Origin of the sequence: Paraburkholderia caffeinilytica (genome assembly GCF_051027425.1) — a bacterium.
Classification (GTDB): domain Bacteria; phylum Pseudomonadota; class Gammaproteobacteria; order Burkholderiales; family Burkholderiaceae; genus Paraburkholderia; species Paraburkholderia caffeinilytica_A.
Window position 1 is genome coordinate 1,658,417 of sequence record NZ_CP186552.1, and the last position, 114,799, is coordinate 1,773,215.

101 protein-coding genes (1 of these 101 only partly in view) are annotated in these 114,799 nt (G+C 61.8%); 60 read left to right on the top strand and 41 right to left on the bottom strand.

The annotated features are described in order from the left end of the window. The first annotated feature begins 106 nt into the window (after positions 1–106). On the top strand, positions 107–1,042 hold the full coding sequence (gene truB / locus ACOSV0_RS07280; protein ID WP_434109625.1) for a tRNA pseudouridine(55) synthase TruB: 936 nt from the start codon (positions 107–109) through the stop codon (positions 1,040–1,042). 232 nt (positions 1,043–1,274) lie between these two features. Here truB and ACOSV0_RS07285 read toward each other — a convergent pair whose 3' ends face one another. From ACOSV0_RS07285 to ACOSV0_RS07300, 4 genes are all read right to left on the bottom strand, one after another. After that, positions 1,275–2,837 carry a DHA2 family efflux MFS transporter permease subunit gene (locus ACOSV0_RS07285; protein WP_434109626.1) on the bottom strand — a complete coding sequence of 521 codons (1,563 nt, stop codon included), beginning with the start codon at positions 2,835–2,837 and terminating at the stop codon, positions 1,275–1,277. A 34-nt stretch (positions 2,838–2,871) separates the two neighbouring features. Continuing rightward, on the bottom strand, positions 2,872–4,101 hold the full coding sequence (locus tag ACOSV0_RS07290; protein ID WP_434109627.1) for an EmrA/EmrK family multidrug efflux transporter periplasmic adaptor subunit: 1,230 nt from the start codon (positions 4,099–4,101) through the stop codon (positions 2,872–2,874). Positions 4,102–4,177: 76 nt separating this feature from the next. After that, the gene (locus ACOSV0_RS07295) at positions 4,178–5,686 is read right to left on the bottom strand and encodes an efflux transporter outer membrane subunit (RefSeq protein WP_434109628.1); all 1,509 of its coding nucleotides are present in this window, start codon (positions 5,684–5,686) and stop codon (positions 4,178–4,180) included. A 49-nt stretch (positions 5,687–5,735) separates the two neighbouring features. Beyond that, positions 5,736–6,251: a MarR family winged helix-turn-helix transcriptional regulator gene (locus ACOSV0_RS07300; protein WP_434109629.1), complete on the bottom strand. Its 516-nt coding sequence runs from the start codon at positions 6,249–6,251 to the stop codon at positions 5,736–5,738. A gap of 319 nt (positions 6,252–6,570) precedes the next feature. On the opposite strand from ACOSV0_RS07300, the gene typA reads away from it, so the two are divergent. From typA to ACOSV0_RS07330, 6 genes are all read left to right on the top strand, one after another. Continuing rightward, on the top strand, positions 6,571–8,397 hold the full coding sequence (gene typA, locus ACOSV0_RS07305) for a translational GTPase TypA (RefSeq protein ID WP_434109630.1): 1,827 nt from the start codon (positions 6,571–6,573) through the stop codon (positions 8,395–8,397). A 440-nt stretch (positions 8,398–8,837) separates the two neighbouring features. After that, positions 8,838–11,699, top strand: a complete 2,862-nt coding sequence (locus ACOSV0_RS07310; protein WP_434109631.1) for a 2-oxoglutarate dehydrogenase E1 component — start codon at positions 8,838–8,840, stop codon at positions 11,697–11,699. A 141-nt stretch (positions 11,700–11,840) separates the two neighbouring features. Next, positions 11,841–13,115 carry a 2-oxoglutarate dehydrogenase complex dihydrolipoyllysine-residue succinyltransferase gene (odhB, locus tag ACOSV0_RS07315; RefSeq protein WP_434109632.1) on the top strand — a complete coding sequence of 425 codons (1,275 nt, stop codon included), beginning with the start codon at positions 11,841–11,843 and terminating at the stop codon, positions 13,113–13,115. A 139-nt stretch (positions 13,116–13,254) separates the two neighbouring features. Beyond that, positions 13,255–14,685 carry a dihydrolipoyl dehydrogenase gene (lpdA, locus tag ACOSV0_RS07320; RefSeq protein WP_434109633.1) on the top strand — a complete coding sequence of 477 codons (1,431 nt, stop codon included), beginning with the start codon at positions 13,255–13,257 and terminating at the stop codon, positions 14,683–14,685. Between the two features lie 93 nt (positions 14,686–14,778). Continuing rightward, complete coding sequence (gene zapE, locus ACOSV0_RS07325; RefSeq protein ID WP_434109634.1) at positions 14,779–15,876, top strand: cell division protein ZapE; 1,098 nt, start codon at positions 14,779–14,781, stop codon at positions 15,874–15,876. Positions 15,877–16,037: 161 nt separating this feature from the next. Beyond that, entirely contained in the window at positions 16,038–16,487 is a 450-nt protein-coding gene (locus tag ACOSV0_RS07330; RefSeq protein ID WP_434109635.1) for a transposase, read from the top strand. A 152-nt stretch (positions 16,488–16,639) separates the two neighbouring features. Here ACOSV0_RS07330 and ACOSV0_RS07335 read toward each other — a convergent pair whose 3' ends face one another. The 4 genes from ACOSV0_RS07335 to ACOSV0_RS07350 all read right to left on the bottom strand — a co-directional run bounded on the left by ACOSV0_RS07335 (position 16,640) and on the right by ACOSV0_RS07350 (position 22,591). Next, positions 16,640–17,125 carry a DUF2147 domain-containing protein gene (locus ACOSV0_RS07335; RefSeq protein WP_434109636.1) on the bottom strand — a complete coding sequence of 162 codons (486 nt, stop codon included), beginning with the start codon at positions 17,123–17,125 and terminating at the stop codon, positions 16,640–16,642. A 251-nt stretch (positions 17,126–17,376) separates the two neighbouring features. Next, entirely contained in the window at positions 17,377–19,077 is a 1,701-nt protein-coding gene (locus tag ACOSV0_RS07340; protein ID WP_434109637.1) for a ShlB/FhaC/HecB family hemolysin secretion/activation protein, read from the bottom strand. Positions 19,078–19,325: 248 nt separating this feature from the next. Beyond that, positions 19,326–20,801, bottom strand: a complete 1,476-nt coding sequence (locus ACOSV0_RS07345) for a collagen-like triple helix repeat-containing protein (RefSeq protein ID WP_434109638.1) — start codon at positions 20,799–20,801, stop codon at positions 19,326–19,328. Positions 20,802–20,977: 176 nt separating this feature from the next. Next, complete coding sequence (locus tag ACOSV0_RS07350) at positions 20,978–22,591, bottom strand: collagen-like triple helix repeat-containing protein (protein ID WP_434109639.1); 1,614 nt, start codon at positions 22,589–22,591, stop codon at positions 20,978–20,980. A 658-nt stretch (positions 22,592–23,249) separates the two neighbouring features. Between ACOSV0_RS07350 and ACOSV0_RS07355 the strand changes: the two genes are divergently transcribed. The 14 genes from ACOSV0_RS07355 to ACOSV0_RS07420 all read left to right on the top strand — a co-directional run bounded on the left by ACOSV0_RS07355 (position 23,250) and on the right by ACOSV0_RS07420 (position 37,005). Next, positions 23,250–23,423, top strand: a complete 174-nt coding sequence (locus tag ACOSV0_RS07355) for a Flp family type IVb pilin (protein WP_434109640.1) — start codon at positions 23,250–23,252, stop codon at positions 23,421–23,423. Positions 23,424–23,572: 149 nt separating this feature from the next. Further along, positions 23,573–24,073 carry an A24 family peptidase gene (locus ACOSV0_RS07360; RefSeq protein WP_434109641.1) on the top strand — a complete coding sequence of 167 codons (501 nt, stop codon included), beginning with the start codon at positions 23,573–23,575 and terminating at the stop codon, positions 24,071–24,073. Continuing rightward, positions 24,070–24,567, top strand: a complete 498-nt coding sequence (locus ACOSV0_RS07365) for a TadE/TadG family type IV pilus assembly protein (RefSeq protein WP_434109642.1) — start codon at positions 24,070–24,072, stop codon at positions 24,565–24,567. Before ACOSV0_RS07360 ends, ACOSV0_RS07365 begins: the two co-directional genes overlap by 4 nt. Positions 24,568–24,657: 90 nt before the next feature. Then, entirely contained in the window at positions 24,658–25,587 is a 930-nt protein-coding gene (gene cpaB, locus ACOSV0_RS07370; RefSeq protein ID WP_434109643.1) for a Flp pilus assembly protein CpaB, read from the top strand. 39 nt (positions 25,588–25,626) lie between these two features. After that, positions 25,627–27,090 (top strand): type II and III secretion system protein family protein, encoded by a 1,464-nt coding sequence (locus ACOSV0_RS07375; RefSeq protein ID WP_434109644.1) that lies wholly within the window; start codon positions 25,627–25,629, stop codon positions 27,088–27,090. 135 nt (positions 27,091–27,225) lie between these two features. Beyond that, a complete protein-coding gene (locus tag ACOSV0_RS07380) occupies positions 27,226–28,467 on the top strand; it encodes a fimbrial protein (protein WP_434109645.1) in 1,242 nt (413 codons plus the stop codon). 3 nt (positions 28,468–28,470) lie between these two features. Beyond that, positions 28,471–29,817, top strand: a complete 1,347-nt coding sequence (locus tag ACOSV0_RS07385) for a CpaF family protein (RefSeq protein WP_434109646.1) — start codon at positions 28,471–28,473, stop codon at positions 29,815–29,817. Further along, positions 29,810–30,817 (top strand): type II secretion system F family protein, encoded by a 1,008-nt coding sequence (locus ACOSV0_RS07390; protein WP_434109647.1) that lies wholly within the window; start codon positions 29,810–29,812, stop codon positions 30,815–30,817. Before ACOSV0_RS07385 ends, ACOSV0_RS07390 begins: the two co-directional genes overlap by 8 nt. A 2-nt stretch (positions 30,818–30,819) precedes the next feature. Continuing rightward, positions 30,820–31,815, top strand: coding sequence for a type II secretion system F family protein (locus ACOSV0_RS07395; RefSeq protein ID WP_434109648.1), 996 nt, complete (start codon positions 30,820–30,822; stop codon positions 31,813–31,815). 22 nt (positions 31,816–31,837) lie between these two features. Next, positions 31,838–32,662, top strand: a complete 825-nt coding sequence (locus tag ACOSV0_RS07400; RefSeq protein ID WP_434110196.1) for a pilus assembly protein — start codon at positions 31,838–31,840, stop codon at positions 32,660–32,662. A 25-nt stretch (positions 32,663–32,687) separates the two neighbouring features. Beyond that, positions 32,688–33,029, top strand: coding sequence for a DUF3613 domain-containing protein (locus ACOSV0_RS07405; RefSeq protein WP_434109649.1), 342 nt, complete (start codon positions 32,688–32,690; stop codon positions 33,027–33,029). A 46-nt stretch (positions 33,030–33,075) separates the two neighbouring features. Further along, the gene (locus tag ACOSV0_RS07410) at positions 33,076–34,830 is read left to right on the top strand and encodes a TadG family pilus assembly protein (RefSeq protein ID WP_434109650.1); all 1,755 of its coding nucleotides are present in this window, start codon (positions 33,076–33,078) and stop codon (positions 34,828–34,830) included. Positions 34,831–34,840: 10 nt separating this feature from the next. Next, positions 34,841–36,232: a sigma 54-interacting transcriptional regulator gene (locus ACOSV0_RS07415; protein WP_434109651.1), complete on the top strand. Its 1,392-nt coding sequence runs from the start codon at positions 34,841–34,843 to the stop codon at positions 36,230–36,232. 47 nt (positions 36,233–36,279) lie between these two features. After that, positions 36,280–37,005, top strand: a complete 726-nt coding sequence (locus ACOSV0_RS07420) for a DUF2968 domain-containing protein (RefSeq protein WP_434109652.1) — start codon at positions 36,280–36,282, stop codon at positions 37,003–37,005. A 655-nt stretch (positions 37,006–37,660) separates the two neighbouring features. On the opposite strand, the gene ACOSV0_RS07425 is transcribed toward ACOSV0_RS07420, so the two are convergent. Further along, complete coding sequence (locus ACOSV0_RS07425) at positions 37,661–37,852, bottom strand: hypothetical protein (protein ID WP_434109653.1); 192 nt, start codon at positions 37,850–37,852, stop codon at positions 37,661–37,663. 328 nt (positions 37,853–38,180) lie between these two features. Here ACOSV0_RS07425 and ACOSV0_RS07430 point away from each other — a divergent pair, with 328 nt between their 5' ends. Next, the gene (locus tag ACOSV0_RS07430; RefSeq protein WP_434109654.1) at positions 38,181–38,408 is read left to right on the top strand and encodes a hypothetical protein; all 228 of its coding nucleotides are present in this window, start codon (positions 38,181–38,183) and stop codon (positions 38,406–38,408) included. A gap of 20 nt (positions 38,409–38,428) precedes the next feature. Here ACOSV0_RS07430 and hfq read toward each other — a convergent pair whose 3' ends face one another. After that, positions 38,429–38,923, bottom strand: coding sequence for an RNA chaperone Hfq (gene hfq, locus ACOSV0_RS07435; RefSeq protein WP_434109655.1), 495 nt, complete (start codon positions 38,921–38,923; stop codon positions 38,429–38,431). A gap of 353 nt (positions 38,924–39,276) precedes the next feature. Between hfq and ACOSV0_RS07440 the strand changes: the two genes are divergently transcribed. From ACOSV0_RS07440 to ACOSV0_RS07465, 6 genes are all read left to right on the top strand, one after another. Then, a complete protein-coding gene (locus ACOSV0_RS07440) occupies positions 39,277–39,417 on the top strand; it encodes a hypothetical protein (protein WP_434109656.1) in 141 nt (46 codons plus the stop codon). A 15-nt stretch (positions 39,418–39,432) separates the two neighbouring features. Further along, a complete protein-coding gene (locus tag ACOSV0_RS07445) occupies positions 39,433–39,975 on the top strand; it encodes an RNA polymerase sigma factor (RefSeq protein WP_325043298.1) in 543 nt (180 codons plus the stop codon). Beyond that, on the top strand, positions 39,975–40,832 hold the full coding sequence (locus ACOSV0_RS07450; protein ID WP_434109657.1) for an anti-sigma factor: 858 nt from the start codon (positions 39,975–39,977) through the stop codon (positions 40,830–40,832). The genes ACOSV0_RS07445 and ACOSV0_RS07450 overlap by 1 nt, the downstream gene beginning before the upstream one ends. 276 nt (positions 40,833–41,108) lie before the next feature. Further along, positions 41,109–41,579 carry a hypothetical protein gene (locus ACOSV0_RS07455; RefSeq protein WP_434109658.1) on the top strand — a complete coding sequence of 157 codons (471 nt, stop codon included), beginning with the start codon at positions 41,109–41,111 and terminating at the stop codon, positions 41,577–41,579. Positions 41,580–41,618: 39 nt separating this feature from the next. Further along, a complete protein-coding gene (locus ACOSV0_RS07460) occupies positions 41,619–43,196 on the top strand; it encodes an FAD-binding oxidoreductase (RefSeq protein WP_434109659.1) in 1,578 nt (525 codons plus the stop codon). A 14-nt stretch (positions 43,197–43,210) separates the two neighbouring features. Further along, positions 43,211–43,618, top strand: a complete 408-nt coding sequence (locus tag ACOSV0_RS07465) for a hypothetical protein (protein WP_434109660.1) — start codon at positions 43,211–43,213, stop codon at positions 43,616–43,618. 4 nt (positions 43,619–43,622) lie between these two features. Here the strand turns inward: ACOSV0_RS07465 and ACOSV0_RS07470 are convergent, their stop codons facing one another. The 8 genes from ACOSV0_RS07470 to ACOSV0_RS07505 all read right to left on the bottom strand — a co-directional run bounded on the left by ACOSV0_RS07470 (position 43,623) and on the right by ACOSV0_RS07505 (position 56,005). Further along, positions 43,623–44,483 carry a DUF1571 domain-containing protein gene (locus ACOSV0_RS07470; protein WP_434110197.1) on the bottom strand — a complete coding sequence of 287 codons (861 nt, stop codon included), beginning with the start codon at positions 44,481–44,483 and terminating at the stop codon, positions 43,623–43,625. Between the two features lie 245 nt (positions 44,484–44,728). Further along, complete coding sequence (locus ACOSV0_RS07475) at positions 44,729–46,534, bottom strand: AMP-binding protein (RefSeq protein ID WP_434109661.1); 1,806 nt, start codon at positions 46,532–46,534, stop codon at positions 44,729–44,731. Positions 46,535–46,714: 180 nt separating this feature from the next. Continuing rightward, positions 46,715–48,016, bottom strand: coding sequence for an acetyl-CoA C-acetyltransferase (locus ACOSV0_RS07480; protein ID WP_434109662.1), 1,302 nt, complete (start codon positions 48,014–48,016; stop codon positions 46,715–46,717). Between the two features lie 159 nt (positions 48,017–48,175). Beyond that, positions 48,176–49,096, bottom strand: a complete 921-nt coding sequence (locus ACOSV0_RS07485; protein WP_434109663.1) for a MaoC/PaaZ C-terminal domain-containing protein — start codon at positions 49,094–49,096, stop codon at positions 48,176–48,178. 2 nt (positions 49,097–49,098) lie between these two features. Then, a complete protein-coding gene (locus ACOSV0_RS07490; protein WP_434109664.1) occupies positions 49,099–50,511 on the bottom strand; it encodes a 3-oxoacyl-ACP reductase in 1,413 nt (470 codons plus the stop codon). Between the two features lie 124 nt (positions 50,512–50,635). After that, positions 50,636–53,134 (bottom strand): acyl-CoA dehydrogenase, encoded by a 2,499-nt coding sequence (locus ACOSV0_RS07495; RefSeq protein ID WP_434109665.1) that lies wholly within the window; start codon positions 53,132–53,134, stop codon positions 50,636–50,638. Between the two features lie 358 nt (positions 53,135–53,492). Then, on the bottom strand, positions 53,493–54,359 hold the full coding sequence (locus ACOSV0_RS07500) for a TetR/AcrR family transcriptional regulator (RefSeq protein ID WP_434109666.1): 867 nt from the start codon (positions 54,357–54,359) through the stop codon (positions 53,493–53,495). Positions 54,360–54,784: 425 nt separating this feature from the next. Then, positions 54,785–56,005 (bottom strand): MFS transporter, encoded by a 1,221-nt coding sequence (locus ACOSV0_RS07505; RefSeq protein ID WP_434109667.1) that lies wholly within the window; start codon positions 56,003–56,005, stop codon positions 54,785–54,787. A gap of 407 nt (positions 56,006–56,412) precedes the next feature. Here ACOSV0_RS07505 and ACOSV0_RS07510 point away from each other — a divergent pair, with 407 nt between their 5' ends. Together ACOSV0_RS07510 and ACOSV0_RS07515 are read left to right on the top strand one after the other, a co-directional pair. Beyond that, positions 56,413–56,787 carry an MAPEG family protein gene (locus ACOSV0_RS07510; protein ID WP_434109668.1) on the top strand — a complete coding sequence of 125 codons (375 nt, stop codon included), beginning with the start codon at positions 56,413–56,415 and terminating at the stop codon, positions 56,785–56,787. Between the two features lie 238 nt (positions 56,788–57,025). Further along, entirely contained in the window at positions 57,026–58,357 is a 1,332-nt protein-coding gene (locus tag ACOSV0_RS07515; protein WP_434109669.1) for a chloride channel protein, read from the top strand. Between the two features lie 175 nt (positions 58,358–58,532). Here ACOSV0_RS07515 and ACOSV0_RS07520 read toward each other — a convergent pair whose 3' ends face one another. Beyond that, positions 58,533–58,748, bottom strand: coding sequence for a cupin domain-containing protein (locus tag ACOSV0_RS07520; protein ID WP_434110198.1), 216 nt, complete (start codon positions 58,746–58,748; stop codon positions 58,533–58,535). Positions 58,749–59,058: 310 nt separating this feature from the next. Between ACOSV0_RS07520 and ACOSV0_RS07525 the strand changes: the two genes are divergently transcribed. The 5 genes from ACOSV0_RS07525 (at position 59,059) to ACOSV0_RS07545 (ending at position 64,230) form a co-directional block, all read left to right on the top strand. Then, positions 59,059–60,039, top strand: a complete 981-nt coding sequence (locus ACOSV0_RS07525; protein ID WP_434109670.1) for an ABC transporter substrate-binding protein — start codon at positions 59,059–59,061, stop codon at positions 60,037–60,039. A 53-nt stretch (positions 60,040–60,092) separates the two neighbouring features. Continuing rightward, positions 60,093–61,100 (top strand): ABC transporter permease subunit, encoded by a 1,008-nt coding sequence (locus ACOSV0_RS07530; RefSeq protein WP_434109671.1) that lies wholly within the window; start codon positions 60,093–60,095, stop codon positions 61,098–61,100. Next, entirely contained in the window at positions 61,097–61,870 is a 774-nt protein-coding gene (locus ACOSV0_RS07535) for an ATP-binding cassette domain-containing protein (protein ID WP_434109672.1), read from the top strand. The genes ACOSV0_RS07530 and ACOSV0_RS07535 overlap by 4 nt, the downstream gene beginning before the upstream one ends. Before the next feature lie 217 nt (positions 61,871–62,087). After that, positions 62,088–62,690 (top strand): helix-turn-helix transcriptional regulator, encoded by a 603-nt coding sequence (locus ACOSV0_RS07540; protein WP_434109673.1) that lies wholly within the window; start codon positions 62,088–62,090, stop codon positions 62,688–62,690. Positions 62,691–63,213: 523 nt separating this feature from the next. Further along, on the top strand, positions 63,214–64,230 hold the full coding sequence (locus ACOSV0_RS07545; RefSeq protein ID WP_434109674.1) for a 1-aminocyclopropane-1-carboxylate deaminase: 1,017 nt from the start codon (positions 63,214–63,216) through the stop codon (positions 64,228–64,230). A gap of 43 nt (positions 64,231–64,273) precedes the next feature. Here the strand turns inward: ACOSV0_RS07545 and ACOSV0_RS07550 are convergent, their stop codons facing one another. From ACOSV0_RS07550 to ACOSV0_RS07565, 4 genes are all read right to left on the bottom strand, one after another. Continuing rightward, positions 64,274–64,657 (bottom strand): nuclear transport factor 2 family protein, encoded by a 384-nt coding sequence (locus tag ACOSV0_RS07550; protein ID WP_434109675.1) that lies wholly within the window; start codon positions 64,655–64,657, stop codon positions 64,274–64,276. 79 nt (positions 64,658–64,736) lie between these two features. Then, positions 64,737–64,940, bottom strand: a complete 204-nt coding sequence (locus tag ACOSV0_RS07555) for a hypothetical protein (protein WP_434109676.1) — start codon at positions 64,938–64,940, stop codon at positions 64,737–64,739. Positions 64,941–65,403: 463 nt separating this feature from the next. Beyond that, positions 65,404–66,852: a methyl-accepting chemotaxis protein gene (locus ACOSV0_RS07560; protein ID WP_434109677.1), complete on the bottom strand. Its 1,449-nt coding sequence runs from the start codon at positions 66,850–66,852 to the stop codon at positions 65,404–65,406. Positions 66,853–67,369: 517 nt separating this feature from the next. Continuing rightward, complete coding sequence (locus ACOSV0_RS07565) at positions 67,370–68,302, bottom strand: hypothetical protein (RefSeq protein WP_434109678.1); 933 nt, start codon at positions 68,300–68,302, stop codon at positions 67,370–67,372. A gap of 614 nt (positions 68,303–68,916) precedes the next feature. Between ACOSV0_RS07565 and ACOSV0_RS07570 the strand changes: the two genes are divergently transcribed. After that, complete coding sequence (locus ACOSV0_RS07570; RefSeq protein WP_434109679.1) at positions 68,917–70,068, top strand: porin; 1,152 nt, start codon at positions 68,917–68,919, stop codon at positions 70,066–70,068. A gap of 114 nt (positions 70,069–70,182) precedes the next feature. Here the strand turns inward: ACOSV0_RS07570 and ACOSV0_RS07575 are convergent, their stop codons facing one another. The 4 genes from ACOSV0_RS07575 to ACOSV0_RS07590 are packed head-to-tail and all read right to left on the bottom strand — an operon-like array spanning position 70,183 to position 73,867. Further along, positions 70,183–71,604: an MmgE/PrpD family protein gene (locus ACOSV0_RS07575; RefSeq protein ID WP_434109680.1), complete on the bottom strand. Its 1,422-nt coding sequence runs from the start codon at positions 71,602–71,604 to the stop codon at positions 70,183–70,185. A 6-nt stretch (positions 71,605–71,610) separates the two neighbouring features. Beyond that, entirely contained in the window at positions 71,611–72,288 is a 678-nt protein-coding gene (locus ACOSV0_RS07580) for an amino acid ABC transporter permease (protein WP_434109681.1), read from the bottom strand. 2 nt (positions 72,289–72,290) lie between these two features. Continuing rightward, a complete protein-coding gene (locus tag ACOSV0_RS07585; protein WP_434109682.1) occupies positions 72,291–73,079 on the bottom strand; it encodes an amino acid ABC transporter ATP-binding protein in 789 nt (262 codons plus the stop codon). Further along, positions 73,076–73,867 (bottom strand): substrate-binding periplasmic protein, encoded by a 792-nt coding sequence (locus tag ACOSV0_RS07590; protein ID WP_434109683.1) that lies wholly within the window; start codon positions 73,865–73,867, stop codon positions 73,076–73,078. The genes ACOSV0_RS07585 and ACOSV0_RS07590 overlap by 4 nt, the downstream gene beginning before the upstream one ends. A 106-nt stretch (positions 73,868–73,973) precedes the next feature. Here ACOSV0_RS07590 and ACOSV0_RS07595 point away from each other — a divergent pair, with 106 nt between their 5' ends. Next, positions 73,974–74,870 (top strand): LysR family transcriptional regulator, encoded by an 897-nt coding sequence (locus ACOSV0_RS07595; protein WP_434109684.1) that lies wholly within the window; start codon positions 73,974–73,976, stop codon positions 74,868–74,870. A 66-nt stretch (positions 74,871–74,936) separates the two neighbouring features. Here the strand turns inward: ACOSV0_RS07595 and ACOSV0_RS07600 are convergent, their stop codons facing one another. The 6 genes from ACOSV0_RS07600 to ACOSV0_RS07625 all read right to left on the bottom strand — a co-directional run bounded on the left by ACOSV0_RS07600 (position 74,937) and on the right by ACOSV0_RS07625 (position 80,172). After that, positions 74,937–75,794, bottom strand: a complete 858-nt coding sequence (locus ACOSV0_RS07600; protein ID WP_434109685.1) for an amidohydrolase family protein — start codon at positions 75,792–75,794, stop codon at positions 74,937–74,939. Further along, entirely contained in the window at positions 75,791–76,870 is a 1,080-nt protein-coding gene (locus tag ACOSV0_RS07605) for a threonine aldolase family protein (RefSeq protein WP_434109686.1), read from the bottom strand. The genes ACOSV0_RS07600 and ACOSV0_RS07605 overlap by 4 nt, the downstream gene beginning before the upstream one ends. Positions 76,871–76,911: 41 nt before the next feature. Next, positions 76,912–77,646 carry an amino acid ABC transporter ATP-binding protein gene (locus ACOSV0_RS07610; RefSeq protein ID WP_434109687.1) on the bottom strand — a complete coding sequence of 245 codons (735 nt, stop codon included), beginning with the start codon at positions 77,644–77,646 and terminating at the stop codon, positions 76,912–76,914. A gap of 16 nt (positions 77,647–77,662) precedes the next feature. Beyond that, positions 77,663–78,346, bottom strand: coding sequence for an amino acid ABC transporter permease (locus ACOSV0_RS07615; protein ID WP_434109688.1), 684 nt, complete (start codon positions 78,344–78,346; stop codon positions 77,663–77,665). 13 nt (positions 78,347–78,359) lie between these two features. Further along, positions 78,360–79,136, bottom strand: a complete 777-nt coding sequence (locus ACOSV0_RS07620) for an amino acid ABC transporter permease (RefSeq protein WP_434109689.1) — start codon at positions 79,134–79,136, stop codon at positions 78,360–78,362. A 97-nt stretch (positions 79,137–79,233) separates the two neighbouring features. Further along, positions 79,234–80,172: an amino acid ABC transporter substrate-binding protein gene (locus tag ACOSV0_RS07625; RefSeq protein WP_434109690.1), complete on the bottom strand. Its 939-nt coding sequence runs from the start codon at positions 80,170–80,172 to the stop codon at positions 79,234–79,236. Between the two features lie 186 nt (positions 80,173–80,358). Between ACOSV0_RS07625 and ACOSV0_RS07630 the strand changes: the two genes are divergently transcribed. The 12 genes from ACOSV0_RS07630 to ACOSV0_RS07685 all read left to right on the top strand — a co-directional run bounded on the left by ACOSV0_RS07630 (position 80,359) and on the right by ACOSV0_RS07685 (position 92,278). After that, positions 80,359–81,327 (top strand): LysR substrate-binding domain-containing protein, encoded by a 969-nt coding sequence (locus ACOSV0_RS07630; protein ID WP_434109691.1) that lies wholly within the window; start codon positions 80,359–80,361, stop codon positions 81,325–81,327. Between the two features lie 420 nt (positions 81,328–81,747). Continuing rightward, positions 81,748–82,347, top strand: coding sequence for a 2'-5' RNA ligase family protein (locus ACOSV0_RS07635; protein ID WP_434109692.1), 600 nt, complete (start codon positions 81,748–81,750; stop codon positions 82,345–82,347). Positions 82,348–82,914: 567 nt separating this feature from the next. Next, positions 82,915–83,316: a DnaJ family domain-containing protein gene (locus ACOSV0_RS07640; RefSeq protein ID WP_434110200.1), complete on the top strand. Its 402-nt coding sequence runs from the start codon at positions 82,915–82,917 to the stop codon at positions 83,314–83,316. Between the two features lie 158 nt (positions 83,317–83,474). After that, complete coding sequence (tadA, locus tag ACOSV0_RS07645; RefSeq protein ID WP_434110202.1) at positions 83,475–84,173, top strand: tRNA adenosine(34) deaminase TadA; 699 nt, start codon at positions 83,475–83,477, stop codon at positions 84,171–84,173. Positions 84,174–84,200: 27 nt separating this feature from the next. Next, the gene (ldcA, locus tag ACOSV0_RS07650) at positions 84,201–85,127 is read left to right on the top strand and encodes a muramoyltetrapeptide carboxypeptidase (protein ID WP_434109693.1); all 927 of its coding nucleotides are present in this window, start codon (positions 84,201–84,203) and stop codon (positions 85,125–85,127) included. Positions 85,128–85,442: 315 nt separating this feature from the next. Further along, entirely contained in the window at positions 85,443–86,183 is a 741-nt protein-coding gene (locus ACOSV0_RS07655; protein WP_434109694.1) for a GntR family transcriptional regulator, read from the top strand. 337 nt (positions 86,184–86,520) lie between these two features. Next, a complete protein-coding gene (locus ACOSV0_RS07660) occupies positions 86,521–88,002 on the top strand; it encodes an NCS1 family nucleobase:cation symporter-1 (RefSeq protein ID WP_434109695.1) in 1,482 nt (493 codons plus the stop codon). Between the two features lie 26 nt (positions 88,003–88,028). Then, the gene (locus tag ACOSV0_RS07665; RefSeq protein ID WP_434109696.1) at positions 88,029–88,895 is read left to right on the top strand and encodes an aspartate/glutamate racemase family protein; all 867 of its coding nucleotides are present in this window, start codon (positions 88,029–88,031) and stop codon (positions 88,893–88,895) included. 318 nt (positions 88,896–89,213) lie between these two features. Beyond that, positions 89,214–90,164 carry an allantoinase PuuE gene (gene puuE / locus ACOSV0_RS07670; protein WP_434109697.1) on the top strand — a complete coding sequence of 317 codons (951 nt, stop codon included), beginning with the start codon at positions 89,214–89,216 and terminating at the stop codon, positions 90,162–90,164. After that, positions 90,161–90,682: a 2-oxo-4-hydroxy-4-carboxy-5-ureidoimidazoline decarboxylase gene (gene uraD, locus ACOSV0_RS07675; RefSeq protein ID WP_434109698.1), complete on the top strand. Its 522-nt coding sequence runs from the start codon at positions 90,161–90,163 to the stop codon at positions 90,680–90,682. The genes puuE and uraD overlap by 4 nt, the downstream gene beginning before the upstream one ends. Before the next feature lie 73 nt (positions 90,683–90,755). After that, positions 90,756–91,766 (top strand): allantoicase, encoded by a 1,011-nt coding sequence (gene alc / locus ACOSV0_RS07680; RefSeq protein ID WP_434109699.1) that lies wholly within the window; start codon positions 90,756–90,758, stop codon positions 91,764–91,766. Then, positions 91,766–92,278 (top strand): ureidoglycolate lyase, encoded by a 513-nt coding sequence (locus ACOSV0_RS07685; RefSeq protein WP_434109700.1) that lies wholly within the window; start codon positions 91,766–91,768, stop codon positions 92,276–92,278. The genes alc and ACOSV0_RS07685 overlap by 1 nt, the downstream gene beginning before the upstream one ends. Before the next feature lie 130 nt (positions 92,279–92,408). Here the strand turns inward: ACOSV0_RS07685 and ACOSV0_RS07690 are convergent, their stop codons facing one another. The 3 genes from ACOSV0_RS07690 to uraH form a co-directional block, all read right to left on the bottom strand. Next, positions 92,409–92,675: a helix-turn-helix domain-containing protein gene (locus ACOSV0_RS07690; RefSeq protein WP_434110204.1), complete on the bottom strand. Its 267-nt coding sequence runs from the start codon at positions 92,673–92,675 to the stop codon at positions 92,409–92,411. A 219-nt stretch (positions 92,676–92,894) separates the two neighbouring features. Further along, on the bottom strand, positions 92,895–94,088 hold the full coding sequence (locus ACOSV0_RS07695; RefSeq protein ID WP_434109701.1) for a urate hydroxylase PuuD: 1,194 nt from the start codon (positions 94,086–94,088) through the stop codon (positions 92,895–92,897). A 316-nt stretch (positions 94,089–94,404) separates the two neighbouring features. Further along, entirely contained in the window at positions 94,405–94,758 is a 354-nt protein-coding gene (uraH, locus tag ACOSV0_RS07700; RefSeq protein ID WP_012433320.1) for a hydroxyisourate hydrolase, read from the bottom strand. Positions 94,759–95,274: 516 nt separating this feature from the next. Here uraH and ACOSV0_RS07705 point away from each other — a divergent pair. After that, positions 95,275–96,672 carry an 8-oxoguanine deaminase gene (locus tag ACOSV0_RS07705; RefSeq protein WP_434109702.1) on the top strand — a complete coding sequence of 466 codons (1,398 nt, stop codon included), beginning with the start codon at positions 95,275–95,277 and terminating at the stop codon, positions 96,670–96,672. Between the two features lie 103 nt (positions 96,673–96,775). On the opposite strand, the gene ACOSV0_RS07710 is transcribed toward ACOSV0_RS07705, so the two are convergent. Continuing rightward, a complete protein-coding gene (locus tag ACOSV0_RS07710; RefSeq protein ID WP_434109703.1) occupies positions 96,776–97,708 on the bottom strand; it encodes a LysR substrate-binding domain-containing protein in 933 nt (310 codons plus the stop codon). A 251-nt stretch (positions 97,709–97,959) separates the two neighbouring features. Here ACOSV0_RS07710 and ACOSV0_RS07715 point away from each other — a divergent pair, with 251 nt between their 5' ends. The 4 genes from ACOSV0_RS07715 (at position 97,960) to ACOSV0_RS07730 (ending at position 102,851) form a co-directional block, all read left to right on the top strand. Continuing rightward, entirely contained in the window at positions 97,960–99,561 is a 1,602-nt protein-coding gene (locus ACOSV0_RS07715) for an ABC transporter ATP-binding protein (protein ID WP_434109704.1), read from the top strand. Positions 99,562–99,634: 73 nt separating this feature from the next. After that, positions 99,635–100,741 (top strand): ABC transporter permease, encoded by a 1,107-nt coding sequence (locus tag ACOSV0_RS07720; RefSeq protein WP_434109705.1) that lies wholly within the window; start codon positions 99,635–99,637, stop codon positions 100,739–100,741. 18 nt (positions 100,742–100,759) lie between these two features. Further along, on the top strand, positions 100,760–101,689 hold the full coding sequence (locus tag ACOSV0_RS07725; RefSeq protein WP_434109706.1) for an ABC transporter permease: 930 nt from the start codon (positions 100,760–100,762) through the stop codon (positions 101,687–101,689). 67 nt (positions 101,690–101,756) lie between these two features. Further along, positions 101,757–102,851, top strand: coding sequence for a BMP family ABC transporter substrate-binding protein (locus ACOSV0_RS07730; protein ID WP_434109707.1), 1,095 nt, complete (start codon positions 101,757–101,759; stop codon positions 102,849–102,851). A gap of 315 nt (positions 102,852–103,166) precedes the next feature. On the opposite strand, the gene ACOSV0_RS07735 is transcribed toward ACOSV0_RS07730, so the two are convergent. Further along, positions 103,167–103,373 carry a dodecin gene (locus ACOSV0_RS07735; protein WP_054035325.1) on the bottom strand — a complete coding sequence of 69 codons (207 nt, stop codon included), beginning with the start codon at positions 103,371–103,373 and terminating at the stop codon, positions 103,167–103,169. A gap of 174 nt (positions 103,374–103,547) precedes the next feature. Here ACOSV0_RS07735 and ACOSV0_RS07740 point away from each other — a divergent pair, with 174 nt between their 5' ends. The 4 genes from ACOSV0_RS07740 to ACOSV0_RS07755 all read left to right on the top strand — a co-directional run bounded on the left by ACOSV0_RS07740 (position 103,548) and on the right by ACOSV0_RS07755 (position 108,649). Then, on the top strand, positions 103,548–104,672 hold the full coding sequence (locus tag ACOSV0_RS07740) for an NAD(P)-dependent oxidoreductase (RefSeq protein ID WP_434109708.1): 1,125 nt from the start codon (positions 103,548–103,550) through the stop codon (positions 104,670–104,672). 158 nt (positions 104,673–104,830) lie between these two features. Continuing rightward, entirely contained in the window at positions 104,831–106,423 is a 1,593-nt protein-coding gene (locus ACOSV0_RS07745) for an ABC-F family ATPase (protein ID WP_434109709.1), read from the top strand. A 302-nt stretch (positions 106,424–106,725) separates the two neighbouring features. Continuing rightward, entirely contained in the window at positions 106,726–107,916 is a 1,191-nt protein-coding gene (locus tag ACOSV0_RS07750; protein WP_434109710.1) for an NAD(P)H-dependent flavin oxidoreductase, read from the top strand. A gap of 181 nt (positions 107,917–108,097) precedes the next feature. After that, the gene (locus ACOSV0_RS07755) at positions 108,098–108,649 is read left to right on the top strand and encodes an OmpW/AlkL family protein (protein WP_434110206.1); all 552 of its coding nucleotides are present in this window, start codon (positions 108,098–108,100) and stop codon (positions 108,647–108,649) included. A 145-nt stretch (positions 108,650–108,794) separates the two neighbouring features. Here ACOSV0_RS07755 and ACOSV0_RS07760 read toward each other — a convergent pair whose 3' ends face one another. From ACOSV0_RS07760 to ACOSV0_RS07770, 3 genes are all read right to left on the bottom strand, one after another. After that, entirely contained in the window at positions 108,795–108,998 is a 204-nt protein-coding gene (locus ACOSV0_RS07760) for a DUF1289 domain-containing protein (protein ID WP_028199276.1), read from the bottom strand. A gap of 144 nt (positions 108,999–109,142) precedes the next feature. Beyond that, a complete protein-coding gene (locus ACOSV0_RS07765) occupies positions 109,143–110,480 on the bottom strand; it encodes a phospholipase A (RefSeq protein WP_434109711.1) in 1,338 nt (445 codons plus the stop codon). A gap of 320 nt (positions 110,481–110,800) precedes the next feature. Next, positions 110,801–112,105: an Nramp family divalent metal transporter gene (locus ACOSV0_RS07770; RefSeq protein WP_434109712.1), complete on the bottom strand. Its 1,305-nt coding sequence runs from the start codon at positions 112,103–112,105 to the stop codon at positions 110,801–110,803. A 510-nt stretch (positions 112,106–112,615) separates the two neighbouring features. Here ACOSV0_RS07770 and ACOSV0_RS07775 point away from each other — a divergent pair. Then, positions 112,616–113,716: a polyamine ABC transporter substrate-binding protein gene (locus ACOSV0_RS07775; protein ID WP_434109713.1), complete on the top strand. Its 1,101-nt coding sequence runs from the start codon at positions 112,616–112,618 to the stop codon at positions 113,714–113,716. A gap of 92 nt (positions 113,717–113,808) precedes the next feature. Continuing rightward, a protein-coding gene (locus tag ACOSV0_RS07780) for an ABC transporter ATP-binding protein (protein WP_434109714.1) crosses the window boundary here: on the top strand, positions 113,809–114,799 show its 5' portion. Its footprint extends 176 nt past the window's final position; 991 of the gene's 1,167 nt are visible here — the first part of the coding sequence; its start codon is at positions 113,809–113,811; its stop codon lies off the right edge, out of view.

The window sequence follows — 114,799 nt, forward strand, 5'->3', positions numbered from 1 at the left end:
GAACGTTGTTATCCGCGCTCCGGGCTGCACTGTTTCAGTTGCAATGCCTGAGCTGCAGTTCATCTAGCGCTGTTTCCGACCACTTCGAAGACCCTGTCTTTCTGACATGACCGCACCTCAACGCCCCCGCGTGCCGCGTCGCGCGCTCGACGGCGTGCTGCTGCTCGACAAGCCGCTCGGCCTGTCGAGCAACGACGCGCTGATTCGCGCGAAACGTCTCTACCTGGCTAAAAAGGCCGGCCACACCGGCACGCTCGATCCACTCGCCACGGGTCTTTTGCCGCTGTGTTTCGGCGAAGCGACCAAGTTTTCGCAAGACCTGCTCGAAGCCGACAAGACCTACGAGGCGACCATGCGCCTTGGTATCCGCACGGCCACCGGCGACGCCGAAGGCGAAGCAATCGATACGCGCGACGTGACGTGCGATCAGGCTGCAGTCCAGGCGGCGATGCAGAACTTTCTCGGCGACATCGTTCAGGTCCCTCCAATGTATTCGGCGCTCAAGCGCGACGGCAAGCCGCTGTACGAATACGCGCGCGCGGGCCAGACGGTCGAACGGGAAGGGCGTCAGGTGACGATTCACGCGCTTGAAATGCTTGCCTGTGCGCTGCCCGACGTGACATTTCGTGTGACGTGCAGCAAAGGCACGTATGTGCGCACGCTCGCCGAGGATATCGGCGAGGCGCTGGGTTGTGGTGCGCATCTGGTTGCGCTGCGGCGTACCGGCGTCGGCGCGTTGACGCTCGAGAATTCGGTGACGCTCGACGCGTTGTCCGATGCGACGGAGAGCGAGCGCGATACGTGGCTGCAGCCGGTCGATGCATTGCTGTCCACTTTCCCGCTCGTCACGCTGGACGAGGACGCGACCCGTCGCTTCCTGCATGGGCAGAGGCTCAAGCTTTCCGAGTTGACCATCACTGCCGAGGCGGTGAATGCGCTGCGCGTGCGCGTGTATGCCGCGGACGGGCGTCTGCTTGGCGTGGCGAGGCAAGGCGAGGGTGTGCTGGCGCCGGAACGGCTGGTAGTAACGGCTGCGAGCTAGCCACTGAAGTTCAGTGTTGTCACCGCAGTCACGGCAGCAAGGTAGGCCGAAGATCGGCAACGTCACCGCGACAGTCGATTCCGGCTACAAGCAAGCTGTAGCATCATCCGCCTCACAACAACGGATCGAGCTTAGACATCGGCAGCAACAAAAAAGGCGGGACCGCTCTTGAGCGGTCCCGCCTTTTTTTACATCCACCTACAGCCACGCTTCGTGGACCGAAGCTAAAGCCTCAATGCGCTGCCGCAGCCGCCGCACCCGCATCACCGCCGGCGCGTTCCGGCTTTGCCATCCAGATCAGCGCGATCAGCGCGACAAAGATCCCCGCCGAGATAAAGAAGAGATCGTTCACGCCCAACTGCGCGGCCTGCTGCGTAGCCATCGAATTGAACAGACCATACGCCTGCGGCTGACTAAAGCCCGCCGCCCCCATCTGCCGGATCGACTGATCGAAAACCGGGTTGTACGCGCTCGCCTGCTCGGCCAGTTGCGCATGATGCATGATGGTGCGGTGATCCCATGCCGTCTGGAAAATCGACGTGCCAATACCGCCGCACATGATTCGCACGAAATTCGATAGACCCGATGCAGCCGGAATCCGGTTGCCCGGCAAACCCGACAGCGTGATCGACACCAGCGGGATGAAGAACCCGGCCATGCCGATCCCCTGAATCAACGTGGGTAGCAGCAGCGAATACGTATCGACGCCGGTCGTATAACGCGAGCGCATCCAGAAACAGAGCGCGAACACGAGGAACGACAAGGTCGCGATATAGCGCGGATCGGTGCGTGGCAACACCTTGCCGGTGATCGGCGAGAGCAGCACGGCGAACAGGCCGACCGGCGCCATCACGAGACCCGCTTCGGTGGCGGTGTAGCCGATATCGGTTTGCAGCCACAACGGTAACAACACGAGGTTGCCGAAGTAGAGCCCGTAACCGATCGACAACGCAATCGTGCCGCTCGTGAAATTGCGCCGGCTAAAGAGCGATAGATCGACCACCGGATGCTCGGCCGTCAATTCCCACACGATAAAGAACGCGAGCGAAATCACCGCGACCAGCGCCAGCACCACGATGGTGGTCGACGAAAACCAGTCGAGGTCCTTGCCCTTATCGAGCATCACCTGCAACGAGCCGACCCAGAGAATCAGCAAACCGAGACCGACGCCGTCGATCGGTGCCTTTTTGACGACCGAATCGCGATTGCGGAAGATCGTCCACGTCGCGATGGCGGCGATCGCACCGACCGGGATGTTGACGTAGAAAATCCACGGCCACGAGATGTTGTCCGAGATCCAGCCACCGAGAATCGGCCCGGCCACCGGCGCGATCAGCGTGGTCATCGCCCACATCGACAAAGCCATCGGCGCCTTGGCGCGTGGATAACTCGCGAGCAGCAGCGTTTGCGACAGCGGAATCATCGGGCCGGCCACGGCGCCTTGCAGCACGCGCGAAGCCAGCAGGAACGGCAGGGTGGGCGCGAGGCCGCACATCCACGACGAAATCACGAACAGAATGATCGACGCCATGAACAGGCGCACCTGGCCGATACGGTCGGTGAGCCAGCCGGTCAGCGGCACGGAAATCGCATTCGCGACCGCGAACGACGTGATGACCCACGTGCCCTGGTCGGACGACACACCGAGGTCGCCCGAAATGGACGGGATCGACACGTTCGCAATCGACGTGTCGAGCACGTTCATGAACACGGCGAGCGACACCGCGATGGTGCCGATTACCAGTTGCGCGCCCTCGAGCGGCGGATGAGGGACTTGCGCCTGAGCCTGAGCCATTAATCAGAAAGCCTTATATGAATCGTCGCGCCGCTTACATCAGCTTCGCGGCGGCCTTGGCCGTGCTGCCGGCTTGAGCCGACTTCTGCGAGCCGCCGTTCGGACCTGCGTTTTCCGAGATGATGCGAGCAATTTCAGCGTCAGCTTCGTCGCCGTACTTGTCGAACACGTTGGTCTGATAGACCGTGTTCGGCGCCTGGCCGAGCTGACCACCCTGGTCGTCCTTGATGCTCACGTCGGCTTGCATCGACAGGCCGATACGCAACGGATGCTTTTCAAGTTCCTGCGGGTCGAGCGCAATCCGTACCGGCAGACGTTGAACCACCTTGATCCAGTTGCCGGTTGCATTTTGCGCGGGCAGCAGCGAGAACGCCGAACCCGTACCCGCCGAGAAGCCGACCACCTTGCCGTGGTACACCACCGACGAACCGTACACGTCAGCCGTCAATTCGACCGGCTGGCCGATACGCATGTGCTTCAGCTGCACTTCCTTGAAGTTCGCATCGACCCACACGCCGCCCAGCGGCACGATGGCCATCAGCGGGGTGCCCGGCGAGACGCGCTGGCCGACCTGCACCGAGCGCTTCGCGACGTAGCCCGTGACCGGCGCCGGCAGGTTGTTACGCGCGTTGTTCAGGTACGCGTCGCGGACCTTCGCGGCGGCGGCCTGCACGTTCGGGTGATTCGCGATCGTGGTGTTGGCGGTCAGCGCGCGGTTCGATGCCAGTTGTTGTTCGGCGGCGTCGACAGAGGCTTGCGCGCTCTTCACGGCATCGCGTGCGTGCGAGATTTCTTCCGCCGACACGGCGCCGGTTTGCGCGACCGTCAGGCGGCGCTTCAGGTCGTCCTGGGCGCGCGACAGATCGGACTGACGCTGCGCAACTTGCGCCTGGTACTGGTTGTCGTCGGCGAACAGGCCGCGGACCTGACGCACCGTCTGCGCAAGATTCGCTTCGGCCTGTTCGAGCGCGACGCGCGCGTCGGCCGGATCGAGCACGACGAGCGGGTCGCCGGCCTTCACCGTTTGCGTGTCGTCCGCGTTCACGGCGACGACCGTGCCGGTGACTTGCGGCGTGATCTGCACGACGTTGCCGTTCACATAGGCGTCGTCCGTGTCTTCATGGAAGCGTGCGTCGAGGAAGTAGTAAAGGCCGTAGGCGACCGCGGCGATCAGGATCACGATGACGAGCAGCGTCATCATGCGCTTGCGTTTGCCGTTGTTCGCCGGTTGTGCGGGGGCCGCGGGCTGCTGGGGGGTGCTCATTGATGTGCTCCGGTTTCTCTCAGACGTCGTCGTTTATTCGGATGTTCGTGCGGGTGTGGTTCGCGTCGATGTGGCTTCAGTTTGCAGCGGCGGTCGCGGCGGTGGCCGATGCCGGGGCATCGGCCGGCACCACGAGGCCGGTCTGCGTTGCGTCGAAACCGCCGCCGAGCGCCTTGATGAGGCCGATCTGCAGATCGCGGCGGCGCATCTTGAGGCCCGTTACCGTCTGTTCGGCGCTAAGGCGGTTCTGGTCGGCGGTCAACACCTGCAACTGCGGCGACAAGCCGGCCTTGTAGCGGATCACCGCCAGCTGATAGGCCTTGGTCGACGCGTCGAGCGCGCGCTGGGCGTCGCCCGATTGCTGGTCGATCGAACGGATCGACGACACTTGCGTCGCGACGTCGGACAGCGCGTTGATCAGCGTCTGGTTGTAGTTCGCCACATCGAGGTCGAAGTCTGCGTAGCGGCCCTTCAACTGCGAGCGCAGCGCACCGGCGTCGAAGATCGGCAGGTGAATTGCCGGGCCGAGTTGCATCTGACGGCTGCTCGACTTAAGGAAACGGCCCCAGCCGAACGCATCGAAACCAAAACCGGCGGCGAGGTTGATGTCCGGGAAGAATTCCGCTTTCGCTTCTTTCACGTCATGCATCGCGGCTTCCACCTGCCAGCGTGCAGCCACGATATCCGCGCGGCGCGCCACCAGGTCGGCCGGCAGATTGTCCGGCAGCGCTACCGTGTTGCCGGTGGTCAGAACCGGCTTGGCGATCTGCAGGCCGCGATCCGGGCCTTTGCCGAGCAGCGCGCCCAACTGATAGCGCGCCACGGTGATCTGACCGTCGAGATCGGTCAGGTTCGACTGGCTGGTCGCGATGTTGCCGTTCGCGGTTTCCCGTTCGACGTTGGTGTCGAGTCCGGCGCTGACGCGGCCGTTGGTGATGCGGCTGATGTCCTGGCGGTTGGTGATTTCACGCGCGGCGATGTCGCGGAACGCATACAACTGCGCAAGCTGGTTATACGTGCTCGCGACGGAGGCGGCGAGCGTCACGCGCGCCTGCTGCATGTCGGCTTCGGCAGCCTTTTCCTGCGACACGGCCTGGCCCAGACGCTGGCGGTTCTTGCCCCACAGGTCCAGATCCCACGACGCGCTCGCCAGCACGTTGTTCTCGCTATACCAGGTGCCGCCGTACGGAGGCGGGTAGAGCGCGTTTCCCGAGAACAGCTCGCGGGTCCACGAGTAGCTGCCGTTGACCTTCGGGTACAGCGCCGAACGCGAGCTCTCGATGTACGACGAAGCCTTGGCGAGACGCGCCTGGGCCTGCGCGATCGAGGGGCTGCCTTCCAGCGCTTCCGCGATCAGCTTCGACAGTTGGGGGTCGCCGAACTGGTTGGCCCAGTCGACCGACGGCCATTGGCCGCCCTGGCCGGACAGACTCTGGGTGGACTCGTACTGAGCCGGCGACGCGATCTGCTTGTCGCTCTTCATGCCGAAGTAGTTCGCGCACCCCGTGAGGGCGAGCGCCGTCACCGCGGCGGCGACAGCGGCCCGGCTCGAAAGCGCGGGCGCGGACAGGGAAAGGGATTTCATCGCTCGACTCTTTGAGTGGAATGTAATGATGGACACTGCAAGCAATTTATTACGATTTACTGTCAAAATTGCTTGTTGCATCACGGGTTAATCCCGTTTGTTCACCGGAATTGACGAGTACACGGCGCAGCATGCTCTTCAGAAAACCGACTTCCTCGGGGGTAAAACCGCCCAGCAGGTTGTCCAGCACGCCGTTGAAAATAGCGGGCATTTTTGCCGCGATCGCATGACCTTCCGGTGTCAGCGCGAGCCGTACGACCCGGCGGTCTTCGTTGCTGCGCACCCGCGTCAGCAGGCCGCGTTTCTCCAACCGGTCGACCAGACGCGTGACGGCGCTTGCGTCGATGCCGTATTCACGCGCCAGTTCGGCCGCCAGCAGGCATTTGCCGCTCGCCACCATGAACAGGATGCTGCCTTGCTGGCTGGTAATGCCCAGTTCAGCCATGCTGCGCTGGGTGACCAGGTTGGACAGGGTCGATTTCACCCGCGAAATCAGATAGCCGACGCTTTCGCCGAGCTGGTACTCGCTGAGATCCGGCGTGGGGGTAGAGGACGGCTCCGTCATGATTCTCGTGCGAATGCAATGGTTGACTAGGCAGGATTATAGGGGGCGGTTGATTGACGCGGCAAGCGTTATTACAGCTTAGGCAAGGAACTTTTCCTGCTCAAGGCAGAATGCGCGCGGTTTTGCGTAGGTTATTGCCGATGCGGAGTGAGCTTATTTCTGACGTTCAATGGCGGAGAAAGCAGTGGGGCCATCAGGGAATACCAGAAAGCTTCATTTCGCCGTGCTATAATGTTGGGTTCCCAAAAGTGCGCTTTGGGCTTTGTTGGCTTCGTACACAATGCTGCTGCTGGCGCACTCCAACTGTCTCCAGGTTCCTATGACTCGCGCCCTACGCAACATCGCCATCATTGCCCACGTCGACCACGGCAAGACCACGCTCGTCGACCAGCTCCTCCGCCAGACGGCCACGTTCCGCGACAACCAGCAGGTTGTCGAGCGCGTGATGGACTCGAACGACATCGAAAAAGAACGTGGCATCACGATTCTTTCGAAGAACTGCGCGGTCGAATACGAAGGCACGCACATCAACATCGTCGACACGCCGGGCCACGCCGACTTCGGCGGTGAAGTGGAGCGCGTGCTGTCGATGGTCGACTCGGTGCTGCTGCTGGTCGACGCGGTCGAAGGCCCGATGCCGCAAACGCGCTTCGTGACCAAGAAGGCGCTGGCGCTCGGCCTCAAGCCGATCGTCGTGGTCAACAAGGTTGACCGGCCGGGCGCGCGGATCGACTGGGTGATCAACCAGACGTTCGACCTGTTCGACAAGCTGGGCGCAACCGACGAACAACTCGATTTCCCGATCGTCTACGCATCGGGCCTGAACGGCTACGCCGGCCTGACGCCGGACGTGCGCGAAGGCGACATGCGTCCGCTGTTCGAAGCCGTGCTGCAACACGTGCCGGTTCGCCCGGCCGATCCGGCCGCGCCGCTGCAATTGCAGATCACGTCGCTGGATTACTCGTCGTACGTCGGCCGTATCGGCGTCGGCCGCATTACGCGCGGCACGATCAAGCCGGGCATGTCGGTCGCCGTGCGTTCGGGTCCCGACGGCGCGATCCTGAACCGCAAGATCAACCAGGTTCTGTCGTTCAAGGGGCTGGAGCGCGTGCAGGTCGACTCGGCTGAAGCCGGCGACATCGTGCTGATCAACGGTATCGAAGAAATCGGCATCGGCGTGACCATCTGCTCGCCGGAACAGCCGGAAGCCCTGCCGATGATCACCGTCGACGAACCGACCCTGACGATGAACTTCCTCGTCAATTCGTCGCCGCTGGCCGGCCGCGAAGGCAAGTTCGTCACGAGCCGTCAGATTCGCGATCGCCTGATGAAGGAACTGAACCACAACGTCGCGCTGCGCGTGAAAGAAACGGGCGACGAAACCACGTTCGAAGTGGCGGGCCGCGGCGAGCTGCACCTGACCATTCTGGTCGAAAACATGCGCCGTGAAGGCTACGAGCTGGCCGTGTCGCGTCCGCGCGTGGTGATGACGGAAGTCGACGGCGTGAAGCACGAGCCGTACGAAAACCTGACGGTCGACATGGAAGACGGCCACCAGGGCGGCGTGATGGAAGAGCTGGGCCGCCGCAAGGGCGAAATGCTCGACATGGCGTCGGACGGCCGTGGCCGTACGCGTCTCGAGTATCGTATTTCGGCGCGTGGCCTTATCGGCTTCCAGTCGGAATTCCTGACGCTCACGCGCGGCACGGGCCTGATGAGCCACACGTTCGACTCGTATCAGCCGGTCAAGGAAGGCGCGGTGGGCGAGCGTCGCAATGGCGTGCTGATTTCGCAGGACGACGGCGCGGCAGTTGCCTACGCACTGTGGAAGCTGCAGGACCGCGGCCGTATGTTCGTGTCGCCGGGCGAGCCGCTGTACGAAGGCATGATCATCGGCATTCACAGCCGTGACAACGACCTGGTCGTGAACCCGATCAAGGGTAAGCAACTGACCAACGTGCGTTCGTCGGGTACGGACGAAGCGGTGCGCCTCGTGCCGCCGATCCAGATGTCGCTGGAATACGCGGTCGAATTCATCGACGACGACGAACTGGTCGAAGTCACGCCGCAATCCATTCGTCTGCGCAAGCGTTACCTGAAGGAACACGAGCGCCGCAGCGCGAGCCGTAAGGGCGCAGTGGACTAAATCGGCGCCGCGGCCCCCAGCCCTGGTTCCAGGTGAGGGCGCGATGTCAGGCAAAAGCCACCTCCGGGTGGCTTTTGCCGTTTCTGGCCCCCAGTGGCATTCGGGGGGGGGTGGTGGTGGGTGGTTTGTGCCCGATCCCGCGGGCCGCTTGCAACCGTTGCATGCAGTTGTTCGCGGTTGGCGTTCCGTTTGTCCCTGTTTCTCGCAGAAGACTGTTGCGAGCGCTGGGTAATGTGGCTGAAAGCCCGCCGTGACGGGCTTGAGCGGCAATCCGTCTGCTATCTGCACTATCCGTTCTGTGATATGCTCCCCGGGTGCAAAGTTTTAGGTCCTTCCAAGCAAGACTTGATTCGCGCAATCCGCTAAACGGTCAGGCCGTGTCGCGGAAGGTTCTGTAACCCGCTATTTCTCGAGAAACTCGAAGAAAGGTGAGCGTAAAAATGATGAAGCAATTCCAGTCGAACTCCTATCTGTTCGGCGGCAATGCTCCGTACGTAGAAGAAATGTACGAAGCGTATCTCGATAATCCGGCGTCAGTGCCCGAGAACTGGCGCAGCTATTTCGACGCGTTGCAGAATGTCCCTGCATCGGATGGCAGCAATGCCAACGACGTGGCCCACGGCCCGATCGTCGAATCGTTTGCGCAACGGGCCAAGGCTAATGCCTTTATCCCGCGCACGGCGGCCGGCGGCGAAGACCTCGCTACCTCCCGCAAGCAAGTCTATGTGCAGTCCCTCATCGGCGCATATCGCTTCCTCGGCTCGCAATGGGCCAATCTCGATCCCCTGAAGCGCCGCGAACGTCCCGCAATCCCCGAACTCGAACCCGCGTTCTACGACTTCACCGAAGCCGACATGGACCAGGAGTTCAGCGCCACGAATCTGTATTTCGGGTTCGAGCGCGCTTCGCTGCGTGAGATCGTCAAGGCCCTGCGTGACACGTACTGCGGCACGATCGGCGCCGAGTACATGTACATCAGCGATCCGGAACAGAAGCGCTGGTGGAAAGAGAAGCTCGAATCGATCCGTTCGACGCCGAACTTCTCGAATGAAAAGAAGAAGCACATCCTGAATCGCCTGACGGCCGCTGAAGGCCTCGAGCGCTTCCTGCACACCAAGTACGTCGGCCAGAAACGCTTCTCGCTCGAAGGCGGCGAAAGCTTCATCGCCTCGATGGACGAAGTCGTGCGTCACGGCGGCGCCAACGGCGTGCAGGAAATCGTCATCGGCATGGCTCACCGTGGCCGTCTGAACGTGCTGGTCAATACGCTGGGCAAGATGCCGGCTGACCTGTTTGCCGAATTCGAAGGCAAGCACCACGACGACCTGCCGGCCGGCGACGTGAAGTACCACAAGGGCTTCTCGTCGGACGTTTCGACCGACGGCGGCCCGGTTCACCTGTCGCTCGCGTTCAACCCGTCGCACCTCGAAATCGTCAACCCGGTGGTCGAAGGTTCGGCGAAGGCGCGTATGGACCGTCGCGGCGACGACAGCGGCCTGCAAGTGCTGCCGGTGCAGATCCACGGCGACGCGGCCTTCGCAGGCCAGGGCGTCGTGATGGAAACGCTGAACCTCGCGCAAACGCGCGGTTACGGCACGCACGGCACGCTGCACATCGTCATCAACAACCAGATCGGCTTCACGACGTCGGACCCGCGCGACTCGCGCTCCACGTTGTATTGCTCGGACGTCGTCAAGATGATCGAAGCGCCGGTGCTGCACGTGAACGGTGACGATCCTGAAGCGGTCGTGCTGGCTACGCAACTGGCTATCGACTTCCGGATGCAGTTCCACAAGGACGTGGTTGTCGATATCGTCTGCTTCCGCAAGCTGGGTCACAACGAGCAGGACACGCCGGCTGTTACGCAGCCGCTGATGTACAAGACGATCGCGAAGCACCCGGGCACGCGCGCACTGTACGCTGAGAAGCTGGTGCAACAAGGCGTGATCACCGCGGAAGAAGGCGACGAATTCGTCAAGGCCTACCGCAAGGCGATGGACGAAGGCCATCACACGATCGACCCGGTACTCTCGAACTACAAGAGCAAGTATGCGGTGGATTGGGTTCCGTTCCTGAACCGCAAGTGGACCGACGCAGCCGATACGGCCGTGCCGCTGGCCGAGCTGAAGCGCCTTGCTGAGCGCGTCACCACGATCCCGGAAAACTTCAAGGTTCACCCGCTGGTCGAGCGCGTCATCAACGACCGTCGCGCGATGGGCCGTGGCGAAGCGAAGCTCGACTGGGGCATGGGCGAACACCTGGCATTCGCGTCGCTGGTCGCATCGGGCTACGCCGTGCGCCTGACCGGTCAGGACTCGGGCCGTGGCACGTTCACGCACCGTCACGCGGTGCTGCACGATCAGAACCGCGAACGCTGGAACGACGGCACGTATGTGCCGCTGCAGAACATCGCCGAAGGTCAGGCGAAGTTCACGGTGATCGACTCGGTGCTGTCGGAAGAAGCGGTGCTGGGCTTCGAATACGGTTACTCGACCGCTGAGCCGAATACGTTCGTCGCATGGGAAGCGCAATTCGGCGACTTCGTGAACGGCGCGCAAGTCGTGATCGACCAGTTCATCTCGTCGGGCGAAGTGAAGTGGGGCCGCGTCTCGGGTCTCACGATGCTGCTGCCGCATGGCTACGAAGGTCAAGGTCCGGAGCACTCGTCGGCACGTATCGAACGGTTCCTGCAACTGTGCGCAGACCACAACATGCAGGTCGTTCAGCCGACCACGCCGGCGCAGATTTTCCACCTGTTGCGCCGTCAGATGATCCGCCTGTTCCGCAAACCGCTGATCGTCGCTACGCCGAAGTCGCTGCTGCGTCACAAGGAAGCCGTGTCGGATCTGTCCGAACTGGCGAAGGGCGCGTTCCAGCCGATCCTCGGTGAAATCGACGAAGCGATCGAGCCGAAGAAGGTCAAGCGCGTGGTGGCCTGCTCGGGCCGCGTGTACTACGACCTGCTGGCGCATCGCCGTGAATCGAAGTCGAACGACGTCGCGATCATCCGTATCGAACAGCTCTATCCGTTCGCGCATAAGCAGTTCGAAGCGGAAATGAAGAAGTACGACAACGCGACTGAAGTGGTCTGGGTGCAGGACGAGCCGCAGAATCAGGGCCCGTGGTTCTACATCGAGCATCACCTGAAGGAAGGCATGAAGGAAGGGCAGAAGCTGGCATACAGCGGACGTCCGGCTTCGGCTTCGCCGGCAGTCGGCTATTACGCGAAGCACTACGAGCAGCAGAAGGCGCTGATCGAAGGCGCTTTCGGCCGCCTCAAGAGCGCGTCGATCGCTAAATAAACACTAGAGCCGAACCGGGAAAGCGCATTGCGCTTTCCCGTGCCGCGTCTGAAAGATCATTCGCGGCATTCGAGGTTCGCAGGCGGTCGTCGAGTACATAGATCGCGCGCCGTCACCCGATACGTATTCAGGATATTCATAATGGCTATTGTTGAAGTCAAGGTTCCCCAGCTCTCCGAGTCGGTTTCGGAAGCCACCATGCTGCAGTGGAAGAAGAAGCCCGGCGAGGCTGTTGCACAAGACGAAATTCTCATCGAAATCGAGACCGACAAGGTCGTGCTCGAAGTGCCGGCGCCCTCCGCCGGCGTGCTTGCACAAGTGATCTCGAACGACGGCGACATCGTCGTGGCGGATCAGGTGATCGCCAAGATCGACACCGAAGGCACGGCAGGCGCCGCTGCTGTCGAAGCCGAAGTGAAGCCGGCTCCGGTTGCCGCACCGGCACCGGCTGCTGCACCGGCCGCTCAGGCTGCATCCGCAACGGGTGCGAACACCGCTGCTTCGCCGGCTGCCGGCAAGCTGATGGCCGAGAAGGGTCTGGGCGCGGGCGACGTCGCCGGCACGGGCCGCGACGGCCGCATCACCAAGGGTGACGTGCTGACCGCGGGCGCTCCGGCTGCCAAGGCTGCACCGGCGGCTGCCGCCGCACCGAAGGCGGCCAAGCCGTCGCTGCCGGACGTCAAGGCACCGGCCTCGGCCGACCAGTGGCTGAAGGACCGCCCGGAACAACGCGTGCCGATGTCGCGTCTGCGTGCGCGTATCGCCGAGCGTCTGCTCGAGTCGCAGCAAACCAACGCCATCCTCACCACGTTCAACGAAGTGAACATGGCGCCGGTGATGGACCTGCGCAACAAGTACAAAGACAAGTTCGAAAAGGAACATGGCGTGAAGCTGGGCTTCATGTCGTTCTTCGTGAAGGCGGCTGTTCACGCGCTGAAGAAATTCCCGCTCGTGAACGCGTCGATCGACGGTAACGACATCGTCTATCACGGCTACTTCGACATCGGTATCGCGGTCGGTTCGCCGCGTGGCCTGGTGGTGCCGATCCTGCGCAATGCAGATCAGCTGAGCCTCGCTGAAATCGAGAAGAAGATTGCTGAATTTGGTCAGAAGGCCAAGGACGGCAAGCTGTCGATCGAAGAAATGACGGGCGGTACGTTCTCGATCTCGAACGGTGGTGTGTTCGGCTCGATGCTGTCGACTCCGATTATCAACCCGCCGCAATCCGCCATTCTGGGCGTGCACGCCACGAAGGAACGCGCTGTGGTCGAAAACGGCCAGATCGTGATCCGCCCGATGAACTATCTGGCGCTGTCGTACGACCACCGGATCATCGACGGCCGCGAAGCGGTGCTGTCGCTGGTCGCGATGAAGGATGCGCTGGAAGACCCGGCGCGCCTGCTGCTCGATCTGTAATCGAGGGTATGGCCGGCGTCGACTTGCCATTGCGCAAGCCGGCGCCATATAAGCAGCACGTCTCTAGCATTCCGCAGTACTGGATCGACGCGCGCCACGAAGCGTGGTCGCGCGTCGCTCCGTCATCAAAAGGATTGTCATGTCCAAAGAATTTGACGTCGTCGTGATCGGCGCCGGCCCCGGCGGTTATATCGCCGCTATCCGCGCAGCGCAGCTCGGCAAGACGGTCGCATGTATCGAAAAATGGAAGAACCCGGCCGGCGCGCTGAAGCTCGGCGGCACGTGCCTGAACGTGGGTTGCATTCCGTCGAAGGCGCTGCTGGCGTCGTCGGAAGAATTTGAAAACGCGTCGCACCACCTCGCCGACCACGGCATCTCCGTGGAAAACGTGTCGGTCGACATTTCGAAGATGCTGGCCCGCAAGGAAGGCATCGTCGAGAAGATGACCAAGGGCATCGAATTCCTGTTCCGCAAGAACAAGATCACGTGGCTCAAGGGTCACGGCAAGTTCACCGGCAAGACGGACGCCGGTGTGCAGATCGAAGTGAGCGGCGAAGGCGAAACCGAAGTCGTGACGGCGAAGAACGTCATCATCGCAACGGGTTCGAAGGCGCGTCACCTGCCGAACGTTCCGGTCGACAACAAGATCGTCGCCGACAACGAAGGCGCACTGACGTTCGACTCCGTGCCGAAGAAGCTCGCCGTGATCGGCGCAGGCGTGATCGGTCTGGAACTCGGCTCGGTGTGGCGCCGTCTGGGCGCGGATGTGACCGTGCTCGAAGCGCTGCCGGAATTCCTCGGCGCGGCCGACCAGGCACTGGCTAAAGAAGCCGCCAAGCAATTTAAGAAGCAAGGTCTGGACATCCACGTCGGCGTGAAGGTCGGCGAAATCAAGACCACCGACAAGAGCGTGACGATCGCTTACACGGACAAGGACGGCAACGCGCAAACGCTCGAAGCCGACCGCCTGATCGTGTCGATCGGCCGCGTGCCGAACACCGACAACCTCGGCCTCGAAGCGATCGGCCTGAAGGCGAACGAGCGCGGCTTCATCGACGTCGACGACCACTGCGCAACGGCTGTGCCGAACGTGTACGCGATCGGCGACGTGGTGCGTGGGCCGATGCTCGCGCACAAGGCTGAAGACGAAGGCGTGCTGGTCGCCGAAATCATCGACGGTCAGAAGCCGCATATCGACTACAACTGCATTCCGTGGGTGATCTACACCGAACCGGAAATCGCGTGGGTCGGCAAGACCGAGCAGCAACTGAAGGCCGAAGGCCGCGAAGTCAAGACGGGCCAGTTCCCGTTCATGGCGAACGGCCGCGCGCTGGGCATCAACAAGGCGGATGGTTTCGTCAAGATGATCGCCGACGCGAAGACCGACGAACTGCTCGGCGTGCACATCATCTCGGCGAACGCGTCGGACCTGATCGCGGAAGCCGTGGTGGCGATGGAGTTCAAGGCGGCGTCGGAAGACATCGGCCGCATTTGCCATCCGCACCCGTCGCTGTCGGAAGTCATGCGCGAAGCAGCGCTGGCTGTCGACAAGCGCGCGCTGAACATGTAAAGACGCGCACGCCTGACTGACAGACAGTACTCTGGTATCACCACAAAGGCGGGCGGGTTTACTCCCTCCCGCTTTTCTTTTTGCAGCAACACAATGAACGTCACCGAATACTACGAAAAAGAACTGCAGACGCGGGGTTATCAATCGGACCCGGCGCAACGCGCGGCGGTTGACCGTCTGCAGCGGTGCTATGAAGAGTGGGTCGAGTACAAATCGCGCCGCTCGAATGCGTTCAAGAAGCTGATCATCCATCCGGACCTGCCGCGCGGCGTGTACATGTGGGGCGGCGTAGGGCGGGGCAAGAGCTTCCTGATGGACAGCTTCTACATGATCGTGCCGGTGCAGCGTAAAACGCGGCTGCATTTCCACGAGTTCATGCGCGAGGTGCACCGCGAGCTGGAAGAGCTGAAAGGCACCGCCGATCCGCTAGACGAACTCGCCCGGAAGATTGCCAAACGCTACCGGCTGATCTGTTTCGACGAATTCCACGTGTCGGATATCGCCGACGCGATGATCCTGTACCGTCTGCTCGACAAACTGTTCGAGAACGGTGTGCAATTCGTGATGACGTCCAATTACGATCCGGACACGCTGTATCCGGACGGTCTGCATCGCGATCGCATGCTGCCGGCGATCGAACTGATCAAGTCGAAGCTCGACGTGATCAATGTCGACGCGGGTATCGACTACCGCCAGCGCACGCTGGCCCAGGTCGAGGTGTATCACACGCCGCTCGGCGCGGCTTCGGATAAAGCGTTGCGCGATGCATTTTCACGCCTCGCGGCGGTTCCCGATGAGAGTCCTATCCTTCACATCGAAAAGCGCGAGTTGAAAGCGCTGCGGCGAGCCGATGGTGTCGTGTGGTTCGATTTCTCGACGTTATGCGGCGGTCCGCGCTCGCAGAACGACTACCTGGAACTGGCGAGCCGTTTTCACGCGGTGATTTTGTCCGGCGTGCCGCAGATGTCGGTGCGCATGGCCTCGGAGGCGCGCCGCTTCACCTGGTTGATCGACGTGTTCTACGACCACAAGGTCAAACTGTTGATGTCGGCCGCGGTGCCGCCCGATCAACTGTACGTCGATGGTCCAATGGCCAACGAATTTACGCGCACGGTCTCGCGCATCGTCGAAATGCAGTCGAAAGAATATCTCGACGCGCCGCGCCGGCTCGTCGATACGTCGCTGACTTAAGCCGCCGTGTGACGCGGGCCCGGATGCTTTTACGATAGATCACGGTCCGCTCGCCGAAGAGGCAGGGTCCGAAGGCGTATTTTCAAGATTCGGATTGGTCTTATATTCCGTCCGCGGACGACTGGATATCTTCTTTGTCTGGTTCTGACAAAGGAGAAGCCATGAATCCGTACCGTGATATCAATGATGAAGAATGGCAACGCGTTGCACCGTTGCTCCCCGAACTGCGTCCGCGCTCCGAACTGCGTGGCCGGCCGCTTGCCAACACGCGCTCGGTGCTCAACGGCGTATTGTGGGTGATGTACAGTGGCGCGACCTGGTCCGCCATGCCGCGCAAATACCCGTCGTATCAAACCTGCCATCGCCGTTTCAAGGCGTGGTATGAATCCGGCGTGCTCAAGCGCGTCATGGAACAGCTATTCGGCGCGGCGAGCGAAGAGCTCTGCATTCTCATGGAAGCGCGCATGCGCACGCATGTGAGCGCGGAACAGAAGAGTGTTGACGCAGAAAAGGTTCCGGCCACTGCGCCCACGGCGTACAGCCCGACACCGGTCAAGCCGTTACCGTCTTCGCCGTTCGCGTATGCGTCGCCCTTCAAGCACGCTGCATGACGACTCCAACCAGCCAGACTCAAACAAAAAAACGGCCGGACGATTGCGATCGTCCGGCCGTTTCTTCTTGTTCCATCCCGGCAGCAGTAGCGCCCTTGCTGGAACGTCCCGTTCGAGCGTCAGGTATCGGCGCCTGAACGGTCCGCCTACTATTATTGCTGACGAATCCAGGTCTGCGAGCGGCCCAGCAGCGAAACGCCGATGTAGCCACGCACGATCAGCTTGTTCCCGCCGTCTTCCAGGTGCATCTTGCACTTGTAGACCTTGCCGTTTTCCGGGTCGAGAATCTGCCCGTGATCCCAGGCGTCGCCATCCTTTTTCATGTCGTTGATAATCGTCATGCCAAGAATCAGCTGGTCCTTGCGCGCGTCCGTACATTCGGTGCAGCGTCGATCCGGCTGATCGTTCGCACTGAGCCCCTTGATCACCTTGCCGCTCAGCGAGCCGCTGCCGTCCTGCGTAATCTGCACGAGCGCTTTGGGCTGGCCGGTGTGATCGTCGATGGTTTGCCACGTGCCGACCGGGGAATCGGTCTGAGCCATTGCCGTGACGGCGCTGGCGAGCAGTACGCCGGCGAGGGCGGCATGTTTGGCGGTGCGAAGCGCGATTGCGCGCGCGCGTTGTGCGAATTGCATCATTGTCTTCCTCCTTGATTAAAGACGGCGCGATCATGGTCGCGCGGCGTTATTGGCATCTCGGGCGGCCTTTACTGCCAGCCGCCGTGACGCCTCGTATGCCTTGTATTGCCCCTCAGGTTCAACTTCGGCTACATCGGTCTGCGATTCGCGGCCTGAGTGCCGCGCGCCGCACATCCTCAGCGCAGAATACGTGAAAGTGCGCGCGTCGTTTGATAGTGGACCCTCTAATCAGGACGCGGCACTTCCGAAAATCAGTTCAGCTGATACGAGAATGTTGCGTTGATGCGCGGGCTGCGCGACGGGCTTTCCACCGGCGCGTCGCCGATTGCTTTGGCGACCGACAAATCCAGGCTGTAATACTTCGCGTCCGAAATCCGGAAGCCGAAGGCAATCGACGACAGCCTCGACGGCGACGGCGTCCCCGCATGCAGAAACACGCGCGCCATGTCGAACGAGATATACGGCGTGAAGGTGCGCAGATAGGTGAAGCCCGGCGTGAATCCCCGGTTGATTTCGAAGATCGCTCCCCAGCCCGAATCGCCCGACGCCTCGCCTGGCTGATAGCCCTGCGCAAAACGTTGCGCGCCGAACGAGATCTGTTCCGAGGTCGGCAGCGAGACGGCGCTGTACTGGCCGGTCAACGAAACCGAGGTGCCGATTTTCAGCGGCCACTCGTTGGTTTGCGAAAAGCTTGCACCCGTCCGCACGAAATTGATCGACGCCGGATTCGTGACCGGCATGCCGGGAACATTCGAGTCGCCGGCTTTCGACGCGCCCAGGATATCGAATGCCTTGGCAACCGTGATACTGGCGCGGCGCACCTGACCTGTTTCCGCGCTGGCGTAATCGGCCTGCAGTTGCATCACCCGCACCTGCGAGCGCAAGCCGATCTGCGCGCCGGTCTGCTGATTGTTGTAGCGGTCTTCGTCGTGCGAGGCATAGACCGTTGCCGTGCCGATCAGGCTCCGTGTGTTGCTCAACAGGATCGGATAGGTCAGCGAGTCGCTGACCTTGTCGTTGATGACCGTGCGCGCGATGTAAGAGGGCAGGCCGGGATTGTCGGTCGGATTGCCGCGATAGTGCGACGCGTCGAGCTTGCCGGTCAGTCCATCGCTGCCGATCGGTACCGCCGCGTGCGCGGCGAGATAGGTGATGTTGTCGCGTCCCTTCGGCAGCAAGGCCGACACGCTCAGTTGTTCGCCGAGCGCGGTCAGTCCGTTCTCGGTTGCAGTCAACAGGCCCTGCACGCCCGGGTGATTGAAGTCGATACCCGTGCTGACGTCGAACGGTTTGCGCTCCACGTTCAACTCGAGTGTGGTGGCGCCATCGGTGTTTTGCGGCGGCGCCGCGTTCGCTGCGACCTTCACGCCGGGCAACATGCCGAGCAAGTTGATGTAGCGTTCAAAGGTGGCGCGCCGCAACGGCTTGTCGGCGACGATGTGATCGGCGATCGCGCGGATCTTGTCTTCGAGCACGCCCGGCTTGCCGGTCACCTTGACCGCGGACACATAACCTTCCACCACGGTCACGCGCACTACGCCGCCCTCGAATGTCTGCGCGGGAATGAATGCGAACGAGAGCGCAAAGCCGCGGTCCTGGTACAGTTTCGTTACGCCGTTGGCGACCTGAATCAGATCGCCGATGGTGGTGTCTTTGCCGACGAGCGGCGTGAAGCGCTGCGCGACTTCGTCGAATGGAATGGACTTCACGCCCTCGACCTGAATCTTTGAAGGCGTCAGGTGGCGGGCAAGCAGTTCCTGAAGTTGCGGAGCTTGCGGCGTGACCTGCAGGGTCACGTTCGGGCCTTTGTCGGGCGCCTTGATCTGCGGCAGCGAATCCATCGGGTTGCCACCAACCGCTGGCCGTGACTGCGCTTGTGCTTCTACCTGCATTGCGCTTGCGGTAATTGCCGCGAGCAGTAGGGTCCATTTACTACCGTACCCGAGTTTCATCGGATTTTCCTCGTATGCCGTTTTGTCTTGCGGACGCGCCGCCTGGCCGGGCTGGTCGCGATCGCTTATGTGTGGCTCGACGCATACTGCCATGCTTGTATGTATTACGTCACGTGCTCCGTTGGGCTTGAACATCGATTGCAAAAACGCGGAGCACGTGGTGAAGCGGACTGCTTATGCACGCTGCGTAACCGGCCGTCTGATGAGGCGTCTTATGCGCATCGCATCAGACGGCCAGGTTATGCGGACTACTTATGGCTTACCGGCAACAGGCCGCCGAGCAGCGTCGTCAAGCCGCCGGTCGCACTGCTCGAGCTGCCTGAGCTGCTTGAGCTGGTGGTCGAACCGGCCACCGAGGTGAGCGTGCCGGTCAACTGTCCAACGAGGGCGGTGACGGGCGCGAGCGGTCCGCTGCTACTGCTGCCCGATGCGCTGGTGGTGACGACAGCGAGCACGCCGGTCAGCGTCGACAGCGGATTCGATGTGCTGCTACCCGTGCCGCCTAACGTCGAGGTCAGCGAACTCAAGGGTGTGCCGCTCAGCACCGAGGTCAACGAGCTCAACGGTGAGCCGCCCAGCACCGAGGTCAGCGAACTCAGCGGCGAGCCTCCCGACGTCAGCGAGCTCAAGGGCGTACCGCTCAGCGCCGAGGTCAAGCCGGATAGTGGCGTGCCGCCGAGCAGCGTCGACAGTGAGCCGAGCGGATTGCTGCCGAGCCCGAGACTCGCAAGCGTGTTTTGCAGCGGGCCGAACGGGCTGCTGTTGGCCGGCGGCCCGTTGACGACGGCCACGTTCGTGCTGCCGACGAGACTCGTAATCAGGCCGGGAATCGGATTCGCGCCATTCGGGCCGTTCGGATTGACGAGACCGCCGGCGTTCGTCACCGTGTTGCCGAGCGAGCCGACCAGCGTGCCGAGATCGGCGCCGAGCGGGTTATCCGTTGCCGCGCCGACTTTCGCGCTGGTCGAGCTCAAGGTGCCGCCGATTTGCGCGAGCAGGCCGCCCACCGGCGCGCCGAGGCCGGTTTGCGTGCCGACCGTTTGCGTCACGAGTCCGGCCGTTTGCACGATCGGTGTGATCGCGGTGCTGATCGGCTGGGTGATCTGCTGCACCGGCGCGGAGGCCAGCGAATTGCCGAGCGTTACGCCGCCGGCGTTCAGTGCGCCGGCAGTCGTCGAGAGAACGGTTGCAAGCGGCGTGGTGAGCGGTGACAGCGGCGCGAGATTGCCGGCGCCGAGGCCGCCGACCGCAGTGCTCAGACCTTGCACGACACCGCTCGTCGAGCTGACCACCGAGCCGAGTCCGGCGACCGTGGTGCCGACGGGATTGGACGTCGTGCCGATTTGCCCGACGCCGCCGCTCACTGCGTTGGCAAGCGAGTTCAGCGTGCTGCTCGTGCTCGATACCGCGTTGCCGAGACCTTGCGTGACTTGCGGGCTGAGACCTGGGATCGTCTGCGAGGCGATCGTGTTGCCGAGATCGCTGGTGGTCTTCGCGGCCGCGGTGACAACGCCGGAGGTGCCCGACGTCGTGGTCGTGGGTGGCCCGCCGCTGGTCGTGCCGCCGCCGGCGCTACCGCTGCCGGTTGACGCGCTCGGCGCGGTGATGCCATTGCCGCCACACGCCGCGAGTAAACCGGCGACCGCTACGGCGATCAGCGGAGCGCGCAACGACGACACGGTCGCGCACGCCGCATGGAGAGTAAAAAAACGTTGTGTGGACATGTGTGCTCCTCAGTGTCTTCTAGGTGTCGTGTGCGTTGTTTCCGTGCGCCGGTGCAACGGGTGTCCGAGCGGCGCGGCCCAGTTCAGTCAGGTTCCGGCAGAGCCGGGGCGCGGTTGGCGGGCCGCGCTCCGGGTTCCGGCTACTGCACTTCTTTCGATAACTTCAACTGCATTCCTTACTTCTTCGTCAAACCGCCGAGCAGGCCGCCGACGAGCGACGTCACCGGGGCGAGCAGGTTGCCGCCCGTTCCCTTGCCGCTGGTGGCGGACAGCGACGGGGCAGCGCTCGTGCTGGTCGAAGCGGTGGTCGTCGTTGTCGTCGTCGTGGTTGTGGCGCTGCCGAGTGCGCCGGTGACGCTCGACAACAAGCCGGTAACCGGAGCGAGCGGGCTGCTGGTGCCGCCGCTTGCGCTGCTCAGGCCGCTCGTCACGCTGGAGAGCAGGCCGGTGACAGGCGCCAACGGGCTGCCGCTCGAGGTGCTGCCGACGCTACCCGTTACGCTGCCGAGCACGTTGGTGAGCGGAGCAAGCGGGCTGGTGCTAGTGCCCGTGCCGCCGGTCAAGCCACCGAGTACGTTGGTGAGCGGAGCGAGCGGGCTGGTGCTGGTGCCCGTGCCGCCGGTCAAGCCACCGAGCACGTTGGTGAGCGGAGCGAGCGGGCTGGTGCTGGTGCCGGTACCGCCGGTCAGGCCACCGAGTACGCTGGTGAGCGGAGCAAGCGGGCTGGTGCTGCTACCCGTGCCACCGGTCAGGCCGCCGAGCAGGCTGGTGATCGGAGCAAGCGGATTGCTGCTGGTGCTGCCGGTGAGCAGGCCGCCTACCGATGCAACCGTGGTGCCCGTATCCTTGACCGTATTGCCAAGAGCGGCCGTGATCGGATTGCCGCCGGTTGCGCTGATCAGCGTGCCGGCCTTACCGAGGCCGCCGCCGACGGTCGTGAGCAGGTTGTTCAGCGGTGCGCCGAGGCCGGTGGTGTTGCCGACCGTCTGCGTGGTCGCTGCGACCATCGACGTAATCGGCGTGATCGCGGTGCTGAGCGTTTGCGTGACTTGCTGGACCGGACCCGTTGAGAGGACGTTCGTGAGCGTGGTGCCGCCGTTGGTCACCGCGTTGCCGAGCGTACCGACGACACCGCCGAGCGGTGTGGTGATGGCGGCCAACGGCGCGAGCGGGCCGGTGCCGAGGCTCGTCACGAGGTTGCCTGCATCCGTCACTGCGCCGCCGACATGACCGACAACGCCGCCGAGGCTCGAAACCGTTGTGCCGATTGCGTTGCCACCTGTGCCGAGTTGGCCGAGCCCTTGCGACACACCGCTGCCGAGCGTGGTGACCGCCGAGCCGACTTGTTGAACGATGCCGCCTGCAGCCTGGGTGGTTTGCGAGCTGACGACCGGCAGCGTTTGCGAACTGATCACGCTGCCGATACTCGAGACCGTCGTGCCGAGATCGCCGACCACGCCGCCGGTGTTGCCGACGACTGTGCCGAGCGCATTCGCGACGGCGGTCGTGCCGATCCCGGTTCCCGTTCCGGTACCTGTGCCCGTGCCCGTGCCCGTGCCGGAGCCGCTTCCCGAATCGCTGCTGGTGCTGGTGCCGGAGCCGCCCGAACCCATCGAACCGCTACCGCTGCCAGTGGTGGAAAGTGTGCCGCCGGCGGAGCCGCTACCGCTGCTGCCGGTGCCGGAACTCAGGCTTCCGGAGCCGCCGCAAGCGCCAAGAGAAAGCATCGCCGCCACGCTGGCAGCAATCAGGGTTGTTCGTACTGTGGTGTTGGCCGTTTGAATGTCCATGTCGCCCTCGCATCGCATGTGTTATTGGGTGTTGCTGCGTGCCTATCTCTGCATGAGCCGTGCCATTTCGACTGAGTAATGCAGAATATTTTTTATGAACGGGGCGTGAAGCCATATGTGATATGGCTTTGCGAGGAATTGATGGAGTGTCTGCTAACCCGGATATACGGGGAGAAAATGAATTTTCTAAACGTTTGCGAGGGTTGCGTAACGTAACGAGCCGCGCGCGCCGTTACGAAACACGGCGTAACGCAAGTGCAACGGGAGGGCTCCGGACGCTTGAAACGTTCTGTTCAAACAAATAATTAGTGCAGCGAATCTAACTCATGGTTATTCCTATGTGCTGCAACGCACGAACTGCCGTTAACCTGAGTACGACGCTAAAACGCATATGGCCAACGGCTCAGGGCAGCGGACAATTGCTTAAATATGATTGTTCAGCTATAAAACCCCAAAGCATCGTAGATTGTCGAGGGAGGTGGGTTATCGAACAGAAAGCTCATACACATCTGTTTTATTGAAGCCGGCTGCAAGGCGGTGCTTCCGCAGCGCAACACGCAGGACCAGGAATGAGAGACCAATGGTCCGCAGCGCTGAAGACTCCGCCATCCGAGGCAGCACGTAAACAAACGAAATAAATGAAAGTCCGAGGGTAAAAATGAAAAAGTTCACACAACGCTTCCTGAGAGATAACCGTGCGGTAACCGCACTGGAATACGGGCTGATTGCGGGCCTTATTGTCGTCGTCATTGGGTCGACGGTGTCGGGTCTGGGGCTGCAGCTGAAGGCGGCGTTCGTCGCCATCACCAACTTGCTGCCAGCGGTGGGTTAATAGACTGCCGCGGCCTCTGTAATCGCTTCTCGAGAAAAGCCGGCGTGCGCGTCGGCTGACTTGGTAATTATTCAGGGGCTTTTCCGATAGGAGGCATACGGACTGTCGTACCGGTCCGTATGTGTTTTGTTTCGCCTGTCGAGGCCGACATGAACTCGTCCGTCACCCTTATCCCATTCTTGGCGTGGGCAGCGTGGGTCGCCGTGTGCGACTGCCGCAGCCGACGCATTTCGAATTCAATAATCGTTACCGGTTTGGTGACGGCATTGGCTTGTGCATTCCTGCGCCAGAATCCATTCGGCATTTCCATCACTTATGCTGTAGTCGGCGCCACGGTTGGTCTGATCGCATTACTGCCGTTCTTCGCGATCGGCGTGATGGGAGCTGCCGACGTCAAAGTGTTTGCGGTGCTTGGTGCCTGGTGCGGTGTGCACGCATTGTTCGGTTTGTGGGCGGTCGCGAGTCTCGTGGCAGGCGTCCACGCAGTCTGGTTGCTGATTGCGACCCGTACCCGTTTCGCATCGTTGCTGCAGCGTCGGGCGCCGACATTCGAGTTGGCGGGCAGGCGCGCCACGCCGTTTGTTGCATGTCTCACCGTGCCGACGATTGTATGGCTGACGACCCAGCTTGTTGCCGGGAGCGCGCGATGAACGTGTATGCGACACGACGTAATCCTCGCAAGCGGGTGCGGCCTTGCAGTTATCGAAGGGATGCGCAACGCGGTGCGACCGCTATCGAATTCGCGCTGGTGTTCCCGATCTTTTTTTCGATTTTTTACGTGATCGTAACGTTCAGCATGATTTTCGTTGCGCAACAGAGTCTGACGCTCGCCACCGCGGAAGGCGCGCGCGCAGCGTTGAACTATCAGTTGGCGAGCAGTGTGCCTGGCGCGGTTACCTTGCGTGCCACCGCTGCTTGCAATACGGCAACCCATATGGTTGCACAGATGATTCGGAGCGCCGATTGCCAAACCGCGCCGACTAACTGTAGTTACGATTCCAGCATGACCTGTATCGCCGTAACGTTGACTTATAACTATGCCGCCAGTCCGCTGATACCGACTTTGCCGGGTCTCGGTCTTTTGCTACCAAAGAACCTGAGCAGTACAGCCACAGTGCAACTCAATCCGGTGAACATACTTTGACTTACGCACCTGCTCCTCGTTGCGCCACACTGCTTTGCTCTCCCGAGCACTCAAGCTGGCCTGCGCAATCGATTCTTTCGGCGAGCCAGCATGCCTAAACTAACCAAGATCGCTGCTGGCGCGCTGATTGCATTGGCATTGCTGCTCGGTATTTTCGCGGTAACGCTTTCGCGCCGGCCAGTAACCATGCCTGCGGCGTCGGTTGCACAGGCCAGTTTTCCTGTGGTTGTGGCAACGCGCCTACTGCCAGCCGGCCAGCCAATCACGGCCGACGGATTGCGTGTTCAGTCGTTGCCGATTAATCCGAATGGCGCTTTCACCGATCCGGCGCAGCTTGCGGGTCGTATTCCGAACGCGGATATCGGTGCACAGGCGCCGGTATTGGAAGCTCAACTGTCGTCCGGCATCGCCGAGCGGATTGCGCCGGGTGAACGTGCGATTGCCGTACGCGTCGACGAATCCAATGCGGTTGGCAACCGGCTGCGGCCTGGCAATTTCGTTGATGTTTTCTTCACGCTCAAGCGTGACGGAAACATCGGCGGCAATGCTGAGATCGATCGGTCACAGGCGCGCTTACTGATTTCGAAGTTGCGCGTGCTGGCTTTCGGTAATGCCACGGCCGGAAATGACAATTCGGGCGATCCGAACGGTATGGTTCGCACCGCGGTGCTTGCAGTTCCCGTCGCCGAGGTCGACCGATTGACGCTCGCTGAAACTTCTGGTCGTCTTGTATTCGCGTTGCGCAATCCGAACGACGCTGAAGTCGTCGATGCAAGCGCATTTGCGACGCTACCGGCAGTGTTGAAGATATCGACGCAAGCTGGCGGCGAACCTCTCAAAGATTCGACTCGTGCGGCCGCTGGCGTTTCGCTTGATGCGTTGTCGGGCGCGGCAGGAAACACGGCTGGACGAACACAAGCGGCGCCACGGATTGCCGCTCCCATGGCGAGGGTTGCAGGGAATACGAGTGGCACGATTGAAGTCATACGGGGTGGGCGTGCCGAAATGGTCGCTCGATAGCAGTTTTCAGGGAGCAGGCGGCCACACGCGCCCAAAAAAATGAAAAAACGCTTTTTTGCATACGGGACTATGGCGATGTTGTGCGCAGCATCGCTCGCTGTGTCGTCGGTGAGCGATGCTGCCACCAACGCACGTAATGTCGACATCATTGTCGGCTCGCAGCAATCGCTCGCGAGCGGCCACACCTTGCGACGTGTCGCGATCGGCGATCCGACGGTTGCGGACGTGCTGATCGTCAGAGGTGACAAAACGGGAGGTGTACTGCTGATCGGGAAATCACCCGGCACCACCAACGTCATGCTGTGGGAGCAGGGTAAGGATGTGCCGATTTCCTATACGGTTAGCGTGACTACTGCCGCGTCGCGGACTCTGCTCGGACCTGACACGCCAGCGGTGAAAGTGCTTGGCGACACCGCGTTAATTTCCGGCGCGACGCCGACCATGGAAATGCACCAGCGAGCAGTAGCGGCTGCGGAAATCGAAGCGCGTCAGCGTGCGTCTCGCGGGGGCAACAGTAGTGGTCCGACCGGTCTCGGCGCGAGCGGTAAGGGCGGCGATGCGGGGGCGGTCGGTGGCGACAGCAGTGCAGATATTGCGACATACGACACATCAACGGTCGCTACGCGCTCCGTGGTGCAGGTCGACGTGCGGGTCGTGGAGTTTAGCCGCTCGGTGCTCAAGCAGGTGGGCTTTAACTTTTTCCGGCAGAACAACGGATTTTCGTTCGGCACATTTGGCCCGACGGCGAGTACCGCGACGACGTTACCGCCCACGCAGATCGCCCCGAATGTGAGTACGACGATCGGTCCGGCGCTGGCGACGCCACTGTCCTCTGCTTTCAATCTGGTCTTCAATTCGGCGTCGCATGGGATTTTTTCAGATCTGAGTTTGCTGGAGTCCAATAACCTCGCACGGGTCCTTGCAGAGCCGACACTCGTTGCGTTGTCTGGGCAAAGTGCAAGTTTTCTCGCCGGTGGAGAGATCCCGGTGCCGATTCCCCAAGGGCTGGGTACCACGTCGATTGAATACAAACCATATGGCGTAGGTCTGACGCTCACGCCGACTGTGCTCAGCCCACAGCGAATCGCGCTGAAGGTGGCGCCCGAGGCGAGCCAGCTTGATTTTACGAATGCCGTGACGATTAGCGGGGTGTCGGTTCCTGCGATCACCACCCGGCGTGCCGACACGACGGTCGAACTTGGCGATGGCGAGAGCTTCGTGATTGGCGGCCTGATTGATCGAGAAACGATCTCGAACGTTGCAAAGGTGCCGTTGTTAGGCGACCTGCCGATCATTGGCGCATTCTTCAAGCAGTTGAACTATCAGCAGAACGATAAAGAACTGGTGATTATCGTGACGCCCCATCTGGTGTCTCCGCTTGCGAAGGGGGCAACGCTGCCGTCCACGCCGGGCGAGCAGGCTGAACAGCGTAACGGTCCGGTGTGGCGCGCGTTGATCGGTGGGTTCGCATCCCCGGATGATGTGCCGGGGTTCTCGAAGTGAGCAGGTGCGGTCATTTAGCAGGCGGTGCGCTCCGGCACTGCGACGAGGCGTTTTGCACTTCTGTGCAGGTCGCGCGTTACGGCGAGTGGTACACGGCAGCGGCACTTCAGCCAATGCTGCAACAGGATGTTCAACATGAACGCGAGAACGCATTCATTGACTGAAAGGGCCGTCACCGATTCCTTCGTGTTCGCGTCACTGGCCGACGAGCACGTACGTTGGCTTGTCGAAACGCTGATCACAACTGGGCGGGTCGAAGCCGTGACGCTTGATCCGGCGACGCTTACGCAACGCATTGCGGTGCTCAATCCGTCACTGGTATTCATCGACTTTTCGGACGGCCGAGCGGCCGCTGCGAGTGCTGCTGCGAGCACGGTGCGCGCGGCTTATCCGGGATTGCAAGTCGTTGCGATAGGCTCGCTTGCCGAGCCGGAGAGTGCGATCGCCGCGTTGCGTGCCGGGGTGCGCGACTTTATCGATCTGTCTGCTCCCGCAGCCGATGCGCTACGCATTACGCATCAGGTTATCGACAATCTGGTTGAGCCAGTCAGCCGGCATGGCCATGTGACGGCGTTGGTAGGCGCACGCATCGGCATGGGCGTCAGCACGCTCGCCGCGAATCTTGCGGTCATGTTGCAGCGGCGCGACGTCGAACAGGGTCGGCAGGCGGCGTTACTCGATCTTGGCTTGCCTGCCGGAGACGGTTCGTTATTGCTGAACACGCGAAGCGAATTTCACTTCGTCGAAGCGGTTCGTAATTTACGCCGCTTCGATCAGACATTCGTACACACGGCGCTTTCACATCATGCGAGCGGCCTCGCGTTTACCACGCTGCCACCTAACCTCGCTGAGATGCGTGAAGTGTCGTACTCGTCGTCGATCAGCCTGCTGAATCGCTTACGTGCTTTCTTCGACCAGCAGATCGTCGATCTCGGCGGTTTCTCCAGCAGCGAGTTTATCGCGCATGTCGTTCAGTCTGCAGACGAGACCTGGTTGGTGTGCGACCAGGGGGTAGCGTCGATCGTATCGGCGGTCGGTGTCCTCGACTCATTGCGCGAGGAAGGCATCGATTTGGGAAATGTGTGGCTGATTGTCAATAAGTTCGATCCGGATCTTGGCCTGAGCGCCGTCCAGATTGGCCAGCGCTTGGAAATTCCATTATTGGCTACTTTGCCTGAACGGCGCGTGGCGCTCGGTCAGACTGCCAATCAAGGGCACCTGTTGGTCGAAACGGCGGCGCGCGATCCATATGTGCGTGCGCTTGAGCCGCTCATCGAACGCCTTGGCGGCGTGGCTCGTTCAGCGGCGCAGTTGCCAGGCAAGTCTGCGCTTGGCGCGCTCAAGCGCTTTATTCCAACCTCCACCAAGCGGTCATAGACGATGGTAAAAGAGATCGAATTCGCCGACGACATGCCATCGTTCGCGCAAAGCCAGCAGTTTCAAGACATCAAGAACGCGGCGCACGAACATCTGCTCACTCGCATTGAGGAACTGGGTTCTGAGTTTGGCCGCTGGTCGCGTAATGCGATCAACCAGTTCGTCGATCTGGAAATGGACAGCTTTGTCCGGCTGCGCAGAATCCCAATCAACGAGGCTGAGGTCCGTTCGATCGCGGAGGCGCTTACCAAGGAACTGGCGGGCTTTGGTCCCATTGAGGATTTGCTGAACGATACAGCCGTTGAGGACATTCTGATCAACGGCTATAACGACGTGTACGTGTCGCGCCATGGCATTCTGACCAGAATTCAAGTGCGATTTGCGGACAACGCACATTTGCTGCGCATCGTGCGGCGCATTCTCGCCCCGATCGGCCGCCGTCTCGATGAATCGAACCCTATGGTCGACGCGCGCTTGCCGAATGGCGGCCGTGTCAACGTTGTGATCGAACCGTTGTCGATCGACGGGCCAATCGTATCGATCCGCAAGTTTCGTAAAGACCCGCTGCGCCCCGACGATCTGCTCGGCAATGGCACCTACAGCCCGGAAATTGGCGCATTGCTCGAAGCGGCGGTCGCCGCGCGCTGCAACGTGCTCGTGTCCGGCGGGACGAGTTCGGGGAAAACGTCGCTGCTCAACGCATTGGCGTTTCACATCCCTGAAGTGGAACGCGTAGTCACGATCGAGGACACGGCGGAACTGTCGCTAAACCATCCGCATGTGGTGCGGCTCGAAAGTCGTCCAGGAGGATTCGACGGCGCGGGTGTCGTCACGATTCGCGACCTGCTGCGCAATACCTTGCGGATGCGTCCGGACCGGATCATCGTCGGCGAAGTGCGCGGTGGGGAAGTGCTGGAAATGCTGCAGGCGATGAACACCGGCCATGACGGCTCGATGGGTACGGTGCACGCAAGTTCGCCGCGTGAATGCCTCTACCGGCTGGAAATGCTCGCGGGGTTCGCGGGTTTTCAGGGCACCGAGTCGAGCCTGCGTCGCCAGATTGCCAATGCGATCGATTTCATTGTGCAAATCGGTCGGTTGTCGAATGGCCGCCGGCGGATTTTGTCTATCACCGAAGTGACAGGGCTTTCCGACAACATTATCGCGACTCAGGAACTCTATCGTTATGACCCTGTGATGACGCAGGACGGGGACGAACTGGATCAATGGGTGTCGCTCGGAATTCATCCGCATTCGCCCAAGCTCGCGCGCTTCCGGCAGGCGCTCGGCGGTTCGTCTAACGCCGGTGGTATCGGCGGAGGGGGCTTCGGCGGGGGCTTCAATGTCTAGCGCGGTCATGGTCTTTGCCGCGCTTGCGCTGCTGTGCGCAGCGGGCGCGTTGCTGATATTGCAGCGCGGCATGCGACGCGAGGACCAGGCGAGTACTGAGCGCTTCATCGACAGCCGGATGGCTGTTGCCCAGCCTGCAGAGTCTGGACCGACATCTCGTACCGCGACTGCGCGCCGGACAACTCCCACGGTTTCATTTGCACCACAGGCTCCCGCAGCCGGCGCAGACTGGAGTGAATACTGGCGCTATCTCAAGGCACGGATCGGCTATTCATTCGTAACCCTGATGAATCGCGCGGGGTTGGGAAAAGCCCGCGCGCCCGCACTGATCGTCGTGGGCGTTGTGTTGGCGCTGTGCCTCGTGGCGGCGAATGAGGGCGGCGCATTGGCGGCGGTTGTGACGCTACTCGCATGCCTTGTGTTTCTCTATTTCGTGCTCTCGATGCGGGCGCACAAGCGGCGCCAGGCAATCGTTCGGCAATTGCCGTCGTTTCTTGACGGCATTGTTCGTCTGATTACGCTGGGCAACAGCGTGCCGGCGGCTTTCCAGGCGGCACTGCAAACCACGGAAGCGCCGCTGCGTGAATGCCTGGATTATGTCTCGCGGATGCTGCGATCCGGTGTCGAAATCGATCGTGCGCTCTCTCACGTTGCGTTGCTGTATGGCGCTCGCGAACTGGAACTGGTGGGGGCGGTGCTACGCCTGTCGGTCAAGTACGGCGGCCGGGCCGACGTGATGCTCGATCGAATGTCGTCGTTCATGCGTGATCTGGAACAGGCCGAACGTGAGCTCGTCGCAATGTCGTCGGAAACACGCTTATCGTCCTGGGTGCTCGGTATGTTGCCGGTCGGAATCGGCGGGTTCCTGATCCTGACAAATCCAAGCTATTTCGGATCGATGTGGTTCGATCCGAGCGGGCGGCAAATACTGTACGTCGCGTTCGGCCTGCAAATGCTTGGCGCATATTTGTTGTACCGGTTGGCTCGGCTGAAATCATGACAATGCAACCGAACTTCCTTATTGCACTTGCGCTCGGTCTCGCAGCACTGGCTTCGCTTCTGCTCGCCGGGCTTCTGATCACACGGATCGCAGCCTGGCGACGGAGCGACCGTACGCTCATGCAAGCGCTCGACAAGCGCGCGATGCAAAACGCCGCCGCGGCAGCAGCACGCGTCACTGATGGTACGCAGGTCAAGCAAAGCGTCAGCGTGCCTGCTAGCGGCATGAGGGGGAGGTTCGAGCGTTTAGCGCATGCCGGTGTTCGCTGGCTCGATACGCCAGTTGGCCGACATATCGTAGCGGAGGAGGACCGCCGCCTGCTGGAACAATGCGGTTTTGTCGATGCGCGTACTCGCGGGCTTTTCCTGATCTCCCGGATTGCGGGTGCTACCGTGCTGCCGCTGCTCGTCGGCGCGATTGCCAGCGGCCGTGTTGACGGGCCGCGTTACATGATGTTGGTGGTTGTCGCGATAGCGTGCGGTGTCATGATCCCGAAGCTCGTACTGAGCCGACGCGCGGCGGCACGGCGCCGCGGCGTGGTCGATGAACTACCGATGTTGGTCGATCTCTTGCGCTTGCTCCAGGGTGTTGGTTTGTCACTGGATCAGAGTCTCCAGGTGATGGTCAATGATTTCCGCGGAATACTGCCTGTACTTTCGAGCGAGCTGGAGATTGCTCAGCGGCAATTCGCCGCCGGCCGCACCCGGGAGCAGTCGTTGCAGCGGCTTGCTTCAAGTTACGAAAATGAAGACTTACGAGCGGTGGTGCGTTTGCTGATTCAGGTCGATCGGCATGGCGGGGCAGTGCAAGAACCGCTTAAGCAGTTTGGCGACCGACTACGCGAAACGCGTCGCGCGATGTTGCGCGAACGTATTGGCCGAATGGCGGTGAAGATGACGGGCGTGATGATCTTGACCTTGCTCCCCGCGTTGATGATCGTAACAGCGGGGCCTGGCGTTTTGTCGGTATCACATGCGCTGAAAGCGATGAATCGTTAGGGACACGATGATGACTTTAAATGTGAAACCGAATGGCTTTGTACGAGCGACGCGATGCGTCGTTCCCAGCATCGCGCTCGCGTTGCTTGGCGCTTGCGCGAAAGATATTGGCTATGGCGTCGGCCCGCAAGCGGAACGCCAGGCTTTGATCCAGCAAGCCAATCGAGACCCGGCACCTGACACTCCGGGCATGTATCTTGGGTTGATCGACCGAATGCAGTCGCAAGGGATGTATTTCGCTTCGCTTGCGCATATCGATGCCTATGAAAAGCAGTATGGGGTGACGCCAGACACGATTCTGTTGCGTGCCGACGCGTTGCGCATGACCGATCAACCCGCGGCGAGTGCAGTCGCGTATGCGCGATTGTTGCAAACGCCGCTCGCGTCGCGAGGGCATCGTGGTTTGGGGCTGATTGCAGGAGCATCAGGTGACTTCAGTCATGCTGCTGACGAGTTGCAACAGGCAGCGCAGCTGGCGCCGACAGACGCGTCAGTGCTGTCGGATCTTGGTTACGCGCGCATGCGTGCAGGTGATGTCAGTGGTGCCCGGGTGCCGTTGATGAAAGCTGCGGAGCTTGACCAGAACAATCCGAAGATCGCTAGCAATATCGCACTCTATTTGCTCGTCGACGGGGAGACGGAGCGATCGCAGGCGTTGATGAATCAGCAGAAGTTCTCACTGGACGTGCGTACGGCGATCCGCAATGAGGCTGCTAAGGTCATTGCCGCAGAACGCGCGCAGCCGCAGGGGGCGGGACGGTCGCAGGGGGCTCAGCCCGGGACTGTCGCCAGCACGCAGGGCATGATGGAACCCGCGCCGCGTTTGCTGCAGCGGTTTGCACAATAACAGGTCGACGGGTAGGGGAGACCATATGAAATATCAGGGAAGAAGGGGCATGCGGAGATTGGCTTGCGGCGCGTTGATCGCGGCGCTGGCAGTCGGCACGCTAGAGATTGCGCACGCGCAGACCGCATCGGCGCCGCCGGTCGCTCGCAGCGAAGTCGGTCATGCGACGACGGCATGGCTCGATCTGCAACGAGGTAATAGTCAGGCCGCTCCTGAGCAGCCAATGCTCGGCGAGGAGGCTGGTCTGGCATACCGGCGTTACATGGAATCGTTCAAATCGAAAATCCCCGAAACGTACGGGTCGGCGCTTAGCCAAGGCAGCGGAGGCGGGCAGGGCGGTAGCAGCGGGCAACTGCCGCAGAATTGATATGTCGCCACGTATTACATCCCATCCCTACGTCTGGTGCTTGCGCATGGTGCGCACGCGCCGCGCGGCAGCTAGGTCGTCACGCTCGCAGCGCGGGGCGATTTCAATTCTGGCGGCGGTATGGGTGAGCGTCGCGGTCATAACGATGGCCGCAATCGATGTCGGCCATTTCTACTATGTGCGTCGCGACTTGCAGCGCACCGCAGATCTGGCCGCTGCGGCTGGCGTGCAGACGATTGGCAGCGCCGGCAGCTGTGCAGCGGCGATCAATTCGGCGCAGTTGAATGCGACGGCCAACGGTTTGTCAAGCAATGGTGGTATCCAGTCAACTTGCGGACGATGGGATCCGTCGGTGAATGCAGCGCAATCTTATTTTGTGACTGCCGGTACGTCGCCTAACGCTTTGCCGCTTAACGCCTTGCAGGTCGTGGTCAGCCAGCCTGTGTCGTTCTTGTTTCTCGCGGGACAGACCCGCACGCTGACGGCGACAGCGACGGCGCAGGCTACAAATATCCGCTCCTTTTCGCTCAGCACTTCGGTGGCCACTTTGTCGGGCGGTCTGATAAACGGCCTGCTGAATGCCTTACTCAACACCAACCTCAATCTGGACGTCGGGTCGTATCAAGGCTTGGCGACAGCACAAATCAAGCTGCTGGATCTGGCTGCCGCGCTTGGTGTGGGTTCGATGAATGACCTGCTTAAGGCGCAGGTCACCGTTGCGCAACTTGCAAAGGCAATGGCAACCGTGCTGGGTCAGGGCAATATTGTCAGTGCTAACGTCACAACCGCGTTGGGCACGATTGCGAGCGCGTCGACGGGCAAGACAGCCATCAACGTGGGTAACACCTCTTCTCAGAACGGGTTGCTCGCCATTGGTCTAGGCGATCCGCAGGCGGCAGCGACGGCTACAGTTAACGCGCTCGATGTGCTAATGGCGGCTGCCGAGATCGCGAACGGGTCGTCAGCCGTCGATCTCGGTGCGGCGCTCAATCTCAGTCCGATTGCGAGCGTCACTGCACAGGCACAGGTCATTCAGCCGCCTGTTATCGCAGTTGGCGAAGCTGGTACCTATCCAGACGGCAGTTACCGGACTAGCGCGCACTCTGCGGTGGTGCGGTTATACGTGAACGTGAAGCTCGTCAACTTGACCATTCCATTGGTAGCGAGCATCAATGCGTTGAATTTGCCCATGTATGTCGAAGTCGGGCAGGGGAATGCTTATTTGCAGACTACACAGTGTTCGACCCAACGTGCGAGCAGCTACAGCTGGATTTCAGCAACGCCAGGGGTAGCGGCCTTGTGCATCGGAGGCGATGCAGCCAGCAATATGACCAACACGACCGTTCCAACTAGTTGCAACCAGCCGGCGGCCATTACTTCTGTGTCGTTGCCTCTGCTTGGGCTCGGGTTGGCGAACGTTTCGGTTGAAAGCACATCGGGCGGCGGACTAAACCTCACCGTGCAGCCGCCATCCCCCACGGTCTTTAAGTTCAACGGCGTTCAAGGAGACAGCGATGACTACCAGACCACCAACACCAATGGTCTGGGCTCCGCAGTCGGTGGGCTCCTCACTCAACTCGCCGGCGGGCTCTCGGGGACGATCCACGTAAGGGTGTTGGGCTTGGACGTTACCGGTCTGGCGGCGCCACTGGTCAGTGGACTGGTGACATTGCTGACGCCCATCCTCCAGTCGCTGGATCTGCTTCTAGTCCCTCTTTTACAACTCCTCGGTGTCCAGATCGGTGTGGCGACGGTCCACGATCTCGGGCTTGCCTGCGGTCAGGCACAACTGGTGTATTGATTTCGCGCTTATGAGAACCAACCCCAAAATCGAGGAACTCGATATCTACGTCTGGGAGGGCAAGGCCGATATCGTCGACCGGGTCGCGCGCTGCATGGCGAGCTTCGACGTCGAAGTGATCCGCGCGGACGATATCGCGATCTCGCCTGAACGGACGGCGCTGCGGCCGTCGCTCGCGATCATCAGTGTCTCGGTGATCGACAGCGGCGCGCTGCTCATGCGCGACTGGCAGGCCGCACACGGCATTCCCGTCGTGTGGGTCGGCGCCGCGCCGCGCGACCACGATCCGGCGACTTACCCGTCCGACTATTCGCACATCCTGCCGCTCGACTTCACCTGCGCCGAATTGCGCGGCATGGTCATGAAGCTCGTGCTGCAATTGCGCGCGCATAGCGCCAAGACGCACGAGTCGGACACGATGATCGCCAACTCGGAGTGCATGCAGGCGCTGCTGCACGAAGTCGACACGTTTGCCGACTGCGACACGAGCGTGCTGGTGCAAGGCGAAACCGGCGTCGGCAAGGAGCGCATCGCGCAACTGCTGCACGAAAAGCATACCCGCTACGGCCAGGGACCTTTCGTCGCGGTGAACTGCGGTGCGATTCCGGACGGTCTGTTCGAATCGCTGTTCTTCGGCCACTCGAAAGGCTCGTTCACGGGCGCGGTCGTCGCGCACAAGGGCTACTTCGAACAGTCCGACGGCGGCACGCTGTTCCTCGACGAAATCGGCGATCTGCCGCTCTACCAGCAGGTTAAACTACTGCGCGTGCTCGAAGACAGCGCGGTCACCCGAATCGGTTCGGCCACGCCGGTGAAGCTCGACTTCCGGCTGGTGGCGGCGACCAACAAACATCTGCCGCAACTGGTCAAGGACGGCACCTTCCGCGCCGATCTGTACTACCGGCTTGCCGTGATCGAGTTGAAGATTCCGTCTCTCGAAGAACGGGGCGCTGTCGACAAGATTGCGATCTTCAAGGCGTTCATCGCGCAGATCGTCGGCAGCGAGCGTCTTGCCGCGTTGCCGGACCTGCCGTACTGGCTCGCCGACGCGGTGGCCGACACCTACTTCCCCGGCAATGTGCGCGAACTGCGCAACCTGGCCGAGCGGATCGGCGTGACGGTGCGGCAGATCGGCGCGTGGGACGCGGCGCGCCTGCAGCGGCTGCTCGCGCTTGCTCGCACCAGCCAGCCGGTGCCGGCCGAGAGCGCCGCCGAGGTGCTGGTGGATCGCAGCAAATGGGACATGGCGGAGCGCAACCGAGTGTTGGCCGCGCTCGACGCAAACGGCTGGCGTCGGCAGGACACGGCTCTTTATCTAGGTATCAGCCGCAAGGTTTTGTGGGAGAAGATGCGTAAGTACCAAATTTTTGACGAAGAGCCCGAAACACGCGAAAGTGAGTAATAATGAGACGGCTGTACTAAAACAAAAACTGTTCAAGCAGGATTTACATGGACCGAAAGTCGAAACTACGGCAGATTGCCCTGGCCGCAATCATCGCGATGGGGGCCGTGCAGGGCGTGAATGCGCAGGCTCTGCCGGATAGCGGATCAAGCGCTGGCGTCGTTTCCCAACCGGGCACGACGACGGCGTTGCCGGCTAATGCAGTGGCTGGGCAGAATGGGCAGGCGCAGACGAGTGCGTTGACGCCGGACGAAGCGAAGCAATCTGCTGCGGGTAATGTTGCGGAATTGCAGCAGATGATCCGCGGCTCGGATCTGAGCGAATTGCGCACGACATACAACGGCAGCTACGGAGCGAGCTTGCTGTTTTATGGCAAGGAGATGACGTACTACGTGGCGTTGTTCCAGCAGAAGAACTTCTGGCGTGTCATCAAGACGCAGGACGCCACGCGTGCCGACATGATCTACAAGGATTTTGTGCGGCAAACGTTGCAACTGTCGGACGTTGAGATTCGACGCACGCAGCTGGAAGCGCAGAAGGCGTTCACGGAGCGCATGATTGCGTTGTCGCAGGACCGTGCAAACCGCTTGCAGGCCGACCTCGACGTTGCGCATCAGCAGCAGACCATTGTTGCGAATCAGCAGCAGCAGACCCGTGCCGAAGCAACGGCGCTGGCGCAGCAGAAGGCTGCCGCACAAGACCAGCTACGCGCCGCGCAACGCCAGGTTCGCGAACTGCAGCGTCAACTGGAAACCGGCCTGCCGACGCACTAAACGCAACGGCCAGGAACCCGGAAGGTGGGGAGGGCGAGACGGCTTGACCGGATCGCCCATCCCACGAGACGTACAAGCCATCGTAGCAATGCAAGTCAGCCATCCCGCAGTACGACGATACAAAGCCTCGCAGTAAATCTCCGCGGTACCCATCCCCAAAGCAACTCCACCTGCCGCACAAGCGATACCTCAAGCCACTGGTTTCCCTGGCAGCCCCATCCGCGACGCACATAGTGCGGAGTGGGATCTGATGACACCTTTGTTACTCGCGCCGAATGCGCGAGAGCACGGATAGCGGCTGTCTCAAGCCCACTGGTTTCCCTGGCAGCCTCATCCGCGACGCACGCAGTGCAGAGTGGGAGCTGATGACACCTTTGTCACTACGGCTGAATGTGCGAGGGCACGGATTCCAGATGCACCACTACCGTGGCTGTGCGGGGGACCCGCTTAAGAGTTAGCGGGGTGAGCCGCTTTCTTTGCCTACTTTCTTTGCGGCGGCAAAGAAAGTAGGTGCCTGCCCCGCACAGGGGCGAACGCTAATAAACCAATAAGTGATCAAGGAAAGGCCAACGCCCATAGAAATCAGATCAGGGAAAGGCCAACGCCATAAAAACACCGACAAGAAAGCGCCGAACAGGCAAAAAAAACCACACCTTCAATCCCGCTTCTTCCCCACCGAAGAAGCCCCACCTTCCACGGGCAAGTGCTTCGGCCCACTCACATCAACAGCAATCGGATCACTAGCTGGAAAGCTCTCCTCGAGCGCCTCGTCGAGGCGGCTATCGTCAGACTCAGCGGGCTGCCCCGCGTCTTTAGGAATGAATACATGCTGCTTCTGCTTGGCCATGACGTACTCCAACGAGAAGAAAACCGACAACCCAGCATAACGCAAAGCGGCCCCGGGCGAGCACCGGCCGACCAACCGGCGCCTCAAATTGTAAGCACCCCCTTCAAACCCCAAAAAAAACGGACCAGAAACCAACGAACAAAAAACCCACGCACAAAAAACCAAACGTTAAAACCAATCCGCATCAAGTCGTTTTCTGTGTGCCGCTTAAAAACAAAAGCATCCGCTGGCCGCACCGATCGACAGGCCACACGACATGCCGCGAACCGGCAATTTCCAGCTCAGGAGGGGAGCCAACAGGAACAGCGAAAATAGGGCAGCGAATGACATGGACCGAAAAAAACCTGCACGCGGGCAACGCTTCAACGCCTCACACGTGGTGGAAGCCGAACTGGAACATCTGGATTGGGCGACACGGCAACCGGCGCTGCGCATGCTGGACGCCCTGTACTGGCGGCGTCGCGTGCTGGCGGTCAAATGCGGATTCGAGCTGACGGACTTGCAGATGATGCGGCTGGAGAAGATTTTGCAGCGGCTCGGCCATCCGTCGGAATAGCCGGCCGCTTCGGCGACAGTTTATTCGTTGCCGCCGCCGGTGCCGCCGTTGCCACCATGATTGCCGCCGCCATGGTTGCCACCGTCGCCGCCTCCCGTACCGAACAGACGCCTGCGGCGTGTGACGACCACCGGACCGTCGGACGTGCTGCTGCTACGATCGGACGCAGGGCGATCCGACGACGGCGCGCCATACGATTCACGCGGTTCGCGCGGCTCACGGTGGTCGCGCGGTTCACGCGAGCCGTGCGGGCCACGCGTGGTGTGCTCGCCGTGCGAAGGCCGCCCGGCGCGCGGCGCCGGACGCGTGCCGGTGTCGAGCTGGATCGTCGAGATCGCGCGCTTGTAGATGCCTTGCAGGCCGACAGGCGTGCGCAGCATCACCAGATACTGATCGAACGACTCGATGCACCCCGTCAGGCGAATGCCGTTGACAAGGTAGATCTCGACGCGCTTTCGTTCTTTGCGCGCAGCGTTCATGAAGTCGTTTTGCGGATGCGATTCTGCGGAAGCCATGGACAATTCAGGTTAGTAAGACGGTTGTTCGCCGGGATTCTACCCTGTGTGGGGGTAGAACGCCTTTGCGGCCGAACTGCGTCCACTATAACGGCTTGCGCGCACATAAGCATCTGATAACTATTGACTGTAACGTTGAGTTACGAATCTGGGGACGAATTGCGCATTCTTCGGCCAGGTTCGGGTGCTCCCGGCGCGAATGGCGGAAAAATATCGCTCACGCCGGCGTCATGTGCGGAATAAATCGCAGCCCGCTCACGTTAAGTCAGCTATGGCAGCGTTGCATATCGCACGTGGCCGATCGGTGTCCCCGGCGCGCGCGCTACGACCGGGCATTCATCAGGAGACTCACCATGAAGGTATCCCGCATTCTTTCCGCTGTCTTCGTGTTGCTGGCGCTCGCGCTGGGCTCGCTCGCAACGAGCGCCTGCACCTCCGCGACCGACAGTAGCGCTTCCGGCACCAGCGGTGGCACGAGCAGCGGCGGCTACTGAGCGTTGCCACGCCGGGTGAATTTCGAAGCGGAAGTGATTTCCTGGCTCCCGCAGTTGCGCCGCTATGCGCGCGCACTGACGGGCGACCGTGCCTGGGCCGACGACCTCGTGCAGGATACGGCGGAGCGCGCGCTCGCGCGCTGGGCGGCGTTTCGTCCGAACAGCAATCTGCGGGCGTGGCTTCTGACGATCCTGCGGCATCTTTACATCGATCAGTTGCGCGGCCGCCGCGAAATTGCCGTCGACGACGAAAGCGCGCCGTGGCGCAATCTCGAAGCGCCGCATGGCGAAGTCGACGGTCTGGTGTTGCGCGATCTGCAGCGCGCGCTGTATTGCCTGCCGGTCGAGCAACGGGAAGTGTTGCTGCTCGTTTGCGTGGAGGAACTGTCTTATCAGGAAGCGTCGAAGGCGCTCGGCGTGCCGATCGGCACGGTGATGTCGCGGCTGTCGCGCGCGCGGGAACATATGCGCGTGCTGATGACGGAGGGGCCGGTTGAAGGGGGCGCTGTGGGGTTGGCGCGTAAAGTCCCGCCGCTGAAAGTAGTGAGAAATCCGTGATGAACAACGACCACGATTCCAGTTTGCCTGAGGGGCTCGATCTGCGAGCGCTGTCGGCGTTCGTCGACGGCGAGTTGCCGCCGGTGGAGCGCGCCGCGATCGAGGCGCAACTGGCGCAGCAGCCGCAGGCTGCCGCAAGAGTGGCCGCGTGGCGCGCGCAAAAAACGGCGCTGCAGGTGCTGTGCGGTGCGTCACTGCGCAATGAGCGTCAGGCGCACAACGAAAGCAGCGGCGGCGTCGGGCAGCGCGACGTCGACGAGCCGGCCTTCATCGTGGTGCGGCGGCCTACGCCGTGGTGGCAACGCGTCGGCCTCGCGGCGTGCTGGCTTGCGGCCGGCGCGGGTCTCGCGCTCGCCCTGGGGCCACTCGCGCCGCGTCTGACGGGCGGCGCGTGGAACGGTCTGGGCGGCCAGCCGCCGAGCTTTGCCGAGCGCGCCGATATCGCCTATGCGGTGTACACGCCCGAGCGGCGTCATCCTGTCGAAGTCGCCGCGAGCGAAGAAGAGCATCTGATCAACTGGTTGTCAAAGCGGCTGAACCGGCCGCTATCGGTGCCGTCATTGCAGGAATACGGCTACTCGCTGGTGGGCGGGCGCTTGTTGCCCGGCGAAGCGGGACCGGCCGCGCAGTTCATGTATGAAAATACCAGCGGTGCACGGCTCACGCTGTACATCACCGGTATTTCTCGCGACGAAACCGCGTTCCGCCTGTTCCGCGACGGAAACCGCCGGACCTTCTACTGGATCAACGACCGCATGGGTTATGCGTTGTCCGGGCCGATCGCGGAAGGCAAGCTGCGCGCGATTGCTATCGAGGTATGCAGCGCGCTCGGCGGCAAGCCGGAAAGCTGGCAGTAGCGCAGAAAGTTCGGCAAGCATCTGGACATGTCCGGCGCCGGCCCCGCGAGCGGCCTGCAACACGTGGTAACAGAAATGCGGTGCGGCCCGAGCGCGCCGTCGGAATAGCGTTACGCAACGCTTCGTTTACTTGCAGCAGGATCAGGCCGTGCGGTGCCGCATTGCTGCATGCGCACTGGAACGGCACGGTCTCGTGCGAGGCAAACCGACGGGGTCTTCACGGTGTCGACACGTTTTTTGCGAGTCGCAACGCCGGCGCGTCGAGGCAGCGAAATCATGCTTACTTTTCATCGATCCGGCACCGGGCTGTATTCCGGCGTAGTGTGTCTGTGTCTGTGCGCCGTTTGCGCGGCGCCCGCCGAGGCGCAATCGGACGCGAACGCGCCGTCGAACGACGCTTCGACATGCCGTTTTGTCGTGGGTCAGGCGGAAATCGACGGCGTCATGCAGCAGGTCAGCGGCCGCGCGTGCCTGCAGCCGGACGGCAGCTGGCAGATCGTCGAAGACGATGCCGCCGCGCAGGCTTTGGGTCCGGCCCCGGTGTATTACTACGATCCATGGTACTGGGGGCCGCCGGTGGTATTCGGTGCCGGCGTGTCGTTCATTTTCGTCGACCGCTTCCATCATTTTCATCACATGGATCATGTGCGTTATGGACACGGATCGTATGGCAACTGGCACGGCGGCGGCTCGATGCACATGTGGAGCGGTATGTCGCACGGCGGCGGTGGCGGCATGCGCCGCTAGCGTGCCGTCGTCCACGCGCGCGGCCGCAAAGGAGACATCTTGACGCGCAGTTTGCCGCCGAAAGTTTCCGCCGCCGGGTTCGATCGCGCACTCGCCGGGTGGCGCGCGATTGTCGGTGAGCCGCAGGTGGTGACCTCGGCCGCCGGGCTCGCTGCTTACCTCGATCCGTTCGCGCCCGGTGAGCGCGAAGCGTTTTCTGCGTCTGCGGCGCTGCTGCCCGCATCCGTCGACGAGATTCGCGCGGTGCTGCGGATTGCCAATCAATTCCGTATTCCGTTGTGGACGGTGTCGACCGGACGGAACTTCGCGTACGGTGGCGCTGCGCCACGGCTGACGGGTTCGGTGGTGCTCGATCTGCAGCGGATGAACCGCATCATCGAGGTGAACGAAACGCTCGCCTACGCGCTGGTCGAACCGGGCGTCAGCTACTTCGATCTCTACGCGCATTTGCGCGACAAAGGCTACAAACTCTGGGTCGATCCGCCCGCGGCGGGTTGGGGCAGCGTGGTCGGCAATACGCTCGAGCGCGGCTTCGGCTATACCGCGTACGGCGATCACGCGGCTGCGCAGTGCGGCATGGAGGTGGTGCTTGCCAACGGCGACGTGTTGCGTACCGGCATGGGTGGAATCGAAATCGGCACTGCGTGGCAACTGTATCAGCCGGGCTACGGACCTTCTTTCGATGCGATGTTCATGCAGTCGAACTACGGCATCGTCACCAAGCTCGGTGTCTGGCTGATGCCGGCGCCGCCTGCGTATCTGCTCGGTGAAATCCAGTTCCGCCACGAGGAGGATCTCGAAGCGATCGTCGATATCTTGCGGCCATTGCGGCTCGATGAAACGATCCGCAATAACGCGGTGATCGAAGGCGGTTTGCGCCGGGCCGCGGGACTGTCGGCGCGTCAGCAGTGGTACGAAGGCAAAGGCGCGATGCCCGAAGATGCGGTGACGGCGATGCTCGACAAGCTCAACGTGGGCCGCTGGAATCTGCATTTCGCGCTGTACGGTACGCCTGAATTGATCGACGCCCGCTATGCAATCGTAAAGCGCGCTTTCTCCCGCGTACCGCAGGCAAAGCTGTCGGCGGCCCGGTATGCGGGCGACGCGCAACCCACCGGGGGCGGCGATCGCAACATGGCCGGCATCCCGGCGATGAGCGCGTTCCGCATGCTCGACTGGCGCGGCGGCGCGGGCGCGCATGTGGACTTCGCGCCGGTGTGTCCGGCGACCGGACGTGATGCGCTGCGCCAGTACACAATGGTCAAGGCGCGTGCGGCCGAATACGGCTTCGATTACTACGGGGGTTTTACCGCGGGCGTGCGTCATTTGCATCACATCTTTGCGGCCATCTTCGACCGCGACGACGCGAATCAGGTCGAGCAGGCCGGTGCCTTACTGCGCTCGCTGATGAGCGATGCGCGCGCGGCGGGTTACGGCGAGTATCGCGCGCATCTCGCGTATATGGATTTCGCCGCGGCCCAGTACGGTTTTAACGACGGCGCGTTGCTGCGGCTTTCGGAAACGATCAAGGATGCCCTCGACCCGAACGGTATTCTCGCGCCGGGTAAACAGGGGATCTGGCCGGCGGCGTGGCGCGACCGGCGCGGTTATACGTGAGGCGTGATGAAGCAATGGACAGACGCACTTTCATGCTGACCGGCGCATGGTTTTCGACCGCGGCAGGTGGCGCGTGGCCGTGGCTCGCTCATGCCGCCGCTCGCCGCGACACGCTCGCGGTGATCGATTCCACCCTCGCGGGCGGGCCAGCATTCGCCGACTACGTCGCGCAGATGAAACTGCCTGCCTTCGAAACCGGAGACGACATCGGCGTGCTCTGGTACAGCACACTTGCACCGCGTCTGAGGCAAACGTCCGCGCAATTGCCCGTGTCGCTGATTGGCCTCATACGCGTATCCGATTACTTCGTGCTCAAGGAGCTTGCCACTCGCGTGGGCCACCTGGTTGAGCACAGTCACGAACAGGGCACGGGGCCCGTCGCGCATGTCGCTTTCGCGCTGACGCCACGCCTTGCTCGCTAGAACCCTAGAACTTATAAGCCTTGTTTTTCGGGTCGAAAGTCGAGTCGTCGAAGTTTTTCGGCGTGATGTTCTCGAAGACAATCTTCTCGAAGATCTTGCCGTCGTTGTCATATGACTCGACCGTGCGGAAATACGGATGCCGCAGATCCAGCCCGAGCGTTTCTTTCTTCGCATAGAACTTGGGCTGGCCGTCCGGCGTTTCGAAGGTGAAGGCGACTACGCGCACGCCATCGATTGTTTTCACTTCCACCTGGGTCGAGCGCGGCAAGCCGGCCTCGACGTATTTCTTGCCTTCGACGAGATACTGATTGGCGATGTACTCGGTACCGAGATCGCGCACCTGGTGGTTTGACTGCGCACGCGCGAGGGCGCCGTTCAGCGAAGTCCACAGCGGCATCACATTCATGATGCCGCCGAGGTGGCCATACATTTCGTCGGTGCGTTTGGACTCGTCGTAAATGATTTCCTGACCGGCGTGCGCGCCGTCGGGCAGCCACTTCGCGTAGATCCGCAACGGATCGTGGGCGACGCGCACCAGCATGTGATCGGGCTTGTCGGGCCACTGGCCGTGAATGCGTTCCGAGCGCGACATGGTGAACTCGTATGACGGGTAACCGTTCGGCCCTTCCTTGATGTAACGCGGCAACGCAAGCGGATCGAGCGACTGGAACAACGCGACCAGTTGCGCATCGTCGAGCTTTTCCATGGCGCCGCTTTGCTGCTCGGCGCGCAGCCATTTGACCTGCTGATCCAGCGTGAGCTTGCCGACCTGCGAGGCGGGCGTGGTGGGCGCCTTGACGTTACTGGCCGTGTCGAGCGCGGGCGGTGTGTCGTCGTTCTGCGCGAACGCCGGGGGCGTTGCCATCGCAACGGCGCCGGCCACCAGTGTGCCAATCAGAAGCCCCCGTGACGAGACCACACGCAATGATGCGGTCAGGCACGCGCTCAACGTCGTGGACTCCGACGAAAAACGCACGAGGCGCACGAAGGCCGACGAGCGGTTCGACCCACTCGATTGGCACAAGCGGTGTGAGCGTGCGGACAGACTGTGCTTCATGAAGCTCTCCGAAAGGATGGCGCAAGGCATGGCATCGAGCGCCTTGCCTCCTGTCAGGCAGGTTTTTGCTTCGCGAGTTCCTCGTCGCGCAGCGCGCGGCGCAGAATTTTGCCGACGTTGGTTTGCGGCAGCTCGTCGCGGAATTCGACGAGTTTCGGCACCTTATACCCCGTCAGGTTCTTGCGGCAGTGGGCGATCACCTGTTCCGCGGTGAGCGAAGCATTGCGTTTGACGATGAACACCTTCACGCGTTCGCCTTGCGCGGCATCGGGCACACCGATGGCGGCGACTTCGCGCACGTCCGGAAGCGCCGCGATCACGTCTTCGACTTCATTCGGATAGACGTTGAAACCCGACACCAGGATCATGTCTTTCTTCCGGTCGATCAGACGGATAAAGCCGCGCGAATCCATCACGCCGATGTCGCCGGTGGCGAGCCAGCCGTCGTCGTCGATCACCTTGGCGGTTTCCTCCGGGCGATTCCAGTAGCCTTTCATCACCTGCGGGCCCTTCACACACAGTTCACCGGCTTCGCCGATGTTCGCCCACGTGCCGTCGTCTTTCTTGAAGCGCACGTGCGTGGATGGCGCGGGCAGACCGATCGAGCCTTCGAAGTCACGCATATTGCTCAGGTCCACCGGATTCATCGACACGATCGGCGAGCACTCCGTGAGCCCATAGCCTTCGATGATCGGCTTGCCAGTGACCGCCTTGAAGCGATCGGCAACCGATTTCTGCGTGGCCATGCCGCCCGCCATCGCGAGTTTCAGATTCGAGAAGTCGCGCTTGCAGAACTCTTCGTTGTCGAGGAACGCGTTGTAGAGCGTATTGACGGCCGTCATGCCGGTGAATTTCTCGTGACGGATGATCATCATCACGCGCTTCATGTCGCGCGGATTGGCGATCAGGATGTTGCGCCCGCCGAGTCCCATGAAGATCAGCGCGTTCACGGTGAGTGAATAGATGTGATAAAGCGGCAGCGGCGTGAGCACCGTTTCGATCTCGCCGCTCAACTGCCCCTCGGACCACGCTTTCGCCTGCAACAGGTTGGCGATGATGTTCCTGTGCGTGAGCATCGCGCCTTTGGCGACGCCGGTGGTGCCGCCGGTGTATTGCAGGAAAGCGATGTCGGCGTGCGTGGGGCGCACCGGCGTCAACGGCCGCGTGTAACCGATCGAAAGTGCGTCGAGCAGCGGCACGGCTTTGGGCAGGTTGTATGCCGGCACCATCTTCTTCACATGGCGCAACATGAAATTGAGCAGACGTCCCTTCAGATTCAGGCCGTCGGCGAGCAGATCGCCGAGACCCGTCACGATCACGTTCTGCACCTTGGTGCCCGGCAGCGCGTCTTCGACCGTCTTCGCGAAGTTCTCGAACACGATGATGGTTTGCGCGCCGCTGTCCTTCAACTGATGCGCGAGTTCGCGCACCGTGTAGAGCGGATTCACGTTGACCACCACGCCGCCCGCCTTGAGTACGCCGAACAGCGACACCGGATACTGGAACGTATTCGGCAGCATGATCGCGACGCGCTCGCCGGGTTTCACGCCGATGCTTTGCAGATACGCCGCGAACGCGGCTGCCTTGCGGCCGAGCTCGCCATACGTCATGCTCGCGCCGACGCTCACATACGCGACGCGCTCACGAAACTGCGCGATGCATTCGTCGAAGAACTGCACGACCGATTCGTACTGGTTGACGTCGATGTCATGCGGCACGTCCGCCGGATATGACGCGTACCAGATGCCGTCGGTGTTAGGCGTGCGGTTCACCGCCTGACTGGGGACCTGATCCGCTGCATGGGCCAAGGGAACGGGTCCGGCGGCGGGCGAGAGCGGGGCTTGCGAAGGCTGGGTCATCGGTCGTCTCCTGAAGCAGAGGCTTCATCTGTTTGTGTGCTGGTCTTGCAGCCAGTCATGAAGTAATCGAAGCAGCAATCAAAGCAACCATCAAAGCGGTTTTTACAGCAGCCCTGGAAGCCAGGCATTCATTGAAGCACGCGCTGAACCAGCCGCGACCTCAGCAACACTCAGCGTCACTCAGCGCTCCAGAATCGCCACCACGCCCTGGCCGCCTGCCGCGCAGATCGAGATCAACCCGCGTGCGGTGCCGGCCGGCTTGTCGAGTTGCGCGAGCATCTTTGCCAGTCCGGCGACGATGCGGCCGCCCGTGGCGGCAAACGGATGGCCGGTGGCGAGCGAGCTGCCGTTCACATTCAATTTTGCCCGATCGATCGCGCCGAGCGGCCCCGGTAAGCCGAGTTGCGTGCGGCAATACTCGTCATCCTGCCACGCCACGAGCGTACACAACACCTGTGCGGCAAAGGCTTCGTGAATCTCGTACAGATCGAAGTCCTGCAACGTGAGTCCGGCGCGCGCCAGCATGCGCGGCACGGCATAAGCGGGCGCCATCAGCAGGCCTTCTTTCTTGTCGAAAAAGTCGACGGCGGCGGTTTCGGACCAGCTCAGATACGCCAGTACCGGCAGGTCATGTTTAGCCGCCCATTCTTCGCTGGCGAGCAGGACGGCGGAGGCGCCGTCCGTCAGTGGCGTCGAATTGCCGGCGGTCAGCGTGCCCGCGTCGCGATCGAATACCGGCTTCAGACCGGAGAGTTTTTCGAGCGTCAGGTCGGCGCGCAGATTGTTGTCGCGCGCAAGGCCGCGATAGGGCGTCATCAGATCGTTGACGAAGCCGCGCGCATACGCCTCGGTAAGCTTGCGGTGACTCTCGTAAGCGAGCACGTCCTGCGCTTCGCGCGAGATGTTCCAGCGCTTGGCCATCAGCTCGCAATGTTCGCCCATCGACAGCCCGGTGCGCGGCTCGCCGTTGCGCGGCAACAGCGGTTTGAAAAACATGCCCGGCCGCAGTTTGGTCAGTGCGCCCACGCGTTGGCCGGTGCTCTTGCCGCGGTTCGCTTCGAGCAGGATCTTGCGCATGCGCTCGTTGACGCCGATCGGTGCGTCGGAGGTCGTGTCCACGCCGCCTGCAATGCCTACCTCGATTTGCCCGAGCGCGATCTTGTTGGCGACGAGAATGGCCGCTTCCAGCCCGGTGCCGCAGGCCTGCTGCACGTCGTAGGCCGGCGTTTCCTTCGCGAGCGTGGTGGACAGCACGGATTCACGCGTCAGGTTGAAATCGCGCGAATGCTTGATGACCGCGCCGGCCGCGACTTCGCCCAGGCGTTCACCGTGCAGGTTGTAGCGGTCGATCAGGCCTTGCAGCGTGAACGTCAGCATGTCCTGATTCGACGCGGTCGCGTAGGCGGTGTTCGAGCGGGCAAACGGAATCCGGTTGCCGCCGATAATGGCGACGCGGCGCACGGCGGGCAGCGGGTTGGACATGCTCGGCTCCTTTGGGTCGTTCCCTGGTTGTTGAATGGTGCGAATGGTGCGAATAGTGAGTAAGGCTTCTTTGCCGCAGTGTGTCTGTTAGCTCAACAACGATTGTCAGGCCGCTTCAATTCCATGCGATGACGAAAACATAGGCGTGTCTGCCGGGCTTCATAAGAGTTTCCATTGCATTCGGCCGCGCAAATGCGGTTTTTCCCCGGCAATGTCGCGTACCTCGATGTCGCGCTCGATCAGCGAAGACGATGCGCTCCAGAGCGTCGCTTCGCCCGGCAGCAGCATCGGCAATTTGAATTCGGCACTCAACGTCGCTTCGGCGAGCGGTTTCGGCGGTTGCAGCGCGGCGGCGGCGCGCGCCAACGTCCACATGCCATGCGCGATGGCGCGTGGAAAACCGAATGCTTTCGCGGAGAGCGCGGTCAGGTGGATCGGGTTGTAGTCGCCGGATACTTTCGCGTAGTCGCGGCCCAGTTGCGGCGCCAGTTGCCAGCGCGAGAGGCGCTGCAGCGCGTCGGGTCCGAGTTCCAGCGGATCGAGCGGATCGCCGCTTGCCGGCACGCCGCGTTTCAGATAGACGCTGTCGCCGTCCCACACCGCCTCGCCGCGACGGTACATGCGTGTATGCAGTACGAAGGCCTGGCCTTTGTCGTGACGCAGCAGCGCGCCGAATTCGACCTCGACGCGCAACATATCCTTGTAAGCGAGCGGCCGGCGCAGCCGCACGTGATTCGCCAGATGCACGAGGCCGAGTGCCGGCCAGGGAAACGCCGGGTCGGTCAGCATCTGCAGATGCAGGGGAAAGGCCAGCAGGTGCGGATACGTGAGCGGCACGCCGTGCTCGGGGATAAAGCCGCACACGCGCGAATAACGCCAGATCGGTCCAGCGTCGAGGACCACGGCGGGGCGCACGAGGCGCAACGCCGGCAAGTGCGTGTCGCGCCCACGTTTGACGATGCCGGACAACGCGCGCGCGTACAGCTTGGCCGGCGCGGGCAACTGCTCGATGACGACGGTCCTGGGACGGCCCGCGCTCGCTGCGTGACCACTCCGGAACGGATCCCCCGGTTCACGCATGTTCATGCTCCAATCAGGCTTTGTCCGCACACGCGCACGACCTGGCCGCTCACGCCCGCCGATCCCGGATGCGCGAGCCACGCAATGGCCTGCGCGACATCCACCGGCTGGCCCCCCTGGCTCATCGAATTCATCCGGCGGCCGGCCTCGCGGATGGTCAGCGGAATCTTCGCGGTCATCTGCGTTTCGATAAAGCCGGGCGCGACCGCATTGATCGTGATGCCGCGCGCGCGCAGATGCGGCGCCATGCTTTGCACCCGGCCGATCACACCGGCCTTCGACGTGGCGTAGTTAGTCTGGCCGAGGTTGCCGGCGATACCGCTGATCGACGACACGCCGATAATGCGCCCGCCGTCGCGCAAAATGCCGGCCGCGAGCAGGGCGTCGTCGATCCGCTCCTGCGCGGACAGGTTGATATCGATCACGCTTTGCCACGCCGCATCGGTCATCTTCGCGATGGTTTTGTCCTTGGTGATGCCCGCGTTGTGCACGACGATATCCACGCCTTGTTCGTCGAGCGCCGCGGCGATCTGCGCGGGGGCTTCGGGCGCGGCAATGTCGAAGGCGAGGGCCGTGCCGTTCAACTGGCGCATCGTCGAATCGAGCGCGTCGCGCGCCGACGGGATGTCGATGCCGATGACGTGCGCGCCTTGCGCGGCAAGCACGCTCGCAATCGATGCACCGATGCCACGCGCCGCGCCGGTGACCATGGCACGCCGGCCCGCGAGCGGCTGGTTCCAGTCGAACGCCGGCAAGGTATCGTTGGCGGGATGCACGCCGATGCGCACCACCTGGCCCGACACATAGGCGGAACGCGGCGAGAGAAAGAACCGCAGCGTCGCTTCGATGCCGTGCTCGGCGCCTTGCTCCACGTAGACGAGATTGGCGGTAATGCCGCGCCGCGCTTCTTTGCCGAGAGAACGCACGAGGCCTTCGAGTGCGCGCTGCGCGGTCCATTGGCGCGGCGTCGCGCAAGTTTCCGGCGGACGCCCCAATACAATGATGCGGCCGCATTTGCCGAGCGAGCGCAACGTGTCGTGGAAAAATCCGTGCAGCGGTTCGAGCTGGCTGCTGTCTTCAATGCCGCTCGCATCGAACAGCAGGGCGCTGAGCTTGCCGTGCGAGCCGGACTCCGCCGCCTCGAAACGGCCGGTCATCAGACCATGGCGATTCGCGAGCGGCACCCATAGCCCCGCGCTTTCATGTGCAACGCTGGTCACACCGATGCTCGTGACGAGACTCGCGAGCGCCTCGAGCAGATGCGGTTCGCGGCCCGCGCCGATCGCCACCAGTCCGTCGAACTCGGGCCGGTCCTCGCGATAGCGCTGCAGCACCTCGGGCTTCGGCAAGCCCAGCGAGCGCGCGAGGCGCGCGCCGAACGGCGAGTTGACGAAGTTCAGGTAAGAATCGTTCATAGTGTTCGTTGCTCCGCTGGCCACGCACCGAAGGAAGTCCCCATAGGGGACCTCGGACGTGTGTCAGTGTGCACCCAGTTTGAGACATCTGGGAGAGTCCCGCCTGGATGTTTTTTTAAAGTGCTCAAGCCGCGAGTTCCAGCGCTTTTTCGAGCGCGTCCTTGCGCTTTTGCAGATTGGCGAGCATGTCGAAGTCGGGCGGGAAGTCGTCGACCTGCACGACTTGTGCGCCATAGCGCGCGTAATCTTCAAGCACGCGGCGATCGTCGGCATCGATCAGGCCTTTCTGCTGCGCCGCTTCGGTCCACGCCGCCAATTGCGGCAGGCTCTGAGGCATCGGTTCGAGCAATCCTTGCTTGACCGCATCGCGCAGTTTCTGGTCGATTTGCGTGAAGCGCGGGTTCAACTCGAACACGAGTTCGCCGTAGCCGAGCGCATCGACGTCCGGATGCGGCACATACGAGTCGGATACCAGGCGGTTGCGTGCCGCGCCCGGTGTTTGCATCAATTCGGCGATCTCCGTGCCGAGTTGATCGGACGGCTCGCGATGCGGCAGGCCGAACGGAAACGCGAGCACGCGCACGAGACCCGCGGCGAGGCGGTTCGGATAGTTCGCGAGCACACCGTCGAGCGCGTGTTGCGCCCTGTACAGCGAATCTTCGACGCCCCAGCGCACCAGCGGCAGATCTTCTTCCTGACGGCCTTCGTCTTCGAAACGCTTGAGTGTCGCGGAAATCAGGTAGAGCTGCGAGAGCACGTCGCCCAGACGCCCGGAAATGCGTTCACGCCGCTTCAGATCGCCGCCGAGCACGAACATGGAGACGTCGGCGAGCAATGCGAAAGCGGTCGAAATACGGGTTGCCGCGCGGTAGTACGGCAGCAGCGGTGCATACGCCGTGCGCGGTTTGGCGATGAACGCGCCACCCGTGACGCCATAAACGAAACTGCGCACCACGTTGGAGAGCGTGAAGCTGATGTGGCCGAAGAAGGCCGCATCGAAATCGCGCAGCGCTTTGGCGCGATCCGTTTCGCGGGTGGCTTCCATTTCCTTCAGCACATACGGGTGGCAGCGAATCGCGCCCTGGCCGAAAATGATCAGGCAACGCGTGAGAATGTTCGCGCCTTCCACGGTGATCGCGATCGGCACCTGCTGATAGGCGCGCGCGAGAAAGTTCGACGGTCCCATGCAGATGCCCTTGCCGGCGGCGACGTCCATGCCATCGTTGATGACCATGCGGGCGCGTTCGGTGATGTGATACTTCGCGATTGCCGAAATCACCGAGGGTTTTTCGCCGAGGTCCACCGCGTGTGCTGACAGGCGGCGCGCCGCGTCCATCACGTAGAGATTGCCGCCCATGCGGCCGAGCGCTTCCTGCACGCCCTCGAATTTGCCGATGGCGGTGCGGAACTGCCGGCGGATCGCAGCGTACGCGCCGGTGCCGCGCACGGCGATCTTCGCCATCCCCACATTCGACGACGGCAGCGAAATCGCGCGGCCCGCCGCGAGACATTCCATCAGCATGCGCCAGCCGTTGCCGACCTGAGCGCGACCGCCGATCACCCAGTCGAGCGGAATGAAGACGTCTTTACCCGAGTTCGGACCGTTCTGGAACACCGCGTTCAGCGGCCAGTGACGGCGGCCGATGTTGACGCCCGGATGGTCGGTCGGAATCAATGCACAGGTGATGCCGGGCTCTTCATTGGCGCCGAGCAGGTGATCGGGATCGAGCGCGCGGAACGCGAGGCCGAGCACGGTTGCGATCGGTCCGAGCGTGATGTAGCGCTTGTCCCAGGTGACGCGAAAACCCAGCGTCTCGCGGCCTTCAAACGTGCCTTTGCAGACGATGCCGACGTCGGGAATCGCGGCCGCGTCGGAACCGGCATAAGGGCTCGTCAAAGCGAAGCAGGGGATTTCGTCGCCGCGCGCGAGGCGCGGCAGGTAGTGGTTTTTCTGCTCTTCGGTGCCGTAGTGCATCAGCAACTCAGCCGGGCCGAGCGAGTTCGGCACCATCACCGAAACGGCGGCGGCGGAGCAGCGCGTGGAGAGCTTCATGATGACCTGTGAATGCGCGTAAGCGGAGAACTGCTTGCCGCCGTACTGCTTCGGAATGATCATGCCGAGAAAGCCGCGCTCCTTGATGTACTGCCAGGTTTTCGGCGACAGGTCCTGCCACACCATGGTGGTTTCCCAATCGTTCGCGAGATCGCACAGCTGCTCGCATTCGACGTCGAGGAACGATTGTTCTTCGGCGGAGAGCGTGGCCGGACCGTAGCCGAGCAGCGTGTCCCAATGCGGGCGTCCGGAGAACAGTTCGGCGTCCCACCAGACGGTGCCGGCTTCGATTGCGTCGCGCTCGGTCGGCGACATCTCCGGCAGGATCTTGCGGAAGATGTCGAGCACCGGTTTCGTGAGCCACGCGCGGCGCAGCGGTTTGATCGTGAGTATGAGCGCAGGGAGGACGAAGACGATCGCGAGTACCGTCGTCGCCACCGGACCCGCTGCCCCGCTGACATGCGCGGCGGCCACCCAGACGATCATGAAGGCTAGCCACCATGAGGCACGCGCCTGAACATAAACGAGTGCGAGAGCGGCTATGACGAGTACCAGGTTGAACCACGGCATGACGTTTCCTCCTGTTTCGATAGTGCGTGCGGACGCATCCACGGGTCGCGGACGGCTCGCGTTCTGTTGATCTTCTAATTGGCGGTGTTGCTTGCTACGTGGTGCGCTCGGGGCGCTTTCATGTCACCCGTTTTCGGGCCACCGCTTTCGAGTCACCTTTAGCCGCTTCTTTTTAGTCGCTCTTTAGTCATTCATAAGCGGCTCTCGAGTCGTACCTGCTTCGCTTTTCATGTCATGTCTGCAAGTTCGACAGCATGCTGTTGCTTAGGTGCGGGACTTAGACGTGTTGCTCAGGTATGCGGTATTCGTGATACTTGCGCACGGGCGGCCTATGGCAGCGCCGCCCGCGCCGTTCGGTTCAAGCCGTGCCATGCAGCGCGGGTTGAAACGCACTCGTCTCGATGCTGCCACCGCGCCGTTCACCGTCCGAGACCTCCGGTCCCGACGATTGCAATCCGCCTGACGCCGGCGGTGTGCCCTCTGCCGGGTTCGCATCTTCCAACTGGCCTTCCGGGAGGCCTTCAGTGGCGTCGCCCAGCACGGCGGCGAACGTGGCCAACTGCGAGCCGTCGGGCAGGGGCGCTTTAAGCGCGGCCACCATCAGCGAGGCGAGACGCGCGATCAGTTGCAGGTCGTTCATCGACTTGCCCTGCGAGAACTCCGAAATCAGGCTGTCGGTATCGGTGCCGGCCAGCACGCCGGACAGCGCGCCGATCGCGAAGTGCAGACGCCAGCCGAGTTCTTCACGCGGCAGATGCGGTAACGCACGCTGGAAAGCATCGAAAAAGCGGATCGCCACCGACTCGTAGTGCGCATTCAGAAAGTCCCGGATGAACGCCGACGGATCGGTATAAGCGCGGCCCAGCAAGCGCAAAAACGCCTTGCCGCCGACACGCGGATCGCGCGAGAGCCGCAGCGCCGGAATGAACATGGCGCCCAGCACGTGCTCGCAGGTCAGACGCGCGCCGAGCATTTCGTCGAAGCGGTCGAGCAGTTTGAGCCGCTCCTGGTTGAGCCGGTCGAGCCGGCGCGCCAGCATCGAATGAATCAGCGATTCCTTGCTGCCGAAGTGATAGTTGACCGCCGCGAGATTGACCTCGGCACGCGAAGTAATCTGGCGCAGGGACATGGCCTCATAGCCGCATTCGATGAAGAGTGTTTCGGCAGCGTCGAGGATGCGGGACTTCGTGTCGCCGGCGTGCCGGCCTGTTGTGCGAACTGCCATTTTGCGTCTCCCAGTTGCCGGGCGCCCGGCCCGCAAACAAGCGATTCAAATGATCATTTGAAACAGCCGTTTTTTTCAGGATAAAGAAGGATAGGGACTGCGATCAAGGGCTCTGTGTGGACTAACTCCTCTAGAAGACCTGACGAAGGTCCGTTTTTCCCAATGGGCGCGGAAGCGTCAAACCGCGCGGAAATAAAAAAGGCCGTTCCGATCGAAATCGGAACGGCCTCGTATTGCTTGTTACCTGTTTGGCCTTGCGTTTGCTTTCTGCCGCCAGCTTTGTGCGCCTTGCTGCTTCTGCTGCGCGCCTGCCTGGCTTTTTGCTTTGCTTGTTGCTTAGCTTGTTACTTTCTGGCGGTTCGAGCCGCCTTTGTATCTATTGTGCCCGATAATGCGGCGGCGAAATAGCTGTTTAGTTCGAACGCTTAAAGCTGCGCCGCGATCTCTTTCGCCGATTGCGTCATGTCGATGCCGCGGCGTTCGCGGCTGAACGGAATCAGCACTGCGATCACGACAGCCACGATACCGATCACGACGGCCATGATCAGTGCGTAGTTGTTGCCATGCGCTTCGGCGGCGCTGGCCTGCAGCGGGCCGTTCACCGACGCGATCAGATTGCCGAGCTGATACACGAGGCCCGGGAACGTCGCGCGAATTTCATCGGGCGAGATTTCGTTCAGGTGCACCGGAATCACACCCCATGCGCCTTGCACGGAGATCTGCATCAGGAACGCGCCGACCGCGAGCAGCACCGGTGTGGACGAGAAAGCCCACAGCGGCAACACCGGCACGGCGATCAATGCCGCGATGAAGATCGCGCGCTTGCGGCCGATCTTCTCCGAGATGAAGCCGAAGAACAGGCCGCCGCAGATCGCGCCGATGTTCAGCGTGATCGTGATCAGCGACACCGTATGCGCGTCGAATCCATGCTGCACGCGCAGGAAGGTCGGATACAGATCCTGCGAACCGTGCGAGAAGAAGTTGAACGCGGTCATCAGCACGATCGCGTAGAGCGACAGCCCGACGTTCTGCTTCAGCGTGGCGACGAGACCCGGACGCGCTTTCTTCTCGAGTGTCTTGAACGCCGGCGATTCCGGCACATGTGCACGCACATACAGCACCAGCAGCGCCGGCAACACGCCGACGAAGAACATGCCGCGCCAGCCGATGTATTGATAGAAGACGCCGAACACGACCGAGGCGAGCAGGTAGCCGCTTGGATAGCCGGCTTGCAGGAGACCCGAGACGATGCCGCGCGATTTCGGCGGCACGGTTTCCATCGTCAGTGCGCCGCCCACCCCCCATTCGCCGCCCATCGCAATGCCGAACAGGGCGCGCAGCACGAGCAGGGTGGTCAGGTTAGGCGAAAAGCCGGACAGCAATTCCAGCAGCGAGAAGCACGCGATGTTGACCATCAGCGTTGGGCGGCGGCCGTATTTGTCGGCAAGCCAGCCGAAAATCAACGCGCCGACTGGACGCATCATCAGTGTCAGCATAATGCCGAAGGCAACTGCGGGGATTTTCGTATTGAACTCCGCCGCGATATCTTTCAATACGAACACCATTAGAAAGAAATCGAATGCGTCGAGAGTCCAGCCCAGATAGGCGGCGATCGTGACGTTTCTCTGTTCCCGTGTCCAGCTCATTGATTGTTCTCCTGAGTCTCCGATAACCCGTGTTTGACGACGGGTGGCTCTGCAGCCCCGTGTGCCCTGTGGCGTGGGCTTCGAGCGAGTGTACGCCGAGCGTTAAACGCTTGCATGATTGAACCCGCGTTTATCCGTATTAATACCTGGAGCGAATTTCCTCCTGAATCTCGCTGCATGGAGAATGTATTGCAAATGTAATTATCGTATTAATGATGTTTGCCGGTTTGTTTGTTATTTGTAATATTTATCCGGCATTTGCGAACGGTAATCCGGTCAATCCGGCACCCGGGTTTCGAGTATCGGGTAGAGGCGGCACTCGCGGGATTCCGGTTGGCGGGGGCGGACGCCTGCGGGTATAACAGCGGCTCGCGGCATTCGCGCCGTGCATATAAAGGGACTAACGAATGACGATTCCGCATCTATGCCTGCTCATCGTGGTGGTGTTGCCGTTTCCGTGGATCATGCTGGCGAAGGTCAGCAAGCGCTATGACAATGTCGCGCCGCGCGCCTATCTCGCGGGCCTCGAAGGCTGGCGCGCGCGTGCTTACGCCGCGCATCAGAACGCATGGGAAGCATTGGCGATGTTCACCGCCGCGGTCGTCGTCGCGGGGCAGGCGGGCGGGGCGAGCCCGTGGATCAACTGGCTGGCGATCGCCTTTGTTGTCACGCGCGTATTGCACGGCATTTTGTATGTGGCGAACCTGGCGTCGTTGCGTTCGCTGGTGTGGTTTGTCGGCGTCGCGAGTGCGGTGTCGATGTTTTTCGTCTCGGTGAACTGAGGTAAGGCGGCGCGGGGGCCGATGCTGGTGGATGCGTATGCACGTGCCTATGCGTCCGTCGGCGCTCACGATCTGGATGACTCAAGCGTTTGTATCGCCGGTGTTGTCACTGAAGGAGGCTAGTCTGCTCGATATATGCGTATGGCGCATCAGTCAAACAGAAAAATCAATTTGACTCATGTTGCGACGCGGAATAAGATCGTTGCCATCCCATTAATGTCGCCGGTCCCGACGCGCCATGTCACTCAAATCACTCACTTCAGCGCCTGTGCGGCGCGGACAAAAACCGCTGGTGGCGCTGGCCACGGTTACGCTGCTGACCGGTCTCGGCGCCGGTCTCGGCGGCATGTTGCTCGCCTTGCTGCTGCACACCATTCAGCACCTCGCATACGGCTACAGCATGACGCACGTGATCAGCAGCGAGAGTTTTCTGCAAGGCGTCACCGGCGCCGAACCCGAGAGGCGTCTGCTCGTCCTGACGACGTGCGGACTGGTGGCCGGGCTTGGCTGGTGGTCGCTGTATCGCTTCGGGCGGCCGCTCGTCAGCATTCGTCAGGCCGTCAAGTCCGACGATCCGCGCATGCCTGTGCTGAGCACCGTCGTGCATGCGTTGTTGCAGATTGTGACGGTGGCGCTGGGCTCGCCGCTCGGGCGCGAAGTCGCGCCGCGCGAGATCGGTTCGGTGCTCGCCGGCTGGCTCTCGCATCGTGCGGGTTTGTCGGCCGAGCAGAGCCGGATCATGGTTGCGTGCGGAGCCGGAGCGGGCCTTGCTGCTGTTTATAACGTGCCGCTCGGCGGCGCGGTGTTCGTGCTCGAGGTCTTGCTGGGCACGTTCGGCTGGAAGGCGCTCGTGCCGGCGGTTGTCACGTCGGCGGTGGCGGCGCTGGTCGCACAACTCGGCTTGGGCAACGAACATCAGTATCTGGTGCCGACGTTGACCTTGAGCACGTCGCTGGTGGTGTGGTCCGTGGTGTGCGGGCCGATTTTCGGTGTTGCGGCATGGGGTTTTACCGAGCTGACCAAACGCGCGCGTGCCGAGGCGCCTAAGGATTGGCGCTTGCCAGTATTGTCGCTGTTGAACTTCGCGATCATCGGCGTGCTGGCGATGCACTTCCCGCAACTGCTCGGCAATGGCAAAGGGCCCGCGGGAATGGCGTTCGATGGCGGCTTGACGATGAGCCTCGCGGCTATGTTGCTGGTGCTGAAGGTGCTGATTACGACGAGTAGTTTGCGTGCGGGCGCTGAAGGCGGCCTGCTGACGCCGGGGCTCGCGAATGGCGCCTTGCTGGCGATCGTACTCGGCGGGGCCTGGAGCCTGTTCTGGCCGGGCGCTTCTTTAGGCGCTTTCGCCGTGGTCGGTGCGACGGCATTCCTGGCTGCATCGATGCAGATGCCGATAACCGCTGTCGTTCTCGTCTTTGAATTTACCCGGGTGAGCCACGACTTTCTGATTCCGGTGTTGTTCGCCGTCGGTGGCGCTGCGTTGAGTTTTCAGGGATGCGTGAAGTGGGTGCCGGCGATGCAGCTTGGTCTGGGTCTGAATTGGAGTGGGGCGGGTAAGGCGCGATGATTGAAGCGTGGCCTTTAATGCCCATGAGCTGACCCCGGTTCCACCGAATCGAAAATCTGATCGAGGTCGTACGCGAGCAGGAACACGCACCCCGTCGTGCTGTGAAAACCGCGCTCGACGGTCCCCAGTTCCGCCACACCTACGCTTCCACGTCCTAGCACTCGACCGTTCCATGTCACTTCGCCCTCCAGGACATAGATGAACTCCGGCCGGTGTGAAGGTGATCGGGAAACGCCGCGCCAGGTGCGAATCTCACGAGCTGGATTGCGCGGCCGTTTGCCTTGCCGAGGTTTTTCACTTCGACACCCTGCGCGAATAGTGAAGCTATCCAGGGGACGTCGTTCGAATCGCTCCAGCGAAATTGTGGTGCTGTCGATGGATCATGAGTCATATCGTGCCGCCTTTCCGCGTGCGTATGTCCACATAAAAATTCGCCGGGGACGAACCCGGGAACTCGCGGCCGTTCGAGCGCGGCGGCTGCGATCAAAGCCACCGTGCGAGGCAGGGATGAGGCCGCAGTTGGGAGACCGCGATAATCCAGGTCGATCAGCAGAACTATGCGGAAACGATGCAGGAAAACACCAGGCTCGCTGCTGACACCCGCCAGTATACTGGCCAACTGCCGGACGCCGTCACTTCGGGAAGGTCAGAACGAATCAGGTCAGGCGCCGTTCGTCGGACTCAACAGGAGGAAGACAAAAATGAAGCGCTTCGTTTCCCACTATCTGGTTGCACTCGCAACGACCATGGCCTGTTCGTTCGCGGGGCCGGCGCACGCGGATGCCGCGCATCCCGTCGTCGCGTTGCTGCCGGGTGTCACCGATCCTTTCTACTTCACGATGCACCGCGGCGCCGAGCGGGCCGCAAACGAAGAACACGTCCAGTTGCTATTCCAGGTGCCCAAGGCATGGAACACCACCGAACAGGTGCCGATCCTCAAGGCGTTTATTGCCAAACACCCGGATGTCCTGCTGGTTTCGCCAGTCGATAAACAGCAATTGATCGGACCACTGAAGGAAGCGGCTGACGCCGGCATCAAGGTCATCACGGTGGATACGTATATCGGCGATGGCCACTATCAGACCGGCAAGGGCGACGCGGATTTCCCGCTGTCCTATATTGCTTCGGACAACCTGGAAGGCGGACGCGTTGCGGCACGCTCGCTCGCGAAGGCCATCGGCGATAAGGGTACGGTCTATTGCGAAAACAACAAGCCAGGCATCTCAAGTACCGATGCGCGTGCCGAGGGTTTCCAGGAAGAGATGAAGAAGCACCCGAACATCAAGGTGCTGCAAACGCAATATAACGAAGATGACGCAAACCGCGCCGCATCCCACGTCGCCGCGGTGCTTGCGCGCAACCCCGACCTTGCCGGCGTGTTCGGCGCCAACACCTTTTCCGGGAGCGGCGCCGCCCAGGGCGTCAAGGCGGCCGGCAAGCAGGGTGTCGTCAAGGTCGTGGTGTTCGACGCAGTGCCTGGCATCGACCAGCAGATCAAAAGCGGCCTCGTGGACATCGCGATCGCGCAGCGCCCGGATGAGATCGGCTATTACGGTGTGAAGTTTGCAGCGGACGTGATTCGCGGCAAGAAGATTCCGTCATTCAAGAGCACGGGCTTCGTGGTGCTCGACAAGACGAACATCGACCAGCCGGACATGAAGCAGTACATCTATTCGAACTAGGCGAGCGCGATCGAACAACGAGAACCTGTCCCCGCGTGCGCGGATGCGCGCACGTGGATACCGCTGCCGATTTTCCGGACGACTTTATGGATAACTCACGGCTCGACCGGCTCGCACTGGTCAGCAAGGTTTGGCCCTGGCTTTTCCTCGGTGCGCTACTGGTGTTTTTCGAAGTCTGGGCGCGGATATCGGATCATCGCTCGTTCATCTTCAACGTCTACAACCTGCAGTCGATCGGGCTGGCGGCGAGCGCGCCATTGCTGCTTGCAATCGGCCAGACGTTCGTGATCATCACCGCGGGCATCGACTTGTCGGTGGGATTTGTCATGGGACTGGCCGCCGTGTGTGTCGCGCAATTCACGCTATTCGGCAGCGGCTCGCCGTGGATCCTGCTGTTTTCCATTCCATCGACCGTCGCGGTGTGCGCGATCCCTGGGCTCGTCAACGGCGTACTGATTGCGCGGCTCGGTGTCCCTGCCTTCATCGGCACGCTCGGCATGTATGGTGTCGCGCGAGGGGCGGGCTTTCTGGCGGCGGGAAGCGGCATGACGGTGGCCGTAGACAATGCCGGACTCGCGTGGCTCGGCCGCGGCTGGATCCCGGTGGCGCTGACCGCGGTGTTGCTGGTCATCATGCACTTTGTGCTGTCAAAGACGCGTTTCGGCCAGTACACCTACGCAATCGGCGGCAATCCACAATCGGCGATCCGCGCCGGCATCAATGTCCGGCGCCATCTGCTGGTGATCTATCTGATCGCCGCTGCGTTTGCCGCGATCGGCGGCATCGTCTATACAGCGCGCTTTGCCGCGGGTGCCGCCAATGCCGGGGAGCCGATGCTTCTCGATTCGATTGCCGCGGTCGTGATCGGCGGCGCGAGTCTGTTCGGCGGCACCGGCAATGTCATCGGCACGCTGATTGGCGCTCTGATCATTGCGGTGATCGAGTTCGGACTGGTATTTATCGACGTCAACGCGTTCTGGCAATTCATCGTGGTCGGCATTGTCATCATCATGTCGGTGCTGATCGACCAGTACAAGGAACGTCTCGGAGGTGCCCAATGAGCACGCCGATCCTCGAGGCACGCGACATCTCGATCCGCTTCGGCGGCGTGGAGGCGCTCCGGCGCGTCTCGCTGCGACTGATGGCGGGCGAAGTGCTGGCGCTCGCCGGCGACAACGGCGCGGGCAAGTCGACCCTCATCAAGATCCTCTCCGGGGTCTATCACGCCGACGCGGGTCACTTGCTGTTCAACGGCACGTCCATGCAACTGCGCGACCCGCAGGACGCTCGCGCCCAGGGGATCGAGACGATCTATCAGGACCTCGCGCTCGCCGACAATCTCGATGTCGGGAGCAATATCTTCCTCGGCCGCGAGCCGACGCGTCGTCAATTCGGGTTTCAGGTGATCGACCGGCCGCGCATGGCGCAGGTTGCACGTGAAGTGCTCGAGCGTCTTGATATCGTGATTCCCGAGCGCAAGCTCAGCGGTCCGGTGAAGATGCTCTCGGGCGGTCAGCGGCAAGCGATCGCGATCGGCCGTGCCATTTACTGGAATGCGCGTGTGCTGATCATGGACGAACCGACCGCCGCGCTCGGCGTGCCCGAACAACGCAAGGTGATGGAGTTGATCGCCGCGCTGAAAGCTCAGGGCGTATCCGTGATTCTGATCTCGCATAACCTGCACGACATCTTTGCCATTGCGGATCGCGTTGTCGTGCTGCGGCGCGGCGAGGTGGCCGGCGAACGGCTCGTGGCCGGGACTAATGGCGACGAAATCGTGCATCTGATGGTGGGGGACACGTATGCGAACGCACGTGGATCGGACCACTGAGCGCCACCGCATTAATCAAATTTTCACAATTTATCAAGCGGAAATCGGAAATTTCTTCAAGGCCTAGGCCGGATCGCCTACTTGTTACGTAAAATTGACCACATATTGGTATCGCGTTACGCTGTCGCTCCAACGCAGCCTGCTTTCCATTTCTTACGCATCACGCGAGGTGGTCCCGCAGGCACGATCCGGAATGCGCAGGAGTCAGTACACGGCCATGAAGAGAGAGCTCATTGAAGATCTTGTCACCGCTGCCGCGGATTTTTCGCCCGACGCCATCTTCCTCGTGAATGAGCAGGGGCGTATACGCCATGCCAGTCCTGCATGCGAGGATATATTTGGCTACGCACCGGGCGATTTTGTCGATCAGTTCATTATCGATTTCGTAGTTCCGGCCGATCAGGACGCCACGCGCAGGGAAGCCAAGGAAGTGCTGGCCGGCCGCAAACGGGTAGGTTTTGAGAACCGTTATCGTCATAAGAATGGAAACGATGTCTACGTCACGTGGTCCGCGCGCTGGATGGAGCACGAGCGCTTGCGTGTGGGTGTGGCACGCGACGTGACAGAACTCCGTCGCCAGGAGGCCGGGCCCTCGGCGCTGTTGTCTGTTCTTGCGCCGTACGAACGCAAGGTGGTTGAGCTGCTGCTCACCGAGGCGACCGAAAAACAGATCGCCGAGCGACTTGGCCTGGCCGCCTCGACCACCCATTCCTATATCACCGGGATTTTCCGCAAATACGGTGTGCGAGGACGGGCGGGCTTGATGAGCCTGTGGCTCAAGCATCTTTCCAATGGCGTCGTTCAACCGGGTGCCAGGTAGGCACGGCTGTTCTCACGCGGGACGACCGCCCGCGCGCGGCAATACACGCTAGCCACGCGAGTAAGTACTGCCGGGTGATTTTCCCCCACACAGAGTCCGCCGCTTTTTGTACGCGGTTTCCGGGCTCTTATCTTGTTCTCTCAGGTTTCCGGCTCTTTCGAATTATTGTGGCTTAACGGTCGCGCTTCCAGAACCGCCGACGACATAGTCAAGCCGGTATGCAGCAACTGATGCTACTCGAAACAGCGTGCCCCACCTATCCTGCTAATCAGAGGGGTGACGAGCGGGCCAGAGTGGGGTACATCTGACATGCAAATTTGTGTACACAAAATTTTATTTCTTATTTCTAATTAGATAAGATATTTAAGTTTGCAAGATTAAAAAGAAGCACAGTATAGATATGGTCATGGCCATAATCTTCGCAACCACGTTTCGCAGGATTTTCCCTAAGATTTGATCGTGTGCCGTCGGCGCCAGATGTCCGGCGACGAAGTCCACCGTCCTATCCATTCGGAGAACTTGCGTGAACCTTGATCGTTTTCCCCGTCACAAGCTGACCTTCGGTCCTACCGCGATCCATGCGCTGCCGCGCCTGAGCGAATCCCTCGGAGGCAAAGTTCACCTCTACGCCAAGCGGGAAGACTGCAATAGCGGTCTGGCGTTCGGCGGCAACAAGACACGGAAGCTGGAATACATCATTCCCGATGCATTGGCGCAGGGTGCCGACACGCTGGTGTCGATCGGCGGCATCCAGTCGAATCAAACCCGGCAGGTGGCGGCCGTCGCTGCTCATCTGGGTCTGAAGTGCGTGCTGGTCCAGGAGAACTGGGTCAACTACTCGGACGCCGTCTATGACCGTGTGGGCAACATCCAGATGTCGCGCATGATGGGCGCGGATGTCCGGCTCGTCAGCGACGGCTTCGACATCGGCATCCGCCCCAGCTGGGAGCAGGCGATGCAGAGCGTGCGCGATGCGGGCGGGAAGCCTTATCCGATTCCCGCAGGGTGCTCCGAACATCCGCTCGGCGGACTGGGTTTCGTCGGTTTCGCGGAAGAAGTGCGGGCGCAGGAGGCCGAACTTGGGTTCAAGTTCGACTACATCGTCGTCTGTTCGGTGACGGGCAGCACGCAGGCGGGCATGGTGGTCGGCTTTGCGAAAGATGGCCGTGCCGACCGCGTGATCGGCATCGACGCATCGGCAAAGCCGGAACAGACGCGCGAACAGATTCTGCGCATCGCGCGCCAAACCGCCGAACTCGTGGATCTGGGCCGTCCGATTCGCGACGAGGACGTGGTGCTGGATACGCGTTATGGCGGTCCCGAATATGGTCTTCCGTCAGAGGGGACGCTCGAGGCGATTCGGCTCAGCGCGAAGCTGGAGGGCATGTTGACCGACCCGGTGTACGAGGGCAAATCGATGCAAGGCATGATCGATAAGGTCCGGCGCGGAGAGTTTCCCGATGGCTCCCGCGTGCTGTATGCGCATCTTGGCGGAGTGCCCGCGTTGAACGCTTATAGCTTCCTGTTCAAGAACGGTTGAAGCGCTGCTCGTGCCCGATTGTCTTTCGCAGTCGGGCACGCGCTCAAGCGATTTTCTGAACCCACTGACTCCGCCAACCCGGCGCCTCAAAGGGATCCGAAAAATACTGGGTCTCGTGAACGACCTTGCCGTCGCGGAACGCCATGATGCTTACCGTGTAAGCCGTTCGACCCTCATAGGTGATGGTGTATTCCGTGACCCAGAGATTGCCTTCTCCGTGAATTCGCCTGACATTGAAACCTGATGGCTTGCCTGGATGATGACCCCGCAGCGCCTGTAGATTCATGCGTCCGAGAATTCGTTCACCTGATTGGGGATAGTCACAGATGGCGTCGTCATCGTAAATATCGTGTTCCGCGTCGAGATTGCCGGCCGCCGACGCGTGCCAGTGCGCATTCAGGGCTTCACGTATTTCCTCTTCCTGCATGGTGCGCCTCCGGATACCGTTCACGTTTAGCTATTGCGTGCTGCGCGGAATAAACCCAGGTCTGCCCGTCTTGACGACTTCATTGAACCGCTCGCTGCCACGTCTCGATCCGGTATCGCTCGGCGCAATCGAAGAGTCGATAGCCGGCTTCCAGCGCGTCTCTGGTGGCACGCGTAGTTGTAGCTGCATCGCGAATCAGTGTGCCAGATCCGAGCACGAGCATCCGGTCGCGTCCATGATTGAGCACTATCTGTTTGCTCTGGAAATCGGAAGATTCGATCATGGCGACATCTCCGTATTATTTCCTTACCGGGCAAGGAAGGATTGACGCTTGGGCCTGCAATTGCGACACAGGTCCACGAACGGAAACAGCGTCAGCGTGTTCGGGGTGGCTAACATCTTCTTAGGGGGCCGAGCTAATGAATTCTCGAACAGCTTACACCGTGTCTCGTTACCTGGCAGAGCGCGAAATGCCGCTTCATCGGCATGCGCAACTTCGTGGCGTTGGCGAAGAAGTCGGAGCTGTCTCGGCAAACAAGGTGAGCAGAACTACCGCCGCGAAGCTTTTTTCTCCCGAGGTAGATAGGTGTTGAATGTGCGGAAGTCGAAGCCGCCAATTGATTCGCCTCGATTCGCCCGAAGCAGCCCGTTGAAATGCCTCTTGCAACCGTCATCCGGACGGAGCGGTATTCCTGCTGCACTGACTGATAGACGGGACTGCGAATGATCGATCGCCGGCGCCGCGCTCAAGCGCTCGCGACCGGCTGGAGGCCATCGCCGCGGTTGACGCTGCATTGGACCGCCCAGCGGCCGCCGAGCGCGGGCGCAATATAGCCGATCTTTTCCACCGGTTGTTTGGTGACGGGATGCCGTCCGTTGAATTCGATCCAGCCGCCGCCTTGTTCGACCGCGCGCCAACTGGCCTCGCGGATCGCGGATTGGTCGTCGCCCGGAAGCGCCTCTTTGCGCAGCTTGCCGGCCTTGCTCGGGTCGGAACCGAAGGCACGGAAATAGTCGTCCCGGTCCGCAACCACGATATAGAGATCGCGATCGCGAAAGCCGCCCTTCGGGTCGTGAAATTGGCGCACGGCGTTTTCCGGCCCCTCGGTGTCGACCAGTCGGGCCGCACGCTCCGCCATGGCCCGGGCTTCGTTGGCGCAGCCCTGCCGCAGCCGGATATATTTAACCCCGTCGCTTAGTCGATCGGCACGGGCTTGCAGCAGACTCGCCGTTTCCACCGACCCGCCGACCATCTCGCCATTGCTGTGGGTGATGTCGTCCAGCACCTCGACTGCCTGGGCGATCTCCTGCAAACCGGTGGTCTGCTCGTTGCTCGACCGTGCGACATCGCGCAGCAAAGTGGCCACCTCGCTGACCGCGTCGACCGCGCGCGTCAGCAGATTCCGGCTGCCTTCGATGGCTTGTACCCCGTCGCTCACCTCGTCGCGAGAATGCTGGATCAGTTTCTTCACTTCCGCCGCCGCTTGCGCACTGCGCTGCGCCAATGCCCGCACTTCGGCGGCGACCACGGCAAAACCGCGGCCGGAATCGCCGGCCCGGGCGGCTTCCACTGCCGCGTTAAGCGCGAGAATATTGGTCTGGAATGCGATGCCGTCGATCACACTGAGCATCTCCCCCATCTCGTGCGAACGTTGCTCGATGCGCTCGATGCTTTCGACCGAAGCGCGCACCGCCGCTTGCCCTGCAACCGCATCGGCATGCGCACGGGTGGACCGCTCATCGGCTTGCTGCGTCTGATCGGTGTTGTAGCGCACGGCTTCCAGCAAGGCCTGGAGCGAGGCACGGGTCTGTTCCAGGCTGGCAGCCTGCGATTCGGTACGTTGCGACAGCAAGGTGGCATGTTGGGTCGCCTGCGCGCCTCCCATGGCGATCAGTTCGGCTTCGCTGCGGATGCGCGCGACCACTTGCGACAACTGATAAGCGAGCAGGCGGGCCTGTTCGCCCAGTGCCGTCAGTTCGTCGTGCCCCGGCAAAGACACGTCCTGCATCAGGTCGCCGTCGCACAGCGCATTCAGCTGGGCCCGCAAGGTTGAGATCGCGTGGATCAGGCCGGCGCCGAACAGCCCGAAAATCACGAGGAACTGCGCCAATCCCAGCGCGGCGCCATAGCTGCCGTACCAGCGCGCCGCCGCGACGGCGCCGACGGCGCTCAGTGCGGCGATCGTCCACTGCACCCGCAGGTTCCAGCGGCGCAATGCCGACCTGAGAAGGAGGGACGGGGCGGGTGCGCGGGACGGGCTCGCCGTGGCGTGTGGCGTCTCTTGATGGGTTGACATGGATATTGCCCGAACCGTATGTTGGCTTTTGCCTTCGATCGCTGGACAGGTGCACGGGAATGCAACCCGGGAGCACGTCGCTGGCGTGCATGTTCTTGTATTCCGGAAGACGTCTCCTTAAGCGCGGTTGTCACGGAACGCATCGCTCCGGCAAACCACGATCTCCCGTGAATTCGCTATGCGTGGCGGTCACCGAAACACCGAAAAAGGCTCCGCTCACGTGGCGATTCTGCCATGGCGGGAGGAGCGTGATTATCGAAAACACGCTCATTTCACTTCTGTTCTGCTTATCGGATTCGAACAATCGCTTCGCAGCCCGGAACAAGGGCCGCCAGTCGTTACGCTGCTGCTTTAATGGCACGATGCTACATCGCGAACTCAGCAGCCGATGTGCAGTGCGTGTTGTTTGCGCTATCTACCGACGAAAATTCGAACCCTGGCCTGGTCCGCCGGCTGCACCGCCTCCGAAATTACTTCCTCCCGATGTGAAACCAACACCCACAAGGGCAGCGGAACTTCCGTCCGGTAGCGTTCGCGAGAGGGCGTCAGCACGCACACTGGCGGCACCTGCGGGGCGGCCCCGATCTGAAGCCGTTTGAGCAAGGTTTGGCCAATGGCCATACGCGTACATCTGAGTCGATTGAATCATGACGCTGACGTTCGGATTGCAGCCGTTATGCACTACAACGGTTTCTTCGGAAAACGCGCCCCTGGTGCCGATGCCCGTGGCGACCATGCCGTTGGCACGTACCACATCGCACTGGGATGAAGTGAAAACGATGGCGTTGACCGGGATGTCGACATCGACGATATCCGTCTCGTCGACACGGATGCTCAGTAGCCTTCCCGCCGCGAGCACGCCGTCCTGTATCGGACCGGTCTTGACGAAGTCCACCTGGAGTGCAAATCCGGTTAGACGGTCCGCTTCCGTGGGGACTGCTACCTTGTAGGGTACGGGGCGCGCAGTATCGTCAATTCCCGCAAAGTTTCCGCCGCTTGCAGTGACACGCAAACCTACGCCGATAACGTTGGTAGCAAACACCCGGCTGAAGCCCGGCACGGGCGCGAAGATGTCAGCGAGTTTTGCTTCGCGCACATTCGATGTGCCGCTACAGGCGAATGGGATATCGCGCTCCGCTGCAACGCGAACCGATCCTATCGTCGAACCCACAGGCATGTCCGGTGAAGCAGTGAGCATCTTCGACGGGAGTACGAGATCCTGTGGCGCTGCGGCTTTGAGTCGACAATCGGCGTGCGCCGTTGCGGCGCAGAGCAAACAGGCGGCAAAAATTGAAACCTTCCCGAGTAGCTGGATGCGAGGCGAAGTAGATAGTCGTGTCAATTTCAAGCTGCCCTATGCACCGAATTGTCCTCGCGCAATAGTACACATTTCACGTTGGCCCAAGTACCGTCGATCCTTACCAAGCCTGACTGGGTGGCGCTTGTCGGTGTGACCTGGCGTGGTTCGGTTCTGGTGAACCCGTGCGACGCCGACGTCATGCGCGTGGCGCAAACGGCCGGCGGCTGCCGGGAATGTTAATTGCTGAGTGCAAATGCAATTCAAATTAATGATTTCATATGGCCTGAAGATAGATATTTAAATATCAATTAATGAATTGAAATGGAGTAATTTTTTGGAATAAATAATGAGTCGTTGTGAGCGAAAAAAGACTCCGCAGTCGGAAAGATTGAGCAATGGAAGCATGTTTCATTCTGGCTTGACTTCACTGCCTTGCCTCATTAAATTGAGCGGCGTTCGGTTCTTTCTCCAAGTCTCCACGCAGAGGAAGTCGTTGCGCCGGGCTCGGGGCTATGTGTTCAGCACATAGCCCTTAATTTTTTACACTTCGATTTGGTATGCTAATCATGTTGAAATTAAACAACATCTAATTGGATTTTTATTTATCCAATGTATGCTTCGGCTCCGCAATGTTTTTGTAAAACGTCAATAAAGGAACAAGGATGAAAAAGATCGCATTGACTTCGGTGTCGCTGGCAATGTTGGGTATGGCCGGGGCTGCGCACGCGCAGAACAGCGTGACGCTGTATGGCGTGATTGACTCCGGCATCGGCTATGTTCATAACGCGGATTCGAGCAGCAACCTCACGGGCATGCTGAACGGCAACCTGAGCGGCGATCGTTGGGGCTTGAAGGGGCAGGAAGATCTCGGTGGCGGGCTGAAGACGATCTTCACCCTGGAAAACGGATTCGACGTGGGTACGGGCAAGCTTGGTCAGGGTTCGCGTGAGTTCGGCCGTCAGGCGTTTGTCGGTCTGACCGGCGACTCGTGGGGTACGGTGACGGCCGGCCGTCAGTACGACCCGATCACGGACATGGTGCAGGGCATCACCGGCGACAACTTCTTCGGCTCGGCATTCGCAACGCCGGGTGATGTTGACAACAACGACAACAGCGCACGCGTGTCGAACGCGGTCAAGTACGTGTCGCCGACCTTTGGCGGCCTGCAGTTCGAAGGCCTGTACGCATTCAGCGGTGTGGCGGGTCAGACAGGTCAGGGCTACACGTACAGCGGCGCGGTGTCGTATGCGAACGGTCCGTTCTCGCTGGCGGCGGGCTACCTGCGTGCCACCAACGATTCGGCCACGACCGCCCGCACGAGCTGGGCGAGCAGCACGACCGATTCGATCTTCGACAGCCATATCAACGACGGTTACGTGACGGCGAAGTCGGTCAGCATTGCGCAGATCGGCGGCCAGTATGTGGTGGGCCCGGTCACGCTCGGCGGATCGTATAGCAACACGCAACTGAAGAGTGACGGGGCGTCGACGTTCACGGGTACCGAGAAATACAACAGCGGTAAGGCGTTCGTTGCGTACCAGGCTACGCCAGCGCTGGTCGCAGGTGTCGGCTACGCATACACGGCTGCATCGGGTGATACGTCGGCCCACTACCATCAGTTCAGCATCGGCGCGGACTACAACGTGTCGAAGCGTACGGACTTCTACGCAGTCGCGGCCTATCAACGAGCATACGGCACGCAACGTCTGGCCGATGGTACGACGCAGGACGCACAGGCTTCGATTGGTTCGTATGGCTACAACGGCACCAATTCGCAAGCGCTTGCGATCGTCGGTATCCGTCACAAGTTCTGATCTGAGCGTATTTTCCCGATATCGCAGACAGCCCGCTTCGGCGGGGATCGGTGCATTCGATCACGTCGTGGCGGTCACTGCATATCGGGAGCCTGAGCAGGCGCCCTGGTCAGGTCAATTGCTCTGCGCCGGTAGAATCCACGTCGAATCGCTCCACGCGGCATCCCACCGGTCATGCCCGAGTATTGCGTCGAGCCACGCGTTCGTTGCCGGTGCCTCGCCGGCAATATTCCGCCGTGCTTTTTCGATGATGTCGGTTTCGGACATCGGCCGCGCTGCGCTTCCGAGCGGCATCTGCCGCTCCTGCGTCGCGCTTCGGCCGTCGCGATGCCGGACGATCACCCGCGCGCCGGGCTGGCGATCCGGTCCGCGCATGCGTTGATCGATCACGGGATCCACTGAGGCGCGAATCTTGCCGATGAGCGCCTGCATGCCGGGATCGCGCATCGTCTCCGCTGCATACCATCGCGGTCCCAGCGGAATCCGCGACACAACCGCGGCGAGCGTGAAGGGCAGGCTGAACTGGGCATCGTTCGGATTCCCAGGCGCCTGGTCCATCAGATCGTCGACGAGTCGGGAAAACGTCTGCACGTCGATCCGGGCAATCTCGTCGGCTTGCCAGCCGGTCTCTGTAACGATCACTTCCGCGCATTCAAGCGCGCACGCGAGCCAGCGGCAGGCCGGATAGCGCTTGATGCTGCCGTACCGGACATACCAGTCGTTGCCGAGCGCGTGCGTCAACCGATCCGGCGCGAAGCGATCCGATCCCGCCATGCGCCAGTAGCCGTCTGGACCATCGAGCACGTCGCGGCTGCCGACGAAGCCGGCCCGAGCCAGACACGCAGCCTGGACACCCGCCTGCGCGGCCGACGCAACACCATCCTTCAACGTGACGAGCGGCCGCGACCGCCAGTTGTACTTATGCAGGCTCGGCACATTCGCGAGCGTCGCCGCGAGACCGATCGCATGATGCAACGTCGGCTCGTCGAATTCATGGATGAGCCCGTAAACGACGGCGGCGCCGATGGCCTGATGCTGCGCGATGCCATACACCTGCTCGAACCGTTCCGCGCTCGGCTGCAGCGCATGAATCAGGCGGTTGTTGATTTCGAAGCCGGCCGCCAATGCGACGAGCAGCCGGCTGCCGGGCACCGGATGCGGGCTCTGGTCGAGACCCGCCATCGCCGCGGCGACCAGCGTCGCGCCGGGATGGCCGAGTCCCTTGCCGTCGATCTCGACACCATCGTCGTGATCGAGACCGTTGATGATCATCGCATTCGCGAACGCGGCGGCGGGTGCCGCGTAACCGCTGTCGCTACCGAGCACGCGACAGCGGCCGGCGCCGCCGAGCAGACCGGCTGCCTGCCGCGCCAGTTCCGCCGCCGCGCTTTGGCGCGCGGCCCAGCCGCAGCCGATCGCGTCGATCAGGTGCAGCTTCAGTTTGTGCCGGATTGCCGGCGGTACGTTGTCGATCGTCAGCGCCAATGCGAACTGGACCAGCTGTTGCGTCACGGTGGCCGGAGGTGTCGGGGTCATCGCGAGTCAGTGCCTGAAATAGCGCTTCTGGATGCGCCGGTCGATCGCGCTGGCGAGCAGCGACAGCGGCAGGATCGTCACGACGAAGCACAACGCGACGAACGTCAGCACTTCCAGTGGCCGGAAGGTGGCGGTGCTGAGGCGCTGTCCCTCGTAAAGCAGTTCGCCGACGGCGATCGAGCTGCCCAATACGGAGTTCTTGATGGACATCACACATTGCCCGACGAACGCGGGGAGCACGCGCAGGAACGCAACGGGCGCGGTGATGCGCACGAGCGCCTTCAACGGCGTCATGCCGACGGCCAATGCGGCCTCGACGATTCCGTGATCGACGGACTGCAGTCCTGAGCGAAAAATCTCCGCGAAGAACACGCTGCCATAGACGCCGAGCGCCAGCACGCAGGTCCAGTACGCGGACAATTTCAGCGGCGTCAGGATCGGCAGGCAGTAGTAGGCCCACACTAGCAGCACGAGCGGCGGGATTGCCCGCACCACTTCGATCACGGCCTGCGCGGGCAGACGCAGCCAGCGCGAGCGCGCGGCCCGGAGCGGGGCCAGCACGAGGCCGAGCACGATCGCCATGGTCAGCGATACGGCCAGCACGCGAGCGGTCATCGCGAGGCCGTCGGCGAGCACGTCGCGATACTCGACGATTGCGCCGAAATCCCATTGATAGACGGCCATGGCTAGCTTCCGTTGAAAAGACGCCCCGTGGGGCCGAGAAAGACGCGCACGGGGGCGTCGGCGGGACGTTGGAGCAGGGCGGCCGGCGCGCCGTCGTCGGCGATCCGGCCGTGCTCCAGATACAGGATGCGGTCGCAGACGTCGAACGCGAAGCGCATCTCGTGCGTGACGATCAGCATCGTCGTCCCGCCGCGCGCCAGTTCGGCGACGACCGACAGCACTTCGTCCACCAGCTCGGGATCGAGCGCGGAGGTTGGCTCGTCGAACAGCATCAGTTCGGGCTGCATCGCGATAGCCCGCGCGATCGAGACCCGCTGTTGCTGACCGCCGGACAGGGTGGCCGGATACGCGTCGGCCTTTTGCCGCAAGCCGATGCGCTCGAGAATCTCGAGTGCCTGCGCGTTGGCCTGCTCGCGGGGTATCCCGAGCACGGAGACGGGGCCTTCGGTGACGTTTCGCAATACCGTGCGATGCGGCCACAGGTTGAAATGCTGGAACACCATCGACATGCGGGCGCGTTGTCGCGCGAGCGCCCGGGTCGGCACCGGCGTCCGTTTCGGACCCTGGAAGCCGATCTCCTCGCCCGCGAGCCGCACCCGGCCCGTGTCGGGTCGCTCGAGCATGTTCAGGCAGCGCAGCAGCGTCGACTTGCCCGAGCCGCTGCGGCCGATCAGACCGATGACTTCGCCGGCGCGCACGTCGAACGAGATGCCGGACAGCACGGATTGACCGCGAAACGACTTGCCGAGACCTTCGACGCTCAGCAGCGGCGGCAGCGCTCCGGGCATCATTTGGCGGTCGGCACGTACTTGGCCCAGATCCGCTGGAGCGTGCCGTCCTTGTCCAGTTCGTCGAGGCGATGATCGACCCACGCGCGCAGCGCATCGCGGTCCTTGCGCAGGCCGATGTTGGTCGGTTGCGACTGGATCGGTGTCGGGAAGATCATGTGCCCGCGGCCGCGTTTCTGGATGTACTGCGCCATCTGGATGTCGTTGGTGAGCAGCGCATCCGCACGGCCGCTTTCGACCTCGAGTTGCATGGCGTCGCTGTTCGGTACGATCACCCATTGGGTGTGCGTCAGTTTCGGCTTAAGCAGGACGGCCGCCGCCGAGCCGTCGATCGCGGCCAGCTTGAGCGCCGGGTTGTCGATGCGATCCCAGCTCTGGAAGCGTGCGGTATCGTCCTCGAGCGTCAGCACGCCCATGCGGTGCGAACCGATCGGACGTGTAAAGTCGACCGCCTTCGCCCGCTCGGGGGTCCGGTTGAAGCCGCCCAGCAGATCGAAGCGGTCCGACTGCAGACCCGCGACGGCCGTTCCCCATTCAGTGTCGACATAGTCGATGCGGATCCCGGCCGGCTGGAAGATCGCCTGGGCGATATCCGGCACGAGGCCGACCCATTGATTCGTGCGCAGGTCCTTCACGTACCACGGCGGGGCGGACACCGCGCCGATCCGGACCACGTCACCGCCGAGGATCGCGCGGATATTGTCGGCCGCTTGAGTGGGCAGGCTGACGAGGGTGGCCACGGCGATCGTAGCGACGGCGCCCCACCGTTTCAGAATCGGCGATAGTTTCATGACATTCCCAAAAGTCCATGATTTGGTGTAGTTTATTCCGTCAAATACATAGTCAATATATTCATTTCTGGATTTCATATTCGCGATGACGCCCAAACAACTCGAAGTGTTCGTCCAGGTCGTCCAGCTGGGTTCCGTGACGGCGGTCGCCCGCGTGCTGGACATGTCGCAGCCTTCTGTCAGCAAGAGCCTTGCGCTCGCCGAGCAGCAGATGGGTTTTGCGCTGTTCGAGCGGCTGGACGGCAGAATGCAGCCGACGCCGGAAGCGCGCCAGGTGTACGAGGAGGCGTGCCGCGTGCAGGAGAGCATGGTCCGCTTCGACCGGTTCATCGAGCAGGTGCGGCGCTACAGCGTTGGCCAGTTGCGGGTGTGTGCGACGCCGGCCCTGGCGATCAACGTGTTGCCGCAGGCCGCGCGGCATTTCCGCGAGGCGTTTCCGGAGCACGGACTCGTCGTGGACATGTATCTGAACAACGAAATCGAGGATGCGATCGCCAATCGGCAATACGACGTGGGGTTCGTGCTGGAACCCGACGATGCGTCGATACCCGAGCGCGACGTGGTCAGCCGCGGGCGGATGGTGTGCGTGATGCCGCGCGATCATCGGCTCGCGTCGCGCAAAGCGGTGTCCTGGCAGGATCTCGATGCGCGTGAACTCGTGTACATCACCACGGATGCCAGGATTGTCGCCATGATGGCCAATGCGATCGACGGGTTTCGCGAGCGGCCGGTGTCGGCGCTCGAGACCAACCGGTACACCATGGCGATCAACCTGGTGCGGCAGGGCATCGGCGTGACGCTGGTGGACGAGTTCGCGCTCGCGGGCGCCGCGCGTGACGACATCGCCGTGGTTCCGCTGGCGCCGCGCATTCCGGTCGTAGTTCGGGCGGTGAGGGGAGGCAGGCAGGTTGTCGCTGACCAGAGCGACCGGTTCATTGGCGAGATGCGCGGCTTGCTGCGGAGCACCGGTACCGGCGATAAGCCGGTGCGGCGGAAAACATGAAGCCGCTGCGACGCTATTTCATCCCCTGCTGGGGATCATGCATTTTTTCTGAGTCGGCTAGCCCGCTCAAAATCCATAAAGCGTGGCAGCGTTATCAACGAGAATGCGCTGCCTGATCAAGCCGGTTCCCGCCCAGTCGCAAAGTTTTGCCGATATCGCGCCGGCGGCGGGTGACCGGCGCAACGTTGTATGTGGCCAATCGCTGCCCCACACCAGCCGTTCAGGCGCAACGCTGACCCAATGGCGAGCCATCGCGTCGATGTCCGCGTAGGATTCGGCCGCGCCGACGAGCGAGTCGAGGTAGGGTGCGGATAGTTTCAACCATGCGCGTCCGCCGGCGAGCCATTGCTCGACGAGCCGGCAGGCGGGATGGGCGAGCGCGTCCTGCAACGGCAGACGCGCGAAGTGATCGAACACGAACGCGGTAGGCACGCGATCGAGCATGGCGCTGTGTTGGACGATCTGCTCCGCCGTCCAGTGCAGTTGCAAATGCCAACCTAGTTCATGCACGCGATGCGCAAGCGTCTCGACCATGTCAAAGTCTGTAGGCGCATGCTCCGGCGTGTAGAGGGTAAAACGGATTCCGCGAATGCCGCCGGCGTGCAACGTTTCGAGTTGCGCATCGCTCACATCGGGCCGCACGGTCGCGATGCCGCGCGCGCGATCGGCTCCCAACTGACGGATGGCGTCGAGCGTGACGGCGTTGTCGATGTCGTAATTGCGCGGCGTGACGACTACGGTCCGGCTGGTGCCGAAAGCCGGCTGCACGCGACGATAATCGTCGACCGTGGCCGATACCCTGGACATGTCGTCGGCGGCGAGTGTCTCCGGAAAGCGCCGGTCGAAGATATGGATGTGCGTGTCGCAGGCACTGGCCATCGAGTCGGCGGAGACGTCGCCGCTTGAGTGTGTCGCCTGGCTCACGCGCTCACACGCTGTTCGAAGACCCGGGCAAACGCAGCGGCAGCGTGCTCGATGTCGGCGTCGTCGATGTGACGATGTGTGACGCAGCGAAGCATCCGCTCGCCCCACGGGCGCGTCAGCACGCCGTGCGTTTCGAGCGCATCCACCCATTGATGGCTCGTCATGCCGGTGTCGCCAATCTGCACCTGCACGATATTGGTCTGTGGCCGGCTCGCCTGCAGCGGAGCGCCGATCGCGTTCAGGCGCTCGCTCAGAAGACGCGCCTTCGCGTGGTCATCCACGAGGCGTGCGCACATTGTCTGCAGCGCTTCGAGGCCGGCTGCCGCCACGATGCCGGTCTGACGCTGCGTGCCGCCCAGCACCTTGCGATACCCGCGCGCGAGGCCGATCGTTGAACGGCTTGCGGCGAGCACGGCGCCCATCGGCGCGCTCAGTCCTTTCGACAGGCATAGCGACACCGAATCCGTATGCTGGGTGATCTCGCTCGCCGGTACGCTCAGGGCGGCCGCTGCGTTCATCAACCGGGCACCGTCGACATGCACGGGCACCCCCGCCTTTTGCGCCAGCGCATTTACGTCCTGCATGTGCGCGAGCGGCAACACGGCACCCCCCGCGCTGTTGTGGGACGTTTCCATCGCGATCAGGCCAACCGGAATCCGGTACGCGCCGGGGCGGATCGCCGTTTCGAGACGCGTCAGGTCCATCGCGCCGGATTCGCCTTCGACCGGCGTGTAGGCAAGACCCGCGAGCAGCGAGCCGCCGCGCTCGGTAGTGAACATGTGCGCGTTCGCCTCGAGCACGACCTGCTGATGACGCTGCGTATGGGCGAGCACCGCAAGCAGATTGGCCATCGTACAAGTTGGCACGTACAGGCCGGCTTCCTTGCCCAGCATAGCGGCGACTGCTTCTTCCAGTGCGCGCACTGAAGGATCGCCGTCGAGACCGTCGTCGCCGATGGGGGCGTCCTGCATGCGTTGATACATGCCTGGCGTAGGGCGGGTCACGGTGTCGCTGCGCAGATCGGTCAAACGGGCGTGACGGGCTTGACGGGAATCGAAAACGGTAAAATCCTGCATGTCGTTTTGAGTGCGGTATGAGTGGGCAGATTGATCCGGCTTTAGTGATGCAGGATCTTCGAGAGGAAATGGCGCGAGCGCTCGGTGCGTGCCGCCGTGTCGCCAAAGAAGTCGTCCTTGGGACAGTCCTCGATGATCCGGCCGCCGTCCATGAAGATGACGCGGTCGGCCACGCGTTGCGCGAAACCCATTTCATGCGTAACGACCATCATCGTCATGCCGTCGCGCGCGAGATCGGTCATCACGTCGAGCACTTCGTTGACCATTTCCGGATCGAGCGCGGAGGTGGGCTCGTCGAACAGCATGACGATCGGGTCCATGCAGAGCGCGCGGGCGATCGCCACGCGCTGCTGCTGCCCGCCTGACAACGCCGCCGGATACTTGTGCCGGTGCGCAGCCAACCCCACGCGTTCGAGCAGTTGCATCGCGCGCTTTTCCGCGGCGTCGCGGTTGCGTTTGAGCACTCGCTTCTGCGCGAGACACAGGTTGTCGAGCACGCTGAGATGCGGGAACAACTCGAAGCCCTGAAACACCATACCGGCCCGTGAACGGATTCGGCCAAGGTCGGCGCGCGCGCCCGTGACAGCCATGCCGTCGATGCGGATATCGCCTTCCTGCACGGCTTCAAGGCCGTTGACGGTTTTGATGAGCGTCGATTTACCGGAACCGGACGGCCCGCATACGACGACCACCTCGCCTCTCGCGACCTGCGTGCTGCATTCGTTGAGCACGCGAAACGTGCCGTACCACTTGCTGATGTTGTCGATCTGGATCATGGCGAGAAGGGGCTTATCAATGTGCGTGACGCGCGACGTCGAAGCGTTTGACGAAACGCGAGGCGGAAAAGCAGATCGCGAAATACACGGCGGCCGCGAACAGATACATTTGCACGGTGCTGCCGTCGCGGTTAGCGACATCGGTAGCGGCGGTGAAGAAGTCGGTCATCGAGAGCACGTAGACAAGCGAGGTGTCCTGAAAGAGCGTGATGATCCGCGTGAGCAGTGCGGGCGTCATGTTGCGCAAGGCCTGCGGCAGCACGATGCCCGTCATGGTCTGGCGATGGGTCAGGCCGAGCGCGAGTCCCGCCTGGGTCTGTCCTGTCGGAATCGAGGCGATGCCGGCACGCATGATTTCGCAGAAGTACGCGGATTCGAACAGGGTGAAGGTGATCACCGCCGAGCGATACGCGCCAACCTCGATGGGTGTCGGCGAGTGCGTCAGCCAGGCGCCCACATACGGCCCGAGAAAGTAGAACCAGAAAATGACCAGCAGCAACGGCACCGAGCGCATACCGTTCACGTACAGCGTGGCGGGTACCGAAATCAGCTTCGAGGACGACATGCGGGCGAGCGCGAGCAGCGTGCCGAGGATCAGACCGAACACGGCCGCGAGCGCGGTTAGCGTCAGCGAGAAGGTCAGGCCGGTTTTCAGCAGAAACGGCAAGGCGGCGATGAGTCCATGCAGGGAAGAAAACATGGCAGATTCTCCTCTACGACTGTTCGGCTTCGGCGAGCGCAAGCTCGCCGGCGGTGGCGCGCGAACGCGAACCGGGTATCGTTCCTCTGCGCTCGAAGAACATCAGCCCATACACAATGATCGTGTTGATCACGAAGTAGATGATCGTGGCGGCGCTGAACGCTTCGAAAATATGGAAGCTGAATTCCTGCATCGAACGCGCCGCGCCCGTTAGCTCGAGCAACCCGATGGTCATTGCGACGGACGAGCCTTTGAGGATGCTCATGAACTCCGAGGTGAGCGGCGGCACCACGACGCGGAACGCCTGCGGCAGGATCACGAAGCGATACGCCTGAAAGCCGGTGAGCCCCAGCGCGAGCGCCGCCTGGCGCTGCCCGGCACGCAGCGAGCGGATGCCCGAGCGCAAGGTCTCCGAGACGCGCGCCGTTTCGTAGAAACCGAGGCAGAGCAGTGCCGGGAAGAACTGGTTCCACGGCTGCGGCATCTGCTTGATCGCGGTGCCGAGCGCTTTGGGCAGCAACTCCGGCAGCACGAAATACCAGAGGAACATCTGCACCAACAGCGGTATGTTGCGGAACAGTTCGACATAAGTAGCCGAAACCGCACGGGCAGTTTTCGATTCGACCGTGCGCATCACGCCGATAACCGAACCGAGCAATAGCGCGAACACATAGGCGCTGACGGAAAGCACGATCGTCCAGCCTGCGCCGATCAGCAGTGTCTGCAGATACGTATGCACGCCATCGGGCGACAGATCGTTGAAACTGCTCCAGCTCCACTGATAGTTCATGTCGGTTCAGGATCGAGGTTAGGGCCGGCCGGACGAGCTCGCGGTGAGGTCAGGGCGAATCCAAGGCGAGCTCAGGACGAGACGGTTCGCGCCTGCCTCACTGGCTGACGGCATAAGTCGCGGGGTCGCCCGAATCCGACGGATGCTCGATCGCCTGCTTCAGCTCGGCGCTCATCGGGTACTTGAGGTTCACGCCGGCAGGCGGCACCGGCGAGTTGAACCACTTGTCGTAGAGCGCGACGATCTGCTTCGTCTTCATCAGGTCGAGCACGGCGTTGTCCACGGCCTGCTTGAAGCGCGGATCGTCCTTCGGCTCGACAATGCCGTAGGGCGCGAGCAGCATCGCCTTCGTTCCCACCACGTAATCCTGCGGCTGGCCTGAGGTGGCGACGAGCGCGTAAGCAAGGCCGTCGTCGGTCGAGACCGCCATGGCGCGGCCGGTCTTGACCGCGATGAACGTTGCCGCGGTGTCGTTGACCGGCAGCACGGAGATGTTCAGATGCTGCTGGTTACTGATCTGCTGGATGATCTGCAGATCGAGGCCGCCTGCCAGACTCGTCACCGTTTTGCCCGCAAACGCGGCGGGATTGTTGACGTCCAGATTGCTGTCCTTGCGCGCCATCAGCACGACCTTGGTGACAAAGGTCGTGGGCGAGAACGACACCAGCTTGTGACGCTCGATCGTATTGGTGGTATTGCCGCATTCGAGGTCGATCGTGCCGTTCTGCAGCAACGGCAACCGCGTCGCCGACGTCACCGGCACATATCGGATCTTCAGATCCGGCAGAGCGAGGTCTCGCTTCAGATGGTCGGCGATACGCTGGCAGATTTCGACCGAATAGCCAACGGGCTGATGCTCGTTGTTCAGATAGGCGAACGGCAGCGAGCTGGTGGGATAACCGACTGACAGCGTGCCGGTCTCCTTGATCCGGTCGAGCCGGCTGGGCGCGTCGGCCACTGCATTCATCGACAGACCAAGTCCCGCAAGCGTCGCAGCAAGCAGGCCCGCGACTTTCAACTTCGAAATTGAATTCATATTTGTAGTAGCGATGCTCAGAAGTCGGTGCGCTCGCGCTGACGAGTCGCCTAGTTGAAATCGCGGCGCTTTACCGCCAGGTTGTCGATCGATGCGCGGCGCGCGTACTCCGGCGACGGACTCAATATCGGTCGCCATTATGCTAAAGTCCAATACCTGTTTCGCATTGGTCAATACGGATCTGATATGCCAAAACTGAGACTCGGCGTACGCCATATCGAGGCGTTTCGCGCTGTCATGTCGACCAATTCGATGACGGTTGCCGCGCGTGCGATGCACACTTCGCAACCGCAAGTTAGCCGGCTAGTCGCTCAACTGGAGACGATCACGCAGTTTCCATTGTTCGAGCGCAATGGCAGCCGGCTAGGTCCGACGCAAGACGGGCTGCGTTTTTTTCGTGAAGTAGAGCGGACGTTTGCGGGGCTCGCCGAGCTCGAATCAGTCGCGGCGAACATCCGTTCATTCAGCGCGGCGCGCCTGAGCGTCGCAGCCATGCCGCGGCTCGCGGGCGATCTGCTGGTCAAGGTTGTCGCGGAGTTTCATGCGGCTCATCCCGACGTGCTGGTGTCGATCCATTCGGGCAACGCGGTGTCCGTCAAGGACTGGGTGCGTTCGGGATTTTGCGACACCGGGCTTGCGCTTCTGACTGGAGAAGCGGCGGGCATCAATGTTGAATCAATCGCGACGCTGCGATGCGTTGCGGTCCTGCCGAAGGGGCATCCGTTATGCCGGTGGCGCAAGCTTAAACCCGCGCACTTCGCCAATCAGCGGTTCATCGCGCCTACGGGCGAGAGCCTGCTGCGTTCCACCATCGACGACGTATTTGCGGCCCAGCATGTGCCGAGACACATCGTCGCTGAAGCAAGCCTTGGCTCGTCGGTATGCGCGATGGTGCGTGCGGGCATGGGCATCAGTCTCGTCAATCCGCTGGCAGCAAGGGACGAGTTTCTTAATGGCGGCATTGAGATACGGCCATTTACGGTTGATATACCGAATGAAGTCGCGCTGCTGTATCCAACGTACCAGGCGCAAGCGCGGCTGGTCACGGCATTTGCCCAAATCGCGCGGCCTGTCATTCGTCATGAGATGGCCGCGGTAAAGAGAGCGGCTTCTCAAAGCGATCAGGTGAGCGATTCCCATGGCAGTTCGAATTAGCAGGCCGTTGAAATTTACGGGCTGGGCTACCCTGGATCGAATGCTTGCGTAAGTAACAACGAGATCAATGTTCAATACATTTCCCTGATCCTCAACGCCTCCGCCTCAACGGGAGCCCCGCACTTTATGCCGCCGCCGCCCGAGGCACTCGACGACTTTCTGCACACCATGCGTGACGCCGCGCATTGCGAGTACGCAACTGCACTGTCTGCAAATTCCACGTTGCCGATAATACTGTATGAATGTACAGTATTGGGGTGCGTGTGCACGTATGCGCACAGCGAGTCCAACGTTTTTATTTGCGGGCGGATGTAATAAATCTTGCGCCGCCGATCTGCGAAAATTTTCAGATGCGCGAGCAAGCCCGCATCGGTGAGAGGGGAGTCTTCGAAATGTCTGCGTCACCCATTCAGGCGCGCCATGCCTGAGCAACTCTGGCTGCCTGGACTCGAGGCGCCACCTGTGCCCACAGACGGTCTGTTCTTCGCCGTCTTTCCAGATACGCATACGGCGACGGGCATCTCGAAGCTGGCGCAACAGCTCTGCGGGGAAACACGCTCGAAGAGCAAGCCTCTTGCGGCCAATCGTTTGCACGTCACGTTGCTGCACCTCGGCAATTTCGCGGGCGGTTTGCCGCCGGTGCGGGTGGATGCGGCAATGGGCGCGGCTGCGTCGATCAGGATGGAGCCTTTTAGCGTCGAGTTCGACAATGCGCTCAGTTTTGCGCTGAAGCCCCGGCCGGGGCCGCTCGTGTTGGGTGGAGGCGAGGGTGTCGTTGGGCTGCACGCGCTTCACGATGCGTTGGCAGTGGCATTGCAAAACGCCGGATTTGGCGATCGCGCGGTCTCGCCGAATACGTCGTACACCCCGCACGTGACCCTCGCGTATGGCATGCCCTGGATCGCGACGCGTCCTGTCGAAGCCGTCAGTTGGAACGTGCGTGAGTTTGCGCTGGTGCACAGCCTGCTTGGGCGTACCCGGCATGTTGTTCTGGCACGCTGGCGGTTGGCGGCCGGGTAACTGCAGTACGGGCTTCTGCGGTGGAGGCCGGGAGGCTCATGCGCTGAACCGCGTTGGACCCGAACCAACCGCGTCGGACTAGAACCGCACGCCAGTCGCGCAACCACCGGAGAAGCCGCCGCCGCTTCCGCCTGCTCCTCCGCAGAACACGCCGCAGCCTGATAACGCCGCCGACATCGCGACGGCCGCCAATGTCACGCGTAGATATCGCTTGAAAGCGGGCTTTTGAAGTCGTGTGGCCAATGCGATGAGGCTCGGATCGAGGCGTGCGGCGCAAGCGGGAAGTGCGGTGTCGAAGCGGTGGACGGTGGTTCTGGATTGCATGGCGTAAGGGGTATTCAATGAGAAGGGCCGGTGCGGGTGGCCGTTTTTGCACCGCGTGACGAAAGATAGTTGTAAGTTTTTGCGGGCACGAAGCGGCGGCGCCGGCAAGCCTTCACCCTAATCCACGCCAGGTGTCCCTCAAATACGCAAAATCTGAAAACCAGGGGGATTCGTCGGTCAGACAGCCAGAACCGTCGCGCGCTCCCTGATAGAATGCTTGGGCCGCAACGTAGTGGACTGCAGATGAAATTGCTTGATGCGTTAGTCGAACAGCGTATTGCCGCCGCAGCCGCGCGCGGTGAGTTCGATGATTTGCCCGGTGCGGGCGCCCCGCTGCCTCTGGAGGACGATGCACTGGTCCCTGAGGAAGTGCGCGTCGCCAACCGGATTTTGAAGAATGCGGGTTTCGTGCCGCCGGCTGTCGAGCAGCTGCGCGCCTTGTGCGACCTGCAAGCGGATCTGAATGCCGTGAGCGACCGGACTACCCGGTGCCGTCTCCAGGCGCGCATGCTGGCGCTCGATATGGCACTTGAATCGCTGCGCGGCGGCCCGCTGGTCCTGCCGCGAGAATACTGCCGCCGCATTGCCGAGCGGCTGTCGGAGCGCGTCGGCAACCTTAATATGGCTGATGCGGGTTCGCAGTGAGCGAGCCGCTTGCCCATTCCGCCGCGCCAGGTCCGGAGTCGGCCGACTCCGGTGAATCGGCCGAGGCGGTCACATTGCCGGCGGCTCAAGCCGGATCCGTTGGTTGTGCTGCTCCAGCACGCGCAGTGAGTGACCTGACGCCAACGGACGCCGCTACTCTGATCGACACATCCACGCCTGATAAATCGCCCGCGCCGCCTGTCCCGGAGCGCGATCGTCGCTTCATGGCGCTTGCCCAGGCCGCTGCCGAAGAGGCCCGCGCCGCAGGAGAAGTGCCGGTCGGTGCGGTGCTCGTGCGGGGCGACGAAGTCATCGCTAAAGGATTCAACCATCCGATCGGTGCGCACGACCCGTCGGCGCATGCGGAAATGATCGCCTTGCGCGCGGCTGCGCAAGCCGTCGAGAACTACCGTCTGCCGGGCTGTGAGCTCTATGTGACGCTGGAGCCTTGCCTGATGTGCGCCGGTGCGATCATGCATGCACGCATCGCCCGCGTCGTGTTCGGGGCACGCGATCCGAAAACGGGCGCGTGCGGCAGTGTCGTCGACGCGTTTGCGAATCCACAGTTGAATCACCACACCACGGTGACAGGTGGCGTGCTCGAAACCGAATGCGGCGACGCGCTCAAATCGTTTTTTGCCGAGCGGCGGCGCGCCAGCCGTGAGGCACGCGCGGCGGCACGGGGCGAAGCGTACGTTGAGGCGCATGTTGTAGCCAGCAGCGAAGCACGCCCCGAAACGCATGTTCAGGCGCGTAGTGAAGCACCGCATGCCGAAGCGCATAGCGAAGCACGCTCCCACGACGCCGAAGCACACACCGCAGCACGCAGCGACCCGGGGTCGGCTGAGCCGCTCTAAAACAACAACGTCCAACAGGTCTTGCCAATGACCGTCCATCGCACCATCGAGTTGATCGCGCCGTCCGGGTATCCGCATGATGCCGAGGTGCTGCATCGCGCGTTGCATCGCTTGCATGCGCAGGGGCATCGCGTTGAGGGTGTGGAGGCGACAAAGCGCCGTTACCAGCGCTTTGCCGGCACGGACGGTGAGCGTGCCGCCGATCTGAACCGGCTGGCCGATCCCTCGCGCGCGTTGCCCGACATCGTGCTGGCCGTGCGGGGTGGCTACGGCGCGATACGCATCCTGCACGGACTCGACTACGAAGGGCTGCAGCGGCGATTGACCGATCAACCGGTCGCGCTGGTGGGCCATAGCGATTTCACCGCGGTGCAGCTTGCCTTGCTGGCACGCGCCGGTGTGAAAACCTTCAGCGGCCCGATGTTGCTGAGCGACTTCGGCGCGGAAGATCTGAGCGAATTCACCATGCAGCACTTCTGGTCCGCGCTGACCAGGCCGACCATGACGGTGACGAGCAATGCGCCGCAAGCGCAGACTGCCGACGTCACAGGTATGTTGTGGGGCGGCAATCTGGCGGTGGTGACATCGTTGATCGGCACGCCGTACATGCCGCCGGTGCAGGGCGGCATTCTGTTCCTCGAAGACATCAACGAGCAGCCATTCCGGCTCGAGCGGATGCTTTATCAGTTGCATCTGTCGGGCATCCTCGCGCAGCAGCAGGCACTTGTACTCGGCGATTTTTCCGGCGGGAAATCGTACGAGTACGACAACGGCTACGACCTGCACACGATGATCGAACAGGTGAGGTCGGTGATTGGGATTCCGGTCATCACCGGTCTGCAATTCGGCCACATTCCCAACATGCTCACGCTGCCGGTTGGTGCGGACGCGCATCTCGTCGCCAACGCGCATGGATTCAAACTGACGTTATCGGGTTATCCGACTCTCGCCTGAAACGGCGCAGGGCAGGGAAGCGGGTGTTTGCCCGCTTTCTTTTTTGATTATTAACGCAACTAACGGTCAATTTTTGCAGATAACATCCAGCAGATCTGCGCGCTGAAAGCCTCGCACTTTGTTGACAAAATTCGTCTTCAATAGACGGCCGCATCACAGATTAATTAAACTGGTAGTGAAGCAGAGCAAGGCCTGCGTGGTGTGTCCACGAACTTGCATATCAGGCTGGTCACGCAGATTGTCGAAATTCAAAGCAAAAATTGTTGACAATTTTTATGTCCATCCTATGATGACCAACATACCGAGACGAACATCATGTCCGACACAGATTCCGCCAGCTCGAATGGTTCGAAACCCGAAGCGATCGCCGAGCGTATCCGCGCCGCGATCCTCGAGCATCGACTCGCGCCCGGCGCCAAGCTGACAGAAGCACAGTTATGCGAAGTATTTAACGTGAAGCGCGGCCCGATCCGGCAGGCGCTCGCGCAACTGGCGACCGATCACCTCGTCGATCTCGAACCGAATCGCGGTGCGTTCGTCGCCAGTCCGTCGCTGCAGGAAGTGCATGAAGTGTTCGAAATGCGCCGGATCATCGAACTGGCTGTGGTCGAAAAGATTTGCGGCGGTCATGGCATGCGCCGTTTGAAGAGCATAGGCAGCATGATCGGCCGCGAACGCAAAGCGTTCGAAACACGTGATTTTCCGGCGTGGATTCGCCTGTCGGGTGAGTTCCATACCGAGTTGGCCGGGCTCACCGGCAACACCGTGCTGTGCGACTGCCTGAACGGACTGGTGGCGCGCTCCACGTTGATTTCAGCACTGTACGAGTCGCTCGGGCGCAGCCCTTGCTCGTTCGAAGACCATGAAGCGATTCTCGCCGCGCTCGACGCCGGCGATGCAAAAGAGGCGGCGGCGCTCATGTCGCGCCATTTGCAAAGCGTCGAGTTGAAGATGCTGGAGCGCCCCGCACGTGGCGCAGCCGATCTGCATGAAGTGTTCGGCGCGCTCAACGGGGCGTCGAAGGAAGCAGCAAAGACCAGGTCCGCGCCAGACTGAGGCACGCGGCCGGTGCGCGCCTGTTGCGGGTGCGCGCCGCACTGAATTGAACTGAACCGAATCAGGCGTTGCAAGGCGGCTCGACGTGAGCGCTGCCGGCTTGCGCACGCGTGGCCGTCACGGGATGACGGCCCTGGAGTAGTAACGCACCGCCGGGAATCCGCGGCTACGGGCGGTGCGATAACCACAAGTACATCAAGTACAGAGACATCCGCGGCACGGTCAGTCGGCCGGTTCGAACCTCCTGTTTCCAGATCGGGAAGAGGAGAGACAACTGGCATGGCCGAGGTAACGTCCGTCGATTTGCTATCGGCGGTCCCTATCCCAAGGAGGAAACATGGCTCAGTTCAGTGCAGCGCCCGGCAATCCCACCATTTCCACGTACGGACACGGCAGTGTGTCCGACGATACCTCGATGCCCGCAGGTTACAGCGAGAGGCTATACAACGAAGATCTGGCGCCGCTGCGCCATCAAACCTGGGGCGCCTACAACATCTTCGCGTTCTGGATGTCGGACGTGCACAGCGTCGGCGGTTATGTGTTCGCGGGCAGTCTGTTCGCGCTTGGACTGACAAGCTGGCAGGTGCTGATTGCGCTGCTGGTCGGCATTGCAATTGTCAACGTACTCTGCAATCTGATTGCGAAACCGAGTCAGGCGAACGGCGTGCCTTATCCGGTAGCCTGCCGCGCGACATTCGGTGTGCTCGGCGCGAATATTCCTGCCGTGATTCGCGGTTTGATCGCGGTCGCATGGTACGGAATCCAAACTTATCTGGCTTCGAGCGCGCTGGTGATCGTGGTGCTTAAGTTTGTCCCGCAACTGTTGCCGTACGCGGATGTGCATCATCATGGCTTCATGGGTCTTTCCACCTTGGGCTGGGCCGGTTTCATGCTGCTGTGGGTCTTGCAGGCGCTTGTGTTCTGGCATGGCATGGAGACCATCAAGAAGTTCATCGACTTCGCCGGTCCGGCGGTCTATGTGGTGATGTTCATTCTCGCGGGCTACATGGTGTATCGCGCAGGATGGCGAAACATCGGCATCAACCTGGGAGGCGTTAAGTACCACGGCATGCAGGTGGTGCCAGTGATGATCACGGCAATCTCACTGGTAGTCTCGTACTTCTCCGGACCGATGCTGAATTTCGGCGACTTTTCCCGCTACGGTAAGAGCTTTCGCAGTGTGCAGCGCGGTAACTTCTGGGGCCTGCCGGTCAACTTCCTGGCCTTCTCGCTGGTGACGGTGATCACGACCGCGGCAACGCTGCCGGTATTCGGCGAACTGATCACGGACCCGGTCGAAACGGTGGGCCATATCGACTACCCGACTGCGGTAATTCTCGGTGCATTGACCTTTACGATCGCGACTATCGGTATCAATATTGTCGCTAACTTCGTTTCGCCGGCCTTCGACTTCTCGAACGTTGCGCCGCGTCTGATCAGCTGGCGTGCGGGCGGCATGCTTGCGGCGGTGGCGTCGATTTTCATCACGCCGTGGAACCTGTTCAATAACCCGGCGGTGATTCACTACACGCTCGATGTGCTCGGCAGCTTTATTGGACCTTTGTACGGGGTGCTGATCGTCGACTACTATCTCGTGAAGCGTCAGAAGATCGTGCTGAATGATCTGTACACGGTTTCCCCAACGGGTTCCTATTGGTATCGCAACGGTGTCAATTACCGGGCTGTGGGCGCGTTGCTGCCGGCCGCGGTCATCGCCGTGATCTGCGTGATGGTGCCGGCGCTCGATGGATTCGCGAACTTCTCGTGGTTCATTGGCGCTGCGTTGGGCGCGTTGTTCTACCGCGTACTTGCACGCTGAGTTTTAGAGTCGCAACAGGAGTCGATATGCGCATCAAACTGATCAATCCGAACACAACGCAACGCATGACCGACGCGATGGGCCGCTGCGCACGCGAAGTCGCCGCGCCCGGCACTGAAGTGATCGCAGTGAATCCCACCATGGGGCCGCCGTCGATTGAAGGCTATTACGACGAAGCGCTTGCAACGCCCGGCTTGCTGGCCGAAGTCATCGCCGGCGAGCGCGAGGGCTGCGATGCTTACGTGATCGCCTGCTTCGGCGATCCCGGTCTGTACGCGGCACGCGAGTTGGCGTGCGGTCCGGTGATCGGCATCGCCGAAGCGGCGATGCATGCGGCAAGCGTGCTGGCGCCGGGATTTTCGGTGGTGACCACATTGGCGCGCACGTGCGGCATGGCGTGGCATCTCGCCGAGCGCTACGGCATGAAGCGTTTTTGCCGCAACGTCCGCGCCACCGACGTGGCCGTGCTCGATCTGGACAAGCCTGGCTCGGCGGCGCGCCGCATCATCCTCGATGAATGCCGGCGCGCGCTGGAGGAAGATGGATCGGACGCGATCGTGCTCGGTTGTGCGGGCATGGCCGAATTGTGCGCGGAGATCGAAGATGCGCTGGGCGCGCCGGTGATCGAAGGCGTGACCGCGGCAGTCAAATGGACCGAGGCGCTGGTCGCGCTGCGGCTGTCGACAGCCAAGCGGGGCGACTATGCGCGGCCGCTGGCCAAGCGCTACGACGGCGCGCTGGAAGCCTTCAGTCCGACCGATGCGGACCCAAATCCGCAGCCGCCGCGCGGTTCGGCCGCAAGCGCCTCGGAAAGCGTAAATTCGAGCGGTTTACTGCGGGTAAACACCACGGAACGCCCGGTGGGGCCGGCTTCGCACATACATCCAGTCTGACACGCACTATCTGCCCGGGTGTATGGGCGCACCCGGGTGTTTTCGCTACACTGGCTCCACTCGGCGCTGGTACCTGAACGCTATTTTGTTGCTGCTTCGGGTGCCGCTTTTTCAGGGCTGATTCCGCCCGCGCCGACCTGCTTGTGCTTCTGCTTGCGTTTCTGCTGGCACCTGCGTTTGCGTGCGTTTGCCTGCTCGCAAGGCCACCACAGGCAAACGCACACACACGCATGCATGCAGAACGCACGCAAACCCCACGTGCATGTCACGTGAGTTCCGCGCTAACTTTACGGTCCGTCATCACGCTTTCGCCAAACCATGCCACTCGACTCGAACTATCCACGCGATCTGATCGGCTACGGCCGCCACCCGGTGCAGGCGAACTGGCCGGGTCGAGCGCGCGTCGCGGTGCAATTCGTCCTGAACTACGAAGAAGGCGGTGAAAACTGCGTGCTGCACGGCGATCCGGGCTCGGAGCAGTTTTTGTCGGAAATCGTTGGCGCGGCGGCCTATCCGACTCGTCACATGAGCATGGAGTCGATCTACGAATACGGCTCGCGCGCGGGCGTGTGGCGCATTCTGCGCGAATTCGAGAAACGCGGTCTGCCTCTCACGGTGTTCGGCGTCGGCATGGCGATCGAACGGCATCCGGATCTGGGGCGCGCCTTCGTCGAGCTCGGTCATGAGATCGCTTGCCACGGCTACCGCTGGATTCACTACCAGGACGTGTCGCCGGAAAAAGAGGCGGAACATATGCGCCTCGGTATGGAAGCGATCGAGCGCATCACGGGTGAGCGGCCGCTCGGCTGGTACACCGGCCGCGACAGTCCGAATACGCATCGTCTGGTCGCCGAATATGGCGGCTTCCTGTACGACTCGGATTACTACGGCGACGATCTGCCGTTCTGGATGGACGTCGACGTGACGGGCGGCGCAAAGAGTCCGCAACTGATCGTGCCGTACACGCTAGACACCAACGATATGCGCTTTGCGAGCCCGCAAGGCTTCAATACGGCGGACCATTTCTTCACGTACCTGCGCGACGCATTCGACGTGCTGTACGAAGAAGGCGACGAAGCACCGAAAATGTTGTCGATCGGCATGCACTGCCGTCTGCTCGGGCGCCCCGGGCGCTTCCGCGCGTTGCAACGTTTTCTCGACCATATCGAACAGCACGATCGCGTGTGGGTGACGCGGCGCGTCGATATCGCGCGGCACTGGCGCGAACATCACCCTTACCAGCAAAACAACCGCGGGGCAGCGGCATGAAGGCGATGCAATACACTCTGGACCAACTCAACAGCATCTCGACCGACGCGTTCGTCGCAGCGTTGTCGGGCATTTTCGAGCACTCGCCGTGGGTCGCGGAAATCGCCGCGCGGCAGCGGCCGTTTCTTAATGTTGACGAGTTGCATAGCAAGATGTCGCACATCGTCGAGACTGCCGGCGAAGAGAAGCAGCTGGCGTTGATCAACGCCCACCCGGAGCTCGCCGGCAAAGCTGCAGTGCGCGGCGAGTTGACGGCTGAATCCACGCGTGAACAGAGCGGCGCGGGCCTTGCCCAGTGCACGCAGGAAGAATTCGACAGACTGGTGGCATTGAACGGCGCCTATCGCGAGAAGTTCGGTTTTCCGTTCATCCTCGCGGTGCGCGGTTACGACCGCCACGGCATCATCGCAAACTTCGAGGCGCGCGTGAACAACAGCCGCGCGGATGAATTGCGCGCCAGCCTCGATCAGATCTATCGCATCGCACGTTTCCGGCTCGACGACCTGATCGACGCGTAGGGCGTTAACTACGCGTCGCGGACCTCGAACCGAAACGTTTTTTCAGCACTAGCAAACATTAAGGAAGACAAAGATGGCACTCCCGATTCTCGACCCCAACGCACCGGAATTCACGCGCCGCTATGTGAATCTGGCGGACCCGCGCCTGGGCGCGCAGGCGCTCGAGGCCAGCGACGATTTCTTCGCACCGAAGGATCGCATGCTGAATCCGGAACCGGCCGTCTTCATTCCGGGCAAGTACGACAACAACGGCAAGTGGATGGACGGCTGGGAAACGCGCCGCAAGCGCGCGAACGGCTACGACTGGTGCGTCGTAAAGCTCGCGCGTCCGGGCGTGATCAAAGGTCTCGACCTCGACACCAGCCACTTTACGGGCAACTTCCCGCCGGCGGCTTCGGTTGAGGCAGCGCGAGTCGTGGACGGCGTGCCGAACCAGTCGACGCAATGGACCGAAATCGTTCCGTCGACCACGCTGCAAGGCAATAGCCACCACTATCACGAAGTCAGCGACGCAAACGCTTACACGCACCTGCGCGTGAACATCTACCCGGACGGCGGTATCGCGCGTCTGCGTGTGTATGGTCAGCCGCAAGTCGACTGGGCCGGCGCGAGCCGCACCGAGCAGTTCGATCTGGCCGCGATGGAGAACGGCGCATATCTGGTCGCAGCGAATAACCAGCACTTCGGTGCTGCATCGACGATTCTGATGCCGGGCCGCGGTGTGAACATGGGCGACGGCTGGGAAACGCGCCGTCGCCGTGAACCCGGCAATGACTGGGCGATCGTCGCGCTGGCGCAACCGGGCGTGATCAAGAAGATCGAAGTCGATACGGCTCACTTCAAGGGCAACTATCCGGACCGTTGCTCGATCCAGGCCGCGTATGTGACGGGCGGCACGGATAGCTCGCTGATCACGCAAGCCATGTTCTGGCCGGTGCTGCTGGGTGAACAGAAACTGAAGATGGACAACCAGCACTATTTCGAAAGCGAAATCGCTGCATTGGGTCCGGTCACGCACGTGCGCTTCAATATCATTCCGGACGGTGGCGTGTCGCGTCTGCGTCTGTGGGGCACGCTCGCATAATGAAAACGCTGGCTATCGAACCGCTGACCAAGGAAGCGTTCGCGCCGTTCGGCGACGTGGTCGAACTCGAAGGCGCGAAGCAGATTCCGATCAACCTCGGCACCACGATTCGCTATCACGATCTTGCGAAAGTGGACGTGACCGACGAGAACGGTCGCACGCTGGTGAATCTGTTTCGCGGTCAGCCGCGCACGTTGCCGTTCGAAGTGAAGATGCTCGAACGGCATCCGCTAGGCAGCCAGGCGTTTGTGCCGTTGAACGACAAGCCGTATCTGGTCGTCGTGGCGCCGGCAGGTGAACTGGATCCCAGGCAGATTCGTGCGTTCGTGACGAGCGGCTGGCAAGGCGTGAACTATGCGAAGGGTGTCTGGCACCATCCGCTGATCGCATTGGGCGACGTGAGCGACTTTATCGTCGTCGATCGCGGCGGCGATGGGTTGAACCTGAACGAGCAGGATCTGGCCGAGTCGCTCTGGCTGACTGAAGATGCGTTGAGTGCGGTGACCGTTTGAGGTCGTTGCCTCAGGTTGCCTTAGCGTAGTGCGTTGAGCAGGTCAGTTAGAAAAAAGCCCACAGTGCATGCTGTGGGCTTTTTCATTTGCGGACCACCACACTGCGGGGCGCGATTTCGTACGTCAAGCCTCATAAATCCGCGTCCGGCATGCGCTGTTCAGCCAGGATATCTTCGAGCGTTGGTCCGTGACCGTGCGCGATCAACTTGAGGTCGTAGCCGGCCGCTTCAACCGGGTGCATCAGCACCGGCACGCTCATATCTTTTCTGGCAAGCGTTTCCATCCGCGCGACGTTACTACGAGCGACGCCCGCGCGGCGCGCCAATTCCTCCTGGAACAGATGGCTTTCGCGCCGAACGGCCATCAGTATGTCCGAGACGTCCGCGAGACTGGTCATTTGTAGCCCTGGGGCATCAAATTGGCGGATGTTAGCCATATTGTGGCTCATGAGACACAATTTGCTTTATTGGTTTTGTGCCTTCTGGGCGACAGTTTGCGTTGTCATTCTGACAAACCGTCCGGACCGAACGATCAACAAAAAAGCGGACTTCCCGCTTACGCGAAAAGCCCGCTTCATGCTGCGTTGCCAAGCCGGGCGCAACACCCGGCCAGCTCATTACTTCACCGCACCGCCTTCGAACCACGCGGCGATCTTCATCCGCTCGTCGTCGGTCATGTGCGTGACGTTGCCCAGCGGCATCGCTTTCAACGTCACCGCCTGCTGATAGATCCGCTGTGCGTTCTGCGAGATCTCGTCCGGCGTATCCAGCAACACGCCAGCCGGGGCGCTGCCCATCATCGTCGGATGGGCGGAGTGGCATGCCACGCAGCGTTGTTGCAGCACCGGCGCGATATCGGCCACCTTGACGGCCGGCGCATTCGCAGCTTGTGCTTGCGGCACGACCGGTTTGGGCATCGTCCAGAAGAGGGCGGCGAACATCAGCACGATACCGACCAACGGCAGATACCAGAGCACCTGGCCACGGTGACGCATCACGAAGAACTGGCGAATCAGCGCGCCGGCCAGCATGATCATCAGCAGCACGACCCAGTTGTACTGATTCGTGTATGTCATCGCGTAGTGGTTCGACAGCATCGCGAACACCACCGGCAGCGTGAAATACGTGTTGTGAACCGAACGCTGCTTGCCGCGCTTGCCGTAGATCGGGTTCGGCGTTTCGCCCTTGAGCATGGCGTCAACCATCTTGCGTTGACCCGGGATGATCACGAAGAACACGTTCGCCGACATGATCGTTGCCAGCATCGCGCCCATGATCAGGTAAGCCGCACGGCCCGCGAAGATGTGGCACGCGAGGTACGCCGCGATCACCACATAAATGCCGACGCAGATGCCGAGCACTTTGTCTTTATTGCCGAGGAGACGGCACAGCGAGTCGTAGACGATCCAGCCCGCGGCGAGGAAGCCGAGCGCCGAAGCAACCGCGACCACCGGGCCCATGTCGAGCACGTTCTTGTCGATCAGGTAGGTGGACGGCGAGAGCAGATACAGCACCGTGAAGAGGCTCGCGCCCGACAGCCACGTGGTGTACGACGGCCACTTGGACCAGTGCAGGTCGTCCGGCATTTCCGGCGGCGCGACGGTGTACTTCTGCATGTTGTAGAAGCCGCCGCCGTGCACGTGCCACAGTTCGCCGAAGACACCGCGCTTGCGCTGGTTCGGGTCCGTAGGCGGTTTCAGGCTGTTGTCCAGCGCGACGAAATAGAACGATTCGCCAATCCAGGCGATGGCGGCGATGACGTGAAACCAGCGCAATGCCAGGTTCAGCCAGTCAGTGATAAAGCCTTCCATGAAACTCCTCCACTTCTGATTCGTTGTACGCGCAACGACGCTTGTGCCTTGGTTACGCCTTCGGTGACCCGGCTGACGGGTCGTCGGCGTGCACGGTGTCGCGGCGCAGACTGCGGGGCGAAAGACGCGGTGCGCTCAGTTCGCACGCGCCGTTTTTTATTGGAACGTCGGTCGAGTCGCTCGCGTTCGATTGCGCTCGCGGGTGTCTCCAGGGATCCGCACAGTGCAATCGGGCGCGCTCGCAAATACAGCGCGACTTCAACCTCGTTCTCCTCCAATGCCTATCGATAAACGTTCCGTGCGCTCAGTTGCGCACTTAACTGCCCCGATAGGTGCTGTACGACCACGGCGACACCAGCAGCGGCACGTGATAGTGCGCGCCGGCATCGGCCACGCCGAAGCGCAACACGACGCGATCGACAAAACGCGGCTCCGGAACTTTCGTACCGATCGAGGCAAAGTAGTCGCCGGCGCCGAACACGAGTTCGTATTCGCCCGCGACCAGTGCGTCGCCTTCGAGCAGCGGCTGATCGCAGCGGCCGTCGTCATTGGTGGTGGTGGTTTTGAGCGCGCGGCGGGTGTCGCCGGAGAGCGCGAAGAGTTCGACCTTGATGCCCGCGCCGGGACGGCCGTTCGCGGTGTCGAGCACGTGGGTAGTGAGCTTTCCCATTCGCAATTTTCCTTATGTGAATGCGAGGTTTCGGCGGCGGCCCGATCCAGAATACGTTGCGGCGGATCGAGGCTCCACGTCAGTGGCTACATACCCGTCGGCGAATTGAAGCGAGCGCCGTGGCAGCCATTGTAAAAAGGATGTTCACGTCAGCGCGCGCGAGATAGGAAAGATAATACCTGGCGCATGACAGACAGCCTGCTGAAAGCCACATCGAGTCGATTCGTTCGACTATTGCCGTGCAATTCGATCGTACCGGCGCCAAAAAAGGCCCACTATATCGGCAGCGTGAGGTTGGGTATCGCACTGGCGCGAGTTGTCAGCATTATTTTGACCGTCGAAGGTTACACCTGTGCGCCGCAGCAAACCCAGGTGAAGCGCGGCACACCCCGAAGACGGCGGAAACACGCTGGGTAACCGGGCCAACGGCGTTCGACGGGACGCGGCGGCACGGTTGGCGTGCTGTCACATCGCGTTCGAACGGCTTTGCACGGAAGCAATGAAGCGGAGAAACGAATGACGATGGAGCAGGCGGCTATGAAGCCAAACAAGCCGAAGAAAACGATGCTGGTGAAGCACGCGGACGTGCTGGTCACGATGGACGGCGCCCGGCGCGAACTGCGCGACGGCGGCATGTATATCGAGGACAACCGTATCGTCGCGGTCGGACCGACAGCGGAATTGCCGCAAACGGCCGACGAAGTGCTGGACATGCGTGGCCACCTGGTGATCCCGGGTCTGGTGAACACGCACCACCATATGTATCAGAGCCTGACGCGCGCCATTCCGGCTGCGCAGAACGCCGAGCTATTCGGCTGGCTGACCAACCTCTATAAGGTGTGGGCGAACCTCACACCGGAGATGATCGAAGTCTCGACCTTGACGGCGATGGCCGAGTTGCTGCTGTCCGGTTGCACGACCTCGAGCGACCATTTGTATATCTACCCGAACGGCAGCCGCCTCGACGACAGCATCGTCGCGGCGCAGCGGATCGGCATGCGTTTTCATGCGGCACGCGGCAGCATGAGCGTGGGGCAGAAAGACGGCGGTTTGCCGCCGGATTCGGTGGTCGAGCGTGAAGCGGACATTCTGAAGGACACGCAGCGCCTGATCGAGACGTATAACGACGAAGGGCGTTACGCGATGTTGCGCATGGTGGTGGCGCCGTGCTCGCCGTTCTCGGTGAGCCGCGACCTGATGCGCGAATCGGCGGTGATGGCGCGGCATTACGGGGTGTCGATGCACACGCACCTGGCGGAGAACGTTAACGACATCGCGTATAGCCGCGAGAAGTTCGGCATGACGCCGGCCGAATATGCGGAAGACCTCGGCTGGGTCGGTCACGACGTGTGGCACGCGCACTGTGTGCAACTCGACGATGCGGGCATCGAACTGTTCGCTCGTACGGGTACCGGCGTTGCGCATTGCCCGTGCTCGAATATGCGGCTGGCGTCGGGGATTGCGCCGGTCAAGCGGATGCGACTGGCCGGCGTGCCGGTGGGCCTGGGTGTCGACGGTTCGGCGTCGAACGACGGCGCGCAAATGGTCGCCGAAGTACGCCAGGCGCTGTTGTTGCAGCGAGTCGGCTTCGGGCCGGACGCGATGACCGCGCGTGAAGCGTTGGAGATCGCGACGTTAGGCGGGGCGAAGGTGCTGAATCGCGACGACATCGGCGCACTGGCGCCTGGCATGGCGGCGGATTTCGTGTCGTTCGATCTGCGTCAGCCGCTGTTTGCGGGCGCGCTGCACGATCCGGTCGCGGCACTGGTGTTCTGCGCGCCGTCGCAGGTGAGCCATAGCGTGATCGGCGGCAAGGTGGTGGTGAAGGAGGGTCAGTTGACGACGCTGGAGCTCGGACCGGTCATCGAGCAGCACAACCGGTTGGCGAAGACGCTGTACGAAGCGGCAGCCTGATGACGGAGTAAGAGCGTAATAGAAGAAGCAGAAGAAGCAGAAGAAGCAGAAGAAGCCGCTCTATCGGCATCCGCAAAGATGCTGATAGAGCGCAGAGAAAAGATTACGGCTTGTCGATCAACGTCTTGGTCGCCTCGGCAACCAGGCCGCGCAGCCAGCGCACTTCGTCGGAGTAATGCACACGCTCGTGCCACAGCTGGTAGTACTGCATCGGCGGGAAGTCGAGCGGTGCGGGCACCACGGTCAGCGGCAGGAACTTGGCGTAGTAGTCGGCAAACAGGCGCGTAGTCGTGAAGATCAGATCGGACTTGATCAGCACGTAGGGCGCCAGATTGAAGTACGGCAATGTCACGACCACATGACGTTTTAACCGCTCGCGCGCGAGGTGCACGTCGATCGCGCCGCGCTGGCCCACCGAGTAAGGAGTAGGCGCAAGATGCGGGGCATTCAGGTACTGGTCGAGCGTCAGCCCGCCGCGTTTGGCGAACGGATGCGCGTTGCTCATCAGACAGACGATCTGATCGACGAACAGATTCGACAGGTGCAATTGCTCCGGCGGCTCCGGCCAGTTGCCGACCACGGTGTCGAGCTTGCCGTCCTCGAGCGCGAGTTCGTAGTCGAACGCTGGGCCGAGCGAGTGAAATTCGAGCGTCGCGTTCGGCGCGGCCTGACGGAAGCGCTCAACCACCGTCGGCACGAACAGCACGTTCAGGTAGTCCGGGCAACCGATCCGATAGCAGCGGATCGAGGTCGCCGGGTCGAAGTTGTGCTGCTGGAACTTGATGCGTTCGATCTCGCGCAGTGCGTTTTGCACCGGTTCGAGCAGGCGCAGGCCGTACTCGGTCGGCACCATGCCGGATTTGCCGCGCACCAGCAGCGGGTCGCCGGTGATGTCGCGCAAACGGCGCAGCGCCGCGCTAATGGCGGGTTGCGATTGGTTCAGTTTGACGGCCGCGCGTGTGACGCTGCGTTCCATCAACAGGGTGTGCAAGACGCGTAATAGATACGTATCGATCGCCTCGCGTTGCTGACTCATGACTTCTCCGAAATATATGTTCTGGCTGATCGAGCGGGCGTGGGTGTATATGGCTTTTAATATGAACACAAAACCACGTCAAGAGTGGGATACCCGCAGAGCACGCAGCGGCGGGGGTTTGCGGGGAATTTTGACGGCTCGACTGGGCCGGTCGAATTAGGTATTGTCATCCGGTTGTGGTGACGGATCGTCGGCTGACAGGGCGGGCGAACGCGCTGTAACCGGCAGTCTCTGACGTACTACGGAATCACATGAGCGACTCTTCTTATAGCGACGGCGCCGCCGCGCAGCCGGCAAACAGGCCGGAACAGGCGGCGCCCCGGTTGATGCTTCAGGGCATCACCAAACAATATCCGGCCGTGCGTGCCAACGACGACGTCACGTTGATCGTCGCGCCGGGTGAAATCCATGCCGTGCTCGGCGAAAACGGCGCCGGCAAAAGCACGCTGATGAAAATCATCTACGGCGCGGTGCGGCCCGACGCCGGTGAGATTCGCTGGGAAGGCCAGCCGGTCGAGATCGCCAGTCCGGCGGCCGCGCGCAAGCTTGGCATCGGCATGGTGTTCCAGCATTTTTCGCTGTTCGAGACGCTCACGGTCGGCGAAAACATCGCGCTCGCACTCGACGAACCCTTCGATCTGAAGACGCTCTCAAAACGCATCCGCGAAGTGTCCGCCGACTACGGCCTCGACATCGACCCGCAACGTCACGTGCATAGCCTGACAGTGGGCGAGCGGCAACGCGTCGAAATCGTGCGCTGCCTGCTGCAGAACCCGCGTCTCCTGATCATGGACGAACCGACTTCGGTGCTTACGCCGCAAGCGGTCCGCAAGCTCTTCGCGACGCTGCGGCGTCTCGCGGCGGAAGGCTGCAGCATCCTTTACATCAGCCACAAGCTCGACGAAATCCAGGAGCTGTGCGACACCGCCACGGTGATGCGCGGCGGCCGCGTGACGGGGCACGTGAAGCCGAAAGAAGAAACGCACGCGTCGCTCGCGCAGTTGATGGTCGGTCATTCGCTGCCGGATTACACGCGCCGCGAACACACGCCGGGCGCCGTGCTGCTCGACGTGAAGCAGTTGTCGGTGGAGAGCGACGATCCGTTCGGCACCTCGCTCGATAACGTGTCGTTCGGCGTGCATGCGGGCGAGATTTTCGGCATCGCGGGCGTGTCGGGCAATGGGCAGGCCGAATTGCTGTCGGCGCTCTCCGGCGAAAAGCGCGGCACGCGGGCCGATGCGGTCACGATTTGCGGTAAAGCGGCTGGCCGTCTCGGTGCTGGCGGCCGCCGCGCGCTCGGTTTCGGTTTTGTGCCGGAAGAGCGTCTCGGCCGCGGCGCAGTACCGGCGATGACGCTGTCGGAAAACGCGCTGCTCACGGCGCATCGGCAGCAGATGGTGAACTCCGGCTGGATCAAGGCGGGCGCGATGCGCGCCTTCGCCAAGCGTTGCATCGAAGCCTTCGACGTTCGTTGTGGCGGCTCGGAAGCACTGGCGCAAAGTCTCTCCGGCGGCAATCTGCAGAAATACATCATGGGCCGCGAGATTCTGCAGGCGCCCAAGGTGCTGGTCGTCGCGCAGCCGACCTGGGGTGTCGACGTCGGCGCGGCGGCGTTCATTCGTCAGCAATTGCTCGACCTGTCCGCACGCGGCGTGGCGATTCTGGTGATTTCCGAAGAGCTGGAAGAGTTGTTCGACATCTGCGATCGCATCGCGGTGCTGGCTGGCGGCAGACTTTCGCCGGTGCGCGCCACGGGGGCGACCAACGCCGAGGAAATCGGCCGCTGGATGGCGGGCCTGTTCGGCGACCGCGAGGGCGCGGCGCCGTCGGCGGAACAGCCGGCGCATGCCTGAACAGATCGATGCGCGATCGGATAGTTGATCGACGTTAAATACCAGAACCAGACATCAATAAGCACACGCACCCATGATTCTTCCGTATCGACTCGAAGCCCGCACGACGCCCTCGCGCACGATGCAGCTTGCCGTGCCGCTGATCGCCGCGTTGCTCACGCTTGCGATCGGCTTCCTGATCTTCAGCCTGGTCGGGCGTGATCCGCTCGAAGCCATGCACGCGTTTTTCATCGAACCGCTCTCCAGCGTGAACGGCTGGTCCGAACTGCTGCTGAAGGCTTCGCCGTTGTGCCTGATCGGCCTCGGCCTCGCGATCGGCTATCGCGCCAATGTCTGGAACATCGGCGCGGAAGGGCAGATGCTGCTCGGCGGCATTGCCGCCAGCGGTGTCGCGATCTACTTCGATCAGGCCACCGGCTGGTGGATTCTGCCGGCCATGATGATCGCCGGCGTGCTCGGCGGCATGGCGTGGGCCGCAATTCCCGCACTCCTGAAAAGCCGCTTCAACACCAACGAAATTCTTGTCAGCCTGATGCTCACGTATGTGGCCACGCAGTTGCTGATTTATCTGGTGAGCGGTCCGTGGCGCGATCCGCAGGGCATGAACTTCCCGCTCTCGGAGATGTTCAGCGGCGACGCGCTGTACCCGACCTTTTCCGGCGACTGGCACTGGAAATGGCTGCGCGGCACGCGGCTGAACGCGTCGGTATTCGTCACCTTGATCGCGATTCCGTGCGTATGGCTCTTCATGCGCAAGAGCTTCGCGGGCTACCGGATGAACGTCGGCGGTCTCGCGCCGCTCGCCGCGCGCTACGCCGGCTTCTCCGACAAGAAAACCATCTGGACATCGTTGCTGATCAGCGGCGGTCTGGCGGGCCTCGCCGGGATGGGCGAGATCGCCGGTCCGATCGGCCAGTTGCAGGCCACCTGGTCGCCGGGCTACGGCTTCACCGCGATCATCGTCGTGTTCGTGGGACGGCTGCATCCGGTCGGCATCGTGCTCGCGAGCTTGCTGATGGCGCTGCTGTACCTCGGCGGCGAAGCGGTGCAGACCTCGATGCAATTGCCGCAGGCACTCTCCGGCGTGTTCCAGGGGCTGCTGCTGTTCTGCCTGCTGGGCGCCGACCTGTTCGTGAACTACCGCGTGCGCCGGCGCTCAGTCGCCGCGCAAGCCCACTGATTTTCCCGCCGGATCTCCATGGATATTCAACAAGCCAGCGCGCTCACCTCGAGCGCCGTTACCGCCGCAATCCCGCTGATGTTCGCGGGCGCGGGCGAACTCGTCACCGAGAAGTCGGGCGTGCTTAACCTCGGCGTCGAAGGCATGATGCTGATGGGCGCCGTGACCGGCTACGCGGTCACCGCCATCACCGGCAACCCGTGGCTCGGCGTGGTCGCCGCGATCGGCGCGGGTCTCGCGATGTCGCTGCTGTTCGCGTTCCTCACCCTGACCATGCTCGCCAACCAGGTTGCCACCGGCCTCTCGCTGACGATCTTCGGCATCGGTTTGTCGGCCTACGTCGGCAAGCCGTACACGTCGGCGGCCGTGCGCGCCACGATCGACACGTGGACTATTCCAGGTCTCTCGAAGATCCCGGTGCTCGGCCCCGCGCTCTTCAGCCTCACACCGCTCGATTACCTCGCGTTCCTGATGTTCGCGGTGATCGGGTGGTTCCTGTATCGCACGCGTGCGGGCCTCGTGCTGCGTTCGGTCGGCGAATCGCCCCAGGTGGCGCACTCGGTTGGCTTTCCGGTGATCGGCGTGCGTTACGGCGCGGTGGCCTTCGGCGGTGGCATGGCGGGTCTCGCCGGCGGTTACTACTCGATCGTCAACCTGCACTTGTGGCAAGAACAGCTTACGTCTGGCCGCGGCTGGATCGCGCTCGCGCTGGTGGTGTTCGCGACATGGCGCCCGGGGCGTCTGTTGATCGGCGCGCTGCTGTTCGGCGCCGTGACCGGGCTGCAGTTCTACGCGCAGGCTATCGGCGTGCCGGTGCCGACGCAGTTTCTCGCGATGCTGCCGTATGTCGCGACCATCGTCGTGCTCGTGCTGATTTCGCGCAATCCGAACACGATTCGTCTGAATGCACCCGCTTCGCTCGGCAAGCCGTTTTTCTCGGCGGGATGACACGCTTGCCGCTGCATATGACCAACCACACGTTTCAAATCAATCGACAAACACGACAGGAGAAAACATGAAGAGAAGAAATCTGCTGACCGCCTTCGCATGGGGCGCGGCCTCCCTGGCGCTTGCCGCGCCGCTCGCGCAAACCGCGCAAGCGGCCGATGCACCGGGCGTCGCGTTCGTCTACCTCGGCAATCCGGGCGACGCCGGCTGGACCTTCGCGCACGATCAGGGCTCGAAGGAAGCCGAAGCGAAGTTCGGCAACAAGATCAAGATCACCCGCATCGAGAATGTGCCGGAATCGGCCGACTCGGAACGGGTGTTCCGCGATCTGGCGAACAAGGGCAACAAGATCATCATCGGTTCGAGCTTCGGCTATCAGGACTTCGAGCTGAAGGTCGCGAAGGATTTCCCGGACACGGTGTTCCTGCACGCAACCGGCTACAAGAAGGCGCCGAACTTCGGCACCTATGACGTGCGTATGTACCAGGGCGCGTACCTCGCAGGCGTCGCCGCGGGCTATGTGACGAAGACCAACACGCTCGGCTTCGTCGCCTCGGTGCCGATTCCTGAAGTGATCCGCAACATCAACGCGTACACGCTCGGCGCGCGTTCGGTGAATCCGAAGATTCACACCAAGGTCATCTGGATCAACAGCTGGTTCGATCCGGGCAAGGAAAAGCAGGCTGCTGAAACGCTGATCGGCCAGGGCGCCGACGTGCTGCTGCAAAACACCGATTCGAGCGCCACGCTCGCGACCGCATCGGAAAAGCACGTGCATGCGTTCGGTTGGGATTCGGACATGAAGAAGTTCGGTCCTGAGGCGCATCTCGGTTCGGTGGTCGCGCACTGGGGCGTGTATTACAACTCGGCTATCCAGCAGGTGCTGGACGGCAAATGGAAGAACGATCCGGTGTGGTGGGGCATTCCGCAGAAGGCCGTCAATCTTGAAGACCTGAACACGTCGGCGATTTCGGCCGATGCGCAGAAAAAGGTGGCGGCGAAGCGTGATGAACTGGCCGGCGGCAAGTGGGACGTGTTCACCGGCCCGATCAAGGATCAGTCCGGCGCGGTGAAGGTGCCGGCAGGCAAGACCCTGACCGATCCGGAGTTGCAACGTCTGAACTGGTATGTGGAAGGCGTGGACGGTTCGCTGCCGAAGTAATTCGGTTATCGCTGTTATCGTCGTTATTGCGGTTGCCGTGAGCGAATCGTGTAGCGATTGGTGGGGGGCGCGATCGATTGGGTTGTGATCGACCGCTTCATGAACGACCGCGTCACGAATGCCCCCTTCGCGAATCACCAGGTCACGAACGACTGCATCTCGAATGACCGGGTCGCGAATGACCGTGGAATGATCGGCTGAGTCACTGTCAATCGCGCCGCGCTTCTGGCACCCACTGCATAAAAAAGCTGCGTCCATTACGGACGCAGCTTTTTTTGCTTCAGGCGATGTATTGAATAAGGTCCAGGCGAAGCGTCAGTCGATGCGCAGGCCGACCTTGATGGTCACCTGCCAGTAGGCGACCTTGTCGTTTTCGATCTGGCCCCGCGTTTCCGTCACTTCGAACCAGTGCAGATTGCGCAGCGTCTTCGACGCTTTTTTAATCGCGGTGCTGATTGCGTCGTCGATCGATTTGGTCGATGAGCCGGTCAGTTCGATTTGTTTGTAGACGTGTTCTGACATGAACTTCCTCCTTTGACCTTCGTTGGTGTGCAAAAAAAGTATAGGCAATGGATTGCCGTTGACATCGCCGGCATGGGCGAGTCATTGCGCACATCGCGTGCCCGATATGTCGCGGTGAGACGAGGCCGTTATGATGTCCGCGCAACTCAATCTGAAACCTGACGAGGCTTGAAAGTGGAAATTGGTTTTTGCGGTCCCGGTCTGATGGGCGCGCCGATGATCCGGCATCTGCTGCGCGCGGGGCATACCGTGCATGTCTGGAATCGCACGCGGGCCAAGGCGGAAGCGTTGGTGGCGGACGGCGCCAAGGTGGTCGATACACCGCGCGAACTCGCCTCGCGGTGTGACGTGGTGCTGCTGTGCGTCGCGGATGCAGCAGCGGTTGAAGAAACGGTGTTCGGTGCAGAGGGACTGTTGAGCGCCGATGCCACGACGCCGAAACGCGTGCGCTGGATCGTCGATCACTCGAGCATTCCGCCGGCCGCGACGCGCGCGTTCGCGCGGCGTGCGGCAGCGATGGCTACTGTTGCCGCGGAAGGTGCGGAAGGTGCGATTGCGGCCACGGGCGAGGCCGGGCGAGAACGGCAGCCTGATGGCACAGGCACAGGCACAGGCACAGGCACAGGCACAGGCACAGGCACAGGCACAGGCACAGGCACAGGCACAGGCACAGGCACAGGCACAGGCACAGGCACAGGCACAGGCACAGGCACAGGCACAGGCACAGGCACAGGCACAGGCACAGGCACAGGCACCACAAACGTCGGCTGGATCGACGCGCCCGTATCCGGCGGCGTAGCGGGTGCGACGGCGGGCACGCTCGCGATCATGGCAGGCGGTGCCGCAGCGGACGTCGAGGCGGTCACGCCGCTCCTCGGTGCGTATTCAGCCCGCGTCACGCACATGGGTGACGTCGGCGCGGGGCAAACCACCAAGCTCTGCAATCAGACCATCGTCACCGCGACCGTGGCGGCGATCGCCGAGGCCGTGAGTCTCGCGCAACGCAGCGGCATCGACGCTTCCAAACTGACCGAAGGCCTTGCCGGCGGCTGGGCGGATTCCGTGCTGCTGCAGACTTTCGTGCCGCGCATGACGCAAAGCGGCCTCGCGCCGATCGGCGCATTCCGTACGTTCCAGAAGGACGTCGACACGGTCGCCGCGACGGCGTACGAGACCGGCACGCCGATGCCGGTTTCGTCGACGGTCCAGCAACTGCTGCGGCTCGGTTCGGCGATGGGGCTTGGGGAGGCCGATCTGTCGGCCTTTATCGACGTTTTGCAGACGCCGCGCGGCAGCTAGAGCATGCCCGGAGCGGGTGAGCGGCCGATGTGAACCGCGTGTGACACAGCGTGAAAGCGACGTCAAAACGCCAGGGTATGGCGCGTGCGTGGGTTGTATTCGCGATAACCTGCTAAAATATTAGGTTGTTCGCCGATATCACATTCAAAGGACGTGTCGTGCTGTCTACCGCCAATATCACCATGCAATTCGGGCCAAAGCCCCTCTTCGAGAATATCTCGGTCAAATTCGGGGGAGGGAACCGCTATGGCCTGATCGGTGCGAACGGCTGCGGCAAGTCCACCTTCATGAAGATCCTGGGTAGCGATCTGGAACCGAGCTCCGGCAACGTGATGCTCGAACCGAACATTCGTCTCGGTAAGCTGCGCCAGGATCAGTTCGCATACGAAGACGTGCGCGTGCTCGACGTCGTGATGATGGGCCACGCCGAAATGTGGGCCGCCATGACCGAGCGCGACGCGATCTACGCGAACCCCGACGCGACTGACGACGACTACATGCACGCCGCCGAGCTCGAAGCGAAGTTCGCCGAGTACGACGGCTACACCGCCGAAGCGCGCGCGGGCGAACTGCTGCTCGGCATCGGCATCGCGATCGAAGACCACAACGGCCCGATGAGCAACGTCGCACCGGGCTGGAAACTGCGCGTGCTGCTCGCGCAGGCGCTGTTCTCGAAGCCGGACGTGCTGCTGCTGGACGAGCCGACCAACAACCTGGACATCAACTCGATCCGTTGGCTGGAAGACATCCTCAACCAGTACAACTCGACGATGATCATCATCTCGCACGATCGTCACTTTCTGAACCAGGTCTGCACGCACATGGCCGACATGGACTTCGGCACGCTGAAGGTCTATCCGGGCAACTACGACGACTACATGCTGGCCAGCACGCAGGCGCGCGAACGTCAGCAGAACGCCAACGCCAAGGCGAAGGAACGCGTCGCCGATCTGCAGGACTTCGTGCGCCGTTTCTCGGCGAACAAGTCGAAGGCACGCCAGGCGACCAGCCGTCTGAAGATGATCGACAAGATCAAGATCGAGGAATTCAAGCCGTCGTCGCGGCAGAACCCGTTCATCCGCTTCGAATACGAGAAGAAGCTGCACAACATCGCGGTGGTGGCGGACAAGATCTCGAAGAAGTACGAGCGTCAGATCTTCAACGATTTCAGCATTAGCGTGCAGCCGGGCGAGCGTATCGCGATCATCGGCGAGAACGGTGCGGGTAAGACCACGCTGCTGCGCTCGCTGCTCGGCAAGCTCACGCTGGATCACGGCGTGGTCAAGTGGGCTGAAAACGCGAACGTCGGTTACATGCCGCAGGATACGTATGAAGAGTTTCCGAACGACGTCACGCTGATGGACTGGATCGACGGCTACCGCCAGGAAGGCGACGACGAACAGATGGTGCGCGGCACGCTCGGCCGTCTGCTGTTCAATGCCGACGACATCCGCAAGTCGGTCAAGGTGCTCTCCGGTGGCGAGAAGGGCCGCATGATCTGGGGCAAGCTGATGCTGGGCCGTCACAATGTGCTGCTGATGGACGAGCCGACCAACCACATGGACATGGAATCGATCGAATCGCTGCAGATCGCGCTCGACAAGTTCGAAGGCACGCTGATTTTCGTGTCGCACGACCGTGAGTTCGTGAGCGGCCTGGCGAACCGGATCATCGAAGTGAAAACGAACGGCACGTTGAACGACTTCGGCGGCAACTACGAAGACTTCCTGTTGAGCCAGGGCGTGCAGTAAGCGCTTCTTGCTTCACGGTGTTGCGTAAAGAAAAGCCTGCTTCTTCGAAGCGGGCTTTTTTCATGGTGCGGGACTTAAGCACTCGCTCCGGTTTGTCCGTCCGCCGCGGCCCTGCAGATACATAGATCCATAGACTCTCAGACGCCGCAACGAAATAACCACAAATCTCACTGTGAGGTGACCGACATCAATCGACCAGACTCAAAGCCAGACCGCCCAACAGACTCATTGACCCAACGCAACGCGCGCTGCGCCCAACGACCGATTATCACCGTTTCGATAGTCTATCCATCGGGTCGTCAATGCTTACCTCTCACTCTTTTCCGCCGCTCATCATCCGTGGCCGCTCGCTGCTTCCGATCGTGCAAGGCGGCATGGGCGTCGGTATCTCGGCACACAGGCTGGCCGGCAGCGTGGCTCGCGAGGGCGCACTCGGCACCATCGCCAGCATCGACCTGCGCCATCATCACCAGGACCTGATCGAACTCTGCCGGCAGTCTCCTGACCGGGCCACGCTCGAACAGGCGAACCTCACCGCGCTGGCGCGTGAAATCCACGCCGCCAAAGCACTCGCCGAAGGCCGCGGCATGATTGCCGTCAACGTGATGAAAGCCGTCAACGCGCAAGCGGACTACGTGCGCATTGCCTGCGAAAACGGCGCCGATGCAATTGTCATGGGCGCGGGCCTGCCGCTCGATTTGCCGGACATGACCCAAGGCCATGACATCGCGCTGATTCCGATCCTGTCGGATAGCCGCGGCGTCGCGCTGGTGCTGAAGAAATGGATGAAAAAGGGCCGCTTGCCCGACGCCGTCGTGATCGAACATCCGGCCCACGCAGGCGGCCATCTAGGCGTGACCAACCTCGCCGATCTGCACGACCCGCGCTTCGATTTCCTGCGCGTGCTTGAGGAGCTCGATGCGGTATTCACGTCGCTTGGTTTGAGTCGTCAGGACGTGCCGTTGATTGTCGCGGGCGGCATCAATAGTCACGAAGCCGTGCGCGAGCTGCTGACCGCCGGTGCCGGCGGCGTGCAACTCGGTACGCCGTTCGCCGTCACGGAAGAAGGCGACGCCCATCCGAACTTCAAGCGCGTGCTGGCCGAAGCGACGCCTGACGACATCGTCGAATTCGTCAGCGTGACGGGACTGCCGGCACGCGCCGTCAAGACGCCGTGGCTGATGCGCTATCTGCGTCATGAAACGCGAATTCGCGAGAAGATCGGCGCGCTCAAACACGTCTGTCCGACGGCGCTCGAGTGTCTCGGCGTCTGTGGGTGGCGCGACGGTGTAGAGAAGTTCGGCCACTTCTGCATCGACACGCGTCTCGCTGCGGCATTGCGCGGTGACGTGGCCAACGGCCTGTTCTTCCGCGGTCGCGAAGCGTTGCCGTTCGGCACGGCCATTCGCAGCGTCCACGATCTGATCGAGCTGCTCCTGACCGGCGCGACGCGACCCGCTGTCGCAGGACGATGGACGTTCTCGCTTGGTTGACACGGGTCAACGTGAAGCCCGGCGAGACCTTCGACAATCCCCGCACGCAAACAAACACTCGGGGAAGCCTATGAAACACTCGTTCAGGAACACGATCAGAATCACCGCCATCGCCGCGTGCCTGCTATGCGCGGGCGCGCTGGCGCCGCAGGCACAGGCACAGGCCACCGGCGGCGACCCGATGAGCGGCATCCACGCCGGCGACGTACTGGTGCGGCTGCGCGCCATCAGCATCATGCCGAGCGTGGGGACCAACCAGTCGTTGTCGGCGCTCAATGTGGGCGTCAACAACGCCATCGTGCCGGAACTGGATCTCACCTATATGATCCGCGATTACCTCGGCGTCGAGCTGATTCTCGGCACATCGCGTCATCAGTTGACGTCGAGCCTTGGCAACCTTGGCGGAGTGAACGTGCTACCGCCCACGCTGCTGTTGCAATACCATTTCAACCACGCGGGGCGTATCCGTCCGTATGTCGGGGCGGGTTTGAACTACACGTTGTTCTACAACAACGGGCTGAACGCAGGCGGCCAGCCGATCTCGATCACCAACCACAGCTTTGGCCCGGCGTTGCAGGCGGGTGTGGACGTGCAGGTGACCAGGTCGCTCTTCGTCAATGCGGACATCAAGAAGATCTGGATGCATACCGACGCTTCGCTCGGCGGTCAGTCGCTCGGCCGGTTGAATATCGACCCGGTCGTGGTCGGTTTGGGTGTCGGTATGCGGTTCTGATTTCCACGCTTGAGAAACCGCGCTCGCAATAAAAAACGCCGGGATGTCCGGCGTTTTTTATTGCATTTCCGATCGGGAAAAGGGTTCTCCGGCAGCAGCGCCGACACGCACGGCCGCATAACTGCATAACCGCATAACCGAGAGACTACAGCTTGTCGTTCTTGAAGCGCATGGCGGTGCCGTCCTGCTCGATGCGCACCCACACGGCGCGCTTTTCCTCGTCGCTCAGGAACACCCAGTTGGATACTTCGGTGGCGGTGCGGCCGCAGCCTTTGCAGACCTCGTCGAAAAGCGTGGAACAGACGCCGATACACGGGCTGTCGGGAAGATCGTGAAGATTCGAAGCCATCGGAAACCTTGGGGCGAAGAAGCGAAGTTCCGCTATGTTAACCGATGCAGCGATTGCGCCACGGCGTCGCGCGCGTCGTGGCGCAGATGCATGGTCGGTTGGCAGTATCCGTTGCCGCTTTCTCTCCGATCCGGATATTTCCCCTCAGCGCGCAATGCTGTACCCGATTCGTGCCATCCAGTGCTGCCGGTTGTTGTAATCGAGCAGGTCCTCGCCATAACCGTTGAAGTACCCCACCCAGATATAACCGCCCCACTTGCTGCCGAGCAGTCTGGCGAGTGGGTAGGTGAATTGCGAATCGACGCTGCCGTACCAGTGCTTGGTGCCTTTGCGCAGCGTGGTCGCGAGTTGCCAGCCGTCCGGGCTGCCGTATTTGACCAGCAGATCGACGTAGCCGCGATAGTCGGCGATATCGGGGTTGTTGCTCGTGCCGAGGTAGTAATAAATTTTCGGCGAGACGGTCAAATGATTGCCCGTCAGATCGCCGAATTCCCAGGTCGGACGGATAAAGGGCATGTTGATGCTGTGTGAGTCCGTGCCCGCCTTGCCGTTCGATTCATGCGCGATACCGGCCGCAAAACCCATCCGCGTGAAAAATGGGCTGTGCCACCCCGTGTCGGGCACGTAGTAGAACAACTGCGGCGAATAAGTTGTATCGCGGAACGGCCGCGAATCGGCGGACAGATCCCAGATCGAGGTCTGCGTGTAGGCGAAGTACAGGTTGTCGAGGAAAGCCTTCGAGCGCAGATCGTCCGGCATCAGGATGCGGTATTTGAAACTCAATTGCAGCCGGGCGTTCGTGTCGCCATTGTGGCCGACGGCGAAGTACATCGGCTCGTAATAGGAGACGTGCGAGAGCACTCCGCGTCCGGTGGTGGAGAGCGAGTCGCCCGGAGGCGACATTGCATCGCCCGCCGGGCCGTCGACAGCCGCGGCCATTGCGGCGGCCTGTGCCGGCGTGCTTGCCTGGCTCTCCGCCTGTTCTGCCTGGGCGACGGCGTCCTGCTGCGGCCCGCGATTGATCGCGACGAGTGCCGGCGACGCGTCGAAGCCCACCGGATCGATGCGCACTTCTCCGCGTGCCGATTGCGGCCAGGGCGTCGAGTAACGCACTTTGCGGAACTGACCTGGCTGCAGATGCAGCGTGTCGGGTACACCCGGTTCGCGCTGCAGCTCGAGCGGCTGCGGCGACTGTTCAGCGCCGTTCACGGTTACGCGGATAGTCGGCGGGACGGTGACGGTGAGGGCCTGGGCGTCGTCGGCGGAATAGAGCAGCGTGATTTGCAGCGGCTCGTTAGCCGCGGCAACGCGCGCGGGTTGCAACATCGCGACCGTCGCGTGGGCCTCGCCAAAGCAGGTGGCGAAGGCGGCGAGAGCAACGAGCGTGGACAGAAGCGAGGCGCGTGAAATGCGCAGGATAGCGTGGCGATTTTGAGGTGAGGTGCGGGGGGCGAGGCGGGCAAGCGAAGCGTAAAAGCGCATGGGCTGTCGTCCAGAGAACAGAAGTGCGAGCGAGGCGGCGAGGCAACGGTGTCGAATGACGACATATTCGGGCACGTGGGCTCGGGCGCAGAAAGCGGCGCAAAAAAGGGCGCAAAACCGGCTCAAGGAGCCACCGAAAAAACGGCAGAAAAAATCGCCCCAAAACGGCCCCCGCACAAAAAAGGAAGCCACCGCGAACGGAGCGTCAAATCCGGCTCGGCACCGCGAGCGGCGTCGCCTATTGTCGGGAATGACTAAGAGGATACTTACAAACCGGCTTCATCCGCAAACTGAATGCAAGGAACGGCCGGAAAACCGCGTCATCCGCCGAACGCCAACTGCCACAACAGCGCGCCGTTGAGCAAGACGATGAACGCAGCCGACAGCCAGGCCAGCACGAGCGGCACGCCGCGCACACGCCAGCTGCGCATCAGGGCGGCGTCCGACGTATAGCGGATCAGCGGCACGACCGCGAGCGGCAATTGCAGGCTCAGTACCACCTGGCTTGCCACCAGCAATTGATTGGAGCCGTGCTGGCCGAACAGCGCGACAGCGAGGAGCGCCGGCCCGATCGCCAGCGCCCGGGTGAAGAGCGCGCGCTTCCAGCGCGGCAGGCGCAGGCGCAGAAAGCCTTCCATCACGGCCTGACCGGCCAGCGTGCCCGTGACAGTCGCGCTCAGCCCGCAGGCGAGCAGCGCCGCCGCAAACAGGATGCCCGCCCAATGCGTGCCGACGAGCGGCGCGATCAGACGGTGGGCGTCGGCGAGATCGGTGACATCGCGATGACCGCTCGCATAGAACACCGCCGCCGCCACGATCAGCAGCGCCGCGTTGATGACGAACGCAAATGACAGCGAGCCGAAGGTGTCCAGATTCACGACGTGCAACGCGGCCCTGATCCCGGCGTCGCTGCCGTCGGGCGCGTGATGCTTGACGAGCGCGGAGTGCAGATACAGGTTGTGCGGCATCACCGTGGCGCCGACAATGCCCGCCGCCAGCCACACCATGCCCACGTTGCGCAGCAAGTCGAGGCTCGGCGCGGTGCCGGCCAGCGCGGCATGCCAGTCGGGCCGCGCCAGCGCCAGTTCGACCACGAAGCACAGCCCGACGAAGCCGATCAGCGACGCGATCACCGCTTCGAGCTTGCGGCCGCCTTTCTGCTGGAGCGCCAGCAGCGCGAAGGTGCAGACGGCCGACATCAGCACGCCGACCGTCAGCGACACACCGAGTAGCAATTGCAATGCGACGGCGCTGCCGACCACCTCGGCGACGTCGCACGCAATGATCGCGACCTCGCTGGTCAGCCACAGGAAGAGGGTGACGCGACGGCTCGAGCGTTCGCGGCAGAGCTGCGCAAGGTCGCGCCCGGTCACGACGCCCAGCCGCGACGACAGCCACTGCAGCAGCATCGCCATCACGCTCGCCAGCAGCACCATGCTCAACAACTGGTAACCGTAGCCCGCGCCGGCGCCGAGCGCTGTCGCCCAGTTGCCAGGATCGATATAGCCGACCGCGATCAGTGCGCCGGCGCCGACGAACGAGAACCAGTGCGCCGGACGCGCCGGTCCACCGCCCGGCAGACGCCGGCGGCGGTTCGGTCGCAACGCGGACGGATTCGTGTTCATCGATGCCCGGAGGTTTAAGACTGCGCTCGCCCGCAAGCGACGTGCCCGCAGCGAACCCGGCACGCGGCGCAGTAAGGCCAAAGCGCGCCTGCGTGGTTCGCAGCGCGCTGCCTTCGAAGGCTTCCAGAGCTATTGTGCACCGTGGCGCGACGGGTGGCTTACGCTCGCGTCGACGCTTAGCCGTACGGCATAAAATTCGTGAAAAACGGCCCCCGGCTGCCGCCCCGATGCGAACCGGGTGCAGCGGGAGCGGCGCAACCTGACGACGGGATGACAGCGACGCTGCCACTGGTGTTTTTTTCGGGTAGACATGCGCCGATAACCCGCTAAAATTGCGCCCATTTTGTAGCGGCACGGCTTACGCTGTACCGTTTGCGCGACAGCCTGGCATTTTTTTTGGTGCGCGCAATAATTAATGGTAGTTTTCGGGTTTTTCAGGGGAGCCGCGTGCGGTGTGCCGCGGCATGAGTGAAGACGATCGGCTCGGACCGGTCAGGATCGGAGAACGGGATGAAAAGACGGGTAGTGGGGCAGGTGGCGGCGCTGGTCTTGTGCGTAACGCAGTGGTTGACGGCCGCTGCAAAAGATACGCAGCTGAACGTGTATAACTGGTCCGATTACATCGCCAAGGACACCATTCCGAACTTCACCAAGCAGACGGGCGTCCAGGTCAAGTACGACAACTACGACAGCGACGACACGCTGCAGGCCAAGCTCCTCACCGGCAATTCCGGCTATGACATCGTCGTGCCGACCAGCAACTATGCCGGCAAGCAGATCGCCGCTGGCATCTTCGCGCCGCTCGACAAATCGAAGCTGCCGAACCTGAAGTACCTCGATCCCTCGCTGATGGCCCTCGTGGCGGGCGCCGATCCGGGCAACAAGTACACGGTGCCCTGGGCATACGGCACGACCGGCCTCGGCTACAACGTCACCAAGGCGCAGCAGATCCTCGGCAAGAACGTGCCGCTCGATAGCTGGGACGTCCTCTTCAAGCCGGAAAACATTTCGAAGCTGAAAGCGTGCGGCGTGTCCGTGCTCGACGCGCCGGATCAGATGTTCGCCGCCGCGTTGCATTACATCGGTAAGGATCCGATGAGCACGAACCCGGCCGACTATCGCGCCGCGCTCGAGATGATGAAGAAGATCCGCCCGTACATCACGCAGTTCAATTCGTCGGGCTACATCAACGATCTGGTCGGCGGCGACGTGTGCTTCGCGTACGGCTGGTCGGGCGACGTCGTGATCGCCAAGCATCGCACGGTCGAAGCGAAGAAGCCGTACAAGGTCGAGTACTACATTCCCAAGGGTGGTGCGCCGGTGTGGTTCGACGTGATGGCGATTCCGAAAGACGCGAAGAACAAGGAAGCCGCGCTCGAGTGGATCAACTACATCGAAACGCCGCAGGTTCATGCCGCGATTACCAACGCCGTCTACTATCCGAGCGCCAACCTCGAAGCGCGCAAGTATGTGGACAAGGACGTGGCGAACGATCCGGCCGTGTATCCGCCGCCTGAAGTCATCAAGACCCTGTTCCTGCTGAAGCCGCTGCCGCCGGAAATCCAGCGGCTGCAAACGCGGCTGTGGACTGAATTCAAGTCCGGCCGCTGATCCGCGGCCAGCGTGAACGGGTATGGTTCAACATGAAGCCCTCGGTGTCCACCGGGGGCTTTGTTCGTCAAACGCCGGAGTAAAGCATTGTGATGAGTAGTGACCAGTCGGGCGCACTGGCCGGGGGCGCCGTGCCGTCCCCGGGCCTGAACGTCGAAGTGGACAGCGCAGCAGAGAATTTCGTCCAGATCGTCGACATCGTGAAGAAGTTCGGCGAGACCGTCGCGGTCAAAGAGGTCAACCTGTCGGTGAAAAAGGGCGAGCTGTTCGCGCTCCTCGGCAGTTCCGGCTGTGGTAAATCGACCTTGTTGCGCATGCTGGCCGGCCTCGAATCGATCACGTCGGGCAAGATCCTGATCGACGGCGAGGACCTCGCGCAATTGCCGCCTTATCGCCGGCCGGTCAACATGATGTTCCAGTCGTACGCGCTGTTTCCGCACATGACGGTCGAGGCCAACGTCGCCTTCGGCCTGAAGCAGGAAGGCGTGCCGAAGGCGGAACTGAAAGACCGCGTGCAGACCGCGCTCGATCTCGTGCAGATGGGCCGCTTCGCGAAGCGCAAGCCGCACCAGCTCTCCGGCGGTCAGCAGCAGCGTGTGGCGCTCGCGCGCTCGCTCGTCAAGCGGCCGAAGCTGCTGCTGCTCGACGAACCGATGTCCGCGCTCGACAAGCAGATCCGCCAGCGCACGCAGATCGAACTGGTCAACATTCTCGACCGGGTCGGCGTGACCTGCATGATGGTGACGCACGACCAGGAAGAAGCCATGACCATGGCGGACCGCCTTGCCGTGATGAGCGAAGGCGAGATCGTCCAGCTCGGCACGCCGCACGAAGTGTACGAATATCCGAACAGCCGCTTTTCCGCCGAGTTCATCGGCTCGACCAATCTGTTTGACGGCAACGTGGTCGAAGATGAACCCGATCACGTGTTCATCGAAACGCCCGACCTGCCGGTGCGCCTGTACGTGAGCCACGGCATCACCGGGCCGCTCGGCATGCCGGTGACGATCTCGGTGCGGCCCGAGCGCATCGCGCTCACGCGCAAGCCGCCTGAAGGCACCTACAACTGGGGCAAGGGCGTCG

What these genes read in the sequence shown, in the direction of transcription:
- truB (WP_434109625.1), top strand. Translation starts at nt 107, where the DNA reads ATGACCGCACCTCAACGCCCCCGCGTGCCGCGTCGCGCGCTCGACGGC.
- ACOSV0_RS07285 (WP_434109626.1), bottom strand. Translation starts at nt 2,837, where the DNA reads ATGGCTCAGGCTCAGGCGCAAGTCCCTCATCCGCCGCTCGAGGGCGCG.
- ACOSV0_RS07290 (WP_434109627.1), bottom strand. Translation starts at nt 4,101, where the DNA reads ATGAGCACCCCCCAGCAGCCCGCGGCCCCCGCACAACCGGCGAACAAC.
- ACOSV0_RS07295 (WP_434109628.1), bottom strand. Translation starts at nt 5,686, where the DNA reads ATGAAATCCCTTTCCCTGTCCGCGCCCGCGCTTTCGAGCCGGGCCGCT.
- ACOSV0_RS07300 (WP_434109629.1), bottom strand. Translation starts at nt 6,251, where the DNA reads ATGACGGAGCCGTCCTCTACCCCCACGCCGGATCTCAGCGAGTACCAG.
- typA (WP_434109630.1), top strand. Translation starts at nt 6,571, where the DNA reads ATGACTCGCGCCCTACGCAACATCGCCATCATTGCCCACGTCGACCAC.
- ACOSV0_RS07310 (WP_434109631.1), top strand. Translation starts at nt 8,838, where the DNA reads ATGATGAAGCAATTCCAGTCGAACTCCTATCTGTTCGGCGGCAATGCT.
- odhB (WP_434109632.1), top strand. Translation starts at nt 11,841, where the DNA reads ATGGCTATTGTTGAAGTCAAGGTTCCCCAGCTCTCCGAGTCGGTTTCG.
- lpdA (WP_434109633.1), top strand. Translation starts at nt 13,255, where the DNA reads ATGTCCAAAGAATTTGACGTCGTCGTGATCGGCGCCGGCCCCGGCGGT.
- zapE (WP_434109634.1), top strand. Translation starts at nt 14,779, where the DNA reads ATGAACGTCACCGAATACTACGAAAAAGAACTGCAGACGCGGGGTTAT.
- ACOSV0_RS07330 (WP_434109635.1), top strand. Translation starts at nt 16,038, where the DNA reads ATGAATCCGTACCGTGATATCAATGATGAAGAATGGCAACGCGTTGCA.
- ACOSV0_RS07335 (WP_434109636.1), bottom strand. Translation starts at nt 17,125, where the DNA reads ATGATGCAATTCGCACAACGCGCGCGCGCAATCGCGCTTCGCACCGCC.
- ACOSV0_RS07340 (WP_434109637.1), bottom strand. Translation starts at nt 19,077, where the DNA reads ATGAAACTCGGGTACGGTAGTAAATGGACCCTACTGCTCGCGGCAATT.
- ACOSV0_RS07345 (WP_434109638.1), bottom strand. Translation starts at nt 20,801, where the DNA reads ATGTCCACACAACGTTTTTTTACTCTCCATGCGGCGTGCGCGACCGTG.
- ACOSV0_RS07350 (WP_434109639.1), bottom strand. Translation starts at nt 22,591, where the DNA reads ATGGACATTCAAACGGCCAACACCACAGTACGAACAACCCTGATTGCT.
- ACOSV0_RS07355 (WP_434109640.1), top strand. Translation starts at nt 23,250, where the DNA reads ATGAAAAAGTTCACACAACGCTTCCTGAGAGATAACCGTGCGGTAACC.
- ACOSV0_RS07360 (WP_434109641.1), top strand. Translation starts at nt 23,573, where the DNA reads ATGAACTCGTCCGTCACCCTTATCCCATTCTTGGCGTGGGCAGCGTGG.
- ACOSV0_RS07365 (WP_434109642.1), top strand. Translation starts at nt 24,070, where the DNA reads ATGAACGTGTATGCGACACGACGTAATCCTCGCAAGCGGGTGCGGCCT.
- cpaB (WP_434109643.1), top strand. Translation starts at nt 24,658, where the DNA reads ATGCCTAAACTAACCAAGATCGCTGCTGGCGCGCTGATTGCATTGGCA.
- ACOSV0_RS07375 (WP_434109644.1), top strand. Translation starts at nt 25,627, where the DNA reads ATGAAAAAACGCTTTTTTGCATACGGGACTATGGCGATGTTGTGCGCA.
- ACOSV0_RS07380 (WP_434109645.1), top strand. Translation starts at nt 27,226, where the DNA reads ATGAACGCGAGAACGCATTCATTGACTGAAAGGGCCGTCACCGATTCC.
- ACOSV0_RS07385 (WP_434109646.1), top strand. Translation starts at nt 28,471, where the DNA reads ATGGTAAAAGAGATCGAATTCGCCGACGACATGCCATCGTTCGCGCAA.
- ACOSV0_RS07390 (WP_434109647.1), top strand. Translation starts at nt 29,810, where the DNA reads ATGTCTAGCGCGGTCATGGTCTTTGCCGCGCTTGCGCTGCTGTGCGCA.
- ACOSV0_RS07395 (WP_434109648.1), top strand. Translation starts at nt 30,820, where the DNA reads ATGCAACCGAACTTCCTTATTGCACTTGCGCTCGGTCTCGCAGCACTG.
- ACOSV0_RS07405 (WP_434109649.1), top strand. Translation starts at nt 32,688, where the DNA reads ATGAAATATCAGGGAAGAAGGGGCATGCGGAGATTGGCTTGCGGCGCG.
- ACOSV0_RS07410 (WP_434109650.1), top strand. Translation starts at nt 33,076, where the DNA reads ATGGTGCGCACGCGCCGCGCGGCAGCTAGGTCGTCACGCTCGCAGCGC.
- ACOSV0_RS07415 (WP_434109651.1), top strand. Translation starts at nt 34,841, where the DNA reads ATGAGAACCAACCCCAAAATCGAGGAACTCGATATCTACGTCTGGGAG.
- ACOSV0_RS07420 (WP_434109652.1), top strand. Translation starts at nt 36,280, where the DNA reads ATGGACCGAAAGTCGAAACTACGGCAGATTGCCCTGGCCGCAATCATC.
- ACOSV0_RS07425 (WP_434109653.1), bottom strand. Translation starts at nt 37,852, where the DNA reads ATGGCCAAGCAGAAGCAGCATGTATTCATTCCTAAAGACGCGGGGCAG.
- ACOSV0_RS07430 (WP_434109654.1), top strand. Translation starts at nt 38,181, where the DNA reads ATGGACCGAAAAAAACCTGCACGCGGGCAACGCTTCAACGCCTCACAC.
- hfq (WP_434109655.1), bottom strand. Translation starts at nt 38,923, where the DNA reads ATGGCTTCCGCAGAATCGCATCCGCAAAACGACTTCATGAACGCTGCG.
- ACOSV0_RS07440 (WP_434109656.1), top strand. Translation starts at nt 39,277, where the DNA reads ATGAAGGTATCCCGCATTCTTTCCGCTGTCTTCGTGTTGCTGGCGCTC.
- ACOSV0_RS07450 (WP_434109657.1), top strand. Translation starts at nt 39,975, where the DNA reads ATGAACAACGACCACGATTCCAGTTTGCCTGAGGGGCTCGATCTGCGA.
- ACOSV0_RS07455 (WP_434109658.1), top strand. Translation starts at nt 41,109, where the DNA reads ATGCTTACTTTTCATCGATCCGGCACCGGGCTGTATTCCGGCGTAGTG.
- ACOSV0_RS07465 (WP_434109660.1), top strand. Translation starts at nt 43,211, where the DNA reads ATGGACAGACGCACTTTCATGCTGACCGGCGCATGGTTTTCGACCGCG.
- ACOSV0_RS07470 (WP_434110197.1), bottom strand. Translation starts at nt 44,483, where the DNA reads ATGGCAACGCCCCCGGCGTTCGCGCAGAACGACGACACACCGCCCGCG.
- ACOSV0_RS07475 (WP_434109661.1), bottom strand. Translation starts at nt 46,534, where the DNA reads ATGACCCAGCCTTCGCAAGCCCCGCTCTCGCCCGCCGCCGGACCCGTT.
- ACOSV0_RS07480 (WP_434109662.1), bottom strand. Translation starts at nt 48,016, where the DNA reads ATGTCCAACCCGCTGCCCGCCGTGCGCCGCGTCGCCATTATCGGCGGC.
- ACOSV0_RS07485 (WP_434109663.1), bottom strand. Translation starts at nt 49,096, where the DNA reads ATGCGTGAACCGGGGGATCCGTTCCGGAGTGGTCACGCAGCGAGCGCG.
- ACOSV0_RS07490 (WP_434109664.1), bottom strand. Translation starts at nt 50,511, where the DNA reads ATGAACGATTCTTACCTGAACTTCGTCAACTCGCCGTTCGGCGCGCGC.
- ACOSV0_RS07495 (WP_434109665.1), bottom strand. Translation starts at nt 53,134, where the DNA reads ATGCCGTGGTTCAACCTGGTACTCGTCATAGCCGCTCTCGCACTCGTT.
- ACOSV0_RS07500 (WP_434109666.1), bottom strand. Translation starts at nt 54,359, where the DNA reads ATGGCAGTTCGCACAACAGGCCGGCACGCCGGCGACACGAAGTCCCGC.
- ACOSV0_RS07505 (WP_434109667.1), bottom strand. Translation starts at nt 56,005, where the DNA reads ATGAGCTGGACACGGGAACAGAGAAACGTCACGATCGCCGCCTATCTG.
- ACOSV0_RS07510 (WP_434109668.1), top strand. Translation starts at nt 56,413, where the DNA reads ATGACGATTCCGCATCTATGCCTGCTCATCGTGGTGGTGTTGCCGTTT.
- ACOSV0_RS07515 (WP_434109669.1), top strand. Translation starts at nt 57,026, where the DNA reads ATGTCACTCAAATCACTCACTTCAGCGCCTGTGCGGCGCGGACAAAAA.
- ACOSV0_RS07520 (WP_434110198.1), bottom strand. Translation starts at nt 58,748, where the DNA reads ATGACTCATGATCCATCGACAGCACCACAATTTCGCTGGAGCGATTCG.
- ACOSV0_RS07525 (WP_434109670.1), top strand. Translation starts at nt 59,059, where the DNA reads ATGAAGCGCTTCGTTTCCCACTATCTGGTTGCACTCGCAACGACCATG.
- ACOSV0_RS07535 (WP_434109672.1), top strand. Translation starts at nt 61,097, where the DNA reads ATGAGCACGCCGATCCTCGAGGCACGCGACATCTCGATCCGCTTCGGC.
- ACOSV0_RS07540 (WP_434109673.1), top strand. Translation starts at nt 62,088, where the DNA reads ATGAAGAGAGAGCTCATTGAAGATCTTGTCACCGCTGCCGCGGATTTT.
- ACOSV0_RS07550 (WP_434109675.1), bottom strand. Translation starts at nt 64,657, where the DNA reads ATGCAGGAAGAGGAAATACGTGAAGCCCTGAATGCGCACTGGCACGCG.
- ACOSV0_RS07555 (WP_434109676.1), bottom strand. Translation starts at nt 64,940, where the DNA reads ATGATCGAATCTTCCGATTTCCAGAGCAAACAGATAGTGCTCAATCAT.
- ACOSV0_RS07570 (WP_434109679.1), top strand. Translation starts at nt 68,917, where the DNA reads ATGAAAAAGATCGCATTGACTTCGGTGTCGCTGGCAATGTTGGGTATG.
- ACOSV0_RS07575 (WP_434109680.1), bottom strand. Translation starts at nt 71,604, where the DNA reads ATGACCCCGACACCTCCGGCCACCGTGACGCAACAGCTGGTCCAGTTC.
- ACOSV0_RS07580 (WP_434109681.1), bottom strand. Translation starts at nt 72,288, where the DNA reads ATGGCCGTCTATCAATGGGATTTCGGCGCAATCGTCGAGTATCGCGAC.
- ACOSV0_RS07585 (WP_434109682.1), bottom strand. Translation starts at nt 73,079, where the DNA reads ATGATGCCCGGAGCGCTGCCGCCGCTGCTGAGCGTCGAAGGTCTCGGC.
- ACOSV0_RS07590 (WP_434109683.1), bottom strand. Translation starts at nt 73,867, where the DNA reads ATGAAACTATCGCCGATTCTGAAACGGTGGGGCGCCGTCGCTACGATC.
- ACOSV0_RS07605 (WP_434109686.1), bottom strand. Translation starts at nt 76,870, where the DNA reads ATGCAGGATTTTACCGTTTTCGATTCCCGTCAAGCCCGTCACGCCCGT.
- ACOSV0_RS07610 (WP_434109687.1), bottom strand. Translation starts at nt 77,646, where the DNA reads ATGATCCAGATCGACAACATCAGCAAGTGGTACGGCACGTTTCGCGTG.
- ACOSV0_RS07615 (WP_434109688.1), bottom strand. Translation starts at nt 78,346, where the DNA reads ATGTTTTCTTCCCTGCATGGACTCATCGCCGCCTTGCCGTTTCTGCTG.
- ACOSV0_RS07620 (WP_434109689.1), bottom strand. Translation starts at nt 79,136, where the DNA reads ATGAACTATCAGTGGAGCTGGAGCAGTTTCAACGATCTGTCGCCCGAT.
- ACOSV0_RS07625 (WP_434109690.1), bottom strand. Translation starts at nt 80,172, where the DNA reads ATGAATTCAATTTCGAAGTTGAAAGTCGCGGGCCTGCTTGCTGCGACG.
- ACOSV0_RS07630 (WP_434109691.1), top strand. Translation starts at nt 80,359, where the DNA reads ATGCCAAAACTGAGACTCGGCGTACGCCATATCGAGGCGTTTCGCGCT.
- ACOSV0_RS07635 (WP_434109692.1), top strand. Translation starts at nt 81,748, where the DNA reads ATGCCTGAGCAACTCTGGCTGCCTGGACTCGAGGCGCCACCTGTGCCC.
- ACOSV0_RS07640 (WP_434110200.1), top strand. Translation starts at nt 82,915, where the DNA reads ATGAAATTGCTTGATGCGTTAGTCGAACAGCGTATTGCCGCCGCAGCC.
- ldcA (WP_434109693.1), top strand. Translation starts at nt 84,201, where the DNA reads ATGACCGTCCATCGCACCATCGAGTTGATCGCGCCGTCCGGGTATCCG.
- ACOSV0_RS07655 (WP_434109694.1), top strand. Translation starts at nt 85,443, where the DNA reads ATGTCCGACACAGATTCCGCCAGCTCGAATGGTTCGAAACCCGAAGCG.
- ACOSV0_RS07660 (WP_434109695.1), top strand. Translation starts at nt 86,521, where the DNA reads ATGGCTCAGTTCAGTGCAGCGCCCGGCAATCCCACCATTTCCACGTAC.
- ACOSV0_RS07665 (WP_434109696.1), top strand. Translation starts at nt 88,029, where the DNA reads ATGCGCATCAAACTGATCAATCCGAACACAACGCAACGCATGACCGAC.
- puuE (WP_434109697.1), top strand. Translation starts at nt 89,214, where the DNA reads ATGCCACTCGACTCGAACTATCCACGCGATCTGATCGGCTACGGCCGC.
- uraD (WP_434109698.1), top strand. Translation starts at nt 90,161, where the DNA reads ATGAAGGCGATGCAATACACTCTGGACCAACTCAACAGCATCTCGACC.
- alc (WP_434109699.1), top strand. Translation starts at nt 90,756, where the DNA reads ATGGCACTCCCGATTCTCGACCCCAACGCACCGGAATTCACGCGCCGC.
- ACOSV0_RS07685 (WP_434109700.1), top strand. Translation starts at nt 91,766, where the DNA reads ATGAAAACGCTGGCTATCGAACCGCTGACCAAGGAAGCGTTCGCGCCG.
- ACOSV0_RS07690 (WP_434110204.1), bottom strand. Translation starts at nt 92,675, where the DNA reads ATGACCAGTCTCGCGGACGTCTCGGACATACTGATGGCCGTTCGGCGC.
- ACOSV0_RS07695 (WP_434109701.1), bottom strand. Translation starts at nt 94,088, where the DNA reads ATGGAAGGCTTTATCACTGACTGGCTGAACCTGGCATTGCGCTGGTTT.
- uraH (WP_012433320.1), bottom strand. Translation starts at nt 94,758, where the DNA reads ATGGGAAAGCTCACTACCCACGTGCTCGACACCGCGAACGGCCGTCCC.
- ACOSV0_RS07705 (WP_434109702.1), top strand. Translation starts at nt 95,275, where the DNA reads ATGACGATGGAGCAGGCGGCTATGAAGCCAAACAAGCCGAAGAAAACG.
- ACOSV0_RS07710 (WP_434109703.1), bottom strand. Translation starts at nt 97,708, where the DNA reads ATGAGTCAGCAACGCGAGGCGATCGATACGTATCTATTACGCGTCTTG.
- ACOSV0_RS07715 (WP_434109704.1), top strand. Translation starts at nt 97,960, where the DNA reads ATGAGCGACTCTTCTTATAGCGACGGCGCCGCCGCGCAGCCGGCAAAC.
- ACOSV0_RS07720 (WP_434109705.1), top strand. Translation starts at nt 99,635, where the DNA reads ATGATTCTTCCGTATCGACTCGAAGCCCGCACGACGCCCTCGCGCACG.
- ACOSV0_RS07725 (WP_434109706.1), top strand. Translation starts at nt 100,760, where the DNA reads ATGGATATTCAACAAGCCAGCGCGCTCACCTCGAGCGCCGTTACCGCC.
- ACOSV0_RS07730 (WP_434109707.1), top strand. Translation starts at nt 101,757, where the DNA reads ATGAAGAGAAGAAATCTGCTGACCGCCTTCGCATGGGGCGCGGCCTCC.
- ACOSV0_RS07735 (WP_054035325.1), bottom strand. Translation starts at nt 103,373, where the DNA reads ATGTCAGAACACGTCTACAAACAAATCGAACTGACCGGCTCATCGACC.
- ACOSV0_RS07750 (WP_434109710.1), top strand. Translation starts at nt 106,726, where the DNA reads ATGCTTACCTCTCACTCTTTTCCGCCGCTCATCATCCGTGGCCGCTCG.
- ACOSV0_RS07755 (WP_434110206.1), top strand. Translation starts at nt 108,098, where the DNA reads ATGAGCGGCATCCACGCCGGCGACGTACTGGTGCGGCTGCGCGCCATC.
- ACOSV0_RS07760 (WP_028199276.1), bottom strand. Translation starts at nt 108,998, where the DNA reads ATGGCTTCGAATCTTCACGATCTTCCCGACAGCCCGTGTATCGGCGTC.
- ACOSV0_RS07765 (WP_434109711.1), bottom strand. Translation starts at nt 110,480, where the DNA reads ATGCGCTTTTACGCTTCGCTTGCCCGCCTCGCCCCCCGCACCTCACCT.
- ACOSV0_RS07770 (WP_434109712.1), bottom strand. Translation starts at nt 112,105, where the DNA reads ATGAACACGAATCCGTCCGCGTTGCGACCGAACCGCCGCCGGCGTCTG.
- ACOSV0_RS07775 (WP_434109713.1), top strand. Translation starts at nt 112,616, where the DNA reads ATGAAAAGACGGGTAGTGGGGCAGGTGGCGGCGCTGGTCTTGTGCGTA.